The organism is Streptomyces sp. NPDC031379 (assembly GCF_055569615.1).
In genome coordinates this window covers 1-110,164 of record NZ_JBVIIT010000026.1, presented here as the reverse complement: position 1 = coordinate 110,164, position 110,164 = coordinate 1, and the positions used below count along the sequence as shown (strand labels likewise).

Here is a 110,164-nt window from a genome sequence, read left to right as displayed (position 1 = left end):
CAGCTCGGTGAAGCGGCGGCCGAGGTCCTCGTCGCCGGCGACCGGCTCGGCCCGCAGCAGCGCCTGTGACTCCCAGACCAGGGACCAGCGGCGGTAGTAGGCCTCGTACGACTTCAGGGTGCGCACCAGCGGACCCGACTTGCCCTCCGGGCGCAGGTCGGCGTCGATGATCAACGGCGGATCGGCGCTGGGCAGTTGCAGCAGGCGGCGCATCTCGGCGACGACCTTGCCGGCGGCGGCGGACGCCTCGTGCTCGTCCACGCCGTCCTGCGGCTCGTGGACGAACAGCACGTCCGCGTCGGAGCCGTATCCCAGCTCGTGGCCGCCGAAGCGGCCCATCCCGATGATCGCGAACCGGGTGGGCAGGGTGTCGCCCCAGCCCTCGCGGACGACCGCGCGCAGCGTGCCGGCGAGGGTGGCCGCGGTGAGGTCGGAGACGGCCGCGCCGACCCGGTCCACCAGGGCGCCCTGGTCGGCCTCGGCGGGGCTGGTCTCGGTGCCGTAGGAGCCGACGATGTCGGCGGCGGCGGTGCGGAACAGCTCGCGGCGGCGCACGCCGCGGGCCGCGGTCACGCCCTGCTCGGCGTTCTCCGCGCGGCCCACCGCGGCGAGGATCTCCTGCTCGAGCGGGGCGCGGTCGCGGGGCTCCAGGCCGCCGCCGTCGCCGTCGCCGAGCAGGGCCACCGCCTCGGGGGCGCGCATCAGCAGGTCGGGGGCGAGACGGCCCGCCGACAGCACGCGGGCGAGGTTCTCGGCCGCCGCGCCCTCGTCCCTGAGGAGCCGGAGGTACCAGGGGGTCTTGCCGAGGGCGTCGGAGACCTTGCGGAAGTTCAGCAGGCCCGCGTCGGGGTCCGCCGAATCGGCGAACCAGCCCAGCAGGACCGGCAGCAGGGTGCGCTGGATCGCCGCCTTGCGGGTCACGCCGGAGGCCAGTGCCTCGAGGTGGCGCAGGGCCGCGGCCGGGTCGGCGTAGCCGAGGGCGACCAGGCGTTCGCGGGCCGCCACGGGGCTCAGGCGGGTCTCGCCGGGAGCCAGTTGGGCCACCGCGTCGAGCAGCGGGCGGTAGAAGAGCTTCTCGTGCAGTCGCCGTACGACGCCGGTGTGCCGCTTCCATTCGCGGTTCAGGTCGGTCACCGGGTCGGTGCGCAGGCCGAGGGAGCGGCCGAGGCGGCGCAGGTCCGGTTCCGCCTCGGGGACGAGGTGGGTGCGTCGCAGGCGGTAGAGCTGGATGCGGTGTTCCATGGAGCGCAGGAAGCGGTACGCCTCGTCGAGGCGGGCGGCGTCCTCGCGGCCGACGTAGCCGCCGGCGGCCAGGGCCTGGAGGGCGTCCAGGGTGGTGCCGCTGCGCAGGGAGGCGTCCGTGCGGCCGTGCACCAGCTGGAGGAGCTGGACGGCGAACTCGACGTCGCGGAGGCCGCCCGGGCCCAGCTTCAGCTCTCTCTCGATCTCGGCGGCGGGGATGTTCTCCACCACCCGGCGGCGCATCTTCTGCACGTCCGGCACGAAGTTCTCGCGTTCCGCCGCCTTCCACACCAGGGGTTCGAGCGCGTCGACGTACGCCTGGCCGAGGTCCGGGTCGCCGGCCACCGGGCGGGCCTTGAGGAGGGCCTGGAACTCCCAGGTCTTGGCCCAGCGCTGGTAGTAGGCGAGGTGGCTGCTGAGGGTGCGGACGAGGGGGCCGTTGCGGCCCTCGGGACGGAGATTGGCGTCCACCGGCCAGATGGAGCCCTCGACGGTGGTCTCGGAGCAGATCCGCATGAGGTGCGAGGCGAGTTTCGTCGCGGATCCGAGGGCCTTGGCCTCGGCGACGCCGTCGGCTGCCTCGGCCACGAAGATCACGTCCACGTCGGAGACGTAGTTCAGCTCGTGGCCGCCGCACTTGCCCATCGCGATCACCGCGAGGCGGCAGGCCGCGGCGTCCTCGGGGGCCTTGGCACTCGCCAGGGCCAGGGCGGCGCGGAGGGTGGCGGTGGCGAGGTCGGCGAGTTCGGCGGCCGACTCGGCGACGTCCGTGGTGCCGCAGACGTCCCGGGCCGCGATGGACAGCAGGCAGCGGCGGTAGGCGACGCGGAGGGAGACGGGGTCGGTGGCCTCGGCGAGGCCGCGTTCGAACTCCGCCACGCCGGGGTGCAGGTCGCGCGGCTCGTAGGTGACCAGGGCCTGCCAGTCGCGGGGGTGGCGGGCGAGGTGGTCGGCGAGGGCGGCGGAGGCGCCGAGGACGCCCAGGAGGCGGTCGCGCAGGGGCTTGGCCGCTATCAGGGTGTCCAGCAGTTCGCGGTGGGCGGTGGGGCCCTCCTGGGCCTCCAGGAGGCGGACCAGGCCGTGCAGGGCGAGGTCCGGGTCGGCGGTGGCGCCCAGGGCCTCCAGCAGGACCGGGTCGTCGCGGACGGGGGCCAGCTCGGGGCCGTCCAGGAGGCGCTCGGCGGCGGAGGGGTCGGTGAAGCCGTGCCGGAGCAGGCGGGTGAAGGTGCTGCTTCTGCGCCCCGGCGTCATTCTCGGCCTCTCCTGTCTCTCACATGCAGGTCGTCCTGGCCAGAGCCTAACCGGAGGAGGGGCGGCCGGCCGGGCGGCGGTGGCGGTGCGGGGCCCGGGGCGGGCCCGCGGTGGCCGCGTGTGCCGGTGCGCCGCCTCCCTGGTTCTGCTCGGCAGTTCTGCTCGGCTCGTCAGTTCTGCTCGGCTCGTTCCGTCTGCCGGGGCCGGCCCGTCGCGGCCGCGTACGCGCCGGCCAGCCAGAGTGCCGTGGCCAGCACCGCGGCCGAGGTGCTGCCGGGCGGGTGCAGGGACCAGGCCCAGGGCTCCGGGGTGTTGTCGCTGCGTACGCCCATGAGCAGGGTGGGGCCGAAGACGGTCAGCGGGAGCAGCCAGGACAGGCCGCTGCCGAAGAGCCGGGCACCGATCATGGCGAGGCCCAGGTAGCCGACGACGTTGCGGGCGGCCGAGGCGACCACGTCCGTCGTGGCCCCGGCGAGCAGGGGGAGCGCGCTCAGAGCCAGGGCGAGGGCCAGCAGGGCCACGAGGTACACGCCCCGGTGGCGGCTCATCGGCTGGGCCGACGTCTGCTCCAGGTCGGCCATGGGTGAGAAGAGCGTGGTGGCGAGGATGACCGCGTGGGCGAGCGGTACCACCTCGGCCACCGGCACGCTGAAGTCGACCAGGAAGCGGAACTCGGGCAGCGCCACGCGCTGCCCGGCGAAGGCGGTGGCCACCAGTGCGGGCAGCAGCGCGAGCCCGGCGGCCCGGGCAGTCCCCGGCAGCGCACGAAGGCGCCGACCGTGCTGTGCCGCAGGCTGCGCACGGAACTCGGCACGTGGTTGTCCGCGAGGTTCACCGGGGAAGCTCCGGCACGGGTGCGCAGGCGCGGATCCGCTGGGCCGCCTGGCCGATCCAGACGTCCTGTCGCGCGCGGGGCGCCGGTGATCCGTTCGACGGCGTGTCCGAACTTCTCGCCGTAGTACTCGCCGGGAGCCCCGGCACGGGCGCGTGCACGTGATTCCTGATTCCTGATTCCGGATCAGTTCTGGGCGCGTTCCCGGGCGGCACGGACGAAGGCCTCCGCCTCGGGGCCGGGGGTGAGGGAGGGCGGGTACCGGTCATGCGGGGCGTGAGTACCCGTCGTTCATCCGGTCTTCACCCGCGAGGTTGACTTACGTGGGGCACGGGAATGGTGGCGTGAGCATGCTCTGTCCGCACCGCCAGCCCCGTATCTCCCCACCTCCGGAGGTTGATGTGTCCGGCAGTTCCGTGTATCGCCGTGCCCGAACCGTCGTGGCGTCCGCAACGGCCCTCGCCGCGGCCGCGGTCGGGCTGTGGGCCGGGCTCGGCGGCGAGTCCGCGCACGCCGCGGGCTCCGTGCCCAGTCCTGATCACGTCGTCGTGGTGGTGTTCGAGAACCACGCCTACAGCCAGGTCATCGGCTCCTCCAGCGCGCCGTACATCAACTCGCTGAAGACCGGCGGCGCCAACCTGTCCCAGGCGTACGCCGAGACCCACCCGAGCCAGCCCAACTACTTCGCCCTGTTCTCCGGTTCGACGCAGGGCATCACCGACGACAGCTGTTACACCCCGGGCTTCTCGTCCGCGCCGAACCTGGCCTCCGAGGTGATCGCCGCCGGACGCAGCTGGGCCAGCTACAACGAGACGCTGCCCAGCCAGGGTTCGACCACGTGCAGCAGCGGCAAGTACGCGCGCAAGCACAACCCCTGGTTCGGGTTCAGCAACGTACCGACGTCGAGCGCGAAGACGTTCGCCCAGTTCCCGACGGACTACTCGACCCTGCCCCAGATGTCGTTCGTGGTCCCGAACCTGTGCAGCGACATGCACGACTGCTCGGTGTCCACCGGTGACACCTGGCTGCAGAACAACCTGGGCGCGTACGCGACCTGGGCCAAGACCCACAACAGCCTGCTCGTCGTCACCTTCGACGAGGACAACCGGCTCAGCGGCAACCGGATCCCGACCGTGCTGTACGGGCAGCCGGTGACGGCCGGATCCAGCTCGTCGACCACGTACAACCACTACGACCTGCTGCGCACCCTGGAGGACACCCAGGGGCTGACCGCGCACGCGGGCAACGCGGCCTCCGCCAAGGACATCACCGGCATCTGGGCGCCCTGACGTGTACGTAGCGGACAGTCGCGCAACGTCCGCTGACGGCGCCGTCCGGCCTTCCGCCGGGCGGCGTCGTGCCGCGGTCGCGCCCACCGTCCTCGCCCTCGGGACGGTCAGCCTGGTCACCGACGTGTCGTCCGAGATGGTCACGGCGGTGCTGCCGTTGTACCTGGTGTCCGGGCTCGGCCTCTCCCCGCTGGGCTTCGGGCTGCTGGACGGCGTCTACAACGGGTTCTCGGCACTCGTCCGGCTCGTGGGCGGGCATCTCGCCGACCGGGGCGGCGGGCGGCACAAGTGGGTCGCCGGGTTCGGGTACGCCGTGTCGGCGGTGTGCAAGCCGCTGCTGCTGGTGGCCCATTCGCTGACCCCGATCGGGCTGATCCTCGCCGCCGACCGCACCGGGAAGGGGCTGCGCACGGCTCCCCGGGACGCGCTGATCTCGCTGGCGAGCACGGCCGAGTCCCGCGGGCGGGCCTTCGGCGTGCATCGCGCGATGGACACCGCGGGCGCCCTGTTCGGCCCGCTCGTGGCCTTCCTGATCCTGCGGGCCACGGTGGACGGCTACGACGCGGTGTTCACCGTCAGCTTCTGCGTGGCCGTGCTGGGGGTCCTGGTGCTGGTGCTGTTCGTCCCCGGAGGCAGGGGCGGGGCGGCGCCGGCCGAGCGGCCCACCCTGCGGGCGGCCGTGGGGCTGCTGCGCCGCCGTGATCTGCGCCGGGTCACCGTCTGCGCGCTGCTGCTGGGCCTCGCCACGGTCAGCGACTCCTTCGTCTATCTGCTGCTCCAGCGCCGGCTCGGCGTTCCCGACCGCTGGTTCGCGCTGCTGCCGCTCGGCACGGCGGGCGCGTTCCTGCTGCTCGCGGTGCCGCTCGGCCGGCTCGCGGACCGGGTGGGGAGGTGGACGGTCTTCCTGGCCGGGCACGGCGGCCTGCTGCTCGCGTACGGGCTCCTGCTCACCTCCTGGCACGGCACCGCCCTGCCCTACGTCGTCCTCGCCCTGCACGGCGGCTTCTACGCGGCCACCGACGGGGTGCTCATGGCGGCGGCCTCGGACGGGGTACCGGAGGCCCTGCGCTCCTCGGGGCTCGCCGTGGTGCAGACGGGGCAGGCTCTGGCGCGCTTCGCCTGCTCGCTGCTGTTCGGCGCGGCCTGGACGGTGTGGGGCGACCGGGCGGCACTGGCCGGGGCCGCGGTGGCGCTGGCCCTGTGTGCCGCGTTCTCCCTCACCCTGCGTCCGAAGGGGACGGTGACCGCATGACCGTTCGCCATCGCGTCCTGATCCTGGTGTCGGCCGTCGCCGTGCTGGCGGCGGTCGCTCTGGCCTCCGTGCTGCACGCCTCGGCCCGGGCCGACCGGCGTGACCACACCCGGGCGGGCGGTCCGCGGGTCACGCCGGGAACGGTGACGCTGAGCGGGCACGGCCGCATGGTGTTCCGCAACATGGCGTGGGGCCCGCACCGGGACGAGCTGACGAGCGTCCCGGCGGCCGGCCCGGCCGGCCCGCGCACCGCGTCCGGCCTGAAGTGCCTGCGCTTCTACGCCGCTTCGGGCACCGGAGTGTGCCTGCAGGCGGTGCACGGGCCGGTCTCGGACACCTACCGCGCGCTGATCCTGGACGCGCGCCTGCGGACCGTGGACCGCTACGACGTCCCGGGCATCCCGTCCCGCGCCCGCGTCTCCCCCACCGGTCACTTCGCGGCCTGGACGGCGTTCGTGGGCGGTGACTCGTACGCCGGTACGAACTTCTCCACGCGCGCGGCGATCGTGGACACCCGCAGCGGCGAACTGATCCCCTCCCTGGAGGCCTTCCGGATCGTCAGGGACGGGCACCCGTACCGGGCGGCGGACGTGAACTTCTGGGGGGTGACGTTCGCGGCGGACGACCGCACGTTCTACGCGACCATGGCGACCAAGGGGCGGACGTACCTGGTCCGCGGTGATCTGCGGGCCCGTACCGTCACCACGCTGCACGCCAACGTGGAGTGCCCGTCCCTGTCCCCCGACGGCACCCGGGTCGCCTACAAGAAGCGGGTCGAGGGGCTGCCGAAGGACGCCCCCTGGCACCTGTACGTGCTCGACCTGCGGACGATGCGCGAGACTCCGCTCGCCGAACCGAAGAGCGTGGACGACCAGGTGGTCTGGCGGGACACCCGTACGCTCGTGTACGCCCTGCCCGGGGACTACGGCGCCGACCTGTACGAGGTTCCGGCGGACGGGTCGGGGCGGGCCCGGCGGATCAGCACGGCGGCCGTGTCGCCGGCCTACGTGGGATAGGCGGGGCGGGCGAAACCCCCTAGGTCACCGCGGTCAGCGTCGCGTAGACCACGACGTTGCTCAGGTAGCCGCTGCGCTTGGTGTAGCCGCCACCACAGGTGATCAACCGGAGTTCGGGCCGGCCGGAACCGCCGTAGACCTTCTGGCTGGGGAACTTCTTCCTGTCGTACAGCTCGACGGCACGGACGGCGAACACCGCCGTGCGCCGGTCCGCCCGGCTGATCTCGATGGTGGCGCCCGGGGTCAGGGCGCCGAGGTCGTAGAAGACACCGGGGTCGCCGGTGGGTGTGTCCACATGCCCGGTGGCGACGGCGGTTCCTGCCGAGCCGGGAGCCGTGCCGTCGCCGTACCAGCCGGCGAAGCCGGGTTTGCCACGCGGTGGGGTGCGTAGCGCCCCGGCCGCGTCGAGGCCCACGCGTGTCATCGGGGCGTTCACACCGATGGCGGCGATCCGGAGCCGGACCGGATCCGCGGGGGGCAGCGGACGGACCGTGGAGCGGGTGGGGTCTGCGGAGGCCGAGAGGGCCTGGGCCGCCGACGGCTGCGGTGGCTGCTCGTCGTGCAGCCCGCTGACCAGCATCACCGCACCTGCCGCCATGACGCAGACCAGGAAGAGCACGGCGGGGACGAACGGATCTCGGGAAGCGCCGGTGTGGCGTCTGGGTGCCATCGCGGTCGGGCCTTTGCTTCACGGCGGGTGCGTTGTGACGGGTGCGTTGTGGCGGGTGCCTTGTGGCGGGTGCCGGCGGAGTCGGCCGGTCAGGTCCGGTTGCCGTTCGGGCGGCGGCACATCCAGACCGCACCTCCGGCGGCGGCCGTGACAAGCAGCCCACCGCCCAGGGCGAGCCCCGTACCCGTGTCATCGGCCGGTCCGAAGCCGGCACTGACCGAGCCGGTCGGAGGGCGGCCGGTGACCCGGTACGTCTCCGTGACCTGGGTCAGTGGCGGACACTTCAGGGTGACTGTGTCGTTGCCCGGCCTGGTTCCTTCCGGGATCTGGAAGTGGCCGGTGAGCACCCCCTCCTCGTCGCCTTCGAAGAGGTGGAACTCTCCTCCCAGCTCCGACCAGCCCTTGCCGTAGTCCGCCTCAGGGTCGCAGGCGCTCGTACTGACCGTGACCGTGGAACCCGGGTGGGCGTTCCACGGGTCGATACGGACATCGGAGTCGTCAGATGCGGCAGCGGCCGGGATCTGCAGTCCGAGCGCACCGAGAGCCAGGCCGATACCTGCACCCATGTGTGTGTAACGCATGTGAATCCTCCAACGGAACAGTGTCCGGCCTGTCTGCGCGGCACCTCTCCTGTGTTCCGCTCACGAGGCAACCGACAGTCCGTCAGTTCCGCAACCTGAAGATTCGCCACATATGTCACCCAGTCAGGCGCCGAGACACCCCCACTTGATCGCTTACGCAGGTCACCGCCCCGGAGATCACCGATACCGATCACCCACCACCCCCCTCCCCAATACGGTGAAAGCCGCCCGGGCGGTCTGGGACGATGCGGCCTACCTCAGGCAGCCCACCGGGGGCGGCGCGACCTTCCTGCGGGACGGGCGCGGTGGCGGACGAATGCCTCGGCCGCTCCGGTGATGCCGACGGTCTCTGACTGCCACGAGGGCCTGCCCTGGCGTGTCACTACGGCGCGGTTCGCATCAGGGCTGTCGTGCTCCGGGCACGCCTTTTGGTCGGGCCCGCGAACACGGCATTCACGCCGAGCAGCGACGCACGGGCCCGGAAGGCCGTGGACGGCCCGCACGAGGGCACCGATCCGGCGCCGGGCGGCCCAGAGACGGCCCAGGGTCGGTGAGACGCGATGGGGCCGACGGTCCGCGACCGTCGGCCCCATCCGCCGAATCAGCGGGAAACCCGCTCTGACCTGCGTTTACAGCACCGGCAGGTTCTTCCGCAGCTCGAAGGCGGTGACCTCGCTGCGGTACTCCTCCCACTCCTGGCGCTTGTTGCGCAGGAAGAAGTCGAAGACGTGTTCGCCGAGGGTCTCGGCGACCAGGTCGCTGCTCTCCATCAGGGTCAGGGCCTCGCCGAGGTTCTGCGGGAGGGGCTCGATGCCCATCGCGCGGCGCTCGGCGTTGGACAGCGCCCAGACGTCGTCCTCGGCGCCCGGCGGGAGTTCGTAACCCTCCTCGATGCCCTTCAGGCCGGCGGCCAGGAGCAGGGCGTAGGCCAGGTACGGGTTCGCGCCCGAGTCCAGGGAGCGGACCTCCACGCGGGCGGAGCCCGTCTTGCCGGGCTTGTACATGGGGACGCGGACCAGGGCCGAGCGGTTGTTGTGACCCCAGCAGATGTAGGAGGGGGCCTCGCCGCCGGCGCCGGCCGTGCGCTCGGAGCCGCCCCAGATGCGCTTGTAGGAGTTCACCCACTGGTTGGTGACCGCCGAGATCTCCGCCGCGTGCCGGAGCAGGCCGGCGATGAAGGAGCGGCCGACCTTGGAGAGCTGGTACTCCGCGCCCGACTCGTAGAAGGCGTTGCGGTCGCCCTCGAAGAGGGAGAGGTGCGTGTGCATGCCACTGCCGGGGTGCTCGGAGAAAGGCTTCGGCATGAAGGTCGCCTGCACCCCCTGCTCCAGCGCCACCTGCTTCATGACCAGGCGGAACGTCATGATGTTGTCGGCCGTGGAGAGCGCGTCGGCGTAGCGCAGGTCGATCTCCTGCTGGCCGGGGGCGCCCTCGTGGTGGGAGAACTCCACCGAGATGCCCATCGACTCGAGCATGGTGATCGCCTGGCGGCGGAAGTCCATGCCGACGTTGGTCGGGGTGTGGTCGAAGTACCCGGAGTTGTCGGCGGGCGTCGGGCGGGAGCCGTCGAGGGGGCGGTCCTTCAGGAGGAAGAACTCGATCTCCGGGTGGGTGTAGAAGGTGAAGCCCAGGTCGGAGGTGCGGGCCAGGGCACGCTTCAGGACGTAGCGCGGGTCGGCGAAGGAGGGGGAGCCGTCCGGCATGAGGATGTCGCAGAACATGCGGGCGGTGCCGGGGGTCTCCGCGCGCCACGGCAGGACCTGGAAGGTGGAGGGGTCCGGCTTGGCGATCATGTCGGACTCGTAGACCCGGGCGAAGCCCTCGATGGCGGAGCCGTCGAAGCCGATGCCCTCGTCGAAGGCCTGCTCCAGCTCGGCGGGGGCCACGGCCACGGACTTGAGGAAGCCCAGCACGTCCGTGAACCACAGGCGTACGAACCGGATGTCGCGCTCCTCCAACGTCCGGAGCACGAACTCCTGCTGCTTGTCCATCTTCCGCTACCCCATCCTTGCTGGTCAGGCCGCCTGTCCCCCGCACCACTGAAGGCGGTCGGGCACCTGAGCATCCCACCACAACACCATTTCATGCGCGTTGCGGACCTTGATCGCCCGAGCGTCCTCGGCCTGAACGCCTCTCGTACGGCAGGTGTACTGCGCTGTCGCCCATCTTGCCTGCTCGGGCCGACATCCGTAATGGCCGATCCGGTTCGCCGAGTGAGCGACACCACGTCCTTTAATTTGCATCTCAGATGCAAGTTTTCATAGCGTGCTGATCAGTCGAGTCCCGAGGAGTCCCGATGCTCTCCGAGCAGTCCGCTGCCACCGTCCGCGCCACCCTCCCCGCCGTCGGCGCCGCCATCGGCGAGATCACCGAGCGCTTCTACGCCGGGCTCTTCGCCGCCCACCCCGAGCTGCTCCGGAACCTGTTCAACCGCGGCAACCAGGCCTCCGGCGCCCAGAAGCAGGCCCTCGCGGGCTCCATCGCCGCCTTCGCCACGCACCTGCTGGACCACCCGGACCAGCGGCCCGACGCCATGCTCGGCCGCATCGCGCACAAGCACGCCTCCCTCGGTGTCGCCCCCGAGCAGTACGCGGTGGTCCACGAGCACCTCTTCGCCGCCATCGCCGAGGTGCTCGGCGAGGCCGTCACGCCCGAGGTGGCGGCCGCCTGGGACGAGGTCTACTGGCTGATGGCGAACGCGCTCATCGCCGTCGAGAAGCGGCTGTACGGGGAGAGCGGCAGCCGCGGCCTGCGGGAGTGGGAGGTCGTCGAGCGGGTCGAGGAGACCGCGGACGTCGTCACCTTCCGGCTGCGGCCGGTGGACGGGGGCCCGGTGACCGCCTTCCGCGCCGGCCAGTACGTCTCCGTCGGCGTCACCCTGCCCGACGGGGCCCGGCAGATACGGCAGTACAGCCTGTCCGGGGCGCCGGGCGAGGCGGTGCGCCAGATCAGCGTCAAGCGCGTGCACGGCGACACGACGCCCGACGGCGAGGTCTCGAACCTCCTCCACGCGCGCGTGGAGGCCGGTGACGTCCTGGAGCTGTCCGAGCCGTACGGCGACCTCGTCCTGGACGCCGGCCCGGACACCCCCCTGCTGCTCGCCTCGGCGGGCATCGGCGTGACCCCCATGATCGCGATGCTGGCCGACCTGGCCGGCGCCGGCCACCAGGGCCCGGTCACCGTCGTGCACGGCGACCGCTCCCCCGCCGACCACGCCCTGCGCCGCGACCACGAGACGTACGCCGGGAAGCTGCCGGAGGCGTCCGCGCACTTCTTCTACGAGCGGGACGCCGAGCCGGGCCGGCGCGCCGGCCTGGTCGACCTGACCGGCATCGACGTGGCGCCCGGCACGCGCGCGTACCTGTGCGGGCCGCTGCCGTTCATGCGCGCGGTCCGCACCCAGCTGATCGAGAAGGGCGTGGCCCCGGCGGACGTGCACTACGAGGTGTTCGGCCCGGACCTGTGGCTGGCCCAGGACTAGCGGTCACGGGCCCGGCAGGCGCGGACCCGGCAGGCGCGGGCCCGGCGGACACGGGACCGACGCGGGACCAAGAGGCACGGGCCCGGAAGGGAGCCTCAGGCGCCGAAGCGGAGGGCGCCCTCGCCCGGCGACGCTCGCGCCGGAGGTCAGGACCTCGATGACGAATCCCCGTTGTCGTATCGAGTCGGGGGCCGCCCTTCATCAGGCACACTCGGTGATCAACAGCGCTTTCCGGCCGGCGGTTCAGCCCTCCCCGGCCGGGCCCCGGGAAATGCCCAGCAGCAGCGGGCCGGTCGGGTCGGCGACGATGTCGGACACCGTGACCGGATCCAGTGTCGCGTAGAACGCCTCCTGGGCCCGGCGCAGGGCGCCCCGCAGCCGGCAGCCGGAGTTCAGGGGGCAGGGGGTCGCGCCCTCGCAGTCGACGACATCGCCGTCGCCCTCGAAAGTGCGGACCACGGCGCCGACCGACGCCGTACGGCCCCGCTCGGTGAGGGCCAGCCCGCCGCCCCTGCCCCGGCGGGCGTCGACCAGGCCGAGGTGCTGGAGTTCGGCGACGACCTTGGCGGCGTGCGTGTAGGGCACGTCCATGTCCGCCGCGACCTGGCGGGTCGTGGGGGTGGCAGCGGCGGCGACGGCGAGTCGCATCAGGATCCGCAGGGCGAGGTCGGTGGAGCGCAGCAGCCGCATACCAGGAGCGTAGGTAATGCGCATCCAGGGTTCAAATTATCCGGCGCCCGTCTCCTCCCCGCGCCACGCCGGGCGGCCCGATTTCTGTGCCCTCCCTACGGAAGGCCCCCCCGTCCCCATTACGATCAGCGAGCCCCATCCCTTCCGTCCGTCCCCTTTCCCCAGAAGGACACGCCTCATGGGTTCCGCAAAGAACAGCAGCACCGCGGCGCGCAAGGCGCGCATAGAGGAGATGCGACGCGCCGAGCAGGCCCGCGAGCGCCGCAACCGGGTGCTCACCGTCGCCGCCAGTGTGGTGGTGGTCGCCGGTCTCGTCGTCGGCGGTGTGGTGCTGGTGAACTCGCAGTCGGACGAGAAGGACTCGGTCGCGAGCGGGGACGCCAAGAACTCCGGGGACTCCGGCCACTTCACCACCGGCAAGGACGGGGTGCGGACCTGGTCCGGCAAGCTGTCGCGCACCCATGTGACGAGCAAGGTGTCGTACCCGATGCACCCGCCGGTCGGGGGCAACCACAACCCGGTCTGGCTGAACTGCAACGGCGACGTCTACACCGAGCCGGTGCAGGACGAGAACGCCGTGCACGCGCTGGAGCACGGCGCGGTCTGGGTGACGTACACCGCCAAGGCGAAGAAGGCCGACGTCGACGCGCTCGCGGCGAAGGTGAAGAAGACGCCGTACTCCCTGATGAGCCCGTACGAGAACCAGGCCGCGCCGCTGATCCTGTCGGCGTGGGGCCACCAGGTGAGCGTGAAGAACGCGAGCGACCCGGAGGTGGACAAGTTCTTCGCCGCCTACGTGCAGGGCAAGCAGACGCCCGAGCCGGGCGCCTCGTGCACCGGCGGGGTCATGAAGTGAGGCGGCGGCACATCGGCTGGGTCGCCGGGGCCGCGGCGGCGGTGCTCGTCGCGGCCGGCGCGATCACCTACGCGGTCGCCGAGGAGAGCGGCGGATCGGGGACGAAGACGCCGGGCGCGGAGTCGGCCGACGCCGGGTTCGCGCGGGACATGGCCGTGCACCACCAGCAGGCCGTCGAGATGTCGTACATCGTCCGGGACCGCACGGGGAACGAGGAGGTGCGGCGGCTCGCCTACGACATCGCGCAGACCCAGGCCAACCAGCGCGGGATGCTGCTGGGCTGGCTGGATCTGTGGGAGCTGCCGAAGGTGTCGGCCGAGCCGCCGATGACCTGGATGGGCATGGGCGGTATGGCCTCCGGCAAGGACGGCGCGCTGATGCCGGGCATGGCGACCAACACCGAGCTGAAGAAGCTCCAGACGCTGAGCGGGAAGCAGGCGGAGGTCCTCTACCTCCAGCTGATGACGGACCATCACAAGGGCGGTATCCACATGGCCGAGGGCTGTGTCGCCAAGTGCACCGTCGGCGTGGAGAAGCGGCTCGCGCAGGGCATGGTCGACGCGCAGCAGTCGGAGATCGAGTTGATGGCCGGCATGCTCAAGGAGCGGGGCGCGCAACCCCGTTCGTAACACCGCCGTAAGGACGAAAGTCTCAAATCACCGCAGTCGACGGTTACTTGAGCTTCTCTTGACTTTCACCTTCCCCTGGCATGAACGGTTCATCGACAGAGTGGCCCCCATCGTGTGATCCATTCGCCGGCCGACACCGCCGCGGGCCGGCGCGCGCATCCACGACGTGCCAACCACTACATGCATGCGAACCGCATCGCAGGGGGTTCTATGAGATCCAACCGCGCCAAGCTGCGCGCCGTGAGCATGGCAGCGACACTGCCCATGATCGCCGGCGCGCTGGCGCTGGGCATACCCGCGGCACACGCTGCGGACAGCCCCGCTCGTGACGCACTGAAGGGCACCAAGCCGCTCTGGGCCACGGCCAAGGCGGACAAGGGCGCGACCTCGAACAGCGCCCAGGTCAAGGCCCGGGTCTACCTGGCCGGCCGGGACGCGGCCGGCCTCGCCGCTTACGCCAAGGCGGTGTCCGACCCCAGCTCGCCGCTGTACGGCAAGTACCTGAGCGCCAAGAAGGCGCAGGCCCGCTTCGGGGCCACCAAGGCCCAGGTGGCGGCCGTGAAGTCCTGGCTGACGTCGGCCGGTCTGACGGTCACCGAGGTCACCTCGCGCTACGTCGCCGTCTCCGGTGACGTGGCCGCCGCCGAGCAGGCGTTCGGCACCCAGCTGCACAACTTCGCCAAGGGCTCGAAGACGTACCGCGCCCCGGCGCGGACCGCGTCCGTGCCGGCCGCCCTGAAGGGCGCCGTCCTGACCGTCACCGGCCTGGACAGCGCCCCGCACAAGGCGAGCCACAAGGACCAGCTGCCGCCCCCGGACGCCGTGTTCAAGAACGCCGGGCCGTTCTCCTCGTACTACGGCTCGAACACCGCGACCACGCTGCCGGACGCGTACGGCTCCAAGATCCCCTACGCGGTCAAGGGCTACACCGGCAAGCAGCTGCGCGCCGCCTACGGCGCCGGCACGTACACCGGCAAGAACGTGCGCATCGCGATCACGGACGCGTACGCCTCGCCGACCATCGCCTTCGACGCGGGCAAGTACGCGCTGAAGAACGGTGACGCGGCGTGGAAGACCGGCCAGCTGCACCAGGTGCTGCCGAAGAACTACACGAAGACCGAGGAGTGCGGCGCGGCCGGCTGGTACGGCGAGGAGACCCTCGACGTCGAGGCCGTGCACGCGGTCGCGCCGAACGCCGACGTCACCTACGTGGGCGCCGCGTCCTGCTACGACGACGACCTGCTGGACTCGCTCAGCAAAATCGTCGACAACCACCTGGCCGACATCGTCTCCAACTCCTGGGGCGACATCGAGGCCAACCAGACCCCGGACCTCGCGGCCGCCTACGACCAGGTCTTCCAGCTGGGCGCGATCCAGGGCATCGGCTTCTACTTCTCCTCCGGTGACAACGGCGACGAGGTCGCCAACACCGGTGTGAAGCAGGTCGACACCCCGGCCAACTCCGCGTGGGTGACCGCGGTCGGCGGCACCTCGCTGGCCGTCGGCAAGGGCGACAAGTACCAGTGGGAGACCGGCTGGGGCACCGAGAAGGCGACCCTGTCGGCCGACGGCAAGAGCTGGACGGGCTTCCCGGGCGCGTACACCTCGGGCGCGGGCGGCGGCACCAGCAAGACCGTGCCGCAGCCGTACTACCAGAAGAACGTCGTCCCGAAGACGCTGGCCACGGCCAACAACGCCGCCGGCAACCGCGTCGTCCCGGACATCGCGGCCATCGCCGACCCGAACACCGGCTTCCTGGTCGGCCAGACCCAGACCTTCCCGGACGGCACCGAGCAGTACAGCGAGTACCGCATCGGCGGCACCTCGCTGGCCGCCCCGGTGATCGCCGCGGTCCAGGCCCTGGCCCAGGAGGCACGCGGCGGCAAGGCGCTCGGCTTCGCCAACCCGGCGATCTACGCCAAGTACGGCAAGAAGGGCGTCTTCCACGACGTCACGGACAACCCGACGGGCTCCGGCCTGGCGGTGGCCCGCATCGACTTCGCCAACGGCTTCGACGCCGCCGACGGCCTGCTGACCTCGGTCCGCAGCCTCGGCAAGGACAGCTCCCTGTCCGCGGTGAAGGGCTACGACGACGTCACCGGCGTGGGCTCACCGGCGAACGGCTACGTGCAGTCGTACCGCCGCCACTGATCCTGCGGATCGGCTGAGGGGCGTGGGGTCCTGGTGACCTCACGCCCCTTCGCGTCGCCGCGGCGCCGATCACTCCGACTTGAGGGCGGCGATGAAGGGGGCCCAGGCGGTGGCGGGGAGGAGGAGGGTGGGGCCACCGGGGACTTTCGAGTCGCGGACGGGGACGAGGCCGGGATGATCGGGAGCCACTTTCGACTTGCGCCAGAGGGCGGCGCCAGGGAAGTCGCCGGCCACTTCGACGCATTCCCCGCCGTCACCGTTGCTGTAGCTGCTCTTGAACCAGAGCGCGTCACTCAAGTCGATCCGGTTGCTTGCCATTTCGATAATCCCCTGCCGCTGCCTCGATCATGGCGAGGGACACGTCTGGTGACAGCGCGACGGCCCTGAGCCGATCGTATGCCTTGCGGTACTGCTTCACGAGGGCCGGATCGTCGATGGTGTCACCGCTGTAGGACGCCTCGGTGTAGATCAGCGGCGGCGCGTCCGGGAAGGCCATCACCATGATGGAGGCGGCCATCAGGGGATACGCGCCGCACGTCCGCGGAACGATCTGCGGAGTGATCCGGCGCCGATCGGCCAACTCCACGATCCGGTCCAGCTGTTCGGCCATCTCCAGCGGCGGGAGGATCGGATCCGCAATCAGCGACTCGTGCAACACCGCCCAGTACTCCGGGGTGGAGTGATCCTCCTCGAAGAGGCGGGCGCGGGCGAGTCGGGCCTTCACCTTCTCCTCGACCCACTCATCGGAGGCCGCCGGGTGGGCCGACCGGACCAGCGTCCGAGCGTACGGGGCGGTCTGTAGCAGCCCGGGGAAGATGATGGGGGACCACAGCTCAATGGACTCCGCGTAGTTCTCTGCCTCCAGAGCCTTCTCGAAGTACGCGGCATGCGGCCCCCGCCTTGCCCTCCGCACATCCTCGCAACGCCGCTCGAAGAACCCATCCGTCTTCAGGACCCGATCCGCATGCCGGGCCAGGTCCAGCGGCATCCTCCGCTCGCCGCGCTCGATGTCGCTGAGGTAGGTCTTGCCGTAGAAGCTGCCCTCCAGGAACGCCTCCAGCGACATCCCCGCCGCCTCCCGCTTCCACCACAGTTCCTTGCCGTAGAAGGTCGGGACGCTCATCGAGCCGTCGATGTCCTGACGCCGTGCCACGCGCTCACCGCCGTAACTCACCGTGCCGTTTCCGCTGTTCGCGCCGTGGACGCGCGACGTCTTCCACGGTAGCGACAGGGGCGACATTCTGTGAGGTGTTCGTCACAGACCGCACGGAAGGCCGTTCACCCCCCATGCCCGACCACTCCCCCAGCGCCCACGACGTCACCCTCTGCGTGGAAGACCTGCGCGCCGCCCTCTCCCTGCACGGCATCACGCTGCCGTCCCTCCGCGTGGACCTGCCGGGCCTCGCGGGCACGTACGCGCCGCCGGCCGGACTCGTCACCCTCGGCAACTGCAACAGGGCCACGGCACGTGCCCTGGCCGCGGCGCTCAGGAAGGCGGCTCAGGGGTGAGGCCGGTGCGTGAACTGCGGCTGCTCGCCACCCCGGAGGCCGCACCGGAACTGCGCGCGCGGTTACGCGGGCACGACTACGACGTCCGGCTGTGTGCGACCGAGCTGCTGACGAACGTCATCGATCACGTCGGGGAGGGAACGCCGGTGACGGTACGCGTGATCGGGACGCAGGACGGCGACCGTACCCGCGTCGAGGTGACGGACCCCGACGCGCGCGTCCTGCCCGTCCTGCGCCGTGCGGCGGAGACGGAGGAGTGCGGGCGAGGACTGGCGCTCGTCTCCGCGCTGGCCGACCGGTGGGGCGTGGACCAGGGGCCGGACGGCAAGACGGTGTGGTGCGAGTTGCCGGCCGGGCGGACGGACGGGCGAAGGCCCGTCAGTGGTGCAGCGCCCCCGACCCCTCGGGGACGTGGGACGTGACGACCCGCCCCACCGACGGAGTCTCCCGGCGGCGGTCCACCGCGTAGGCCACGCCCGCCACGCCGAGGCCCAGGACGGCGAGCGCCGCGCCCGCGAGCGCGGGGGACGCCACGCCGAAGCCCGCGGCGAGGGCCAGACCGCCGATCCAGGCGCCGCCGGCGTTCGCCAGGTTGAAGGCCGCCTGGTTGGCGGAGGAGGCGAGGGACGGGGCGGCGGCGGCCTTCTCCATCACCATCAGCTGCAACGGCGAACCCGTGACGAACGCCGCCGTGCCGAGGAGGGTCACGGCTACGGCCGCGCTCCACTCCGCGCGCATCAGCAGGGGGAAGAGCAGCAGGACCACGGCCAGCGAGACCAGGCCGCCGAAGAGCGTGCCGCGCAGGGAGTGGTCCGCGAGGCGGCCGCCCAGGAGGTTGCCGGCGGTGGCGCCGACACCGAAGAGCGCCAGGAGCAGCGTCACGCTGGCCTCGGCGAAGCCGGCGGAGTCCGTCAGCATCGGGGTGATGTAGCTGTAGGCCGCGAAGAGCGCGCCGAAGCCGGCCACGGTCGTACCGAGGGCCAGCCAGACCGGCAGGGACTTCAGCGCCGCGAGTTCGCCGCGCAGCCCGGTCGCGGAGGCGTGGGTGTGGTCGTGCGGGATCAGCAGGGCCAGCGAGGCTATCGCCGCCAGGCCGATCACGCTCACGCCGAGGAAGGTGGTCCGCCAGCCGAGGTGCTGGCCCATCAGCGTGGCGGCGGGGACGCCCGCGACGTTGGCGACCGTCAGGCCGAGGAACATCAGCGACACGGAACGGGCCTTGCGCTCCGGCGGGACCATGTTCGTGGCGACGACGGCGCCGACGCCGAAGAAGGCGCCGTGCGGCAGGCCGCTGAGGAAGCGCGCGGCCAGCAGGGAGCCGTTGCCCGGGGCGAACGCGGAGAGGGCGTTGCCCACGACGAACAGGGCCATCAGGGCGATGAGGACCGTGCGGCGGGACATCCGGGCCGTCACGGCGGCCAGCAGCGGGGCGCCGATGACGACGCCCAGCGCGTACGCCGAGACCAGGTGCCCGGCGGCGGGGATCGAGAGGTGCAGGTCGTCCGCGACGTCGGGCAGCAGGCCCATCATCACGAACTCGGTGGTACCGATGCCGAAGGCGCCCACGGCAAGGGCGAGCAGGGCCAGGGGCATGAAGGGACCTTTCAGAGCGGAGTGCCGTACGGGGTCGAGTCTCTCAGTATGTTCCCGTACGGAACAAACGCGCTCAGGGCCGGCATTCCAGCGGTCTACGAGCCTGTGTCGAGCTTCACACGGGCCGCCACCGGCAGATGGTCGCTGTTGGTGCGCGGAAGCGTCCAGGAACTCTCCGGCTCGACGCCCTTGACCATGATCTGGTCGATCCGCGCCATCGGGAACGACGCCGGCCAGCTGAACCCGAAGCCGCTGCCCGCCGCGCCCTGCGTGGAGCGCAGCTGCGAGGTGACGGCGTTGAGCGAGCGGTCGTTCATCGTGCCGTTGAGGTCGCCGAGGAGTACGACGCGCTCGACGGGCTCGTCGGCGATCGCCTCGCCGAGCGCGTCGGCGCTCTTGTCGCGCTGCCGGGCCGTGAACCCGGCCTCCATCTTGACCCGCACCGAGGGCAGGTGCGCCACGTAGACCGCGACCGGGCCGCGCGGGGTCGTCACGGTGGCCCGCATCGCCCGCTTCCAGCCGAGCTTGATGTCCACGGCCCGGACGTCGGTCATCGGGTACTTGCTCCACAGACCGACCGTGCCGACGACCGCGTGGTGCCCGTACGTCTGCGCGAGCGCCTTCTCGTAGACGGGTACGGCGGAGGCGGGCAGTTCCTCCAGGGCCAGCACGTCGGCGCCGGACCCGGCGACGTCGGTGGCGGTCGCGGCCGGGTCGGGGTTGTCGGCGTTGACGTTGTGGGTGGCCACCATCAGATCGCCGCCGCTGCCCGTCTTGTCGGTGAGCAGCCCGCCGAAGAGGTTCAGCCAGACGATCGCCGGGAGCAGGATCGCGATCAGGGCGGTCGCCGACTTGCGGATCAGGGCGAGCACCAGCAGCACCGGGATGGCCACGCCCAGCCAGGGCAGGAAGGTCTCGGTGAGACTGCCGAGGTTGCCCACCCGGTTCGGGATGCGGGAGTGGATCAGCATCACCAGGGCGAGCAGCAGGGCGAGGGCGGCGAGGACGAGGCCGCGGCGCCATACCCGCCGGTCGCCGCGCCAGCCGTCGAGCAGTCTGTGCACCAGGCGCCGAAGCCGGGATCCCGGTCGCTCGGGCTCCGAGCCGCCGCTGTCCGTCTCCGTCATGTACGCCTGCTGCGCCATACCGTCTGCCTCACTGCCTGCCGTGCACACCGTTCGTCCCCGTGCTCTTCCGACCCTAGGGGATGATCGGCTCCGATCCCGCCGTCCCATGACGGCCGTACGGAAGACGAGGACGAACGAAGCGGGACCGGGGGTTCCGGCTACCCCCGGGACCGGCGAGGTCTGTGACGAAACGCGCACATTGGCGCTAGGCCGCCGACGAACTGACGGGGCGTAGGCCCGCCAGGACCGTGTCGACGATCTCCTCCGCCAGGTTCTCGGGCAGATCGGCGTCGGGGCGCATGATGGTGCGGACGAGCATGGGGCCGACGAACATGTCGTTGGCCAGTTCCAGGTCGACGTCCGCCCTGAGTTCGCCTCTCTCCCGGGCGCGGCGCAGCACGTCCAGGGCGAGGACGCGCCGGGGCGCTATGACGCCGGCGTAGTAGGCCCCCCAGATCTTGGGGCTGGACTTCATCTGGGCGTACACGTTGTGCAGGATCGCCGACGAGCGGCTCGCGAGGCCGCGCCGGCGCAGGGACTCCAGCAGGGCGACGAGGTCGTCGCGCAGGGAGGTGCCGGGGAGGACGGGGTCGGGGGGTTCGGCGGAGCGTACGACGTCGACGAACAGCTCCTCCTTGCCGCTCCAGCGACGGTAGATGGTGGCCTTGCCGACCCCGGCCGTGCGCGCGACCCGCTCGATGGACAGCTCACCGAGGGGCACGCCCTCCTCCAGGAGCTTCATCACGCCTTCCAGGATGGCGCGTTCCACGGCTTCACTGCGCGGGCGGCCCCGCACGGGCCCGTCCGGCCGCGGCCGGCTCTCGGCAAGGCTCACGTCTCTTCGTCCTCTCACTGTGCTGCGGGGATTGTCCCGCAGTGGACTCCCTCCCCCGTGGAGTCCCGCTCGACTCTCAGTCCGTGGCGCCGACCAACTCCCTTTCCGTCTCGCCCTCCTGACCTGCCGGCGGCTTGCCCGGCAGGAAGAGGGCCGTCACCACGGCACCGATCAGCGCGACGCCCGTACCGCACAGGGCGGTGACGTGCATGGCGTGCAGGAACGCGTCGTCGGCGGGGGCGATCAGGGCCTTGCCCCGCGGGCCGAGCCTGTCGGCGATGCCGAGGGTGGCCTCGATGGACTCGGCGGCGGTGTCGCGCAGGCCGGGCGGCAGCAGCCCGAGCTTGCCCTCGATGCCGTTGCGGTACGAGGTGGCGAGCACCGAGCCGAGGACGGCGATACCGAGGGCGCCGCCGACCTGGCGGAAGGTGTTGCTGAGCGCCGAGGCGGAGCCGGCCTTCTCGCGCGGCAGGGCCTGCATGATGACGACCGAGGTCGGCGTCATGATGTGCGCCATGCCGGTGCCCATGAGGAAGAAGACGACCTCCAGCAGCCAGATCGGCGTGTCGGCCTCGAAGCCGGCGAACGCGGCCAGTGTCGCCGCGATCAGCACCAGCCCCGCGGTGGTCGTCGCCTTGTTGCCGAACCGGTCGACCACCAGCCGGGCGCGCGGGGCGAAGATCAGCTGGCCGACGGCGAGCGGCAGCATCAGCACGCCGGACTCCAGCGGGGAGTAGCCGCGCACGCTCTGGGTGTAGAAGACGCCGAAGAAGGTGACTCCCATCAGCGCGAAGAAGACCAGCGCGATGGCGCCCATGGCGGCCGAGAAGACCTTGTTCTTGAAGTAGGTGACGTCCAGCGACGGATGGTCGCTGCGCTTCTCGAAGACGATGAAGGCGGCCAGTACGACGAGACCGGCGATGATGGTCGCCAGCACCTTGGCGTCGGTGAAGTCGGCCAGTTCGCCGCCCTTGATGATGCCGTAGACCAGCAGCACCAGGCCGACGACGGACAGGACGACGCCGATCGGGTCCAGCCGGCCGGGGTTCGGGTCGCGGGAGTCGGGTACCAGCCAGGCCATCAGGGCGAGCGCGACGATCACGATCGGCACGTTGACCAAGAAGACCGAGCCCCACCAGAAGTGGTCGAGGAGCGCGCCGCCGGTGATCGGGCCGATGGCGATGGCGAGGCCGACGCCGCCGGCCCAGATGCCGATGGCCTTGGGCTGCTCCTCGCGCTCGAAGACGTTCATCAGCACGGCGAGGGTGGCGGGCATGACGAAGGCGGCACCGAGGGCCATCAGGGCACGGTAGGCGATCAGCTGGCCCGGGGAGCCCGACTCGGCGGCGAGCGCCGAGCCGATGCCGAACACGGCGATGCCACCGAGCAGCACCTTCTTGCGGCCGAGGCGGTCGCCGACCAGGCCGGCGGTGAACAGCAGGCCGGCGAAGACGAGGGTGTAGGCGTTGATCGCCCACTCGATCTCGCTCTGGGTGGCGCCCAGGCCGATCGGCGCCGGGGTCGAGATGGTCTTGATGGCGACGTTCAGGATCGAGTTGTCGAGCACCACGATCAGCAGGCTCAGCATCAACACGCCGAGGATCGCCCAGCGGCGCCGGTGCACGGCTTCCGGTATCCGGGGGGCAGGGGCGGAACTTGTCATGCGTTCGACCCTACGACCATTTCGATACGGAACCGTCTCGTATCGATTTTCTTTACCAAGGCCTTACACGGTCGCCGGACACGGCCCTGCGCGGCTTCCGGCCGCGGGCGGGGATCACACGGGGTCCCCCTGGCCCTGACTGGCACGAGGTGCCACCATGGAGACGATCCGGGGACGCCGTCAGGGCGCCTCGAGATGACTGAAGGAGCCGTTGCCATGACGCAGCTTTCGGCTGCCCAGCACAAGCCTTCCGACGGCAGCAAGGCGCTGTACGGGGGGAAGGGCACCCGCCGCATCACGGTCCGCGACATCGCCCTCGCCAAGGAGCGGGGCGAGAAGTGGCCCATGCTCACCGCCTACGACGCGATGACCGCGTCCGTCTTCGACGAGTCCGGCATCCCGGTGATCCTCGTCGGCGACTCGGCGGGCAACTGTCACCTCGGGTACGAGACCACCGTGCCCGTCACCCTCGACGAGATGACGATGCTGTCGGCAGCCGTCGTCCGCGGCACCGGCCGCGCCCTGATCGTCGGCGACCTGCCGTTCGGCTCCTACCAGGAGGGCCCGGTGCAGGCGCTGCGCTCGGCGACCCGGCTGGTGAAGGAGGCCGGGGTCGGCGCGGTCAAGCTGGAGGGCGGCGAGCGCTCGCACGAGCAGATCCGGCTGCTGGTGGAGTCCGGCATCCCGGTGATGGCCCACATCGGCCTGACCCCGCAGTCCGTCAACGCGATGGGCTACCGCGTGCAGGGGCGGGGCGAGGAGGCGGCGCAGCAGCTGCTGCGCGACGCGAAGGCCGTGCAGGACGCGGGTGCGTTCGCGGTCGTGCTGGAGCTGGTTCCCGCGGAGCTGGCGGCCGAGGTGACGCGGGTGCTGCACATCCCGACCGTCGGGATCGGCGCCGGGCCGGAGACGGACGCGCAGGTGCTGGTGTGGACCGACATGCTGGGGCTGACGTCCGGGCGGGTGCCGAAGTTCGTCAAGAAGTACGCCGACCTGCGTGAGGTCATGGGCAACGCGGTGAAGGAGTTCGCGGAGGACGTCGTCGGCGGGAACTTCCCGCTGGCGGAGCACTCCGTCCACTAGCCATTGCGGAAACACCGGGCAGCCCGCCGATCATCCCCCGTCGGCGGGCTGCCGCTTTGTGTCGGCGGGCTGCCGCTCCGTGTCGGTGGGGTGTCGGCGGACTGTCGGTGGTTTGTCGGTGGGCCCTGGCACTGTCCTCCACATGACACGCATCGACGACAACCCCGCCGGCGCGAACCACGCCGTGACCGTACGGGGACTGGTCAAGCACTACGGCGAGACCAAGGCACTGGACGGTGTCGACCTGGACGTGCGCGAGGGCACCGTGATGGGTGTGCTCGGGCCCAACGGCGCCGGCAAGACCACCCTCGTACGGATCCTGTCCACCCTGATCGGCCCGGACGCCGGGCAGGCCCTCGTGGCCGGCTACGACGTCGTACGCCAGCCCCGCCAGCTGCGCCGGGTCATAGGACTCACCGGCCAGTACGCCTCGGTGGACGAGAAGCTGCCGGGCTGGGAGAACCTGTACATGATCGGGCGGCTGCTTGACCTGTCCCGCAAGGACGCCCGCGCCCGCGCCGACGAACTGCTGGAGCGGTTCTCCCTCACCGAGGCGGCGAGGCGCCCGGCGAGCACGTACTCCGGCGGTATGCGGCGGCGGCTGGACCTCGCCGCCTCGATGATCGGCCGGCCCGCCGTCCTCTTCCTGGACGAGCCGACGACCGGCCTCGACCCCCGCACCCGCAACGAGGTGTGGGACGAGGTGAAGGCGATGGTCGGGGACGGCGTCACCGTGCTGCTCACCACCCAGTACATGGAGGAGGCCGAGCAGCTCGCCTCCGAGCTGACCGTCGTGGACCGCGGCAAGGTCATCGCGAACGGCGGCATCGACGAGCTGAAGGCACGCGTCGGCGGGCGCGCGCTGCGGGTGCGGCCGGTGGATCCGGGGCAGCTGCGGCCGCTCGCGGACATGCTGGACGAGCTGGGCATCACCGGGCTCGCGGCCACCACCGTGGACACCGAGACCGGCTCGCTGCTGGTGCCGATCCTCAGCGACGAGCAGCTGACCGCCGTGGTCGGCGCGGTCACCGCGCGCGGCATCACCCTCTCCTCCATCACCACCGAACTGCCCAGCCTGGACGAGGTGTTCCTGTCCCTCACCGGCCACCGTGCCGGTGCCCCGCAGGACGCCACGCCCGCCGACTCCCGCGAGGAGGTCGCCGTATGAGCGCCCCGACCCTGACTTCGACCGACGTCCGCATCCCGCTGCGCGGGCACCTGCGGCACACCGGCGCGCTCATCCGGCGCAACCTGCTGTGGATCCGGCAGGACCCCGAGTCGATGTTCGACGCCCTGCTGATGCCGATCGTCTTCACCCTGCTGTTCGTGTACGTCTTCGGCGGCTCGATCGGGCAGGCGCTCGGCGGCGGTCAGGAGCAGTACGTCCAGTACGTCATCCCGGGCATGCTGGCGATGATGAGCATGACGCTGTCGCAGGGTGTCGGCACCGGCTTCAGCCAGGACTTCAACAGCGGTGTCATGGACCGCTTCCGGTCGCTGCCCATCGGGCGCGGCTCGGTGCTGTTCGCGAAGATCGCGGTGGAACTGGCCCGCATGCTGTTCGCGACGGCCGTGCTGATGGTCGTCGCCGTCCTGGTCGGCTTCCACATCACCAACTGGCCGGGACTGTTCGCGACCGTGGGTCTGTCCGCGCTGTTCGCCTCGTCGATCATGTGGGTGTTCCTCACCCTCGGCGTCATCCTGAAGAACGCGCAGTCGGTGCAGGCGATGGGCTTCCTGGTGCTGTTCCCGCTCCAGTTCGGCTCCTCCATCTTCGCCCCCACCCAGTCGATGCCGGGCTGGTTGCAGCACTTCACCGACTACAACCCGCTCTCCACGCTCGCCGACGCGGCGCGCGGACTGATGATCGGCGGTCCGGTCGCGCACGACCTGCTGGTGACGCTCGGCTGGTCGGTGGCGATCACCGCGGTGATGGCGCCGGTCGCGATCCACAAGTTCCGCACGAAGAGCTGACGGCTCCGTGTCAGACCAGGGCGGTGGCCTCCGCGAGGGAGAGGCCACCGCCCTGCGCGTACGCGGCCTCGAACCCGGGGCCGTCGAGCGTCTCCCGGATCCGGGCCTCGGTCATCTCGTACACCCGGCGCTCCACACCGGAGGAGACATGGCCGTGCGGCAGCAGGGCGATGGACGCGGCGAGGCAGCGGGCGGCGTCGGCGGCGCGCCGGCCGCCGTCGGCACGGGCGAGGGCCATCGCGCCGATGGTGAGGCAGATGGAGTTCAGGTGGGGGGTGACGGCCTCCGACAGCGGGTCGCCGGCGAGCCGCAGCGCCCTGCGCAGCCGGGTGAGCGCCTCCTCGGTCCGGTCGTCGAGAGCGTCCACCCAGGCCTCCTGGCTGAGGATCAGGGCGTCGAAGACGACGAAGTGGGCGATCTTGAACTCCTCGCGCAGCAAACGCAGCTGGTCGCGTGCCTCGGCGGTGCGCTCGGTCAGGCCGAGCCAGCAGGCGAGGAAGAGCCGGGCGGCGGGCATCGCCTCGTTGATGGAGCCGTCCTGAGACGCGATGACCTCACGCAGCATCCGCTCGCCGCGTTCGGTCTCGCCCGCCTCCATGAACACGCTGCCGAGGCGGGAGCGGAGCACGGCCGTCTGGGCGCGGGCGCCGAGGCGTTCGGCGTACTCGATGGCCGCCTCGTAGTCGCCGGCCGCCTCGCGGTAGGCGCCCTTGCGTTCGCGGGCCTCGCCACGGGCCGACAGGGCCTCGGCGACCCCCCAGTCGTCGCCGAGGCGGCGGTAGATCTCCAGCGCCTCGTCCGAGTCCCGGGTGGCGCTGCCGGCCCAGGCGGTGCGGTTGGCCAGGAGGTTGGCGCGCAGTCGCAGGGCACCGGCCAGCTCCCACTCGTAACCGGGGGTGTCCCGGCACGTCCGCACGGTGGCGTCGATGATGGTGCGCAGCCGGTCCACGCCGGCGGTCAGCATCTCGGCGAAGAACCACAGGATGCCCGGGGCGCGGCAGGTCTGCGGCATGCCGGGCTCGTAGACCTGGGTGATGACGCGCAGCTTGGCCTGTGCCCCGGGGGTCTGCCAGGCGTCCATCTCGGTTTCCATGACGGCGAGATGGCTCAGGTGGACGCCGCGCCGGGCCTCCATCAGCACCTCTCCGTCGTACGGGGGCGGTGCGTCGGTCAGGCGCTGCCACACCGGGCGGGCGTGGCGGACCGGCTCGGTGAAGGGGTCGGGGCCGAGCGCCATGACCTCCTGGCACCAGGTGCGGACCTCGATGCGCTGGTCGCGCATCTGCCAGAACCACTGCAGGGACAGCACCAGGCACAGCGCCTCCTGTTCGTCGCGCAGGGCGACGGCGTGCCGCAGGGCGGTGCGCAGGTTCTCGTACTCCAGCTGGATCCGGTCGATGGCGGTGCGCTGTTCCGCGCCGCGCAGCAACGGGTCGGTGGTGCGGGCGAGTTCGCGGTAGTACGTGAGGTGGGCGCGCTCGGCCTCGGCACGGCGACCGGCCTCGTCGAGCCGTTCGGCGGCGTACTCGGCGACGGTCTCCAGCAGCCGGTAGCGCATCTCGCCCCCGGCCGAGGGCGCCGCCACCACCAGGGACTTGTCGACCAGGGAGCCGAGCGCGTCCAGGGCGGCCGGGTCGCACACGGCCTCGGCGGCGGCCAGGTCGCAGCCGCCCGCGAAGACCGACAGCCGGGCGAGGACGTCCCGTTCGTCCTCGCCCAGCAGATCCCAGGACCAGTCCACGACGGCTCTGAGGGTCTGCTGGCGGGGCAGCAGGGTGCGGCTGCCGGAGGTGAGCAGCCGGAACCGGTCGTCGAGGCGGTCCGCTATCTGCCGGGGGGTGAGCATCCGGAACCGGGCGGCCGCGAGTTCGATGGCCAGGGGCAGTCCGTCGAGCCGCCGGCAGATCTCGGCACAGGCCCCGGGGTCGTCCTCGACCCGGAACCCGGGCCGGGCCGCCGCGCCCCGCTCCGCGAGCAGCCGCAGCGCGACCGGTTCGGGCAGCGGCTCCACCGGCCGCACCAGCTCCCCCGGCACGCCCAGGGGTTCACGGCTGGTGGCGAGGACGGTCAGCTCCGGGCAGCGGGCCAGCAGCCGCTCGGTCAGCCGGGCGGCGGCCTCGACGACATGTTCGCAGTTGTCGAGGATGATCAGCATTCGGCGCCGCGCGCAGTGCTCCACGAGCCGTTCGAGGGGGTCGTCGTGCCGGTCGGAGACCGCGCGCATGGTGTCGGCGCCGGCGCCGTGCAGCACGGTCTCGCGGGCGCCGATCGCGGTGAGCACGGCCTGTGGTACGGCGTCCGGGTCGTCCACGGGGGCCAGTTCGGCCAGCCACACGCCGTCCCGGACGGTGCGCCGTACCGCCTCGGCGGCCTCCAGGGACAGCCGGGTCTTGCCGGCGCCGCCGGGCCCGAGCAGGGTGACGAGCCGGGCCGTCGTGAGATCGGCGCCGATGGACTCGATGTCCGCTTCCCGGCCGACGAAGGAGGTGAGCCGGGCGGGCAGGTTGCCGGGCCGGGCCGCGGGCCGCGCGTCCGAGGGTGCCTCGTCCAGCAACGCGGCGTGCAGGGCGCGCAGCTCGGGTCCGGGGTCGGAGCCGAGCCGGTCCGCGAGCAGCCGGCGTACGTCCTCGTAGCCGGCGAGCGCCTGGGCCGGGCGGCCGGCGTCGCGCAGGGCGCGCAGCCGCAGCGCCTGCAGCGGCTCGTCCAGCGGGTGGCTGTCGCACAGGGCGGTCAGCTCGGGCAGCGCCTGCTCGGCCTGCCCGAGGGCGAGGGCGGCGGTGTGCCGGGCGCGCAGGGCGTCGAGGCGGCGGGTCTCCCAGCGGGCCGCCTCGGCGGTGTGGCCGGGCAGGTCGGCGAGGGCGGGGCCGTGCCACAGGGCGAGGGCGTCGTCCAGGACGACGGCGGCCTTGGCCGGGTCTTCGTCGGCGAGGGCGCGCAGGCCGTCGCCGGTGAGCCGGTCGAAGCGGGTCAGGTCGACGTCGTCGGGTGCCGCGGTGAGCCGGTAGCCGCCCTCGGCCGAGGCGACGGCGTCCGCGCCGAGGGCCCGCCGCAGCCGGCCGACGAGCGCCTGGAGCGCTCCGCCGGCGTCGGCGGGCGGGTCGGTGTCCCACACCTCGTCGACCAGCACGCCGACGGGGACGGTCCGGCCGGCCCGGAGCGCGAGCACGCTCAGCAGGGTACGCAGCCGTGCCCCGCCGACCGGGACGGTCGTACCGTCGGGGCGGATTGCCTGGGTGGTGCCGAGCAGCCGATAGCGCACGGGGTCCATTGTCTCCGGAGCGGTCAGCGGCGGTCACCGGGTTGCGGCGGCGTGCCGTCCGGGACCTCCAGGGTGACGAGGACGCCGACGGCGCGGCGGACCCGGTACGGGACCTGCCGCGGCGGCTGTTCCTCGTCCTCGAACCGGTCGAACCATTTCGGGCAGGCGTCGACGGCTTCCAGGGTCCGTGCGCCGGGCACCGGCTCCAGGGCGCGCCCGGTGGCGCGGAAGACCGGCGTCCCGGGTTCCGGGTCGGGGTGTTCGACGGCGCTCGGGTCGTGGTGGGCCAGGAACTCCTGGTGCACGAGGTCGATGGAGCGCACGCGGCCGGCCGTCTCCCGGTCGGGGCCGCCGTGGTTCTCCACCTGGGCCACGGCGCCGTGGCAGCCGTCGTCGGTGTCCTCGCCGTCCACGGGGACCAGCCGCCAGCTCACCTCGTCGCCCACCGCGAAGGGTGTGCCGCAGCACCCCATCTGCCAGTCCTGGTAGAACACCCTCATCCGTGCCATCCCCTCACCTTCCAGGAACCGGACGGCCGGCGCGAGACGTTTTCCCCACGTGTGTGCGGCCGGTACGGTCGCAGTCCCCGACCGTCCCCTGCCGTACAGGAGTCCGCCCATGGCCACCACAGCCGCCCGCCCCGGCGATCGACGGGTCAGTCCCGTGTTCGTCGGGATCCTGGCCGTGACGGCGGTGGCCGGCTGGGCCGCCTGGACGGGGTTCGCGGCGCAGCCGGGCGTCGCGGTGTTCCTGTTCGTGACCGCGGCCTGGATCGTCTCGCTGTGTCTGCACGAGTACGCGCACGCGCGCACCGCCCTGCACAGCGGGGACATCACGGTCGGCGCGAAGGGCTACCTGACGCTGAACCCGCTGAAGTACACGCACGCGCTGCTGAGCATCGTGCTCCCGGTGGTGTTCGTGATCATGGGCGGGATCGGTCTGCCGGGCGGCGCGGTGTTCATCGAGCGCGGCCGCATCCGGGGCCGCTGGCGGCACAGCCTCGTCTCGGCGGCGGGCCCGCTGACGAACGTGCTGTTCGCGGCGGTGTGCACGGCCCCGTTCTGGCTGCACGCCCTGGACGGTGTCCCCCGCGACTTCCGGTACGCGCTGGCGTTCCTCGCCCTGCTCCAGGTGTCGGCGGCGATCCTGAACTTCCTGCCGGTGCCGGGCCTGGACGGCTACGGGGTGCTCGAGCCGTGGCTGTCGTACCAGGTGAAGCGCCAGGTGGAGCCGTTCGCGCCGTTCGGCCTGCTGTTCGTGTTCGCGCTGCTGTGGGTGCCGTCCGTCAACCAGGCGTTCTTCGACGTGGTCTACGCGATCCTCGACGGCCTGGGCGTCGAGCCCGTGCCGCGCTACTGCGGCGAGGCGCTGTACCGCTTCTGGGAGGGCACCCCCGAGGGCTGCCTGATCAGCCCGTGACGGAGTTGTCCGGTCCGGCGGCGGCCCGGCCGCGCTTCACGTAGTACCAGGTCATGTTGGACGACAGGCCCGCCAGCAGCACCCAGACGATGCCCAGCCAGCTGCCCTGGACGAAGGAGACGACCGCGGCGGCCACGGCGAGGAGGCAGACGATCAGGGTGTAGAGGGCGATGCGGGGCATGACGGGTGGCTCCTGTCGGGGACACTGCTCGGGGCTGCTTCGCCGACCAGTGTCCCCCATCGCCCCGCCCGGCTCACACGTCGGTGACGCGGAGCCCGGCGTGCGCCTTGTACCGGCGGTTGACGGAGATCAGGTTCGCGACCAGCGACTCGACCTGGTGGGCGTTGCGCAGCCGGCCCGCGAAGACGCCCCGCATGCCGGGGATGCGTCCGGCCAGCGCCTGCACGATCTCCACGTCGGCCCGCTCCTCGCCGAGCACCATCACATCGGTGTCGATCTGCTCGGTCTCCGGGTCCTGGAGCAGGACGGCCGACAGGTGGTGGAACGCGGCGGTGACCCGGGAGTCCGGCAGCAGGGCGGCGGCCTGCTCGGCGGCGCTGCCCTCCTCGGGCTTGAGGGCGTAGGCGCCCTTCTTGTCGAAGCCGAGCGGGTTGACGCAGTCCACGACGAGCTTGCCGCTCAGCTCCTCGCGCAGGGACTTCAGCGTGTCTCCGTGGCCGTCCCACGGCACGGCGACGATCACGATGTCGCTGCGGCGCGCGGTCTCGGCGTTGTCGGCGCCCTCGACACCGTGGCCGAGTTCCCCGGCGGCGGCCTGGGCGCGCTCGGCGACCCGGGACCCGATGATCACCTTCTGGCCGGCCCGGGCGAGCCGGTAGGCGAGGCCCTTGCCCTGCGGCCCGGTGCCGCCGAGCACGCCGACGACGTACCCGGAGACGTCGGGCAGGTCCCAGGGGTCCTTGGCGGGTGCCTTGGCGGGGGTCTGTGCGCTGTCGCTAGTGGTCATGGGCCGACTCTACGTCCGCGGCGCGGACGGGACCGGGTCAGGTCAGCCGCGTCACCGGCCCCCGGCGCAAGGTGATGGTCTCGTAGGCGCCGAAGTCCCCCGTCTCGTCGGCTCGACGAGGCTCCTCCGGCCGTCCCGGTAGCGGGCGTCGGCGCGGTTGCCGGGCGAGGGCCAGTCGTGACGGGTGTGGAAGTAGACCCGTCCGTCGGGGAGTTCGGCGGCGGTGGTCGCGTTCGCGTTGACGTAGCCGTCGGCGGGCGGCAGCGTGTGGTTGGCCCCTACGAGGACGCGGCCGCCGCTCAGCCGGAGGGCGTGTCCGGGCGTGGTGGCGTACCAGCGCCAGCCGGGCTTCTTCACCAGTGCGGTGATCTCCCTGGTCCCGCACCAGGTCAGCCAGGACGGCGGCCTCGGTGGCCCCGGCCGCGGCACGGACGTGCACGAGCAGAATCCGGCCGGTGTCGAGGACGACGGGGGCGGCGGACTCGATGGGCGGTGATGTCCCCGGGTCGGGGGAATTCGGGGTGAACTCCACGTCACGACTGCCCCGTTGCGGCAGGATGCGGGCCCATGGACGCCGTACGGGTCGCGTTGCTGCGGGAAGTGCTCGCCGGGACCGAGTGGCTGGGGGCCACCCGGAGGTTCGCGGGGGTGCTGCGCGGCTCGGTGGTGGCGCACGGGGGCGGGCTGCTGCTGGTGGGCACGCCCCGGTACGAGCCCTGGCATCTGGCCGCGCACCTGGTGGACGAGGCGGCCTGGTCGGGCACGCCCGAGCTGGCGCCGACCCTGGTACGGCATCACGCGCGCCCGTCCGACCCCGCGCACCTGGCCGTCGGGCCGGGCCGGATCGCGGCGGCGCGGCGCGGTGAGACCCTGCTGGTCGTGGCGCCCGAGGAGCCCGCGCCGCTGCTGGACCATGTGCATGCGGCCCGGCGGGCCGGGGTGACGGTGCTGGCGCTGGGGGCCGGCGGGGGCGAGCTTGCCGCGATGGCCCATGACACGCTGGCCGTGCCGGAGGGGGCGGAGCTGGACCTGGACAGCGTGCAGCACCTGGTCAGCGCGGCGGCCGGGGAGAACGCGGGCTCCCCGAGGGTCCGCCGGGGCTTCCGTGACCGCCTGTCGAGGCTGGCGGAGATCCTGACGGCACCACCGCCTGCCCCCTGGTGACCTCATCTGCCCGCGCGTCTGCCCGCACGTCTGCCCGCGCGCCGAAAAGCGGTTGCCCCGCCCCCGCCGCGGCCCGAGCATGACCCCTTGTGCTCCGCAACCTCCTCCCCGACCTGGCCCCCTGGAAGGCCTCCGTGGACTTCCGGCGTCTGTGGAAGTCCGGGCTGATCAGCAACTTCGGCAGCTTCCTGACCTTCGTCGCGCTCCCCGTCCAGCTGAAGGACCTCACCGGCTCGGCCGCGGCCGTCGGCGCGATCGGCGCCGTGGAGCTGCTGCCGCTCATCGTGTGCGGGCTCTACGGAGGCGCCCTCGCCGACGCCCTCGACAAGCGGAAGCTCATCGTGTGGACGGAGGCCGGCCAGGGGCTGCTCAGCGCCGCCCTGCTGCTGAACGCCCTGCTGCCGCACCCCGCGGTGTGGCCGCTGTACGCCGTCGCCGCCCTCTCCTCGGCCCTGGTCTCCGTCCAGCGCCCGGCCCTCGACTCCCTGTGGCCCAGGATCGTCGCCCACGACGACATGCCCGCCGCGGCCTCGCTGAACTCGCTGCGCTGGACCGTGGGCGGTGTCGCGGGCCCGGCGCTCGCGGGGGTGGTCGTCGCCTACGCGGGCCTCGGCTGGGCGTACGCCGCCGACCTGCTGACGTTCGCCGTCTCCCTGGTCTACATCGTGCGGATCGCGCCCTCCCCCGCCGCCGAGGCGGCCGTGCGGCCGTCGCTCGGGGCCGTCGCGGAGGGCGCCCGCTACGCCTGGAGCCGCAAGGAACTCCTCGGCACCTACGTCGTCGACCTCGCGGCGATGTTCCTGGCCATGCCGCTCGCCGTGCTGCCGTTCCTCGCCGACGAGCTGCACGCCGACTGGTCGCTCGGGCTGATGTACGCCTCCGTCCCGGCCGGGGCCCTGCTGGTGAGCCTGACCAGCGGCTGGACCTCCCGGATCCACCGGCACGGGCTGCTGGTGGTGCTGGCGGCCGCGGGCTGGGGCCTGGCCGTCGCGGCGGCCGGCGTCTGCGGGAACGTGTGGCTGGTCCTCGTCTTCCTGACCGTCGGCGGCGGCTTCGACATGGTGAGCGGGATCTTCCGGGCCGCGATGTGGAACCAGACGATCCCGGACGAGCTGCGCGGCCGGCTCGCCGGGATCGAGCTGCTGTCCTACTCGGTCGGCCCGCAGCTGGGCCAGGTCCGGGCGGGCGGTCTCGCGGCCTGGGCGGGCGTACGGACCTCCGTCGTCTCCGGCGGGCTGGCGTGCGCGGGCGCCATGGGACTGCTCGCGCTGTGCCTGCCGGGACTCATGACGTACGACGCCCGGACCAACGAGCACGCCCTGCGGATGCGCGAGCGGCGCACGGCCGCGGCACAGGCGTGATCAGCCGGCGTGCTCAGTCCTCGTCGGTGTTCCCGCGGGCACGCGCGTCGTGCCAGCGCGGGTCGTTCTCCCACTGGAGGTTGCGCTCGGCGGCGGTCTCCATCGCGTGCCGGGCCTCGTCCGGGGAGGCGTACGGCCCGAAGCGGTCCTTGCCCGGGCAGTCCGGGCCCTCCTCGACCTTCTTGTGCTCCAGGCAGTAGTACCACTCGCCCGGCTTGCCGGCGGTGCGCTTCTTGAACAGGGCCATGAACAGCTCCTCTCGCCATCGACATGTTCCCCCATCTCCGCTGGATAGACTCGCTGGCATGTCTGGCCAGTCGCTGCTCGTACCGGGGGAGCTGTCCCCCACCCGTTCCGTTCCCGGAAACATCCGCCGCCCCGAGTACGTCGGCAAGCCCGCGCCGGCGCCGTACACCGGGCCGGAGGTGCAGACCGCGGAGACCGTCGAGGCCATGCGGATCGCCGGCCGTATCGCCGCGCGGGCGATGGAGGAGGCCGCGAAGATCATCGCTCCCGGGGTCACCACGGACCAGCTGGACAAGGTCGCCCACGACTACATGTGCGACCACGGCGCCTATCCGTCCACGCTCGGCTACCGCGGCTTCCCGAAGTCCCTGTGCACCTCGGTCAACGAGGTCATCTGTCACGGCATCCCGGACTCGACGGTCCTCAGGGACGGCGACATCGTCAACCTGGACGTGACCGCGTACCTCGGCGGGGTGCACGGCGACAACAACGCCACCTACCTGGTCGGGGACGTGGACGAGGAGTCCCGGCTGCTGGTGGAGCGCACCCGCGAGGCCCTCGCCCGTGCGATCAAGGCCGTCAGGCCGGGCCGGCAGATCAACATCATCGGCCGGGTCATCGAGTCGTACGCCAAGCGCTTCGGCTACGGGGTCGTCCGCGACTTCACCGGCCACGGCATCAACTCGTCCTTCCACTCCGGGCTGATCATCCCGCACTACGACAGCCCGCACGCGACGACGGTCATGCAGCCGGGCATGACCTTCACGATCGAGCCGATGCTGACGCTCGGCACGCACGAGTACGACATGTGGGACGACGGCTGGACGGTCGTCACGAAGGACCGCCGGCGGACCGCCCAGTTCGAGCACACGCTGGTGGTGACGGACACCGGCGCGGACATCCTCACCCTGCCCTAGCGCCCGGACGGCCCGCTCTCCGCGGAGGGCGGGCTTTCTCTTGTAGACTTTTACCGACAGGGTGTCGGCAAAATGCTGGGACGGTCCCATGGACTCCTTCTCGACCCTCATCCGCACCGCGTCGCGCGAACAGCACGTGACCGCGGAGACCGCGCCGTTCATGAGCGACCTGCTCGGCGGCCGGCTCGGCGTGGACGCCTACGCGCGCTACACCGAGCAACTGTGGTTCGTCTACGGGGCCCTGGAGAGCGCGGCCGGGCGCCTGGCGGCGGATCCGGTGGCCGGGCCGTTCATCCGGCCGGAGCTGCTGCGGCTGCCCGCGCTGGAGCGGGACCTGGCGCATCTGCGGGGGCCCGGCTGGCGGGCGGGCCTGAGCGCCCTGCCCGCGACGCGGGCGTACGCGGACCGGGTGCGGGAGTGCGCCGAGCGCTGGCCGGGCGGCTATGTCGCCCACCACTACACCCGCTGCCTCGGCGACCTGTCCGGCGGCCAGATCATCCGGGACCGGGCGGAAAAGACGTGGGGCTTCGCGAAGAAGGGCGACGGGGTGCGCTTCTACGTCTTCGAGGAGGTCTCCAACCCGGCGGCGTTCAAGCGGGGTTACCGCGAACTGCTGGACGGGATCCGGGTGGACGACCTGGAGAAGCAGCGCGTCGTGGGCGAGTGCAAGCGGGCGTTCGCGCTGAACACGGCCGTCTTCGGGGCCCTGGGCGAGGAGTTCCCGCTGTCCGCGTGAGCCCTGGCCGACCGCCCCCCTCGGTGTACGGACGGAGGGGGGCCGGGTCGGGTCAGTACAGGTAGTCGCCGCAGTGGGCGCCGCTCCAGGACACGTGGTTGTAGAGCGAGCTGAGTTCGCCGGCGTACGGGCTGCACACGACCTCGTAGTCGTCCCGGGTGTCGTCGTCGGCGGCGTTGGCCGCCGCCGCGCCGGTGGCGGCCATGGCGGCGGCGAGGACGGTCGCGGCCAGGACGGATCGGATGCGCATGGTGCTCCTCTCGGGGAGGCTGAGTGGTCATGCCCAGAGGTCCCCGCTCGCCCTCACGCGCACACGCGGCTCCACCCGAACGGCGGCCCGGCCGGCCCCCCGGGCACCGGCGTGCGTCAGCGCTCGAGGTGGACGCGCCCGCCGACCTCGATCCACCCGTGCGGCTGGGGAGCGGTGAGGATCTGGGAGCCCGCACCCTGGGTGATGTTCAGCGCCCGGCCCAGCCGGTCGGTCAGCAGCAGGGCCGCCGCACCCGTCGCCTCGTCCTCCTCGATGCCGTCGTCCCGGCCGGGGAAGGCCCGCGCCCGGACCCGGCCGGCCGCCTCGTCCTCCCAGGCCCAGGCGTAGACCCACTCCCCGGGCGGCGGCACGTCGAGGGCGTCCACCTCGGCGGCGCTCGCGTACTGACGCAGGGTGCGCGGCGGCGCCCACTCCGCGCGGGCCTCGATCCAGCTGAACTCGCCGTCCAGCCGCGCCCCGACGACCCCGGCGGGCGTGACGAGTTCGGGCACGTCGAGCAGCCAGGCCGTACCGACGCAGGGGTGACCGGCGAAGGGCAGCCGCAGGGTGGGGGTGTAGATGTCGATCACCCCGCGCTCGGGGTCGTCCACGAACACGGTCTCGCTGAAGCCGAGCTTGCCCGCCAGCGCCTGCCGGTCGTCCCGCTCGGGCAGGACCGACCCGTCACGGACGACCCCGAGTTCGTTGCCGTAGCCGCCGTTCGGTCCGCAGAAGACGCGCAGTACGTCATAGTCAGTCACGCGGGCATTGAAACACCGCCGCCCCGATGAGCGACCCCACGGGGGTGCCGGCGCGCGTCTGCCGCGGAATCCCGCCTTGACTCCCCCTTTACCACGCGATGGCATTCCTTTTGAGCCGACGAGATCAAGCCGTGTCTGTGACCTTTCCGTGAGAGCTGAATCACGACTCGCAGGGGTATGGGTGAGGTAAGCCTCATGTAAGTTAGGGCAGCCTCACCAGACCAGATCCGCTTGGAGCCTGCATGCGAGCCGTCCGACTGACCGTCACCGCCGCCGCCACCGCGGCCGCTCTGACCGCCCTCTCGGCCTGCACCGCGAAGAGCGATGCCAAGGACGGCGACGCCATCCAGGTCACCGCGGCCGACGCGAAGTGCGAGACCTCCGCCAAGTCCGTGCCGGCCGGCCACGTCACCCTCAAGATAGAGAACAAGGGCTCGAAGGCCACCGAGGTCGAGATCCTGTTCCCGGACGACCGGATCGTCTCCGAGAAGGAGAACATCGGCCCGGGCACCAAGTACACGCTGACGGCCGAGGTGAAGGCCGGCTCGTACGAGATCGCCTGCCGCCCCGGCATGAAGGGTCACGGCGTCCGGCAGAAGCTCACCGTGACCGGCGGCGGTTCGGCCGCCCGGCGGGACCCCAAGCTCGACAAGGCCGTCGCCGAGTACCGGCAGTACGCGCAGGACCAGGCCGACGAGACGCTGCCGCTGGTCGAGACCTTCGTGAAGGCCGTCAAGGCCGGTGACGTGGACGCCGCGAAGAAGGCCTACGCGCCCTCGCGCCTGGGCTGGGAGCGCACCGAGCCGGTCGCCGAGTCCTTCGGCGACATCGACCCGAAGGTCGACATCCGCAAGCCCGACCTGGAGGCCGGCCAGAAGTGGACCGGCTGGCACCGCCTGGAGCAGGCCCTGTGGGAGCAGAAGAAGGTCGGTGCCGAGGAGAAGACCATCGCCGACCAGCTGCTCGCCGACCTGAAGGACTGGCAGAAGCGGGTCGGCACCGCCGAGATCACCCCGACCTCCATGGGCAACGGCGCCAAGGAGCTGCTGGACGAGGTCGCCACCGGCAAGGTCACCGGCGAGGAGGAGTTCTACTCGCACACCGACCTCGTCGACTTCAAGGGCAACGTCGAGGGCGCGCAGAAGGCCTACGAGCTGCTCAAGCCGGTCGCCGCGAAGAACGACGCGGCGCTGGCCGGCAAGCTGGACAAGCAGTTCGCGGCGCTGAACACGCTGCTGGACAAGTACCGCTCGGACAAGAACTCCTACGACTTCGTCTCCTACGACAAGGTCGGCAAGGAACAGCGCAAAGAGCTGTCGGACGCGGTGAACGCACTCGCCGAGCCGCTGTCGAAGCTCGCCGCCACGGTCGCGAAGTAAGCAGAACAGGGGCAGGGCGATGACCGAGACGCAGGAGACCAAGGGCGGCAGTCCTTCGCGCCGCGCACTGATCGGCTGGGGCGGGGCCGGGCTCGCGCTCGGTGCCGCCGCGGCCGGTGGCACCGTGGCCATGACCAGGGTCGGCAACGACGTGGACCCGGCCGCCGCCGACACGGGCGGCGCGGTGGAGTTCCACGGCGCCCACCAGGCCGGCATCGCCACCCCGGTGCAGGACCGGCTCCACTTCGCCGCGTTCGACGTAAAGACCGACGACCGCGCCGAGTTCGTGCAGTTGCTCAAGGACTGGACGGAGGCCGCCCGGCGGATGACCGCGGGCCGGACCGTCGGCGAGGGCGCCTACGGCGGGCTCGCCGAGGCCCCGCCGGACGACACCGGCGAGGCGCTCGGGCTCAAGCCGTCCCGGCTGACGCTGACGATCGGGTTCGGCCCGTCGCTCTTCGACAAGTTCGGGCTGCGGGACAAGCGGCCCGCGGCCCTGGTCGACCTGCCCGCGTTCCCCGGCGACAACCTGGACAGGACCCGCACCGGCGGCGACCTGTGCATCCAGGCCTGCGCCGACGACCCGCAGGTCGCCGTGCACGCCATCCGCAACCTGGCCCGCATCGGCTTCGGCAAGGTCGCCGTGCGCTGGTCCCAGCTCGGCTTCGGCAAGACCTCCTCGACCACCCCGGACGCGCAGACCCCGCGCAACCTCTTCGGCTTCAAGGACGGCACCCGCAACATCGCGGGCACCGAGCCCGACCGGCTGAAGAAGTTCGTGTGGGTCGGTGACGGGGACGTCGACGCGAAGTCGGCCTGGATGACCGGCGGGTCGTACCTGGTGGCCCGGCGCATCCGGATGAACATCGAGACCTGGGACCGGACCCCGCTGCAGGAGCAGGAGGACATCTTCGGGCGGGACAAGGGCGAGGGCGCCCCGGTCGGCAAGGCCAAGGAGCACGACGCGCCGTTCCTGAAGGCCATGAAGCCGGACGCGCACGTGCGGCTCGCCCACCCCGACTCCAACGACGGGGTCACCATCCTGCGCCGGGGCTACTCCTTCACGGACGGCACCGACGGCCTCGGCCGCCTGGAAGCCGGCCTGTTCTTCCTCGCCTACCAGCGGGACGTGCGCAAGGGGTTCATCCCGCTGCAGCGCAACCTCTCGGCACACGACGCGCTCAACGAGTACATCCAGCACGTGGGTTCGGCACTCTTCGCGGTTCCCCCGGGCGTCCGGGACTCCGGCGACTGGTGGGGACGCGCGCTGTTCTCGAAGGAGGCGTAGCCCGTGTTCTCCAACTACCTGATCGGCCTGCGTGAGGGGCTGGAGGCGTCGCTCGTCGTCTGCATCCTGATCGCCTACCTGGTCAAGACCGGCCGCAGGGACGCCCTGAAGCCGATCTGGGCGGGCATCGGGATCGCGGTCGCCATCGCGATGGGCTTCGGCTGCGCCCTCGAGTTCGGCTCCCAGGAGATGACGTTCCAGGCGCAGGAGGCGCTCGGCGGCTCGCTGTCCGTCATCGCCGTCGGCCTGGTGACCTGGATGGTGTTCTGGATGCGGCGCACCGCCCGGCACCTGAGGTCGGAGCTGCACGGCAAGCTGGACGCGGCCCTCGCCATGGGCACGGGCGCACTGGTCGCCACCGCGTTCCTCGCCGTGGGCCGGGAGGGTCTGGAGACCGCGCTGTTCGTGTGGGCATCGGTGCACGCGGCCTCCGACGGCACTCCGCGCCCGCTGGTCGGTGTCGCGCTCGGCCTCGCCACCGCGGTCCTCCTCGGCTGGCTGTTCTACCGGGGCGCCCTGAAGATCAACCTGGCCAAGTTCTTCACCTGGACCGGCGGCATGCTGGTCGTGGTCGCGGCGGGCGTGCTGGCGTACGGCTTCCACGACCTTCAGGAGGCCGACTGGGTCCCGGGCATCACCGACCTCGCCTTCGACATCAGCGACACCATCCCGCCGGACAGCTGGTACGGCACCCTGCTCAAGGGCGTGTTCAACTTCCAGCCGGATCCGACGGTCGTCCAGATCACGGTGTGGCTGCTGTACCTGGTCCCGACGCTCGCGATCTTCTTCGCCCCGGTAGGGTTCGCCTCCGGGAAGGGGAAGGTGAAGGAGCCGGATGACCAGGGAACGCAGCCGTCGACGGCTTCGCAGGCGTGACCGTAACGCACTCATAGCGGCCTCGCTGACCGCTTTGTCGCTGACGGCCAGTGGATGCGTGGTGGTGCACGGGGAGCGTGTGATGCTCCCCGCCGCCACCCGCGCCGAGGCCGCCAAGGCACTCACCGCGTTCACGGACGCGTACAACAAGGCCGACAAGGCCTACGACAGCTCTCTGGACGCGCCCTATGTCACCGGCGCCCTCGCCGACATCGACTCCGCGCGGCTGAAGGCGGGCCGTGTCAACAGCCCTTCGGGCAACGCGGCCCACACTCCGCTGAAGCTGACGGACGCGAAGTTCACGATTCCCAAGAAGCCCGGCTGGCCCCGCTGGTTCGTCGCGGACGCCAAGGGCAACAAGGGCGGCGACTTCCGCTGGCTGCTGGTGTTCACCCGTCACGGGCTCGGTGAGCGCTGGCAGGTGGCGTATCTGACGCTCGTGGCGCCCGGTGCCGTACCGCGGTTCAGGACGGACGAGGACGGCTGGGCCGAGGCCGTGCCGGCGGACTCTCCGCAACCGGCGGTGAAGCCGCAGGAGTTGAGCAAGAAGTACACGGCCTACCTCAAGAACGGCGGGACGGACTTCGCGGACGGCCGGAACACCAGCGACCTGCGCGCCGTCCGCAGGAAGGCGGCCAGTAAGCCCGGTCTGGTACGGCAGTTCATCGACGAGCCGCTCACCCGCGGCGACTACGCGCCGCTCGCGCTGCGCACCGCGGACGGCGGGGCGCTGGTGTTCTTCAGCTCGCACCACTACGAGAAGCAGACCGCCGCCGCGGGCGCCTCGGTGCCGGTCCCGAACAAGGACGTGCAGGCCCTGACCAAGGGCGAGGTGAAGCAGTCCCTGACGCTGGAGTCCATCGCCAACGAGGTCGCGCTGGACCCGGCCGGCAGTGGTCCGGTGCGGGTGCTGGGGCAGGTCCAGGGACTGACGTCCGCACAGGGCGAGTGACGAGTGGCCCCCGGACCGGGGCGAGTGACCCCGTCCTCGGGTGGTCTCCCGCTCCGGCTCTCAGTGGCGCAGGGGCCAGGCCGTGCCCGCGTGGTCGGTCTCCGCGTGCCGGGCGCAGGCGTCGGTGAGCGCCTCCAGCAGGCTCAGCGGGTCCGGCAGCGGGTGTTCCGGGCCGCGCACCCAGCGCACCGCCTGCTCGTCGCCGGGCAGCCGGGCGGGCGGGACGAGCACGTAGGAGCCGCGGCAGTGCCAGCGCAGGCCCGGGTGCTCGTCCATGGTCTCGGGATGGCAGTCCAGCTCGCACGGCCACCACTCGTCCTCGTCCTCGGGGGTGCCGCGGGTGAGGGCGAAGAAGAGCATGCGGCCGTCGTCGCTCTCGGCGACCGGGCCGACCTCGACCCCGGCGCCGAGCAGCCGCTCCAGGGCCTCGCGGCCGGCCTCCAGGGGTACGTCCAGGACGTCGTGCACCATGCCGGTGGCGGTGATGAAGTTGGCCTGCGGCTGGTGCCGGGCCCAGCGCTCGATCTGGCCGCGGTCCGTCGTGGACTGCGTCTGCCAGGCGAACGACACCGGGTGCCGGGCCGGGGTGGGGCAGCCGACGCGGTCGCAGGAACAGCGGTAGTCCGGGGCGGGGTGCGCGGCGGGGGCCAGCGGCAGGCCCGCGCCGGCGGCGGCGAGCAGCAGGGCCTCACGGCCGTCGTCGCCGACGGCCTCCTTCGGGCGGCGTCCGAGCAGCCACTGGGAGAGTTTGCCCTGCCGGCCGGTCCGGCCGCCGAACGTCGCGCTCATCTATCCCCTAGATCTGGTGGTCGCCTCGCTGGTGTGCGCACAGCATGCCTCATGGTCCCACCTTTGCGTGCTTCGGGGGGCCGGTGGGCGAATACGGGGGATGCGGGCGAGACGTGCCTCACAGACCGGCGGCGGTTTCGCCTCGGGCGGTGATCCGGCCGGGACGGGGACGGCTGATCACCGCGGTGCGATGCCGCGCAGGGCGTACTCGACCAGTGTGTCCGTGTACGCGTACGAGATCGGGCCGGTGTGCTGCAGCCAGCGTTGCGCGAGGGGCGAGACGAACAGCTCCAGGGCGATGCGCGGGTCCACGTCGGACCGTACGTCCCCGGCGTCCTGGGCGGACCGCAACCGGTCCACGTACAGCTGCAGCTGCGGTTCGAGGAGCTTGGTGACGAACTCCCGCCCGAGCTGCTCGTTGACCAGCCCCTCCGCGGCCAGCGCCCGCGCCGGCGCCTCGAAGCGGGGGTCGAGCAGTTCGTCGACCGTGGCCCGCAGCACCGCCTTGAGGTCGGCGGCGAGGTCTCCGGTGTCCGGAAGGGCGTGGGTGTCCTGCCCCGCCGCCCGGGCCGCCTGCTCGCCGAGGTCCAGGAAGGCCTCCAGCAGCACGTCCGCCTTGGAGGACCACCAGCGGTAGATGGTCTGCTTGCCGACCCCGGCCCGGGCGGCGATGCCCTCGACGGTGGTCTTCGGGTAGCCGACCTCGCCGACCAGGGCGAGGGCGGCGGCGTAGATCGCCCGGCGGGACTTCTCGCTGCGGCGGGTGACGTCGGGGGCGGGCTTCTTGACCATGGGGTCGAAAGTAACAAGGCGCGACGAGGGGCTCCTACGACAGGGAGTCCCGCGGCGGCCAGGCATCGCCCCAGTCGGCGTCCCGGGCCGCCTTGTACAGGTCGCCGTGGCGTTTGGTGACCGTCGTGCGGCGCAGCCGCTCGTCGGCCTCGCACAGGTCGAGCAGCACCTGGCCCTTGCGGATCTGCGGGCGCCGGACCACGCGGGCGGGGGCCGGCTCGGCGGGCAGCCGGGTGGCGGCGACGTAGGAGAACTTCTCGTCCTCGTAGGCCAGCGAGCCGCCCTTGACCTGGCGGTGCAGGGAGGAACGGCCGACCCGGGCGGAGAAGTGGCACCAGTCCTGGCCGGGCACGATCGGGCAGGCGGCGCTGTGCGGGCAGGGTGCCGCGACGCGGAATCCGGCCCCGATCAGGCGGTCGCGGGCCTCGATGACGCGGGCGTATCCGGCGGGGGTGCCGGCCTCCACGATCACGACGGCCTGCGCGGCGGTGGCGGCGGCGTCGACGAGGGCGGTGCGGTCGGCCTCGGAGAGTTCGTTGAGGACGTAGGACACCGTGACCAGGTCGGTGGTGTCGAGGGTGAGGCCCGAGCCGATCCGGGCGCGCTGCCAGCGGGTCTCCTTCAGGGCCGGGTTCGCGGCGGCGATCTCCCGGCCCAGGGCGAGCGCGGGCTCGGCCCAGTCCAGCACGGTGACGCCGCGCTCGCCGGGCCAGGTCGCCGAGACGGCCCAGGTGGCGGCGCCGGTGCCGCCGCCGACGTCGACATGGCTGCCGGGCGTCCAGTCGGGCACCGCCTCGGCGAACGCCTCCAGTGCCGACCGCACCGCCTCGAAGGTGGCGGGCATGCGGTAGGCGGCGTAGGCGGCCACGTCGGCGCGGTCGCGGAGGATCGGCGCGTCGGTGGGGGTGGCTCCGCGGTAGTTGGCGATCAGCCGGTCCACGGCGGCGGCCATCTCCGTGGGGGGCAGCCCGTCGAGCAGGTCGGCCAGTGCGGTGCGGAGGGGGTCGTTCACCCGGCGATTCTATGGCGCCCGGTGTGGGTGCCCGCCTGGCCGGCCCCCGGGCAGACCGGTATCAGATCACCGCCCTGGCCAGATGCGTGCCCATCAGGGCCCGGGGCCGGCTGTCCGGCGGCCGGCGCCTCGGGTGGACCGTGTTGGCCAGCAGGACCAGGAAGGTGTCCGTCGCCGGGTCCAGGACCAGGGACGTGCCGGTGAAGCCGGTGTGGCCCGCCGCGCCCCGGCCGGCCAGCTCGCCCATGAACCAGGGCTGGTCCAGGGCGAAGCCCAGCCCCGGCGGGGTGAACAGCAGTTCCACGAAGTCGGGGCCGAGGATGCGCGCGGGGCCGTAGGAGCCGCCCGCGAGCAGGGCCCGGCAGAAGACCGCAAGGTCGCCCGCGGTGGAGAACAGGCCCGCGTGCCCGGCGACCCCGCCGAGCGCCCAGGCGTTCTCGTCGTGGACCACGCCCCGCAGCAGGCCCCGGTCGGCCTTGGCCCACGGCCGGCGCTGGTCCTCGGTGGCCGCCGCGCCCGGGCGGGGTCCGAAGGAGGTGGCGGTCATGCCGAGCGGCCGGGTGATGCCGTCCTCGACGAGGACGTCGAGGGTGCGGCCGGTGATGCACTCCAGCACGTGCTGCAGCAGGAGCATGTTCAGGTCCGAGTACAGGTACGTGCCCGGCTCTCCGGTCGGGGCCTCCGCCCGCAGCATGGCCAGCCTGGCCTCGTCGTCCGGGCAGTCGTACAGGGGCAGTTCCGGGCGCAGCCCGGAGGTGTGGGTGAGCAGCTGCCGCACGGTGATGCCGTAAGCGGCGGCGGCCCGGAAGTCGGGCAGGTAGTCCCCGATCCGGGCGTCCATGCCGAGGGTGCCGCGCTCGATCTGCTGCACGGCGGCGACGGACGTGAACAGCTTGGTGAGGGAGGCCAGGTCGAAGGGCGTGCCGACGGTGGCCGGGACCCGGGCGGCGGCCGGCAGCTCGACGCCGGTGTCGGTCCCGGCGTCGTAGGAGGCGTAGCGCACCGCCCAGCCCGCGGCCTCGGCCACGGCGATCACGGGTCCGCGGCCGGCCAGCACGACGGCGCCGGCCGCCCAGGGGCGCTCTCCGGCGGTGAGGGCGTGCGCCTGGCCGGCCAGGTGCCCGAGTTCGACGGGATCGAGCCCGGCCCGTTCCGGTGTGCCGGCCCGCAGTCTGGGTGCGCTCAGTTCTCGTCTCCCTCCGACCCCGCACGTGTGTTCCCGCGTGTGTTCCAGGGACGGCACATTCCCACGAAGCAGGCCGCCGCGACCAGTGCTCCGGAAAGTTGCACGACCGCCATGGGCACCGCGGTGTGCTCTCCGGCTACCCCGACCAGGGGGGAGGCGAGCGCGCCGACGAGGAAGGAGGAGGTGCCGAGCAGCGCGGAGGCGGAGCCGGCGGCGTGCCGGGTGCGCAGCAGGGCGAGGGACTGGGCGTTGGGCAGGGTGATGCCCATCGCGGACATCAGGACGAAGAGCGCGGCGGCCACGGGGGCGAGGCCGACCTCGCCGAGGACGCCGGCGGACATCAGCAGCAGGGCGGTCGAGGCGAGCACGATCACCGCCAGGCCGGCCGCGAGCACCTTGTCCAGGCCGACCCGGCCGACCAGCACCTTGCCGTTGATCTGTCCGGCGGCCACCAGTCCGACGGAGTTCAGGCCGAACAGCAGGCTGAAGGTCTGCGGGGAGGCGCCGTAGATCTCCTGGATCACGAAGGGGGAGGCGCTCACGTAGGCGAACAGCGCGGCGAAGGCGAAGCCGCCCGCGAGCATGTAGCCGGTGAAGGGCAGGTCGGCGAGGAGGCGGCGCATGGCGCGCAGGGCCTCCCCCACTCCCCCGCTGTGCCGCTCGGCGGGCGGCAGGGTCTCCGGCAGCCGTACCCAGACCAGCGCGGTGAGCACGGCGCCGACCACCGTGAGCACCACGAACACGCCCCGCCAGTCGGTCACCCTCAGGAGCTGCCCGCCGATGAGCGGCGCCACGATGGGGGCGGCCCCGGAGATCAGCATCAGGGTGGAGAAGAACCGGGCCATGGCGACCCCGTCGTAGAGGTCGCGTACGACGGCCCGCGCGATGACGACCCCGGCCGCGCCGGCGAGGCCCTGCACCAGCCGGAAGGCGATCAGCGTCCCGGCGGTGGGTGCGAGGGCGCACAGAGCGGTGGCGACGAGGTAGCCGGCGAGGCCGATGAGCAGCGGGCGGCGGCGGCCCCAGCGGTCGCTCATGGGCCCCACGACGAGTTGCCCGAGTCCCAGGCCGGCCATGCAGGCGGTGAGGGTGAGCTGGACGGTGACGGCGGGGGCGTGCAGGGAGCGGGTGACCTCCGGCAGGGACGGGAGGTACATGTCCATCGCGAGCGGGGTCGTCGCGGTGAGGCAGCCGAGCAGGAAGGTGACGAGCGCTCCGGTCCGGTGCGGGACGCGGACCGGTGGCGGTGCGGGGGTGGAGCCGTGTTCCCTTTCCGGTGTCGATGCCGCCGCGTGCTCGGGCATGTGCCCCTCCCTCTCCTGCTGAACCGGCACCTATGCTCTCAGCTCGTACAGGCTGCCGAGGCACATACGAACGAGGGCGGGGCGGGATGGCGGAGCAGAGCGTGCGGTGGGGGATCCTGGCGACCGGCGGGATCGCGGCGGCTTTCGCGGCGGACCTGGTGGACCTGTCCGGGCCGGGCGCGGAGATCGTGGCGGTGGCCTCGCGCAGGCGGGAGTCGGCGGAGGCGTTCGCCGAGCGGTTCGGGGTGGAGCGGGCGTACGGCGACTGGGAGTCGCTGGCGGCGGACCAGGACGTCGACGTCGTCTACGTCGCGACCCCGCACTCGGCGCACCGGGGGGCGGCCGGGATGTGCCTGGAGGCGGGCCGGCACGTGCTGTGCGAGAAGCCGTTCACGCTCAACCTGCGCGAGGCGGAGGAACTCGTCGCGCTGGCGCGGGAGCACGACCGCTTCCTGATGGAGGCGATGTGGATGTACTGCAACCCGCTGGTGCGGCGGCTGAAGGCGCTGGTGGACGACGGGGCGATCGGCGAGGTGCGCAGCGTGCAGGCCGACTTCGGGCTGGCCGGGCCCTTCCCGGCCGCGCACCGGCTGCGGGACCCGGCGCTGGGCGGCGGGGCGCTGCTGGATCTGGGCGTGTACCCGGTGTCGTTCGCCCAGCTGCTGCTGGGCGAGCCGGACGGGATCGCCGCGAGCGCGGTGCTCTCGGCGGAGGGCGTCGATCTGCAGACGGGCGCCCTGCTGTCCTGGGAGAGCGGGGCGCTGGCCTCGGTGCACTGCTCGATCGTCGGCGGTACGGGCGGCACCGCCTCGGTGACCGGCTCGCGCGGCCGGATCGACGTGCCGTCGGGTTTCTTCCATCCCGAGCGGTTCGTGCTGCACCGCGACGGCCGGGCGCCCGAGGAGTTCGTCGCCGACCCGGCCGACGGGCCGCGCAGCAGCCTCCGGCACGAGGCCGAGGAGGTCATGCGGGCGCTGCGGGCCGGTGAGAAGGAGTCGCCGCTGGTGCCGCTCGCGGGCACGCTGGCCGTGATGCGGACGCTCGACGCGATCCGGGACCGCGTCGGCGTCCGCTACCCCGGGGAGACGGGCGAGCCGCTGCTCACGCCGGCTTGAGCCCCGGCTCCCCCACCTCCGTCACGAAGGACGCGGCCGTCGTGGCCGGCGCCCCGGGCCTGGTCACGTACGGCACGGTCCTGAAGTCGGCCCGCGCCTGCTCGCGGCCCAGCTCGACGGTCACGTAGCCGCGCCGGCCGTTGTAGAATCTCAGGTGCGGGTTGGCGGTCATGTACGTGTTCCAGTTCGACGGCTTCTCGGAGCCGTCCCTGCCGCTGGAGATCGAGGTGGCGACGATCTCCGTGCCCAGGGTGCGGGAGGCGGGGTCGTCGAAGTCGTCCTTGATGTCGAAGGCGTACCCGACGTGCACGTCGCCGGTGAGCACCATGAGGTTGTCGATGCCGGTGGACCTCACGCCGTCGAGGACGCGGCGCCGGGAGGCCCGGTAACCGTCCCAGGCGTCCATGGACAGCTTGGCGACCGGGTTCAGGTCGAGCTTGCGCTGGGAGAAGGTGACCTGCTGCGGGACGACGTTCCACAGGGCCCGCGAGCTGCGCCAGCCGTCGATCAGCCAGCGCTCCTGGGTGGCGCCGGTCAGGGTGCGGGCCGGGTCGTCGATGTCGGGGCCGGGCAGCTGGGCGCCGTCGCCGTAGGCCTGGTCGGAGCGGTACTGGCGGGTGTCCAGGATGTCGAACTGGGCGAGCCGGCCCCAGTGCAGGCGGCGGTAGAGCTGCATGTCGGGGCCGGAGGGGCGCTGGGGGCGGCGCAGCGGCTGGTGCTCCCAGTAGGCGCGGTAGGCGGAGGCGCGGCGCAGCAGGAACTCCTCCGCGGAGCCGTTGTCCTCCGGGGTGTCGTCGGCGTAGTTGTTCTCGGTCTCGTGGTCGTCCCAGGTGACGACGAAGGGGTGCGCGGCGTGCGCGGCCATCAGGTCCGGGTCGGACTTGAACAGGGCGTAGCGCAGCCGGTAGTCCTCCAGGGTCACCGTCTCGCGGTTGTAGAGGGCCGGGAGGGTGCGGTCGGTGTAGTTGCGGGAGTTGCCGGTGGCGTTGACCGCGTACTCGTACAGGTAGTCGCCGAGGTGGAAGACGACGTCGACGTCGTCCTCGGCGAGGTGGCGGTAGGCGGTGTAGTAGCCGTCGGCGTAGGCCTGGCAGGAGACGGCGGCCAGGGTGAGCGCGGCGGTGCGGCTGCCGGGCAGCGGGGCGGTGCGGGTGCGGCCGGTGGGGCTGAGCCAGTCGCCGGCCCGGAAGCGGTGGAAGAAGACGCGGTCCGCTTCGAGGTGGGAGACCTCGACGTGGACGGTGTGGCTGAACTCGGGGTGGGCGGGGGCGGTACCGCGTCGGACGATCCGGCGGAAGTGCTCGTCGTGGGCCAGCTCCCAGTGCACGGTGACGCGCTGCGCGGGCAGTCCGCCGTCGGGCTGGTACGGCTGCGGGGCCAGTCGGGTCCACAGCAGGACCGAGCCGGGCAGCGGGTCGCCGGAGGCCACACCCAGCGTGAAGGGGTTGTCGGTGATCTTCCTGGCGTCGAACTCGGCGGCGGCCGCGGTGCCGGCGGCGGGCAGGTTCACGGCGAAGGCGAGCGCGGCGGCGGCACCGGTGACGGTGAGGAAGCGGCGCCGGCCGATGTGGCGGGCGGCGGCGCGCAGTTCGGGGGCGTGCTGGGACGGGCGTGCTGGGGGTGTCATCCGGTCCTCCCCTGTCGCGATGGATGCAGGGGGCAGTTGACAAGGCCGGATCAACCCCGACGGGGCAGGCGCCTGGCAGGCTCATGACGTTCGCATGGCGGAATGATGAGTTCCGGGCTCTGGACGCTCACCTACGCTACGGATCATGACTACCGAGCGAACTGCCCCGCCCTCCCGTATCGCCGTCGTCACCGGCGCCGGTTCCGGCATCGGCCGCGCGGTCGCCGTCGAGCTGCTGCGCGCGGGCTGGTCGGTGGCACTGGCCGGCCGCCGTGCCGAGACCCTGGAGGAGACGGCGGCGCTGGTGCCGGAGGGGGCCGCGCTGGCCGTGCGCACCGACGTCTCCCGGCCCGAGGACGTGGAAGCCCTGTTCTCGGCGACCGTGGACCGGTTCGGGCGGGTGGACCTGCTGTTCAACAACGCGGGGACCTTCGGGCCCGGCGGGGTCCCCGTCGAGGAACTGCCCTACGATGCCTGGCGGCACGTGGTGGACACCAACCTCAACGGGGCGTTCCTGTGCGCGCAGGCTGCGTACCGGCGGATGAAGGAGCAGGACCCGCAGGGCGGCCGGATCATCAACAACGGTTCGATCTCGGCCCACACGCCCCGGCCGCACTCGGTGGCCTACACCGCGACCAAGCACGCGCTGACCGGTCTGACCAAGTCGCTGTCGCTGGACGGGCGGCCGTACCGGATCACGGTCGGGCAGATCGACATCGGCAACGCGGCCACGGACATGACGGCCCGGATGCAGACCGGTGCGCTCCAGGCGAACGGCGAGGTGGCCCCGGAACCGGTGATGGACGTGGCGGACGTGGCGCGCACCGTGCGGCACATGGCCGAGCTGCCGCTGGAGGCGAACGTGCAGTTCGCGACGGTACTGGCGACGGCGATGCCGTACATCGGGCGGGGCTGACGCTACTTACACAAACGGAATTCGAACATCCGCGGTATTGCGGCCGGTCGGGCGCATATGCTCAACTTTCCTCCACGAGAGCTTCACAGTTGGAGCACATGCGTTCCGTGGCCACACCGAGGGGGGAGGGCGGCGGCCGTTCCACCGGACCGGAGTTGGGGGTGGACCTCGCGAGGGACCGCGAGGTACGCACCGGTCGGTGGAACGGCCGCCGCACCGCTCAGCGCCGGTGCCTGCCGCCGGGCTCCGGGGCGTCGTCCACCGCTGCCGCCGCGCGCACCCGCCGCCTGCGCAGCGCCCAGACCCCCGCTCCCAGTAGCGCGAACGTTCCTGCTGCCCCCTCCGCGAGATGCCACGGCGAGTTCTTCCCGGACACCGTGCCGGGGGCACCGGCCGCCGCCCGGGCCGTCTTGCGCACGGGCGCCGGACTCGCGCTCGCGCCGCCCTCGCTGAGCGGGTCGACGAGCTGTCCCACGGCCTGCGCCGAACGCCCGTGCCCGAAGCCCCAGTCGAGCAGGGCGGCGGCCTGCTCGTAGACGGCGTTGCTGCCGGCGACCGGGTGCATGACGGTGACCAGCAGGGTGCGCCCGCCGCGGACGGCCGCACCGGTGAAGGTGTTGCCGGCGTGGCTGGTGTAGCCGTTCTTGACGCCGATGAGGCCGTCGTACGTCCTCAGGCCCCACGCCCCGGTCAGCAGACGGTCGGTGTTCTGGATCTGGAAGGTCTTCTTGCCGCCCGCCGGGAAGTCGGCGGTCCGCGTAGCGCAGTAGCCGCGGAAGTCGCCGTCCTTCAGGCCGTGGCGGGCGAAGAGCGTGAGGTCGTACGCCGAGGAGACCTGTCCCTTGTGGTCGAAACCGTCGGGGCTGACCACATGGGTGTCCAGGGCCTGCAGGTCCACGGCCCTGGCCTGCATCTCGGCGACCGTCCTGGCGACGCCGCCGTTCATGTGGGCGAGCACGTGCACGGCGTCGTTCCCGGAACGCAGGAACACGCCCTGCCACAACTGCTCGACGGTGTAGGTGATGCCGGGCTTGATCCCGACGAGGCTGGAACCGGCCGGGATGTCGGCGAGGTCGGCGTCGGTGACCTTGTGGCGCTGGGTGCGGTCGAACTTCTTCAGCACGGTGTCCGCGAACAGCATCTTCAGCGTGGACGCGGGCGCGAGCCGCCGGTGCGCGTCGAACGAGGCGAGGACCTCCCCGCTGGTGCAGTCGGCGACGAGCCACGCGCGGGCGTCGAGCTTCTTGGGCAGTCCGGTGGCACCGCGTACCTGGACACCGCCGCGGGCCAGGCGCTCGCCCCCGACGACGGTCGTCGCGGAGGCCTCGGTGGCCGTGGACAAGGGAAGGGCGGCGGCCGTCAGCCCTAGGGCGGCCCGCCGGCTGAGCCGGGAACATTCACGCACCCGGGGACGGTACACCGCTTCGAGCAGAGGCTTCCCCGCCGGGAGCGGGCACCGGCCGGAATGTGCCGCATGACGAAGGTCCGTACCCCCGCCCGCCGCTCACCTGCCGAGCACCCGGTCGATCTCGGCCAGCTGTCCGGCGGTGAGCGGCCCCTTCGCCATCGCCCCCGCGTTCTCCTCGGCCTGCGCGACGGTCCGGAAGCCGGGGATGGGAACGGTGTGCGGGCCGCGGGCCCACAGCCAGGCGAGGGCGCCCTGGGCGAGGGTCCGGCCGCCACTGGTGAGGAGGGAGCGCAGCGCATCGATCCGGGCCAGCCAGTCGGGGGCGGCACCGGACCCGTCGCTCTGGTAGCCCCGCAGCCAGGCGGGCGGCCGGCTCCGGATGTCCCCGGCCGCCAGCGGCCCGCTCCGCCGGCCGGCCAGCAGACCCATGGCCAGCGGACTGCGGTCGACGCTCGCCAGCCCCGACCGCTCGCACAGTTCGAGGAGTCGCGGCGCGTCGTTCAGCACGTTGAGCGCGTGCTGCACGGCCGTGCAGTGCGGGCCCGCGGCGAAGACGGCGGCGCGCCCGGGGTCGTCGGTGCTCCAGCCGTAGGCGCGGACGAGCCCGTCCTTCACGAACTCCTCGCAGACGTCCCGGAGTTCGGCGGCGCGGTCCGGGTCGGCGTCCGCGAGGTGCAGCTGGTACAGGTCGATGTGGTCGGTGCCGAGGCGGCGCAGGGATGCGGTGAGGGCGCGGCGGGCGTACGCGGGGGTGTCGTCGGTGCCGGTGAGGGTGCGGGTGTCCGGGTCGAAGACGTTGCCCCACTTGGTGGCGAGGACGACCTCGTCCCGCCGGCCGCCGAGCGCGCGGCGCAGGATCTCCTCGCTGTGCCCGGTGCCGTAGCTGTCGGCGGTGTCGAAGAAGGTGACACCGAGGTCGAGCGCACGGCGGATCGCCCGTACGGACTCCTCGTCGTCCACCTTCCCCCAGCCGACGGGCTGCCCGTCGGCGGTGCGGTGCTCACCCCCGATGGCCCAGCACCCGAGGCCGAGTGCGCTCACGGCGATCCCACTGCGTCCCAATGTCCTGGTGGTCTCCATGCCCGGGGACGCTAGGAGTTGAAGCGCACGCGAAGACAAGCCCCGTGGTGCCTCCGGTTCACGCCTGCCCGGTCTCGAACCGGGAGATGCGGCCGTCGTCCTCGACGGTGAAGCTCCACCTGGTGCGCATCTCGCCCCAGGTGTCGTTGCGGTAGCGGGCGAGGAGGGTGTGGCCGCCGTCGGACTCGTTGTCGACCTCCATGTGCCCGTGGCACGAGAAGATCTCCCGGTCGATCCATTCGGCGAGGTCGCGGTCGGAGCCGTCGTCGGCCATGGTCGCGCCGGGGGCGAGCAGGGCCAGGAAGCGCTCCCGGTCGTGGGAGTTGACGGCGTTGACGAAGGCCCGGACGGCCGGGTCGCTGAGTCTGGATGGCTGGATCGTCATGGCGTCAGGCTCACACCGCTCCCCCGGCCCCGCCACCCGAACGCCCTCCAGGACGGGCCCGCCGGTGCGCGGGGTGCGACGGTGGAACCGCGGGAGGGATCTGTCCGCCTGTCTGCATGGGAGTCACCGTGACCTGTTACGACCGACGTGATCTGGGCCTGCTGCTGCTCCGGCTGGGTACCGGCGGGGTGCTGGCCGCGCACGGCACGCAGAAGCTTTTCGGCTGGTTCGGCGGGCACGGGCTGGAGGGGACCGGCCAGTTCATGGAGTCCGTCGGCTATGCGCCCGGCAAGGCGAGCGCCACGGCGGCGGGCCTGGCGGAGACGGGCGGCGGCGTCCTGCTGGCGCTGGGCCTCGCGACCCCGGCGGCGGGCGCGGCGGCGGCCGGCGCGATGGCCGGGGCCTCGGCGGTCCACGTGCCCAACGGCTTCTTCGCCCAGGAGGGCGGCTACGAGCACGCGGCGAGCCTGGGCCTGGCGGCGGCCGGCCTCGCGGTGACCGGCCCCGGCCGGCTCTCCCTCGACCACGCTCTTGGTCACGTGTTCGACCGCGGGTGGATGGTGTCGGTGGCGCTGGGGGTCACGGCGGCGGGTACCGCCCTGGTGGTGGGGGCGCGGAACCGGCGGATGCGGGCCCGCCTGGAGGGCGAACAGGAAGCGCTGTTCGAGGAGTTCGAGGAGTAGGCCGGACCAGGCCGACGGCGGCCGGGGCGGTGGTCGAGGAGTGCCGCCCCGGCCGCCGTCGGTCGCGTGGCAGGCTGCGGGGCATGACGGATCAGGACTCCACCGCCTCCGCGGCCACCGCCGCCGCCCTCTGGCCTGCCATCGACGACCTGTGGTCCCGCCTGGAGTCGGCCCGCACCGGCACCGGCACCGGCACCGGCACCGAGGGCGTGCTCCTGCGTGTACTCAAGCTGTCGGAGGAGGTCGGCGAGGTCGCCGAGGCGATCATCGGCACGACCGGCCAGAACCCCCGCAAGGGCGTCACGCACACGTGGGAGGACGTCCAGGCGGAGCTGTGCGATGTGGCGATCACGGCGCTGGTGGCGCTGCGGACGCTGACACCGCGGGCGCGAGAGGTGTTCGAAGGGCACCTGCAGGGGGTGCGGGACCGCCCGCTCGGTCCTCCTTCGGCGTCTTCGGCGTGAGCAGGGTGCCCCCGCGGCGAACGGGACGCCCTCGGGGTCAGCGGGCGAGGCTGCCGTCGTCCTCGCGGGCCCCGGCCACGGCGCCGGCGAGTTCGTCCAGGAGGTCGCGCAGGGCGGCCAGCGTCGGCTCGTCCGTGACCCTGCCGTCCGCGATCTTGCGGGCCGCCTGCGGTACTCGCAGCTCCCGCGGGATCACCTGAGCCCCCATGACGGTGAGGGTCTCGGCCAGCCAGGCCCGGGCCCGGTCGCCGCCGGTGTCGGCGGGGGACGCGCTCGCCAGGGCCACCGGCTTGCCGGCGATCTCGCCCCCGCCGACCAGCCACTCCAGGGCGTTCTTCAGTACGCCGGAGGTGCCATGGGCGTACTCGGGCGTCACGATCAGCAGCCCGTCCGAGGCAGCCACCGCGGACCGCAGCGCGGCCGCGACCGCCGGCAGCGCGGTCTCCTCGACGTCCGCGTCGAAGAAGGGCAGCCGGCCCAGGCCGGGCCCGAGAACGAGATCCCGCGGCGGAAGGGTCAGGTCCACCGCCGTGCGCAGCACGGCCGCGTTCAGCGACTTGGATCGCAGACTTCCGCACAGCCCGAGAATCTTCATGCCGAGCAGCCTTCGGTCCCGAAGATCACCGGCGGGAAGGAAAAGCGGGGGGAGAGAACGGGCCCGGCTGCCGGGCGTCCGGCGGCTCGGGCCGCTGAGGGAGGGGGCAGACGAGTCGGGCTGTACGCCGGGTTCTGTTCCCCGGCGTCCTCGCGGACGCCGGGGCGACGGCCATCCATCTAGGACCGGCGTTGCCGCCGGTCTCGTGCGGTCTACCCGCGGACTCGGGCGGGCAGCCCTCGATCGTCCGCGCAGAGCGCTTTTCACGGCGCTCCTCTTGACCTTGCTCCGGGTGGGGTTTACCTAGCTGCCCAGGTCGCCCTGGGCACTGGTGGTCTCTTACACCACCGTTTCACCCTTACCCGGCACCGAGGTGCCGGGCGGTCTGCTTTCTGTGGCACTGTCCCGCGGGTCACCCCGGGTGGCCGTTAGCCATCACCCTGCCCTGTGGAGCCCGGACGTTCCTCGGGAAGCCCCCTAAGGGGACTCCACGCGGCCGTCCGCCCGGCTCGTCTGCCGTGCCGACCATGGTACCGGGCGTGTGCCGCGCCGCGGACCGGCGGCCGTCGCCAGCACCGAGCCGGCCAGGATCAGGGCGAAGGCCGCCAGGACGGCCGGCGTCAGCGACTCGTCCAGGAACAGCGCCCCGGCCGCCACCGCCACCGCCGGGTTGACGTAGGTGATCACCGTCGCCCGCGTCGGGCCCGCCTCCTTGATCAGCTCCAGGAACGCCACGAAGGCCACCGCCGTGCAGATCACGCCCAGTCCGGCCAGCGCGGCCAGGACCGGGGCAGGGGGCACGGCGGACGGGCGGGTGAAGGCGGCGACGGGGGCGTAGAGCAGGGCGGCCAGGGACAGGCAGGCCGCGGTCAGGTGCAGGGACGGTACGTCCTTGAGCCGGCGCGCGGCGATCAGGGGCGCCGTGGCATAGCCGAGGACGGTCAGCAGCACCTCGGCCAGGGAGCGGGCGTCACCGCCGGTCAGGTGCGGGAGGGTGAGGACCGAGACGCCCGCCAGGCCCAGCGCGAGGCCCGTGACGCGGCGGGCTCCCAGGTGTTCCGTGTCGCCCAGGAGGCGGGCCCCGATCACGCCCACGATCGGCACGCCCGCGATCAGCAGGCCCGCCGTCGAGCTGGACAGGTGCCGCTCCGCGTCGGTGAGCGTGAACCAGGGGACGACGATCTCCAGGAAGGCGAAGGCCAGCATGGGGCGCCAGTGGGTGCGCACGGTCTCCGGCAGACCGCCTTGGCGCAGGGCGAACGGGAGCAGCAGGGCCGCGCCGAGCGCACAGCGCGTGAACACCACCACCGGCGGGGACACCTCGTCCACCGCCACCTTGATCATCAGATAGGGGATGCCCCACACCACTCCCATCAGGGAGAACAGGAACCAGCCGCGTGCAGTCATGCGGCGAGTTTCGGCCGTCGCGGGCTCAGCCGTCTTGAACGCTGTTGCGGTAGGCCGCCGGGGTCACGCCGAGCACCCGGCGGAACCAGCGGGTCAGGTGCGCCTGGTCGGCGAAGCCGACGAGCGGGGCCACCTCGGCGGGGCGCAGGCCGGAGGCGAGCAGCGCGCGGGCCCGGCTCACCCGGTACTGGGCGAGCCACGCGTAGGGCGGTATGCCCATCGTCGTACGGAAGGCGCGCAGCAGCTGGTAGCGGGACAGGCCCAGGTCGGCGGCGAGGGAGGACAGCGTCGGCGGGGCGGTGAGTTCGTCGGCCAGGCGGTCCCGGACCGACAGGGCGATCGTGCCCGCGCCGGGGATCAGGTCGGACACCGGCCGCGCCGTCGAGTGGCGGCGGGCCAGGGCCGTCAGCAGCCAGGGCAGGCGGGACTCGGCCTCCAGCGGGTCGGGGCAGGCGCTGAGTTCGGTGTGGGCGAGGCGGAGCGCGGCGGCGAGCCCGGGGTCGTCGAGGAGCGGTTCGCGGAAGTACGGCAGGCCGCCGAGGATGCCGTCGGCGAGCAGGGACGGCTCGGCGTACAGGGCGCGGTAGGCGTAGCCGTCGGTGGCGTTGCCCGGGCCGCCGGTGTGCATCTCGCCGGGATCGAGCACGACGATGGTGCCCGGTCCCGTGCGGATATGGCCGCCCCGGTAGGCGATCACCTCGGAGCCGCCGACGCAGACGCCGACGGTGTACTCCTCGTGGGCGTGCGGGGCGTACACGTGCCTGCGGAAACTCGCGGTCAGCAGGTCGAGCGGGGGGCCGCACATGCCCAGTCTCGCCCTGGTCCACAGCGCCTGTTCCACCATCGTTCGCCCCCTTGCCGTGTGCTGCGCCATGGGTGCAACGCCTGCGGGCCCCGCTTCCATGCCGCGCCCCGCGGCACCCCTGCCGTCCAGCGGGCCGGGGTGGTCCGGCGCAGGATGAACACGCTTGACATGGAGGGGAGTTGGTGACATGAGGACACTGCGCCGGGTGGCCGGGCACGAACTGCGGCTGTACGCGAGCCTCGCGCTGTGGCCGGCCCGGCGCACCGAGGGGGCCGCCGGCGCGCGGGCGTTCGGGTACGCGCGCGGGCAGGGCGCGATGATCGCGGGGCCGGCCTTCGTCTGCGTGCTCGAGACGGTCGGCGTGTCCCTGATGCTGCGGGAGTGGCCCGTGGCCCACGAGGCCGTGCCGGCGCTGGACGTCTGCACCGTGCTGCTGATCGTCGGCCTGCACGCGGCCTGTGTGGTGCGCCCGCACGTGCTGACCCCCAAGGCGCTGCGGGCGCGCTACGGCGTCCACGTGGACCTGCGGATCCCGCTGCCGGCGATCAGCGCCGTACGCCGAGGAAGGTGAGCGTGGTGCGGCTGCACGCCGACGACGCCGGTTCGCTCGCCGAGGCCCTCATGCCGCGGTGAACCGGCCGATGACCGCCCAGGGCTCCACCGGCACGGTCCCCACGGTCGAGGCGGGGGCGGGGGTACGCCGTACCCTGGCGGAGGTCTACGTGAGGAGTACGTGTTGCTGGTCCTGCTGCCGCCCTCGGAAGGCAAGGCGAACGCGGGCGAGGGTGCCCCGCTGGAGCTGGGGACGCTGTCGCTGCCGGGGCTCACCACCGCGCGGGAGGCCGTGCTGTCCGAGCTGGTCGACCTGTGCGCCGGTGACGAGGAGAAGGCGCGCGAGGTGCTCGGGCTGAGCGAGGGGCTGCGCGGCGAGGTCGCGAAGAACGCCGGGCTGCCGGCGGCCGGCGCCCGCCCGGCCGGGGAGATCTACACCGGTGTCCTCTACGACGCCCTCGGCCTGGCCACGCTGGACGCGGCGGCGCGACGGCGCGCGGCGGATTCGCTGCTGGTCTTCTCGGGGCTGTGGGGCGCGGTGCGGGTGACGGACCGGATCCCCTCCTACCGCTGCTCGATGGGCGTGAAGCTGCCGGGGCTCGGCGCGCTGGCCGGACACTGGCGGGCGCCGATGGCCGAGGTGCTGCCCGAGGCGGCCGGGGACGGGCTGGTGCTGGATCTGCGCTCCTCCGCGTACGCGGCGGCGTGGAAGCCCAAGGCCGGGGTGGCGGAGCGCACGGCGACCGTACGGGTGCTGCACGCGCCGACGCGGAAGGTCGTCAGCCACTTCAACAAGGCGACCAAGGGGCGGATGGTACGCAGCCTGCTGTCGGCCGGGGCCGCGCCGAAGGACCCCGCCGAGCTGGTGGAGGTGCTGCGGGAGCTGGGGTACGTCGTGGAGGCGGAGGCGCCGGGCCGGGCGGGCAGGGCGTGGTCGCTGGACGTGCTGGTGGAGGAGGTGCACTGAGTCCACGGCGGAGACGCCTTCCCACCTAGGCGTTGCAGCATGCGCAACGCTCATTGCGTGTAGTGCAGCCACTGGGTACGATGAGGGCATGACCTCGCCGCTGCCCTCCTCCCCCGCTGCCTCCGTGCTGGATCTCGCGCCCGTCGTACCCGTGGTGGTGCTCTCCGACGCAGCCGACGCCGTACCGCTGGCGCGGGCGCTGGTGGCGGGCGGGCTGCCCGCGATCGAGGTGACCCTGCGGACCCCGGCGGCACTGGAGGCGATCCGCGCGATCGCCGGCGAGGTGCCCGGGGCGGTGGTCGGGGCGGGCACGGTGATCACGCGGGAGCAGGTGGACGCGTGCGTGGCGGCCGGGGCGCGGTTCCTGGTCAGCCCGGGGTGGACCGAGACGCTGCTGCGGGCGATGCGCGGCTCCGGGGTGCCGTTCCTGCCCGGGGTGTCGACCACCTCGGAGGTCGTCGCGCTGCTGGAGCGCGGGGTGCGGGAGATGAAGTTCTTCCCGGCGCAGGCGGCGGGCGGCACGGCCTATCTGAAGTCCCTGGCCGGTCCGCTGCCCCAGGCTCGCTTCTGCCCCACGGGCGGGATCGGCCCGGCGGTCGCCCCGGAGTATCTGGCACTGTCCAACGTCGGCTGCGTGGGCGGCAGTTGGATGGTCCCGGCGGACGCGGTGGCCGCCGGGGACTGGGCCCGGGTCGAGGAGCTGGCGCGGGCCGCCGCCGGGCTCAGGGACGCAGGTGGGACGTGTCGTTGAACAGCCGGACGCTCGCGTTGCCGTCCGCGTAGTAGGCCACGGCCGACAGGGAGGCCGCCGAGAGTTCCATGCGGAACAGGGACTCGGGCGGGGCGCCGAGGGCGAGCCGGATGAAGGTCTTGATCGGCGTGACGTGGGTGACCAGCAGGACCGTGCGGCCCGCGTAGGCCGCGGCCAGCTTGTCGCGGGTCGCGGCGATCCGGGTGGCCGTCTCGGCGAAGCTCTCGCCGCCGCCGGTGGGATGGGCCTCCGGGTCGGCGAGCCAGGCGTTCAGGTCGTCCGGGTGGCGTTCGCGGACCTCGCCGAAGGTGAGGCCCTCCCAGGCGCCGAAGTCCGTCTCGCGCAGGCCGTCGTCGATCGCCACGTCCAGGCCGAGGCGGGCGGCGACGATGCCGGCGGTCTGCCGGGTACGGGTGAGGGGGGAGGCGACCACGGCCTGGACCGTGCCGCGCCGTGCGAGCGCCTCGGCCACCCGGTGGGCCTGCTCCCGGCCCGCGTCGGACAGGGAGGGGTCCGTGCCGCCGCTGCCGGAGAAGCGCTTCTGCGGGGTGAGCGGGGTTTCGCCGTGCCGCAGGAGGACGAAGGTGGCGGGAGCGCCCAGGTCGGGAGCGGCACTCCAGCCGGGGCGCTGCTCGCTGGAGGTGGCCGGGTTTTCCCCTCCGGCACCGGGAAGGCGCTGCTCGCCGGGGGGTGCCGCCTTCTGTGCGACGGGCGCCGCCCCGGCGGCGCGACTGCCCGCGGCCACGGCTGCCCGGACCTTCGCCGCGCCCGCGGCCGCGTCCCCGGGCGGGCCCGACGGCTCGGGAACGGCGGGCGGGGTGTCCAGCGCCGCCCGGGACTGCGACGGCGACCACTGTTCGCCCTTCGCGCCCGCGTCCATCGCCTCGTTGGCCAGGCGGTCGGCGTGCTTGTTGCGGTCCCGGGGGATCCACTCGTAGGTGACCCGCTCGGGAGGGAAGACGGTCCTCGCCTCGGCCGCCAGCGGCTTCATGGCGGGGTGCTTGATCTTCCAGCGGCCCGACATCTGCTCGATGACCAGCTTGGAGTCCATCCGGACATGGACCGTCGCGGCGGCGTCCAGGGCGTGCGCGGCCCGCAGGCCGGCGACGAGGCCGCGGTACTCGGCCACGTTGTTCGTGGCGACGCCGATGTACTCGGCCGCCTCCGCCAGCGTCTCCCCCGTCGCCGCGTCGCTCACCACGGCGCCGTAGCCGGCCGGACCCGGGTTGCCCCGCGAGCCGCCGTCGGCCTCGACGATGAACTCCCTCACCCCTGACGCCCCCTGTCCCCTACAGACCCGACTCGGCCGTACGTACCAGGATGCGGCGGCAGTTCTCGCAGCGGACCACCGTGTCCGGCGCCGCCGTGCGGATCTCGTTCAGCTCGGTGATGGCCAGCTCCTGCCGGCAGCCCTGGCAGGTGCGGGCGTACAGCTTGGCCGCGCCGATGCCGCCCTGCTGCTCGCGCAGCTTGTCGTACAGCTTGAGCAGGTCCGCGGGGACGGAGGCGGCGATGACCTCGCGCTCCTTGGTCACCGAGGCGGCCTCGCCGTCGATCTCCTCGAACGCGGCCTGCCGGCGGCCGGTCGAGTCGTCGATCTTCGCCTGGACGGAGCCGACCCGCTCGGTCAGCTCGGTCACCCGCTCCTGCGCGCCCTCACGGCGCTCCATGACCTCCAGGACCACGTCCTCCAGGTCGCCCTGCCGCTTGGCGAGGGAGGCGATCTCGTGCTGGAGGTTGGACAGGTCCTTCGGCGAGGTGACCGCGCCGGAGTCCAGGCGCTGCTGGTCGCGGGCGGCACGCTGGCGCACCTGGTCCACGTCCTGCTCGGCCTTGGTCTGCTCGCGGGCGCAGTCGCTCTCCTCGGTCTGCGCGGCCACCAGCAGGTCGCGCAGCTGCGTGAGGTCCTTGTTCAGCGACTCGATCTCGGCGTGCTCCGGCAGGGACCTCCGCTTGTGCGCGAGCTGCTGCAGGCGGACGTCGAGGGCCTGGACGTCGAGGAGTCGGATCTGGTCGGCGGGCGCGGCGTTCAGTTGGGGGCTCCAGGTGAGGGGGAGTGACTGGTCCATGGGTCGGTGACCGTCTTCGAGACGTGGACGCGCAGGTCCCAGCCGTGGCGGTCGGAGATCTCGTCGAGCTGGGCTGCGGCCAGCTCGCACCAGGGCCACTCGGTGGCCCAGTGCGCCGCGTCGAGCAGCGCGAGGGGACTGTGGGCGACGGCCTCGCTGGCCGGGTGGTGGCGCAGGTCGGCGGTGAGGAAGGCGTCGACGCCGGCCGCGCGGACCTGGTCGAAGAGGCTGTCGCCGGAGCCGCCGCTGACGGCGACCGTGCGGACGACGGCCTCGGGGTCGCCGGCCACCCGGACGCCCTGCGCGGTGGCGGGCAGCCGTTCGGCGGCGCGGGCGGCCAGCTCGCGCACGGTGAGCGGGTGGTCGAGTTCGCAGACGCGGCCCAGTCCCCGGCGGCCCTCGGGGTCGGTGGGGTCCGGCACGAGGGGGCGTACGACGCGGAGGTCGAGTGCGCCCGCGAGGGCGTCCGAGACGCCCGGATCGGCGGTGTCGGCGTTGGTGTGGGCGACGTGCAGCGCGATGTCGTTCTTGATCAGCGTGTGCACGATCCGGCCCTTGAAGGTGGACGCCGCGACCGTGGTCGTCCCGCGCAGATAGAGCGGGTGGTGGGTGACCAGCAGGTCGGCGCCGAGCTTCACCGCCTCGTCGACGATCTCCCGCACGGGGTCGACGGCGAACAGGACCCGGCTCACCTCCTGGTCGGGGTCTCCCACGACCGTGCCGACCGCGTCCCAGGACTCGGCCCGCTCGGCGGGCCACAGGCTCTCCAGCGCGGCGATGACTTCAGACAGACGGGGCACGGGGAAAGGCTACCTGGCTGTTCGGCGGGGCTGTACCGCATCCGCCTGCTCTGGCCACGCTCAGCACACACGTCCCGGTTTCCTCGGAGGAATCGCTTCTGCGCCACCCGTATGTGTGAAGCGGGAGAGGGCTGGTCCCGCGCCTGCGCGTGCGAAAACTAGCTTCGTCGCCGGAGGTGACCGAATCATGACGGCCTGTGCGATCGAATCTCCGTCGGCGGGTGAGTCCGACGGTGCGCCGACGACCGGGTGCGCCCTCACGGCGGACGGCGCCTACGCGGCCCGGCTCGCGCTGAAAGGCGAGTCCTGGTTCCCCGAGCGCTGGACGCTGGACGGCCCGGAGCCGTACGCGGTGCCGCTGCCCGGCAACCAGCCGGAGGAGCCCGGCACCGAGGTGCAGCCCATGGGCGACGGCCGGGTGCTGATCCACCGGCTGGTGGCGGGGCGGCACGTCTTCGCGCTGCTCTACCCGACCGGTCCCGGCACCGGCGAGCTGCCGCTCGGCGCGGTGGAGTGCCCCGAGCCCGGCACCCGGCTCACCCTGCTGCCGCCGGCGCCGGGGGGCGCGCGGGCGTACGCCCTCGCCGTCGGCCCGCGGTCCAGCGTGGTGTGGCAGGTGGCGGGCGGGGCCCTCGGCCCGGAGCGGCTCGCCGAGCTGCCGGGGCGCTGCGTGGGCGGGGTCTGGCTGGACGGCACCGGACGGCTGCTGGCGCTGGACCGGGAGCTGGACGGGCGCACCAAGACCGTCGTGGTGGACCTGGGGTGCGGCGCGGTGTCGCCCCTGCTGCAGATCGCGGAGGGCAGCGACGACCGGCTGCTGCTCGCCGATCCCGACAGCGGGCTGCTGCTGATCTCCTCCGACGCGCCTTCCCCGGGGCAGGAACGATTGGGCTGGGGAGTGCTCGGCAGCACGCTGCCGGTGCGCTTCCCGGAGTGTCTGCGCGTGCCGCAGTGCGCGGTCACGCCGTTCGCGATCCAGCCGGGGCAGGTGCTGATGCCGGAGAACTGCGCGGTGGCGCTGCGCATCGACGGCACGTTCGGCAGCTGGGTGGGCACCTGGCGGCCGGCCGGGCGGCAGCTGACGCATCTTCCGGCGCCCGAGGGGTGGTTGGCGGGGGCCGGGCTGTGGACGCGGGGCGGGGTGCTGCGGCTGCCGTACGCCACGGAGGACGTCCCGTGCGGCGTGGCGGAGCTGTCGGCGCCCCGGAGGGACGCGGGGAGCCGGAGGGGCACGGAGGGCCGGGGGGACACGGGGGGCAGGGAGGCCGCGGCCGCGACCGGTGCCGGTGGTCCGGCGGTCGCGGGGCCGAGGGGACCGGGGGAGGCGGGTCTGGAGGGTCCGGTCCGGGACGGCACGTCCGCCGGGGCGCCACAGGCGTCCGGGCAGACGGCGGAACCGGGCCCTCCGGAGCCTGTGCCGGCCCGTCCGGTGCCGCTCCAACAGGCGCCCCTGGGACGTCTTGTAACGAAGTAGTGCCGGTTGGCGTGTGCGCCTGGATTCGGCCCGTGGTGTGCCGGTTACACTCCCCGGCTGTACGAAAGATCATGTTGACGGGGTGAATACGTCCGATGAGTGACACCAGTACGACGGAGCAGCTGTCCGCCGACTCTCACGGGGCCGCCGGCCACGGCCGGCACCGCGGCCCGGTCGCGGCCCAGGAGAGCGAGTCGAGTCCGCACGGCCGGCACCGCAAGCCGGCCGGGGAGACCGCCGAGGCGGCTGCCTGACGGCCAGAGCGGCCTGACCGGCCGTGATGCACGAGAAGGGGAGGTGCCCGTCGGGCACCTCCCCTTCTCGTGCCCGGCCCCGCTCCCGCCGGTCTCAGCCCCGCTTGAGCCCCAGCACCTCCGCCGCCGCGAAGGTCTCCCCCGGCGGCCGGTCCGCGTAGTGCGGGGTGAGCAGCGCGTCGAGTTCGTCGTAGGTGAACGTCTCCTGCTTGCTGTCGAACTTCGCCCGCACCCGCGGCCGTTCCACGACGGCGACCATGCCGCCGTGGACGACGAGCAGCTGGCCGTTGACGCGGGCGGCGGCCGGTGAGGCCAGGTAGCCGACGAGCGGGGCCACATGCTCGGGCGCGAGCGGGTCGAGCCCCTCCTCCGGCCGCTCGAGCCCCGCGAAGACGTCCTCGGTCATCCGGGTCCGGGCGCGCGGGCAGATGGCGTTGGCCGTGACGCCGTACCTGGCCAGGGCCAGGGCGGTGGAGGTGGTGAGGCCGACGATCCCGCCCTTCGCCGCGGCGTAGTTGGGCTGTCCGGCGGAACCGGCGAGGAAGGCCTCCGAGGAGGTGTTCACGATCCGCCCGTACACCGGCTCCCCGGCCGCCTTCGACCGCTCCCGCCAGTGCGCGGCGGCGAAGCGGGTGGTGTTGAAGTGTCCCTTGAGGTGGACCCGGATCACCGCGTCCCACTCGTCCTCGGTCATCGAGAAGACCATGCGGTCGCGCAGGATGCCGGCGTTGTTGACGAGGATGTCGAGCGAGCCGAACGCGGCGATCGTCGCCTCGACCAGTTCCCGCGCCTGCCGCAGGTCGGCGACGTCCCCGGTGTGCGCGACGGCCCGGCCGCCCTGGTCCCGGATCTCGGCGGCGACCTGCTCGGCGGGACCCGCCGAGGCCTCGCCGGTGCCGTCGCGGCCGGGCTGCCCGAAGTCGTTGACGACGACGGCCGCGCCCAGCCGGGCGAGTTCCAGCGCCTCGGCCCGGCCGAGCCCGCGGCCGGCACCGGTGACGATCGCGGACAGTCCCTCGAGTGGCAGTGACATGCGCCGCGTCCTCAGATCTCGATGCACGTACGCAGGGCGGTCCCGGTACGCATCTGGTCCAGTGCCTCGTTGATCTCCGCCAGTTGCACCCGGTGGGTGATCAGGCCCGCCAGGTCGACGCGGCCGGCCCGCCACAGGGCGATGGTGCGTTCGTAGGAGCGCAGCACGTCGCCGCCGCCGTACAGGGACGGCAGGATGCGCTTCTCGTCGAAGAACAGCTCGAACATGTTGAGCTGGAGGAAGTCGTCCAGGGCGCCCGCTCCGACCACGACGAGGGTGCCGCCGCGCCGGGTGTTCTCGTAGGCGGTGCGGGCGGTGGCCGACCTGCCGACGACCTCGAAGACGTAGTCGAAGCCCTCGCCGCCGGTGACCTGCTGCTTGGCGTCGGGCAGTCCGTCCGGCGAGACGGCCCGGGTGGCACCGAACCTGAGGGCGGACTCGCGCCGGGAGGCGACCGGGTCGACGGCGACGATCTCGGCGGCGCCCTTCAGCCGCGCGCCCTGCACCGCCGATATGCCGACGCCCCCGCAGCCGATGACGGCGACCGACGAACCGGCCTCCACATCGGCGGTGTTGAGCGCGGCGCCGAGCCCGGTCGTCACCCCGCAGCCGATCAGCGCGGCGATGTCGAAGGGCACGTCGTCCGGGATCGGCACGGCACAGCCCGCGTCCACGACGACCTCCTCGGCGAAGGTGCCGGTGCCGGCGAATCCGAAGACGTCACCGGCGGGGCGCTTGAAGTTGGGGGTGCCCGCGTTCATGAACCCGGCCAGGCACAGCTCGGTCTGGCCGCGGCCGCAGGCCGGACAGGCGCCGCAGGCGGGCAGCCAGCAGATGACGACCCGGTCACCGGGCTTCAGGTGCCGTACCCCCTCGCCGACCTCGAGGATCTCGCCCGCGCCCTCGTGGCCGGGCACGAAGGGGGCCGGCTGGGGCAGTACGCCGTTCATCGCGGACAGGTCCGAGTGGCACAGCCCGGTGGCGCGGACCCGGACCCTGACCTTGCCGGGGCCGAAGCCCACCGCCTCGACGTCGTCGAGGACCTCGAGCTTTTCCTGTCCGATCTCGTGCAGTACGGCTGCGCGCATGGTGCGGCTCCCCTCGGAGGCTGTGTGCGGCGTGCTGTCAGGAGTGCTCGACGACGGTGTCGGCCAGGACCGGCGCGTCGTCCCGTTCGACGGCGCCCACCGCGACGCGCACCCGCCCCTGTTCGCGCCACATGCGGATGCGCAGGGTCTCCCCCGGGTACACCACCCCGGCGAAGCGGGTGCGGTAGGCGCGGACCCGGGTCACATCGCCGCCGAGCAGCGTGTCGACGACCGCCTTGAGCGTGCAGCCGTAGGTGCACAGGCCGTGCAGGATCGGCCGGTCGAAGCCGGCGAGCTTGGCGAACTCGGGGTCGGCGTGCAGCGGGTTGTAGTCCCCCGAGAGGCGGTAGAGGAGGGCCTGGTCCTCGCGCAGGGGCCGGTCGGCGGTCCGGTCGGGGTCCCCGGTGGGCGGGTCCAGCCGGGTGGAGGGGCCGCGGTCGCCGCCCCAGCCGCCCTCTCCGCGTACGAAGATCTCGGCGTCGTTGGTCCACAGCGGGCCGTCGGCGTCGGCGACCTCGGTGCGCATGACGAGGACGGCGGCCTTGCCCTTGTCGTACACGGCGGCGATGCGGCCGGTGGCGGTGGCGGTGCCCGCGGCGGGGATGGGGCGGTGCAGCGTGAGGCTCTGGCCGCCGTGCAGGACCTTGGCCAGGTCGACGTCGACGCCGGGCATGGACAGCCCGCTGATCACCCCGGGCGAGCCCGCGCCCGCGACGGTGGCGAAGCTCGGCAGGACGTGCAGCCGGGACTCCAGGGTGTAGCGCAGCTCGTCCGGATCGGTGGCGGGGATCCCCGCGCCGATGCCGAGGTGGTAGAGCTGGACGTCCTTGGGGGTCCAGCTGATCTCGCCGGAGCGGGGTTCGGCGGCGAGGGCCGAGGCTGCGTCGATGGGCATGAGGCTCCTGACGTGGCGGCAAGGGGGTCTTCCGGATCGCCGAAGACCCCGGCACGGCCGTCCGCACCGTCGGCCGCACCGAGGTCGCTACGGGCCGACCTAGAACGCGTTCCAGTCCGGCGCCCCCTGTATAGCCCAGCGCTCCGCAGTTGTGAAGGCTCCTGACGCTGTGTCAGTTCCTCCGGCTCGGCGGGCGGTGAGCCGTGACATTTGTACTGCCCGGCTCCGTACACATGCCTCTGTCGCGGCCAGGGCCGGTTTCCTACCGTTTCCTTCGTACGCTGTGCTGTCGCACCGCCGTGGTGCGCGGACCGTTCGACCGGGGGACACAGAGATGACGTGGTGGCGGAGACTGAGGTGCCAGGGGGCGGCCTGGCAGGCGGAGCGGCTCCGGTGGCGGGCCGAGCACGAGCGCTACAAGGCCGCGCGACGGGACGCCCGGAAGAACGGCGAGGTGCCGCGCCTCGACCATCCGGGACCGCCGCCCACCGGCTTCGCCCTGCTGCCCTGGCTGCTGATGGGCCTGGGGTCCTTCTCCAACCTGCTCCAGGGCCGGACCCCCGACCCCTGGATCGGCGGCACGGGCCTGCTGGCCTTCAACTCCCTCTACGTCTACGTCACCTTCCGCTCCTTCGACCGGGCCAAGCGCGAGTCGGTGTCCACCCGGGTGGCGCTCGGCCTGATGGCACTGCTGACCACGGGGCTCGCCCTCGGCTACGGCGGCAACTGGCTGATGTTCTTCCCGCTGCTGGGTCTCGCGACGGGCGCCACCCTGCGCGGCCCGTGGCTGGGCCGCACCGGTCTGCTGCTCTCGGCGTACGCGGGCGCCGTCTCCGGTGTGCGGGGCGGCTGGGGAGACGCGACGAACATCGGCTACGCCACCTTCCTCTCCAGCATGGTGACCGCCGCGATCCTCGGTCTGTCCGAGGCGGTACGGGAGCTGCGCGCCGCCCGTGAGGAGCTGGCCCGGCGGGCGGTGGAGAAGGAGCGGCTGCGCTTCTCCCGGGACCTGCACGACCTGCTCGGGCACACCCTGTCGGTCGTCGTGGTGAAGTCGGAGGCGGCCCGGCGGCTGGCCCCGCGCGACATGGACGCGGCGCTGGCGCAGATCACGGACATCGAGTCGGTGGGCCGGCAGGCGCTCACCGAGATCCGGGAGGCGGTGACCGGCTACCGCGAGGGCAGCCTGGCCACCGAGCTGACCCGGGCCCGGTCGGCGCTGTCCGCGGCCGGCGTGGAGCCGGTGGTCCGCCGGACCGGGACGCCGCTCACCCCGCAGGCCGAGGTGCTGCTCGGCTGGGTGGTGCGCGAGGCGGTCACGAACGTGGTCCGGCACAGCGATGCCGGCCGCTGCGAGATCACCGTCGAGGGCGCCGCCGAGCGGGCCCGGCTCACGGTCACCGACGACGGCACCGGCAAGGCCGTCAGCCGGCCCCGGGAGGGCATCGGCGGCACGGGCCTGACGGGGCTGACCGAGCGCCTCGCGGCGGCGTGCGGCTCCCTGACCGCCGGCCCGTCGCCACGCGGCGGTTTCACGGTCACCGCGGAACTCCCGACGGACGCCGAGGAGCTGACGGCGATCGGGCTCACGACTCCTTCGGCTACGGCTACGGCTACGGCGCCCGGGGTGAGCTGACCGCCCAGCTCACGTCGTCCGCCGCGGTCACCGGCGCGCAGACCGTGAGGAGGGGACGTCCGTGGGCGTCAACTCCTGGGGCAGGATGGAGGCGTGGCGACCGACGCGGACAAGATCGAGCTGAGCGAACACGAACTCCGGGAGATCACGGGCTATGCGGCCGAGTGCGCGCGCAGGGTGCTGTCGATCTACGAACGGAGTCTTCCCGCCGACCCGCGCCCCCGCGACGCCGTCGACGCCGCGCGCGCCTTCGCCGGGGGCGGCAGGCGTACGCAGGCACTGCGGCAGAGCGGGTGGGCGGCGTACCGGGCGGCGCAGGAAGCCGCTCCCCCCGCCGCCGTCGACGCGGCACGTGCGGCGAGCCACGCGGCCGGTGCCGCCTACCTTCATCCCCTTGCGAGCGCCCATCAGGTGAGACACGTCCTCGGCGCGGCGGCCCATGCGGCACGGGCGGAGGAGCTGGCCGCCGGAGACGACCGGCCTGCCACCGCGGGGACCCTCGACTGGGCGCGCCGTCACGCACCGGCAGCGGTCAGCGCGGTGCTCGGCCGGCTGCCCGCCGCGCCTCCCGGCGGCGGCCGGGTGGGTGAACTCATGCGCGAGCTCGACGCCGCACTGCGCCCCTGAGGGGCGATCAGGGGGCGGCCCGGCGGCCGCCTGGCGCCGCGCTGCGCGGACCGCGCACCACGCGCGAAGGTTCCGCGTTCCGGTCCGGCGCCGGGCCGGCGCCCCGGCCGTAATCTGAGCGCATGAACGAGTTGCCCCGGGAGCGCCGGCCCGTGAAGTCCATCCGGGTTCTGCTCGCCGAGGACCAGGGCATGATGCGCGGCGCGCTCGCCCTGCTGCTCGGCATGGAGGAGGACATCGAGGTCGTGGCCCAGCTGTCCTCGGGTGAGGCCATCGTGGACTGCGTGCTCACCCACCGTCCGGACGTCGCCCTGCTGGACATCGAACTGCCGGGCACCAGCGGGCTGGACGCGGCGGCCGAGCTGCGGGAGCAGGCGCCCGACTGCCGGGTGCTGATCCTCACCACCTTCGGCCGGCCCGGTTATCTGCGCCGGGCCCTGGAGGCCGGGGCGGCCGGATTCCTCGTCAAGGACGGGCCGGTGGAGGAGCTGGCCACGGCGATCCGGCGGGTGCTCACCGGGGAGACCGTGGTCGATCCGGCGCTGGCCGCCGCCGCGCTCAGCGCCGGGCCCAATCCGCTGACGGCCCGTGAGTGCGAGGTGCTGAAGGCGTCGGTGGACGGGGCGACGGTCGCCGACGTCGCCGGGCGGCTCCATCTGTCCGAGTCGACCGTCCGCAACTACCTGTCCTCGGCGATCGGCAAGACAGGGACCCGGAACCGGGCGGAGGCGGTGCGGGAGGCCCGGCAACAGGGCTGGCTGTAGCCGCCCCCGAAGGCCCCCGCGCCGGACCTACCGCGTGACCTCGGAGTCCTTGTAGGTCGCCCCGGCCGGACCGGCGCACACGAACCAGTTCGCCCCGGGGTAGCCGGCGACCGGCCGGATCAGCGACGAGCCGTCGTGGGCGGCGGGCGCGGATCCTGCCGGGCGGGCCACGGTCGTCCTGCCGTCCTTCCAGGTGCAGGTGACCTCCCGGGCCGTCCTGGCGACCTTGCCGACCACCAGGCGGTAGGAGCCCGTGGAGCCGTTCTCTCCCAGGCGGCGCCGACCCTGCGCCAGGCCGCGTAGACCTGTTCGAGCGTCGTCTGGACCAGGTCCTCGGCGGCGTGCTGTTCTCCCGTGAGGAGAAACGCCGTACGCATCAGCCGCGGCCGGCGGCCGACCATGACCCGGAGAGTTTTTTTCCGGCCGCCCGCTTCGACGGCGGCCGAGCCGTTCACTTCCGCGGCAGCCACACCCGGATCAGGACCGCCCCGCCCAGCAGCACGGCCGTGCTGGTGCGGAAGGCCAGCGCGTAGCCGTCCGTCAGCGCCTCGGGGCCTTCCCCGCCGCCCGTCCCGGTGGCGGCGACGGTCGACATCACGGCGAGCCCCAGCGAACCACCCATGGTGCGTGAGGTGTTGACCAGCCCCGACACCACGCCGGCCTCGTCCGGAGCGGCCCCCGACGTCGCCAGTGCGGCGAGCGGGGTCGTGGCCAGGCCCGCGCCGAGCATCATCAGGATGCCGGGGATCATGATCGCGGTGAGGTAGGCCTCGTGCGCGCCCATCGTGGACTGCCAGCCGAAGCCTGCCGCGGCCGTCAGTGTGCCCGCCACCGCCACGTTCCGTGCGCCTGCCCGCCGCATCAGACGCGGCGCCAGCTTGGAGCCGGCGACCACGGCCAGCGAGCTGGGCACGAGGGCGAACCCGGCCTCCAGCGGCGAGTAGCCGAGTACGTTCTGGGCGTACAGCGTCATGAAGTACCACATGCAGAACATCGCCGAGCCGGACACGAACATCGCCGTGTTCGCCGACGCCACCGAGCGCAGCCGCAACAGGCCGAGCGGCATCAGCGGGGCCGCCGTACGCGCCTCGACCAGCAGGAACAGGCCTATCAGCAGCAGGCCGGCGAGCAGCGGCAGCAGCGTGGCCGGTGCCGTCCAGCCCTCCGTCTCCGTGCGCGAGATGCCGTAGGCCAGGGTCGCGAGGCCCGCCGTCACCAGCAGTGCGCCCGGCAGGTCCGGGCGCCGCCGGTCGCCGGCCCGGCTCTCCGCGAGCCACCGCACCGAGCCGGCCAGCACCACGGCGCCCACCGGCACGTTGATCAGCAGCACCCACCGCCAGGACAGCAGCTCCACCAGTGCCCCGCCGACCAGGCTGCCCGCGGCTCCGCCGCCGGCGCCCACCGCGGTCCAGGTGGCGATCGCCCGCGCCCGTGCCGCGCCCTCGGGCACCGCCGAGGTCACCAGGGTCAGCGTCGAAGGGGCGAGCACCGCCGCGCCCAGCCCCTGCACGGCCCGCGCCAGCAGCAGCTGCCCGCCCTCCTGGGCCAGGCCGCCGCCCAGCGAGGCCAGCGTGAACAGGCCGAGCCCGACCAGGAACATGCGCTTGCGGCCGTAGAGGTCGCCGGCCCGGCCGCCCAGCAGCATGAAGCCGGCGAAGGCGATGGCGTACGCGTTCACCACCCACTGCAGGCCCGACGGGCTCAGCCCGAGGTCGGTCCGCATCGCGGGCAGGGCCACGTTCACGACGGACACGTCGAGTACGACGAGGAACTGTCCGACGCAGGCCAGCGCCACCACGAGCCAGGTCACGGGTGCGGGGCGGCGGGACACCGGGGGCGAGGTGCGGGCGGCTTCGAGCATGGGTGTCATGCTCTCAACCAGGATGCGGTCCTTGCATCGGCATATCGGCGGGGAGCCGTCCGACCAATGGCCTACGCCGCTCGCAGCACCGTCACCACCGCGGCGCCGCCCAGCCCGATGTTGTGCGCGAGGGCGACCCGTGCGCCCGGCACCTGCCGCTCGCCCGCCTCGCCGCGCAGCTGCCACACCAGCTCGGCGGTCTGCGCGAGGCCGGTGGCGCCCAGCGGGTGGCCCTTGGAGATGAGCCCGCCGGAGGGGTTCACCACCCAGCGGCCGCCGTACGTCGTCGCGCCGGACTCCACGAGTTCGCCGGACTCGCCGGCCGCGCACATGCCGAGCGCCTCGTAGGTGAGCAGTTCGTTGACGGAGAAGCAGTCGTGCAGCTCGATCACGTCCACGTCCTCGATGCCCAGCCCGGACCGCTCGTACGCCCGGCGCGCCGCCTGCCGCGACATCGGCTGCCCGACGACGTCGATGCAGGAGCCGGAGGCGAAGGACTCCTCGGTGTCGGTGGTCATGGCCTGCCCGGCGATCTCGGCCAGGCCGGTCAGCGAGCGGTCCCGCGCGAAGCGTTCGGAGACCACCACGGCCGCCGCGGCCCCGTCCGAGGTCGGCGAGCACTGGAGCTTGGTGAGCGGCCGGTGCACCATGCGGGCGGCGAGGATGTCGGCCACGTCGTACACGTCCCGGAACTGGGCGTAGGGGTTGGGGGCGGAGTGCCGGTGGTTCTTGGCGGCGACCGCGGCGAACTGCGCCTCGGTCGTGCCGTACTTCTCCATGTGCTCGCGGGCCGCGTCACCGAAGATCTGCGCCGTGGGCGGGGTCGCCTCGAAGCCGTGCCGGGCGGCCATGACGCCGTAGTGCCGGGCGACCGGGGAGGTGGCGAAGTCACCGCCCTCCGCGCCGGAGCCGAGCGCGCCCTTCCTCATCTTCTCGAAGCCCAGTGCCAGCACGCAGTCGCAGGCGCCGCCCTCGACGAGCTGGCGGGCGAGCATGAGCGCGGTGGCGCCGGTCGCGCAGTTGTTGTTGACGTTGTAGACGGGGATGCCGGTGAGGCCGAGTTCGTAGGCGGCGCGCTGGCCGGCCGTCGAGGGCTGGAAGCAGTATCCGACAGGAACCTGTTCCACATCGGTGTAGGTGACCCCGGCATCCCTGAGCGCCGCGCTCCCCGCCTCCCGCACCATGTCCCAGTACTGCCACTCACGAGTCTCGGGCTTCTCGAAGCGGGTCATCCCGACCCCGGCTACATAGGCCTTCATGGCGCGCCAGATTAGAACGTGTTCCATGGACACACCAGATCCCTGACGGCGGATCAGAATCCCATGAGATGGTCAAGGATTCGTTAGAGGCCCGAAGCAACGGAATAGTTGCCTGTGCATACGAGGTTTACCCGGCACTTATCCACGCGGGAGGCCCCACTCAATGACGCACACGACGACCGACCAGCCCCACCGGAGGGCGAGCGGAGCCGTGGTCCCGGTGCTCGCCTTCGCCGGCATCGTGGTCGCGGTGATGCAGACCCTGCTCGTGCCGGTCATCAAGGACCTGCCGCAGCTGCTGGACACCGCCCCCAGCAACGCCACCTGGGTCCTGACCTCGACCCTCCTGTCCGGCGCCGTCGCCACCCCGATCATGGGCCGGCTCGGCGACCTGTACGGCAAGCGGCGGATGCTGATCCTCAGCCTCGCCGTGATGGTGGTCGGCGCCCTGGTCAGCGCGGTCACCAGTGAGCTGCTCACCATGATCGCGGGCCGTACCCTGCAGGGCTTCGCCATGGGCGCGATCCCGCTCGGCATCGGCCTGATGCGGGACATGCTGCCGCGCGAGAAGCTCGGCTCGGCCATGGCCCTGATGAGTTCCTCGATCGGCGTCGGCGGCGGCCTGGCGCTTCCCGCAGCGGCCCTGGTGGCGCAGCACGCGAACTGGCACGCACTGTTCTACGGCGCCGCGGGCCTCGGCGCGCTCGCGATCGCCCTCACCCTTCTCGTCGTGCCCGAGTCCCCGATGCGCGCCGAGGGCTCCTTCGACCTGCTCGGCGCGATAGGCCTGTCGACCGGCCTGGTGCTGCTCCTGCTGCCGATCACCAAGGGCAGCGACTGGGGCTGGTCCTCCGGTACGACGCTCGGCCTGTTCGCCGCGTCCGTCGTCGTGCTCCTCCTGTGGGGCGTGTACGAGCTGCGCGTCCAGGCGCCCCTGGTCGACCTGCGCACCACCGCCCGCCGCGAGGTGCTGCTCACCAACCTCGCCTCGATCATGGTCGGGGTCAGCTTCTACGTCGTCTCGCTCGTCCTGCCCCAGCTGCTCCAGCTGCCCGCCGCGACCGGCTACGGCCTCGGCCAGTCCATGGTCGTCGCGGGTCTGTGCGTGGCCCCGCTCGGCCTGACCATGATGTTCACGGCGCCCGTCTACGCCCGCCTGTCCGCCCGCTACGGCCCGAAGACCACCCTCGTCATCGGCCTGCTGGTCATCGCGATCGGCTACGGCGGCGGCCTCGGCCTGATGGACGCGGCCTGGCAGACGATCGTCACCTCCGTGGTCCTCGGCGCGGGCATCGGCCTCGCCTACTCCTCCCTGCCCGCACTGATCGTCGGGGCCGTCCCGGCCTCGGAGACCGGCGCGGCCAACGGCCTGAACACCCTGATGCGGTCCATCGGCACGTCCGTCTCCAGCGCCGTCATCGGCATGGTGCTGGCCAACACGGCGAACGACGTGGGCGGCGTCGCGATCCCGACCATGCACGGTTTCCGCGTCTCGTTCCTGATCGCCACGGCCGCCGTCGCGGTGGGCCTGCTGCTGGCCTTCTTCCTGCCGAACGCGGCCCGCCCGGCCCAGCACACGCAGCTGCGGGCGAGCAGCGAGGAGGACGCCGCCCTGGAGCACGCCGAAGAGGTGCTGCGGGGCTTCCGTGGCCGGGTCCTGGACGCAGACGGCGCCCCGGTGGCGCGGGCCAAGGTCACCCTGATCGACCGCCGGGGCCGGCAGGCGGGCGCCGCCGTCTCCGCGGAGGACGGCTCCTACGCCCTCGCCGTTCCCGCGCAGGGCGCGTACGTGGTGGCCGCGAAGGCCGCCGGCCACGGGCCGCTCGCCTCGTCCGCGACCCACTCGGGCGACGACCACACGGTGGACCTGGACCTCTCGCTTCCGGGGGAGACGGTCAGCGCGTAGCGCTCCGCGGGGAGCGGCGACGCGCCCACCGGAGGTTCGCGCTGTGCCCTCCGGCGTCCGCGGCCTCGTCGCGGCGTGTCGCCCCCGTGCGGAGCCGCACGGCGGCACGTCCCCGCGCCCCTCGACGCGTCACCCCGCACCCCCTGTCGCCCCGGCGACAGGGGGTGCGGCAGCATGGGCGTCCAGACAGCCGTACGACCGAGAGGCGCCCGATGCCCGCCGCACCCAAGCCCGAGATCCTGGCCGCGTTCGAGGCGGCGAAGGGGTTCATGCCCGTGGACGAAGGGCTGGCGCTGTACGCGGCGGCGGTGGAGGCCGGGCGGCTGGGGCTGCCGCTGCTGGAGGTCGGCACGTACTGTGGCCGCTCCACCGTCCTGCTCGCCGACGCGGCCCGCGAGGCCGGCGTCACCGTGCTGACGGTCGACCACCACCGGGGCAGCGAGGAACAGCAGCCCGGCTGGGACTACCACGACCCGGAGACGGTGGACCCCGAGATCGGTCTCATGGACACGCTGCCGGCCTTCCGCCGCACGCTGTTCAGGGCGGGCCTGGAGGACCACGTGGTCGCCCTGGTCGGCCGTTCCCCGCAGATCGCGGCGATCTGGAACTCCCCGCTCGGCTTCGTCTTCGTCGACGGCGGCCACACCGACGAGCACGCCACCGCCGACTACGAGGGCTGGGCGCCCCATGTCGCCGAGGACGGGCTGCTGGTCATCCACGACGTCTTCCCGCACCCCGAGGACGAATTCACCGGCCAGGCGCCGTACCGGGTCTACCTGCGGGCCCTGGAGTCGGGGGCGTTCACCGAGATCTCGGCGACGGGCTCGCTGCGGGTGCTGCGCCGGACGCGGCCGGGGATCTGAGATTCCGCGGCCGGGCGCCGGCGGCCCTTAAGGTGGCAGCGTGTCGTACGTAGGCCCCGACTTCGATCCCCCGCAGCCGCGCCGGTCCCGGCGCGGCCCGATGACCGTGGCGCTGGCCGCGCTGGTGCCCGGCGCGCTGCTCGGCTGGATGGTGTACGAGGCGGTGGGCGGCGGCGGTTCGGGCGGCTCGGACCGTACGGCCTCCCCCGCCCCGGCCTCGCGCACGGCCTCGGCGTCCTCCTCCCCGTCGACCCGGTCCGCCTCGCCCTCGGACGACGGCAAGCAGGCTTCGCCGGGCTCCGCGACGCCGACCGCGGCGCCCGCCGGCTCCGGGCCGCTCAAGGGCAAGGTCGTCGTCATCGACCCGGGCCACAACCCGGGCAACTTCCAGCACGCGTCCGAGATCAACCGTCAGGTGGACATCGGGACCAACCGGAAGGAGTGCGACACCACCGGGACGTCCACCAACGCCGGTTACACGGAAGCCCGGTTCACTCTGGACCTGGCGCACCGGCTGCGCACGCTCCTCCAGCAGCAGGGCGCCACGGTGAAGTTGACGCACGACGGGGACAGCCCGGCCTGGGGGCCGTGCGTGGACCAGCGGGCCCGGTACGGGAACGCGGCGCACGCCGACGCGGCCATCTCCCTGCACGCCGACGGCTCGGCGCCCGGCAACCGCGGCTTCCACGTCATCCTGCCGGGCTCCGTGCACTCCGGTGCCGCCGACACCCGGGACATCGTCCGCCCTTCCCACGACCTCGGGGTGCGCGTCGCGGGCAACTTCGTGCGCGAGACCGGTGAGCCGCCCTCCAACTACCTCGGCGGAGGTACCGGTCTCGTCACACGTACGGACCTGGGTGGTCTCAATCTGTCAACAGTTCCCAAGGTGTTCATCGAGTGCGGCAACATGCGCGATAACAAGGACGCGGCACTGCTGACCAGCGGCGCCTGGCGGCAGAAGGCGGCGCGAGGGATCTCTGAGGGAATCGTGAGTTTCCTGCGTCAGTCGTGACCGACGGGCGGAACCGGTCGGACAGCCGGATCTTGCGGACGATAGTGTCTACCGACGTCGAGACGACCTACGAAGGACCTGAAGTGAATATCCGCTCCCTCACTAGAGGCGATGGCGTGGTGATCGGAGCAGCGGTGGTGCTGTTCATCGCGTCGTTCCTCCACACGTTCGACCAGTCCGGCGACGGTTCTCCCAACGCATGGGACAACCTCGGCCTGGTGATGAGCATGTACGTCGGTGGCATCGTCGGCGCGGTCCTGATCGTCGTCGCCCGTGCCCTGCCGCAGCCGCGCAAGGTCGTCGGCCTCGACCTCGGTCAGGTGGGCGTCGCCCTGACGATCTTCGCCGCCTGGACGTCGTTCTGGTCGATCATCGACCCGCTGGGCGCCTTCAGCGACGACTTCGGCAGGTTCGACGTCGGCGCAGGCGCCGGTCTCATCCTGGGTCTCATCGCCGCCCTGATCCTGGCCGCCGCGGCCGTCGCCACGCCCCTCGTCCCGGCGCTCCAGGCCGCGCTGGTCTCGGCCCCCAAGCCGGCCGCCCCGCAGCCCTACGGCGCCCAGCCGCAGGGGGGTTACGGCTACCCGGGTGCCCAGCCGCAGCAGCCGTACGGTGCCCAGCCGCAGCCGGGTCAGCCGTTCGCGCCGCAGCCGGCCCCGCAGGGCGCTCCCGCCCCGCAGGGTGCTCCGGCGCCGCAGCCGGCCGGCGGGGACTTCTCGCCGTTCTGGTTCGCCGTGCCGGTGGCCCGCCCGCTGTTCGCGGAGGACGGCGCGACCAACCCGATCGCCGAACTGGCGCCGGGCACCTGGTACCTGGCCGTCGAGCAGCGCGGCGCCGCGCTGGTCGCCCAGACCCAGGACGGCCGCCGGGGCGTCCTCCAGGACACCTCCGGCATCCAGCGCGGCTGAGCCGCACGCCGCACCGCACGACGGCCCCTCGCCCTTCCGGGTGGGGGGCCGTTGTCGTACAGTCGGCCCCCCGTACGGAAACTGACGGTTCGTCAGGAGGCAGACGTATGCGGCTCGGTCTCGCACTCGGCTACTGGGGACGCGGCCCGGACGCCGGACAGGTGCCGCTCGCCCAGGAGGCGGAACGGCTCGGCTACCACTCGGTGTGGACGGCGGAGTCCTGGGGCTCGGACGCCTTCACCCCGTTGACCTGGATCGCCGCGCGGACGTCGACGATCAGGCTGGGAACGGCCGTGGCCCAGATGGCCGCCCGCTCACCGGCCGCGACCGCGATGCACGCGCTCACCCTGGACCACCTCTCCGGCGGGCGGGTGCTGCTCGGCCTCGGGCTGTCCGGGCCGCAGGTGGTGGAGGGCTGGTACGGCCGCCCGTTCCCCAAGTCGCCGCTGACCGCGACCCGGGAGTACGTGGACGTCGTCCGGCAGGTGCTGCGCAGGCAGGCGCCGGCGCAGGTGGACGGGCGGTTCCATCCGCTGCCGTACCGGGGGCCGGACGGCACCGGTCTCGGCAAGCCCCTGAAGTCGATCACCCACCCGCTGCGGTCCGGCCTTCCCGTGCTGCTCGGCGCCGAGGGGCCGAGGAACGTCGCCCAGACCGTCCGCATCGCCGACGGCTGGCTTCCGCTGTACTGGGCGCCGAGCCGGCCCGAGGTGTACGGGGACGTCGTACGGGAGTTGCCCGAGGGGTTCCTGGTGGCTCCGATGGCCCGGGTGAAGGTGTGTGCGGACGTGGCCGAGGGACTGCTTCCCGTGAAGGCCATGCTCGGGTTCTACATCGGCGGGATGGGGCACGCGGCCCACAACTTCCACGCCGATCTGATGGCCCGCATGGGGTACGGGCAGGAGGCGCGGCGGATCCAGGAACTCTTCCTGGCGGGGCGGCGGGAGGAGGCCGTGCTGGCCGTGCCGGACGCCTTCGCCGACGAGATCTCCCTGGTGGGTCCGCGCGAACGCATCGCCGAGCGGCTGGAGTTGTGGCGCAAGGGCCCGGTGACGGACCTGCTGGCCCTGTCACCGGACCCGCACACCCTGCGGGTGCTGGCGGAGCTGAACTCCTAGGGGGTTTCGTTCGGTTCAGGGCGGCCCCGGGCCGATCCGAGCGAAGCCCGCTAGCCCTTGGCCAGCTCGGAGGCCGAGGGCACCTGGTCCTTGACCGGGGCGCCGGCGCTCTTGCCCGCGTCCTTCACCTGGTTGATGACGTCGTCGAAGGAGTTCGCCGCGTTCTCGTCGCCCTTGCGGAGCTTGGCCGGCAGTTTCTTCAGGGCCTCGATGCCCGCGGTGAGCGGCGCGAGGGCCTTGGCGAGGGCCGGATCGCCCTGGGCGTTCTTGTGGGCCGCCTTGAGCCGGTTGTAGGCGAAGGCACCGGCGAGACCGGCCTTCACCAGGGCCAGCTTGCGGCCCTTGGCGCCCTTCTTGAACTTGCCCGCCTTCCAGGGCTTCACGATCCACTGGTAGGTGGCGCCGGCCGCGAGGCCCGCGTTCGCCACGAACCGGGTCTTGGCGAACTTCTGGCGTTCGGCGGACGTGGTCGGGCTGGGAGTGGCCTGGTCGGCGGCGGCCGTCGCCGGGGCGGCTGTCTTCGTGCTGGTCGTCTTCCCGCCGCCTCCGCAGGCGGCGGTGCCGGCCACCAGGGCGCAGCACAGGGTGAGCGCCACGACGAGGCGCCGTATCGGTACGGGCACGGGTCCTCCGCAGGTGTCTCCCCGAGTGGTCTGCTTCCTCGGGAAGCCTCACCCGGGGCGGCCGTGTGCGCCACTTGGCGGACACCGTTCGGGTTTCACCGCGCACCGCCCGGCAATCCGGAAGGTATGTCCCCTCGATATCGCAACAGTGCGAATCAGGCCGGCACGGTCATAGCCGTCGTCGCCGACATCATGGCCTTCATCCTCGGCCTGTGGATCGTGATGTACCTGCTGGACGCGAACCGGGCCAACAGCCTGGTCCAGTTCGTCCACGACGCCGCCTCCTGGCTGGCGGGCTGGTCCCACGACCTCTTCACCTTCGACGAGGCCTGGGCCCGGGTGGTCGCGGGCTACGGCCTCGCCGCCGTGGTCTACCTCTTCATCGGTCACGCCATCGCCAACCGCATGCACCGCCACTGAGCCCCACGGGGGCCCAGGGGGGCTCCGTTCGGAAACGAAACCCCCTAGTGGGAGCAGTCGGGAGCCAGGCCGGCCGGCAGGTGTTCACCGCCGAAGACCGCGCAGGTGGCGTCGTGGCCGCCGAGTGCGGCCACGGCGAGGAGGAGGGAGCCGGCCGTCCAGGTGGTCAGCTCGCGGGGCCAGATCGCGCCGTCCTCGAAGACGTAGCCGGTCCAGTACAGGCCGGACTCGGGATCGCGCAGGTGCTGGATGGACTGCAGGACCTCCAGGGCGCGGTCGGACTCGCCCATCGCCCACAGGGCCAGGGCCAGCTCGCTGGACTCGCCGCCGGTCACCCAGGGGTTGGGGACCACGCAGCGCACGCCGAGTCCGGGGACGACGAACCGGTCCCAGGACTCCTCGATGCGGGCCTTGGCCTCCGTGCCGGTCAGCGCGCCACCGAGGACCGGGTAGTACCAGTCCATCGAGTAGCGGTCCTTGTCCAGGAAGCGCTCGGGGTGCCTGCGGATGGCGTGCCGCAGCGCTCCGACCGCCAACTCCCAGTCCGGCTGGGGCTCTTCGCGCTCCTCGGCGATCGCCAGGGCGCAGCGCAGCGCCTGGTGGATGGAGGAGCTGCCCGTCAGCAGCGCGTCCGCCGTCGGTGTGCCGTCGTCCTCGCGGCGCCAGCCGATCTGCCCGCCGGGCTGCTGCAGCGCCAGCACCCATTCCACGGCCGCGTAGACGCACGGCCACATGCGGTCCAGGAACGTGTCGTCGCCGGTGGAGAGGTAGTGGTGCCACACGCCGACGGCTATGTAGGCGACGAAGTTCGACTCGCGGGCGCGGTCGGTGACGTCGTCGTGGGCGCCGTCGGCATAGGCGGCGTACCAGGAGCCGTCCTCGTTCTGGTGGGTGGCGAGCCAGGTGTACGCCCGCTCGGCGGCCTCGTGCTCACCGGCCGCGTCCAGGGCCATGGCGGCCTCGGTGTGGTCCCACGGGTCGAGGTGGTGCCCGCGGAACCACGGGATCGCCCCGTCCTCCCGCTGCGCGGCGAGGATGCCGCGGACGGTCGCGGCGGCCTGCTCGGCGGTGAGGACCCCGGGCAGGACGAGGTGTTCTGTCCGGGGGGTGGTCACTGGGCGGCCGCCTCGGAGGTCTCGGTGAGCCGGGGCAGATGCGGCTTGGTCGCGTAGACCACGAAGCTCTTGCCGATCAGCGGGTTCAGCGCCTGCTCGGCGACCCGGGTGGCGAGCGGCTTCTTCATGATGTCCCAGACCAGCAGCTTGTGGTACGCCCGCACGGGCAGCGCCTTGTCGTTGTCGACGCCGAAGGCGCACTTCAGCCACCAGTACGGCGAGTGCAGGGCGTGCGCGTGGTGGCTGCCGTAGGGCTTCAGGCCCGCCTCACGGATCTTCGCGACCAGTTCGTCGGCCTTGTATATGCGGATGTGGCCGCCCTCGACCTCGTGGTAGGCGTCGGACAGCGTCCAGCAGACCTTCTCGGGGCCGTAGCGCGGCACGGTGACGGCGATGCGGCCACCGGGCCTGAGCACCCGGACCATCTCGGCGAGCACGCCCTTGTCGTCGGGGATGTGCTCCATGACCTCGGAGATGATGACGACGTCGAAGGACTCGTCCGGGAAGGGGAGGGCCAGCGCGTCGCCCTCCATCGCCGTCGCGGTGGCGCCCTCGGGGGCCTCGCCGGCCTCCTTCATCGCCGCGAACCACTTGGCGACCTCGCGGATCTCCTCACCGTTCTGGTCGAGGGCCACGACCTGGGCGCCGCGCCGGTAACACTCGAAGGCGTGCCGGCCGGCCCCGCAGCCGAGGTCCAGGACACGGTCGCCGGGGGCGAGCGGGAACCGGGAGAAGTCGACGGTCAGCACGTGGCCCTGCTTTCGGGAGAGATTCCTGCAACAGTCGCTGCGGCCGCCGGGCGGCCGGGGTTCTGAGCCGCGGACCGGCCGATCGCCTCGCGGTAGCGGGCCACCGTCCCCTCCGCGGCGCGGGCCCAGGTGAAGTGGCGCAGCACCCGTTCCCGGCCCGCCGCACCGAGCCGCGCCCGCAGGCCGGCGTCCCCCAGCAACCGGCCGAGCGCGGCGGCCAGCGCCCCCGCGTCGCCGGGCGGCACGGCCAGGCAGGTCTCGCCGTCGCGGCCGGCGACCTCCGGGATGGCGCCGCCGGTGGTGGCGACCAGCGGGGTGCCGGTGGCCATGGCCTCGGCGGCGGGCAGCGAGAAGCCCTCGTACAGGGAGGGCACGCAGGCGACCTCGGCGGAGCGGGTCAGGTCGACCAGTTCGGCGTCGGAGATGCCCTTGACGAACTCGACGGCGCCGTCGAGGCCGTAGCGTTCGACGGCCTGGGCGACCGGGCCCTCGGTCGGGCGTTTGCCGACGACGACGAGATGGGCGGCCGGGTGCTCGGTGCGCACCTTGGCCAGCGCCTCCACGAGGAAGACCAGGCCCTTGAGGGGCACGTCGGCGCTGGAGGTGGTGACGATCCGGCCGGGGACCTCGGGGACGGCCGGATTCGGCGCGAACAGGTCGGTGTCGGCGCCGATGTGGACCACGTGGACGCGGTCGGTGCGGACGCCGAGGTGGTCCACGATCTCCTGGCGGGAGGTGCCGGAGACGGTGAGGACCGAGGGCAGGCGGCGGGCGACGCGCTTCTGCATCCGGGTGAAGGCGTACCAGCGGCGCACCGAGTAGCGGCGCTGCCAGGTGTCGGCCGCGTCCAGCTCCAGCTGCCGGTCGACGGTGATGGGGTGGTGGATCGTGGTGACCAGGGGCGCGCCGATGTCGCCCAACAGGCCGTAGCCGAGGGTCTGGTTGTCGTGGACGACGTCGAACTCGCCGCGGCGGGCACGCAGATGGCGGCGGGCGCGCAGCGAGAAGGTCAGCGGCTCGGGAAAGCCGCCGGTCCACATCGTGGCGACCTCGAGGGCGTCGACCCAGTCCCGGTACTCGTCCCGTCCGGGGGTGCGGAAGGGGTCGGGCTGGCGGTAGAGGTCGAGGCTGGGCAGCTCGGTCAGGGTGAGGTCGGGGTAACCCTCGTCGATGACGGGGTACGGCTGGGAGCCGATGACCTCGACCCGGTGGCCGAGGCGGGCCAGCTCACGGGAGAGATGCCGTACGTAGACACCCTGTCCGCCGCAGAACGGGTTCCCCTTATAGGTGAGGAGCGCGATGTCGAGCGGTCGCTCGCCGTCGGCTGCGGGGTCCTCCTGGGCACCCGCTTCCCGGGCCTCAGCGGTCACTCCGTGCCCCCTTCTGCCTGCACTGTCCCGCGAGACTACGACGGGACGCTAATCTAGAACAAGTTTCAGACTTGATCGTTCAAGAGGCTCTGAATCTACCGGCAGGTAGGGGCGCTGTGACCAGTGGATCAGGTGATTCACGCCACGGCCGGCCGCCCTGCCGCGCTGTCTGATCACGTGCCCTACAGACGCCCTCACCGACTGTCACGGAACGGGACCCATGCCTGCGGAATCCAAACTGCAAGCCAGTACGGACCGGCCCTCCTCGTCCCCGCTCACCGAGCGGCAGGAGGCCCGTCGCCGCAGGATCCTGCACGCGAGCGCGCAGCTGGCCAGCCGGGGCGGTTTCGACGCCGTGCAGATGCGCGAGGTCGCCGAGTCCTCCCAGGTGGCCCTCGGCACCCTCTACCGCTATTTCCCGTCCAAGGTGCACCTGCTGGTGGCGACCATGCAGGACCAGCTGGAGCACATGCACGGCACCCTGCGGAAGAAGCCCCCGGCCGGCGACACGGCGGCCCAGCGCGTCGCGGAGACCCTGATGCGGGCCTTCCGCGCCCTGCAGCGCGAGCCGCACCTGGCCGACGCGATGGTCCGCGCGCTCACCTTCGCCGACCGCAGCGTCTCCCCCGAGGTCGACCAGGTGTCCCGGCAGACGACCGTGATCATCCTGGACGCGATGGGCCTGGAGCATCCGACCCCCGAGCAGCTCTCGGCGGTCCGGGTCATCGAACACACCTGGCACTCGGCCCTCATCACCTGGCTCTCCGGCCGCGCCTCCATCGCCCAGGTGAAGATAGACATCGAAACGGTGTGCCGGCTGATCGACCTGACTGAGCCGGGGGCGTCCCGCTGACGCGGCTGGGGCCTCTTGCCCGACCGTGTTCCACAGCCCTCAAGCCTTCCGGAACCCGGTGACCCTGCTCCCGCCCCCCTACTCCTCCGGTGGGAACACCGGCTCGCCGTTGCCCAGCAAGGTGATCACTATGGCCTCCACCGGGCAGCTCTCGGCCGCCTCCAGGAGCTGTTCGCTCGCGTCGGTGTCCGGCTCGGCGGGGTGGGACTGGCGGGCGGAGTCGAGGCGGAAGCCGTCGGGGGCGTGGTGGAGGCACTGGGCGGAGCCGATGCACACGGAGCGGTCCACCTCGACGTGCCAGCGGTCGCCCATTCCTACGCCCCCGCCGGCAGGTGGATCATCTTGTGCTCGAGGTACTCGCCGTAGCCCTCGGGACCGAACTCCCGCCCGAGGCCGGAGTTCTTGTAGCCGCCGAACGGGCCGAGCATGTCCAGGCTGAAGGTGTTGACGGAGTAGGTACCGGTACGGACCTGCCGGGCGACCTCGATGCCGTGCTCGACGTCGGCCGTCCAGACGCTGCCGGACAGGCCGTACTCGGAGTCGTTGGCGATCTTCACGGCCTCCTGCTCGTCGCCGTACGGCAGCAGGCAGATGACCGGGCCGAAGATCTCCTCACGGGCGATCCGCATGGAGTTGTCGACGTCGCCGAAGAGGGTCGGTTCGACGTACCAGCCGCGCTCCAGGCCCGCGGGACGGCCGCCGCCGGTGAGGATCTTGGCGCCCTCCTCCTGGCCGATCCGGATGTAGTCGAGGTTGCGCTGCTGCTGGCGCCGGGCGACCAGCGGGCCGACCTGGGTGGCCGGGTCGAGCGGGTCGCCGGTCCTGAGCGCGCTCGCGGCCTGTGCGAAGGCGTCCGCGAACTCGTCGTAGCGGGCGCGCGGGAGGAGGATGCGGGTCTGGGCCACGCACGCCTGGCCGTTGTTCATCCAGGCCGCCGGGACGATGCCCGCGACCGCCGCCGACACGTCCGCGTCGGGCAGCACGACCGCCGCCGACTTGCCGCCCAGCTCGAGGGTGACCCGGGTGAGGTTGCGGGCCGCCACCTCCATCACCCGCCTGCCCGCCGCGACCGAGCCGGTGAAGGACACCTTGTCGACGCCGGGGTGCCCGACCAGGTACTCGCTGACCTCACGGTCGGCGGGGAGGATCGACAGGACACCCTCCGGCAGACCGGCCTCACGCGCGATCTCGCCGAGCAGGTACGCGTCCAGCGGGGACTCCGGGGACGGCTTGAGGACGACCGTGCAGCCGGTCAGCAGCGCGGGGGCGAGCTTGGCGGCCGCGACGAACTGCGGGACGTTCCACGGGACGACGGCGGCGACCACGCCGACCGGTTCACGGCGGACGAGGATCGGGCCGAGGACGCCGTCGCGGCGCTCCTCGTAGGTGAAGTCCCGGGCGACCCGGATCGCCGTGTCCCACACCATCATCGCGCCGAGCGCCTGGGCGAGGACGCTCCAGGAGTACGGGGAGCCGTTCTCGGAGGAGATCACCCGGGCGATCTCCTCGTGCCGGGCGAGGATGCCGTCCTTGATGCGCGTGACGACCTCGATCCGCTCCTCCAGCGTCGCGCGCGGCCAGGACCCCTCGTCGAAGGCGCGGCGCGCGACGGCCACGGCCCGGTCGACGTCCTGCCGGGAGGCGTGCGGCACCCGGCCGATGACCTCCTCGGTGTGCGGGGACACCACCTCGATGACGTCCTCGCCGAGGGGATCGGCCAACTCCCCGCCGATGAACAGCTGCCCGTGTTCCACAAGCCCGGTCATGCCCGCCCGCCTCCCGCCGCACCGCCTGTTTCTGACGCAGTATCAGAACTGATATCAGTTCTAGTTATAGTGGGCAATGGCCGTGCTGCGCGGGCGACGGGGTGGAGGACGGATGGCGAGGACGTTCGATCACGGCGGGGGCGTACGGTCCGTTCAGGTGCCGATCCCGGACAACCCCCTCGGCCACACGCTGGTGTACGTCGTGGACACCGGCCGGGGGCCGGTGCTGGTCGACACCGGCTGGGACGATCCCGCCTCCTGGGAGGCTCTGGTGGCGGGCCTGGCGGACTGCGGTACGGCGGCGGAGGAGGTGTACGGGGTCATCATCACGCACCACCACCCCGACCACCACGGGCTGTCGGCGCGGGTCCGGGAGGCGTCCGGTGCCTGGGTGGCGATGCACGCGGCCGACGCGGCGATCGTGCGGCGGACGCGGGAGACGCGTCCGGAGCGCTGGTACGCGTACATGGCGGACAAGCTGACGGCCGCCGGGGCGCCCGAGGAGCACATCGCCCCGCTGCGGGCCGCCCGGGCCCGCCGCACCCTGCCCGGTCTCTCCCCCGCCCTCCCGGACCGGGAGATCGTCCCCGGCGAACTCCTCGACCTGCCCGGCCGCCGGCTGCGCGCGATCTGGACCCCGGGGCACACGCCCGGCCATGTCTGCCTGCACCTGGAGGAGGCGCATCCGGCGCACCTCGCGGGCCACGGGCGTCTGTTCAGCGGCGATCACCTGCTGCCGGAGATCACCCCGCACATCGGTCTGTACGAGGATCCCGACGACGCGACCGTGACCGACCCCCTCGGTGACTACCTCGACTCCCTGGAGCGGGTGGGCCGGCTCACCCCGGCCGAGGTGCTCCCCGCCCACCAGCACGTCTTCGCCGACGCCCCGGGCCGGGTACGGGAGTTGCTCGACCACCACGAGGAACGCCTGGCCGGACTGCTCGCCCTGCTCGCCGAGCCCCTCACCCCCTGGCAGCTCGCCGAGCGCATGGAGTGGAACCGCCCCTGGGCCGACATCCCCTACGCCTCCCGCAACATCGCCGTCTCCGAGGCCGAGTCCCACCTGCGCCGCCTGGTGAAGCAGGGCCGGGCGGAACCGGTCGCCGGGAGCGATCCGGTGACGTACCTGGCGGTGTGATCCCGAAGGGCCCACCGGTCGAGGGCCGATCGGTCGGGGCCGGTCAGTTCAGGGTCGACAGGAAGGCTCGTTCGGCGGCGGTCAGCGGCGGGCCCGCGAGCGGCGGGAGCGGGGGGCCGGTGAGGGCGGACAGGACCGCGTCCGGGCGCATCAGCCGGGTCGGGCCCGTGCGCAGGCAGGTGACGTCCCACAGGGCGGACGCCGCCGTGTAGGAGCCGGTCGCCGCCCTGGTGAGCCGCCGCGAGTATCCCGCGGCGAGGCGGTCGGTCACGGTCGGCCTGCCGCCTTCGACGCCGGGGTAGAGGACGTCGGTGCTGACGGCCATGGCCCAGGCCGCCTCGACGGAGCGGGCCATCGCGCGCTGGACGCCGCGGGCCAGGCCGGGCGTGTGGAGGCCGCTCTCCTCGAGCGCCCCGGCCAGGGCCCGGGCCCCGAGTGCCGCGACCGACATGCCCTGGCCGTAGAGCGGGTTGAACGTGGCCGCGGCGTCGCCGACCGCGACGAAACCGTCGGGCCAGACGCGGGCCTTCTCCAGGTACCGGCGGGAGTTGCTGGTGCTGCGGCTGGTGAAGACCTCGGTGAGCGGCTCGGCGCCGGCGATGAGCCGGCCCACCAGGGGGCTGGGCAGGCCGAGGGCGTACTCGAGGAAGGCGTCGGGGTCCTTCGGGGGTTCGCTGCCGCGCATCCCGCCGAGGCTGACCATCCATTGGTCGTTCTCGATGGGCACGATCATGCCGCTGCGTCCCGGCAGGCCGGTGTAGGGGTCGGGCTGGATCAGCGTCAGCGGCCAGTCCCGCGCGCCGGGCGGCGTGCGGTAGACGCGAGTGGCGTTGGCCAGACCGGAGTCGACGGACTTCTCCCGGATGTCGTGGACACCCAGGTCCTCGAGCCACGAGAGCACGCGTGTCCCCCGGCCGCAGGCGTCCACCACCCAGTCGGCGTCGAGTTCCTCCGAACGGCCGTCGGCGGCACGGCGGATGCCGTGGCCGGCGAGGAGGCCGGTGCCGGACCCGGCATCGACACCGACGGCACCCGCACCCGCACCCGCACCGGCACCGGCACCGGCACCGGCCTCCAGGCGTACCCCGAGAACCCGGCGCGAGCTGCCGCGCAGCCCGGTGACCCGGGCCCGGTGGATCTCGACATTGGCGTGGCTGCTCAGCACCGCCCTGCGCACGACCCACTCCAGCAGGGGCCTGCTGCAGGTGAGCGTGACGTAGGTGTGGTGCCGCCAGCGCCTGAACCAGCCCGCGGGGGTGTGGGCCAGCATGCCGGAACTCAGCGCCAGCTCCCTGGCTCCGGCGGCCAGCAGGTGCTTGCGCAGCTCCGCCTCCGGAAGGAGCCGCTCCATCGCCTCCAGGCCCCCGGGCATGAGCAGGTGAGCGTGGCGGCCCTGGGGCACGCCCCGGCGGTACTCGGGCGCGTCGGGCAACTCGTCGCGGTCGAGCACGACCACGTGGTCCACGGACCGCGCCAACGCCGCGGCGGCGAGCATGCCGGCCGGTCCGGCACCTACGACAACAGCTCTGGACGACATCACGGCTCTCTTCCGACAACAGCTCTGGGCGACATCACGGCTTGCTTCCTTCAGCTCCGAGCGGCTCGCGCCGCGTCTTCGCGCGCTGCTCTGACCACGGGTGACCTGGCCAACGCACGCGACAGTTGCACCAGTTCGCCCGTGTCGGAGAACACGGCGGTGTGCAGACGGGACGTTCCGGCCGACTCGGGGGTCACGGACGGCTGCGGCTGCCGGGCCTGGTGCGCGGCATCGACGACCATGGCGGCGGCCGCGATGAAGTGGGCTTCACCGGGCGCGCTTCCCTGACCGCGGGCCTGCCGGTACGCCACCTCCCGGACCCGGCCGTCGCAGCGCGACTGCAGGGCGAGCAGGGCGTCGAGGATGCGCACCTCACGGTAGTACAGCCGGCCGCGCGGCAGTTGCCAGCGCGGCGGCGCGGGCTTGGGGGCGGTCGGCACCGCCTGGAGTTCGGCCCAGAGCGGGGCCAGGGCCCGGTAGTCCCAGAAGCTGTGCCACTGGGCCAGCGCCGCGGGCAGGAGCCGGGGCAGCGCGAAGCCCGTGCTGCAGATCAGAGCGCCCAGGGCGGAGGCCGGCGGAGCGAGGTCGGTGGACAGGCGGTCCAGATCGTGTGCCGCCCATCGGGCGATGACCGCGGTGATCTTCGCGCACTCGAAACCGATCACGTCGACGACCAGCCCGGCCATGATGAGCCGCAGTCCCACGCGGAGGATGCCGGTGACCTCGCGGGACCATTTCAGGCACATGTAGCACGTGATCAGCGCGCAGGCGCCGTGCCCGAAGAGGTAGAGAACGATCATCTCGCGCATGTACGGCGTGTTCGCGTAGTACGTGTCGAGGTCCCGGAGCCGCTCGACCGGCGCGTTCCCCAGGGCGAACAGCGTGATGATGGCGACGATCAGCAGGCTGTACACCGTGGCGACCCGTACGCCCCAGCGCCTGATCTGGTCGGCGGGACCACCGCGCCAGTTGATCAGGAGGATCAGCAGGGAGGCGCTGTAGGCGGAGATGACGCTGTAGGTCATCGGCGCGCCCAGGTTGGGCGTGCCGGTGAGCCCGTTCACCGCGGCCAGGGTGACGGGGGCCGAACAGAAGAAGCAGAGTCCGCCGAGGAAGATCGAGACGCAGGTCGAGGCGGTCAGGGGGTCTCTCAGGGCGACACGCGGTCTGCGGAAGAGGAGCAGGGAGGTCAGGACGAACAGACACGCTGCCGAGTACACGACAAGGCTCATGGGTCGAGAACTCCGTTCAGCACATGGCCAGGGCGCGCTCGCCATGGCTCTCGGCGAGTGCGTCGGCGATGCGGAGGAGAGCCGAAAGGTCCGGGCGTTCCGGTAGCGGTGCCGCTTCGCCGGCCACCGCGAGCCCGGGTCCGCTGTCGCTCACGGTCCGGGTCGCGGCGGTGATGGCCGTGGCCCACGCGGTGGCCTCCGCCTGGTACCGGTCGCCGGTCACGCGCAGCCGATCGGTGTACGTCTGCCGGTACAGCCCTTCGTCGAAGTACCGTTCGAGGTAGCGCAGTCCGTTGTAGATGGTGCTCTGCCGCCAGGTCAGCCAGCGGGAGGGTGAGGGCCAGAAGGGGCGCGGGACGCTGAGGTACTCGCGCCGCAGCAGCTCCATCAGTTCCTGCTCCAGCGGGCCCAGGCGCGCGTACTCCCGCCAGCATCGCGCACGCGTAGCCAGGAAGGGGCCGACGAGAGGGATCACGGTGCCCGTCACGGTCAGCGCCGCTCCCAGTCCGGCGCAGGCCGGCGAGAGCGTCGTACCGAGCACGGACCAGTCGCGTCCGCACCAGCGGGCGACGACGGCCACGAGCTTCGAGGCGCTGTACCCCGCGCCGACGACGGTCCCCGCCCCCATGGTCAGCAGTCCCGCCCTGAGCGCGCCGCGCAGTTGCCGGGCCCAGGTGAGCGAGCGGTACGCGGTGACGACGACGGACGTGAAGTGCCCGACGAGGTACAGGACGATCATCTCGGCGATGTAGGGCGTGGTGGCGTAGTAGGTGTCGAAGTCGGTCCGGCGCTCCACCGACGTGTCGCCCAGGACGAACAGGGCCGCGACGCAGGCGAGGACGCCCCAGTATCCGAGCACCCAGCGCCGGACGGCGCGCGTCGCGCCCGGCCCGCCGCGCCAGCTCACGACGAGCACCAGGGACGCGGCGCCGTAGGCGGTGATGGCCGCGTAGGTCAGCGGTGCGGCGAGGTTGGGCACGCCGCTGACGCCGTTGATGAACCCCACCGTGCGCGGGGCGCCGAACAGGAAGCACAGCGAGGCGAACGCCAGGGCGCTGCTGAGGGCCAGCAGGAACGGGTCACGCCATCTGCGGGCGAGGTCGGGGGCCTTGATCAGCAGGGCCAGCCACAGCAGTCCGCAGCTCACATAGTTGATCAGGTCGCTCACCTCTGGGCCCCGCGGTAGTTGAGGGCCGCGCCTATGCGTCCTGCGAGGTCGTCGTTGGAGGGGGTCTGTGCCGCGTAGACGGAGTCGGGGGCCGCTTTCAGCCAGGGCCGCAGTCTGTCGCCGATCAGCATGCCGAACAGGTCGGCGCGCTGTTCCGCGGCTTCCAGGAACCGGGTCCGCGCGGCGGTCGGCCGGGAGGCGTCACCGGCGGCCGACGGGATCGCGTGCTCGGCGTGCGCGGCCAGGTGGGCCGGGTCGTCATCGGCCATGTGCCACAACTCGTGGCCGAGGATCACGAGTTTCATCCAGGGCGGTGCGTCCGCCTCGATGATGATGTCGTCGGACGTACTGCGCTCGATCCAGAGCCCGGTGGCGGAGGTGTGCGGCGGAAAGTTGGCCTGGTGGACGACGATGGGGCGGCCGCGCCAGCGGGAGGCGGATTCGACCAGGGCAGCGAGAAGATCACCGGGGTCCGCGGGAATCGGGACCCTGAGGGGGTCGATGAGCGCGTTGGCGAACCGGCGCATCTTCCTCGTTGTGCGCACCATTCCCCCGAAGGCTGCGGCTGACATGGGAGCGGCGGTCGGGTCGGCGTGCCGCTGCTCGACACGACCGTGCGGGTCACGTCTGATCGCCAATATGCCAACTCCCCGCCGCTACGGCCAGCTTCGCCCGTCACCCGAGCACGGGAGGAAAGGGACGTTCAGCGGAAACGGGATGCCGCGCGGTCCGGCGGGTGACCGAAACGCGCGCCCAAGGGCGACCGCTCCGGACACCCGGTCCACAGGCCGCTCCGGACACCCGGCCCAGGGGCCACTGCGGACCCGCGGCCCGCACCCGTTCCGGCACGGGGCGGTGCGCGAGCCGCCGGTCTCGGCCGTGACCCCGGTCACCGCCCCCGTGTGCCCACGGCCACCCCTCGGGCCGCGCGAGGCTGCCGGTAAAGTGGCGGAGTCGTCATCACACCCGTACGGGGGGAAGCCGGTGCAATTCCGGCGCTGACCCGCAACCGTAAGCCGTCCCGGACGGTGAGCCGGACCACCCCGGACGGGACGTTGACCGGCTCACGTGCGTCGGCGGCCCGCCCGCGCACGGCACCGTCGAGGTTTACGGAGCCGAGCCGCCCGGGGTGTCTCCCGTGCGCTGCCGGCTCCCCGCAGGAGAGGCAGTCGCCGACCATGAACGTACGCCGCAGCGCCGCGGCTCTCGCCGCCGTAGGCGTGCTGGCCGCGGCCGCGCCCGCCACGGCCGCCGACCCGTCCCCCAGTGCCTCTGAGAAGGTGACGATCCCCTCCGGCCTGTACGGCAAGGCGGACCCGACCTACGACGGCGTGTGGCGCCAGTCGCTGACGCTCCTCGCCCAGCGCACGCTCGGCTACCGCCCGGCCACCGAGGCCGTGGACTGGCTCACCGGGCAGCAGTGCGCGAACGGCGCCTTCGCCGCCTTCCGCGCCACGCCCGCGAAGGCCTGTGACGGCAAGGTGCAGGTGGACACCAACAGCACGGCGGCCGCCGTCCAGGCCCTGCGGGCGGTCGGCGGGCACGACGCGGAGGTCCGCAAGGCCCTGGTCTGGCTGACGAACGCGCAGAACAGGGACGGCGGCTGGGGGTACTCGCCGGGCAGCCCGAGCGACACCAACTCCACCGGCGTCGTCATCGGCGCGTTCGCCGCGGTCGGCCAGGATCCCGCGCAGGTGCACACCGGGAGCAAGACCCCCTACGACCTGCTGGCCGCGCGGGCCGTCCCCTGCGACCAGGACGGCGGCGGCGCCCTCGCCTACCAGCCGGACAAGAAGGGCAAGCTGCTCGCCAACGCGGACGCGACGGCGGCGGGCGCGCTGGGCGCCCTCGGCCAGGGCTTCGTGGCGAAGGCCGGCAAGGCCCCCGCCGCGGCCGGCTGCACGAAGGCCGGCCACCTCACCCCGGCCCAGGTGGCGGACAACGCCGGCGCCTACCTGGCGTCGGCCGTCGCCAAGACCGGCCACCTGCGGTCCACCCTGCCCGGCGCCGAGGCCCAGCCCGACTTCGGCAACACGGCGGACGCGGTCGTCGCGCTCTCCGCGGACGGCCGCACCGAGCAGGCGCGGAAGGCGTACGCCTGGCTGGAGAAGAACGCCAGTCAGTGGGCGGCGCAGAGCGGCCCGGCCGCCTACGCCCAGCTGATCTTCGCCGCGCACGCGGTCGGCGCGCAGCCGGGCGACTTCGGCGGCACCAGCCTGGTCCGCTCCCTGAACGCCCAGGGCCCGGCCCCGCGGATGGAGAAGTCCGCCGAGCACAAGTCCGAGGCGTCCGACGACGACTCGAACACCGGCGTGTGGTGGATCGTCGGCGTCGGCCTCGTCGCGGGCATCGGCATCGGCTTCCTGCTCAGCGGCCGGAAGAAGAAGCCGTGACCGCCGTCCGCCGTGCCGCGCCGGTGCTCGTCGCCGCGCTGCTGCTCCTCGGCTCCGCCGGGTGGGCCGGCGCCACCGGCTATCGCTACTGGTCGTTCTGGGAGCGCGCCGGCGGCCACTGGTCGTACGCCACCCAGGGCCCGTCGACCGCCCGTCCGGACGACGGCGCGGTCCAGGGTTTCCGCTTCGCGGTGAGCGCGGACTCCGCGGACGCGAGCCGACCGCGTGGCACGGCGGACTTCGGCACGATCTGCGCGGACACGGCGGCGAAGCCGGGTACGAAGCGGGTGGCGCTGGTCCTCGACTTCGGCACTCCGTCCGACGCCCCCTCGGGCGAGACTCCGCCCGCCCGCCGCACGGCCTGTGCCCGTGTACCGCTCGACGCGACGAGCGCCGAGGCGGTGGCGGCCGTGGCCAAGCCGCTCCGCTACGACACCAACGCCCTGTTGTGCGCCATCTCCGGGTATCCGGAGAAGGGGTGCGGGGAGCAGGTGGCGGCGGGCGCGAAGCCGGCGGCCCCGGCGAAGGAGAAGAACGACTCCGGCAGTGGTCCCTCGCTGGGTCTGCCGATCGGCGCGGGAGTGGTGGCCGTGCTGGCGGGCGCGGCGATATGGCAGGCACGGCGGCGACGCGGGAATGACTAGCGCGGGGTCCGTGCGCGGCTGCGGGCGGTGTGCGGCCGATCGCGCAGTTCCCCGCGCCTCTGGGGAACTGCAGCCGCCGCCGTCCCGGAGGCAGGCGCCGGCCGGTGGGCGGAATCGGCACCGCGCGCAGGTGCATCCCGGGGCCTGGTGGCTGTGGGCTCTGTTCCTGGGCACCGCGGCCACCCGCACCACCAACCCCCTCCTGCTCGCCCTCCTCGTCGCCGCCTCCGCGTACGTCGTGGCGACACACCGCTCCCCCACCCCCTGGTCCCGCTCCTACACCGCCTTCGCCAAGCTCGCCCTCGCCGTCCTCCTCGTCCGCCTCCTCTTCGCGACGGCGCTGGGCTCCCCCATCCCGGGCACGCACACCCTTTTCACGCTCCCCGAAGTCCCGCTCCCCGACTGGGCGCAGGGCATCCGCCTGGGCGGCAAGGTCACCGCGGAGGCACTCGTCTTCGCCGCCTACGACGGCATGAAACTGGCCACCCTCCTGATCTGCGTCGGCGCGGCGAACGCCCTCGCCAGCCCCTCCCGCCTCCTGAAGTCCCTCCCGGGCGCCCTGTACGAGACGGGCGTGGCCGTGGTCGTCGCCCTCACCTTCGCGCCCCACCTCATCGCCGACGTCCAGCGGCTGCGTGCCGCCCGCCGGCTGCGCGGCCGCCCCGACCGGGGCCTGCGGGGCCTGCTCCAGGTCGGACTGCCGGTCCTGGAGGGCGCGTTGGAACGCTCGGTGGCGCTCGCCGCCGCCATGGAGTCCCGTGGCTACGGCCGTACCGCCGACGTCCCCGCCCGCGTCCGCCGTACGACGGCCGCGCTCACTCTCGGCGGCCTGCTCGGCGTGTGCGCGGGGACGTACGGGCTGCTCACCGCGGAGGGCGGTACGTACGGGCTGCCGGTGCTGCTCGCCGGGGTGGCCGCCGCGCTCGCGGGGCTGCGGCTGGGCGGCCGCCGCTCCCTTCGTACCCGGTACCGTCCGGACCCGTGGGGCGTACGCGCCTGGCTGGTCGCGGGTTCGGGCGCCGCGGTCGCCGCGCTGCTCGCGCTCGCCTCCGCCCGCGATCCGGACGGGCTGCACCCCGGGGTCGTCCCCCTGGTCGCGCCCACGCTCCCGCTGTGGCCCGCCGCCGCGGTCCTGCTCGCCCTGCTGCCCGCCTTCGTCGTACCCCAGCCCCCGAAGGAGCCGTCGTGATCCGCTTCGACCAGGTCGGCGTGACGTACGACGGTGCGGCCGAACCCACTCTCCGCAACGTGGACTTCGAGGTGCCCGAGGGTGAACTGGTGCTGCTGGTCGGCCCGTCCGGGGTCGGCAAGTCGACCGTGCTCGGCGCGGTCAGCGGGCTGGTCCCGCACTTCACGGGCGGCACCCTGAGCGGTCGGGTCACGGTGGCCGGGCGGGACACCCGTACGCACAAGCCGCGTGAACTGGCCGACGTGGTGGGCACGGTGGGGCAGGATCCGCTCGCCCATTTCGTGACGGACACCGTGGAGGACGAACTGGCCTACGGCATGGAGTCGCTGGGGCTCGCCCCGGAGGTGATGCGGCGCCGGGTGGAGGAGACCCTGGACCTGCTGGGCCTGGCCGGACTGCGGGACCGTCCGATCGCCACGCTCTCCGGCGGACAGCGGCAGCGGGTCGCGATCGGCTCGGTCCTCACCCCGCACCCCCAGGTGCTCGTGCTGGACGAGCCGACCTCGGCGCTGGACCCGGCGGCGGCGGAGGAGGTGCTGGCCGTGCTGCAGCGGCTGGTGCACGATCTGGGGACGACGGTCCTGATGGCCGAGCACCGCCTGGAACGCGTGATCCAGTACGCGGACCGGGTCGTGCTGCTGCCCGCCCCCGGCGCCGCCCCGGTCGTCGGCACCCCGGCCGAGGTGATGGCCGTCTCCCCGGTCCACCCCCCGGTGGTGGCCCTCGGCCGCCTCGCGGGCTGGACCCCGCTCCCGCTGACCGTCCGGGACGCCCGCCGCCAGGCCCACACCCTGCGCACCCGCCTCTCGGACGTGGCTGCGGGCAGTCGTGCCACCGGGGCGGCGCCCGTCCCGAAGGGAGCGGTACCCCGCCGGCACGGGCGAGCGAACCCCGCGCCCACCTCCGCGAACCCCGCCCGCCGTCTCCTCCCCCTCTCCCTCCTCCGCCGCCGCCCCTCCTCCACCGCGGAACCCCAGAAGGCACCCATCGCCGAGACCCGCGCCCTGTCCGTCCGGCGCGCCCGCATCGACGCCCTGCACCACGTGAACCTGACCGTGTCCCCGGGCGAGACCGTCGCGCTCATGGGCCGCAACGGAGCGGGAAAGTCGACCCTGCTCGGCTCGCTCGTAGGCCTCGTGGAGCCCACCACCGGCACGGTCCGCATCGGCGGAGCCGCCCCCCACCGCACCCCGCCCCGCGACCTCCTGCGCCGCGTGGGCCTGGTCCCGCAGGACCCGCGCGACCTGCTGTACGCCGACACCGTGGCCGCCGAGTGCGCCGCCGCCGACCGGGACGCGGGCGCCGAGCCCGGCACCTGCCGGGCGCTGGTGGCGGAGTTGCTGCCGGGCATCACGGACGACACGCATCCCCGTGATCTGTCCGAGGGCCAGTGCCTGGCGCTGGCCCTGGCCGTCGTGCTGAGCGCCCGCCCTCCCCTGCTCCTGCTGGACGAGCCGACACGCGGCCTGGACTACGCGGCCAAGGCCCGTCTGGCGGCCGTCCTGCGCGATCTGGCCGCCGAGGGGCACGCGATCGTGCTGGCCACGCATGACGTGGAGCTGGCCGCCGAGATCGCCCACCGGGTGGTGCTGCTCGCCGAGGGCGAGGTGATCGCGGACGGCCCGACGGCCGAGATCGTCGTGTCCTCCCCCTCCTTCGCACCGCAGGTGACCAAGATCCTGGCCCCGCAGCGGTGGCTGACGGTGGCCGAGGTGCGGGAGGCGCTGGCGTGACCCCCGCCCCGCGGGTCCGGGCCGTCCGCCTGGGCCCCCGCGCCCTCGCCGCCCTCGTACTGACCAGCGCGGTCGGTGTGGTGGCCTTCGGCTGGCCCTTCCTCGCCCCGCCCACCGCGCAGCTGAGCGCCCACGCCCAGGACGCGCCCTGGCTCTTCGCGGGCCTGCTGGTGCTGCTGGTCGCGGTCGTGGCGGCGACGATCTCCGAGTCGGATCTCGGGCCGAAGGCGGTGGCCATGCTGGGCGTGCTGGCCGCGACCGGGGCCGCGCTGCGCCCGATCGGCGCGGGCACGGCCGGGATCGAGCCGATGTTCTTCCTGATGGTGCTCAGCGGGCGGGTGCTCGGCCCCGGCTTCGGCTTCGCGCTGGGCTCGGTGACGATGTTCGCGTCCGCGCTGCTCACGGGCGGGGTGGGGCCGTGGCTGCCGTTCCAGATGCTGTCGATGGGCTGGTTCACCATGGGGGCCGGTCTGCTTCCGGGGCCGGTGCGGCTGCGTGGCCGGGGCGAGCTGCTGATGCTCGCCGCGTACGGCTTCCTGGCGGCCTTCGCCTACGGGACCCTCATGAACATGGCCGGCTGGCCCTTCCTGGGCGCCGCCGCCTCGAACATCTCCTTCGACCCGCACGCCCCGGTCCCCGCGAACCTGGCCCGCTTCGTCGCGTACTGCCTGGCCACCTCCGTCGGCTGGGACCTGGGCCGGGCCGTCTGCACGGTGCTGCTGACCCTGCTCCTCGGCCCGGCGGTGCTGCGGGCGCTGCGGCGGGCCACCCGGCGGGCCGCGTTCGAGACCGCGGTCACATTCGACGGTCCTGTCGGGTGACGGGGGGCACACGCGGCCGTACCGCTGGGTGAGGTGCCGCATCCGTGACGTGAGCGAGGCGGTGAAGCACCCCACATGACGCACGTCACCTACGACCTGGGACCGTAGTCCGATTTGCCCGATACGCCCTTTCCGGCACCCCCGCTGACCTGCGGTTCGAGGCCCACGTCACAGAGTCGACGTTTCCCTCCGATCCGGCCACAACTAGTAAAAGGGGTCATTGCGGACGGATTTCGCGCCTGCTTATCTGGACGACGTCGCCAGGCGCCACGAGCCCTCCCGGGCCGCGGCGCCGACGCATACGGCCACAGCGCGTGGTCCACGCCATGCGGGCGATCCCCTGTCCCCGACGCAAGAGGTTCTCCGTGTCCGTCTCCTTCATCCGCCGCATCGCTTCCCCGAAGAAGGCCCTCACCACCGTCGCCGTGGCCGCCGCCACCGCCGGTATGGCTCTGAGCGCGGCGCCCGCCCAGGCCGCCCCCGCCGCCGCCTCCTCCGCCCAGGCGATCGCGCACAAGATGATTCCGGACTCCGCGCAGTACAACGCGTTCAGCAAGATCGTCGAGCACGAGAGTGGCTGGAACCCGACCGCCACCAACAGCTCCTCCGGCGCCTACGGCCTGGTCCAGGCCCTGCCGGGTTCGAAGATGTCCTCGGCCGGTTCCGACTGGAAGACCAACCCGGCCACCCAGATCAAGTGGGGTCTGGACTACATGAACTCCCGCTACGGCAGCCCGGTCCAGGCCTGGAGCTTCTGGCAGGCCAACGGCTGGTACTGAGCCGCTCCCTCCCGAGCCGCTCGGCGACAGGCCGCCCCGCCGCCGCACCAGCGCGCGGTCCGGGCCAGGGCCGCCCGGTACGACCCCCCGTGGTCGACGGCCCCCACGTTCAGCACCCGCACCCTCGCCCCCGCTCGGCGAGGGTGCGCGCGCATGCCCGAGCGTCGCCGACCGGCACGTCCGTGAAGACACGCTTCGCCGGGACATCCGAGTTCCCCCCGCGCCCGTGGTGGAGTTGTCACCACTTTGCCCGTCCGGCCGACCGGAGGAACGATGACGCCCCCGACGACAGCGGACGCGGAGGACCGCGGGGTGCGGCTGGTGGCCGTACTGCTGGTGCTGACCGTGGTGAGCGGTCTGATCGACGCCGTCAGCTATCTGGGCCTGGGCCGGGTCTTCACGGCCAACATGACCGGCAACGTGGTGGTCCTGGGCTTCGCGGCGGCCGGTGCCCCGGGCTTCTCCGTGCCGCACACGGCCACCTCCCTGGTCTGCTTCCTGCTGGGCGCGGTGGTGGGCGGCCGGGTGGCGGCCCGCATCGGGGGCGGCTCCCGGCGCCGGTGGGCCCGTCTGACCCTGGCGGCGGAGGCGGGCCTGGTGGCGGTGTCGGCGGCGGCGGCGTTCGCCTGGCCGGGCACCACCGGCACGGTCTACGCCCTCATCGCGCTCACGGCCTTCGCGATGGGTCTGCGCAACGCGACGGTCCGCAAGCTGGGCGTCCCCGACCTGACGACGACGGTCCTGACGATGACCCTGACCGGCCTGGCCTCCGAATCCCGGCTCGGCGACGCCACCGGCCACCGCTCCCCGCGCCGCACGGCCTCCGTGATCGCCATGCTCGGCGGCGCCTGCCTGGGCGCCTGGCTGGTCCTCCACCACGGTCTGGGCATCCCGCTGCTGCTCGCGGCCCTGGCGTCGGGCGTGCTGGCGCTCACGGCTTCGGGACGGGAATGACTCCACCGGGCAGGGGCGGGACGCCCGCCGGCGGTCAGCCGGCGGTGACCCGGAGTTCCTTGACGCCGTTGATCCATGCCGAGCGCAGCCGGCGCGGGGGCTCGGCGAGCCGCAGGACGGGCATCGCGTCGGCGAGCGCGTTGAAGATCAGGTCGATCTCCAGGATCGCGAGGGACTTGCCGAGGCAGTAGTGGGGACCGCCTCCGCCGAAGCCCAGGTGGGGGTTGGGGTCACGGGTGATGTCGAAGGTGTCGGGGTCGGTGAAGACCTCAGGATCGTGGTTGGCGGAGGCGTAGAACAGGCCCACCCGGTCGCCCTTCCTGATCCGTACGCCGCCCAGCTCCGTGTCCTGGGTCGCCGTCCGCTGGAAGGCGTTGACCGGGGTCGCCCAGCGGACGATCTCCTCGGCCGTGGTGGACGGGCGCTCACGGGTGAACAGGCCCCACTGGCCGGGGTGGGTGAGGAAGCCGTGCATGCCGTGGGTGATGGCGTTGCGGGTGGTCTCGTTGCCGGCCACCGCCAGCATCAGCACGAAGAAGCCGAACTCGTCGGAGTTGAGGTTGCCCTCGTCCTCCGCCGCCACCAGCGTGGTCACGATGTCCTGCGCGGGGCACTGCTTGCGCTCGGCGGCCATGTTCATCGCGTACGCGATGATCTCGACGGCCGACTGCGCCCCGACCTCCTCCGTGATCGCGTACTCGGGGTCGTCGTACGCGATCATCTTGTTGGACCAGTCGAAGATCTTGGAACGGTCCGCCTGGGGAACACCGATCAGCTCGGCGATGGCCTGCAGAGGCAGTTCACAGGCGACCTCGGTGACGAAGTCGAAGACCCCGGAGCGGGCGCGGGCGGCGGCGACGATCGCCTCGGCACGGGCGCGCAGCCGGTCCTCCAGGGCACGGATGGAGCGTGGCGTGAACCCGCGCTGCACTATCTGGCGCACCCGCGTATGTTCCGGTGGATCCATGTTGAGCAGGATCAGTCGCTGCGCGTCGATCGCGTCACGCCGGATGTGCTCGTTGAAGCGGATGATCGCGGTGTTGAGAGTGGAGGAGAAGAGTTCCGGGTGTGTGGAGACGTACTTGACGTCGGCATGCCTGGTCACCGCCCAGTAGCCGGTGTCGGCGAAACCCGCGATGCCGTGCGGCTGCGGGATCCAGCGGACCGGCTCGGTGCGGCGCAGCTCGGCGAACTCCGGGAGGGGCACACGGTGGTGCAGCAGATCGGGGTCGGTCAGGTCGAACCCGTCGGGCAGCGCTGGACAGGGCATCGGCGACTCCAGCCATCTGACGGTCCATCAGTGGGTGCCGTGAAGGTAGTAACGGGTTCTACAAGTCGCAAGGGGTAGGGCACCCCCAATCGGTGCGGAAGTCGTGCAGATCGAACCCCCGGCACCTGCAAGACCCTTGCGGTGATGGACGTCACGTCAGCAGACTGCTCAGCAGAACTAGAACGCGTACTAGTTCTGGAGGAGAGCCCTCTCGGAGAGGACCCGCACCCATGGCCGCCGAACCCGTGATCGTCGAAGCCGTCCGCACCCCGATCGGCAAGCGCGGCGGCGCGCTCGCCAACCTGCATCCCGCCTACCTCCTGGGAGAGACCTACCGTGAACTCCTCGGCCGCACCGGCATACCCGCCGACGCGGTCGAGCAGATCGTCGGCGGCACGGTGACGCACGCCGGCGAGCAGTCGATGAACCCCGCGCGCACGGCCTGGCTGGCGATGGGGCTGCCGTACGAGACGGCGGCCACGACGGTCGACTGCCAGTGCGGGTCCTCGCAGCAGGCCTCGCACATGGTGGCCAACATGATCGCCTCGGGTGTGATCGACGTGGGGATCAGCTGCGGCGTCGAGGCCATGTCGCGCGTACCACTGGGCTCGGGCTCGAAGCACGGTCCGGGCAAGCCGTTCCCCGACGAGTGGAACGTCGACCTGCCCAATCAGTTCGAGGCGGCCGAGCGGATCGCCCGGCACCGGGGGCTGACGCGGGAGAACGTCGACACCCTGGGGCTGTCGTCGCAGGAGCGGGCGGCCAACGCCTGGGCGGAGGAACGTTTCAAGCGGGAGACCTTCGCCGTGCAGGTGCCCACCACCGAGGAGGAGCAGCACGCCGGACAGGGCATGTGGCGGCTGGTCGACAAGGACGAGGGGCTGCGCGACACGTCGATGGACGCGCTGGCGGGCCTGAAGCCGGTGATGCCCACGGCCGTGCACACGGCCGGGAACTCCTCCCAGATCTCCGACGGCGCGGCGGCGATCATGTGGGCGTCGAAGCGGATGGCGCGCGCGCTGAAGCTGAAGCCGAGGGCACGGATCGTGGCCCAGGCCCTCGTGGGCGCCGACCCGCACTTCCATCTCGACGGCCCGATCGACGCGACGCACGCGGTGCTCGGCAAGGCCGGGATGTCCCTCAAGGACATCGACCTCGTGGAGATCAACGAGGCTTTCGCGTCAGTGGTGCTGAGCTGGGCTCAGGTCTTCGAGCAAAACCTGGACAAGGTCAACGTGAACGGCGGTGCGATCGCTCTGGGACACCCGGTCGGAGCGACGGGGGCCCGCCTGATCACCACCGCCCTGCACGAACTGGAGCGAGCGGACAAGGAGTTCGCGCTCATCACCATGTGCGCGGGCGGGGGGCTGGCGACCGGGACGATCATTCAGCGGCTGTAGAGGTCCAGGAGAGGAACGTGGTGAACGCGGCGGGGCCGACGGTGAGGATCGGTCCCGCCGGGTTCTTGGAGTCGCGGATGGCGACGGAGGCGTCCGCCGGTTCGGCGACCTCCACGCACTCACCGCCCTGGTCGCTGCTGTAGCTCGACTTACGCCACTTGCTCTCCATAGCGGCCCTCCAAGACACCCCGGATCAGCTCCGCCGAGTCCCTGATGGAGAGCGCGGCGGCTTGAAGATGATCGTAACGGTGCGAGCAGTCCTCGACGGCGTCCGGGTTCGCGGTCGGGTGCGCGCTGCCGTAGCTCTCCGTATAGACGATGGCGGGATCGCTGGTGAAGTTGAAGAGGGTGAATGAGCCTGTGAGCCCTGCGTGTTCTCCGGCCGAGAACGGCAGGATCTGAATGTTGACCCCTGGATGGCGCTTGCAGGACAACAGGTGAGCCAGTTGCTCGCGCATCGTCCCGCGGCCTCCGATCTCCTGGTACAACGCGGCCTCGCTGAAGACCACCCAGAAGGCCGGCGGCTTGCCCTTCTGGGAGATTCGTTGCCGCGCAAGTCGCGCGGCGGTGCGATCCTCGACGCCGGTCTCGTCGGTCGTGCCGAGCGTGGCCCGCGCGTACGCAGGTGTCTGAAGCAGACCGTGGATCATGCCCATCTGGAACGTGCAGATCTTCGCCGCCCGCGTCTCCAGTTCGGCCACTTCCCTGAACCACGCCGGAAGTTGGCTTCGAAGCACGAGGTCGACCAGCCGCGAAAGTAACCCATCCGTCCCCAGCGCCGCATCCACCCGTTCGCTGAACTCCGCTGTCGGCACCTTCCTGGCCGTTTCCACCTGGCCGACGAGCGACCCCGTGTAGTTGACGACGTCCCCCAGTTGCCGCTGTGTCAGGCCGGCGGCCTCCCGGTGGCGGCGGAGTTCGAAGCCGTAGTAGTCGAGCGGTGAGGCGCCCGGGTCGAGGGTGTTGATGTTGGCCACGACAGGCCCCTCTCACGCGGCAGAGTCCACATCGGGACCCGTTGTGTCCATCCTGTAGCCCAGAGTAGTGACGCCAGGTCAGCCTCGTAGCGTGAACCTCAACATTCCCCGCGCCCGCCAGTACCGCATGCACCTCACCGTCGGCGAGCACTCCGTACGCCACATCCGCCGGATCGTCCGCTCGCTGCTGCGCGAGTGGGAGCTGACGGAACTGACCTTCGCCGTGGAGCTGGGGGTGAGCGAGCTGGTCAGCAACGTCGTCCGGCATGTCCCGGACCGCCGCTGCACGGTGCTCGTGGCACGGCGGACGGCGGGGGTACGGGCCGAGGTGACCGACGGCTGCGGCCGGCTGCCCTCGCTGCCCGCGGAGACCGACCTCGCCGCGGAGAGCGGGCGTGGCCTCACCCTGCTCGATGCCGTGGTCGACAAGTGGGGCGTGTCACCGGGGGCCGGCGGCGGAAAGACGGTCTGGTTCGAGTGCGGGGCGGGCTGAGGCCGCGGCCACGGCGGCCCGCGGCCCCTGGAACAGGTACGACAGCCCGAAGCCCGCGCCGACCACCACCGCGCCGCCGACCGCGTCCAGCACCCAGTGGTTGCCGGTGGCGACGATGGCCGACACCGTGAAGAAGGGATGGACGAGACCGAGGGCCTTCATCCACCACCTGGGGGCGATGACCGCGATGACCACCCCGCACCACAGGGACCAGCCGAAGTGCAGGGACGGCATCGCCGCGTACTGGTTGGTCAGCGCGGTCAGGGTGCCGTAGTCCGGCTTGGAGAAGTCCTGGACGCCGTGGACGGTGTCGATCATGCCCAGGGACGGCAGCAGGCGCGGCGGGGCCAGCGGGAAGAGCCAGAAGCCGACCAGGGCGAGCAGGGTGGCGAAGCCGAGGGAGGCGCGGGCCCAGCGGTAGTCGACCGGGCGGCGCCAGTAGAGGACGCCGAGGACGGTCAGGGGGACCACGAAGTGGAAGGACTCGTAGTAGAAGTCGAAGAAGTCCCGCAGCCAGTCGATCTTCACGACGGCGTGGTTGACGGCGTGCTCGATGTCGATGTGCAGGAAGCGTTCGACGTCGAGGATCAGACGGCCGTGGTGCTCGGCGGTGGCCCGGCCCTCGGAGTTGGTGCCGCCGGTCGCGGCGAGGCGTACCTGCTGGTAGGCCGCGTACGTGACGCGGAGCAGGAGCAGTTCGAGGAGCAGGTTCGGGCGGCTGAGCACCCGGCGGAGGAAGGGCAGGAGCGGAACGTTGCGGAAGCGGGCCGGGACCTGGGGGGCGCACTCCGCCGGGACCGGGACCTGGTAGTGCGGTGAGGTGCGGGACAGGAAGGGGACGGCCGTGGCGGCGGCCAGGGCCGCGAGCAGGACGACGTTGTCCCGCAGCGGGTACAACGACGTCATGTTCGGCAGCATCATCGTCGCCGGGAGCGTGGTCACCAGGACGACGGCCACCGGCCAGACGTAGCGGTCGGAGGCCCGCCTGCCGACCCGGCCGACCACCGCGAGCAGCAGCCACAGCATCTGGTGCTGCCAGGTGGTGGGAGAGACGGCGACCGCGGCGCAGCCGGTGAGGGCGACGGCGAGCAGGAGCTGCCCGTCACGGGCGTAGCGGACGGCCCGGCGCAGTGCGAGGACGGTGACGGCTGCGCCCAGCACCAGGAAGAGGGCGATCTCCAGCGGGCCGGTGAGGTCCAGGCGGAGCAGGGCACCGTGCAGGGACTGGTTGGCGAGGGCGTCGGCCTCGCCGCCGAGGCCCGCGCCGGCCATGTGGTGCACCCAGTAGGTGTGGGAGTCGTGCGGCATCGCCGCCCAGGCGAGCAGGGTGCAGGCCGCGAAGGTGCCGGCCGCGGTGCGGGCGCCCCCCCGGCGGTCGGTGAACCACAGCAGCGGGGCGAACAGCAGCACGGTCGGCTGGAGGGCGGCCGCCAGGCCTATGCACAGGCCGCTCAGGCGTTCCCCGCGTACGGTGAAGCAGCCGAGCAGGACGAGCAGCACCGGGATGATGCTGGTCTGGCCGAGCCAGAGGGTGTTGCGGACCGGCAGCGACAGCATGAGCAGGCTGATGGCGACCGGAGCGGCCAGCAGGGAGGTACGGCGGCTGACCGGCGCGGGCAGCGCGCGGGCGGCGATCAGGCCGAGGGCGACGACCAGCAGCAGGGTGCCGAAGGTCCAGCCCCAGCCGAGGGCCGCCTCGGCGGCCCGGGTGAGCGGTTTGAGGACCAGGCCGGCGAAGGGGGTGCCGGTGAACCGCGTCGAGTCGTAGAGCGAGCCCTTCACGTGCAGGACGCCCTCGGGGCCCACCCAGGTCTCCAGGTCGGTGAGCCGCTCGCCGCTCGGGGTGGTCTGGACGACGGCCACCTGCCGTACCGCGAGGATGGCCGCCACCGCCCACAGGGCGAGCCGGACGGCCCGCAGTCGCGCTCCGATCGCGGCCGGCCCGTAAGCCTCCGTCGGTCGCCCGCCGTGCTCCACGTTCCCCACGCCTCGTCGGCCTCCCGCCCCGTTCGTCCCGGGCGCGCCGCGCGCCGGGTTCCCGCTGCGAATCCCCAAGAGCCTTGCAGACCCCTTGAAGCAGGACGCGGGCACCCCCCCTTTACCTGACATCCGTCCGCCTTTGTCCGAAAGACGATAGTGCGCACAGGCCACGGTTGCGCGGCCAGGGCGCGAGAAGCATCACAGTGAGCAGGAGGAATGGCGCTGCGTAAGCGGGCAGACGTACCTGCGTACGTGCCCTTTAGCTGCACTATGCATCGATGCGCTTACAGGACGTAAGGGGCTGAAGTCCCCCTATGGTCGCTTTTCGGCCCGATTCCCGGCAGCGCCGCCGTCCGGGCCGCGTACCTGTCCCCGTCGAAAGGTAGGCGAGCCTCGTTTTGGCGACCGCCACAGCCGTCACCCCGCATCCGAAGACCCGCCGGGCCACCAAGGCCCGTGACGTCACCGTCACCGACCCCGCGCTCGTCAAGCGCGCCGTGAAGGCGGCGGCGCTCGGCAACGCGATGGAGTGGTTCGATTTCGGTGTCTACAGCTACATCGCCGTCACCCTGGGCAAGGTCTTCTTCCCGTCCGGCAACCCGACCGCGCAGCTGCTGTCGACCTTCGGCGCCTTCGCCGCGGCCTTCCTGGTCCGCCCCCTCGGCGGCATGGTCTTCGGTCCGCTGGGCGACCGCGTGGGCCGGCAGAAGGTCCTCGCCCTCACGATGATCATGATGGCGGCGGGCACGTTCGCGATCGGCCTGATCCCGTCGTACGCCACGATCGGCGTGGGCGCGCCGCTGCTCCTGCTGGCCGCCCGCCTGGTGCAGGGGTTCTCGACCGGTGGTGAGTACGCGGGCGCGTCGACGTTCATCGCCGAGTACGCGCCGGACAAGAAGCGCGGCTTCTTCGGCAGCTGGCTGGAGTTCGGCACGCTCGCCGGGTACATCGGCGGCGCGGGCCTCGTCACCCTGATGACGGCTCTGCTCTCCTCGGACGACCTGCTCTCCTGGGGCTGGCGCATTCCGTTCCTGATCGCGGGCCCGATGGGCATCATCGGCCTGTACCTGCGGATGCGCCTGGAGGAGACCCCGGCCTTCGCCGCCGAGGTCGAGAAGGCGGAGGCCGCCCGGCCGAAGGTGCCGCTGCGCGAGATGGTCGCGGGCCAGTGGAAGGCGCTGCTGATCTGCATGGGCCTGGTGCTGGTCTTCAACGTCACCGACTACATGCTGCTGTCGTACATGCCGAGCTACCTCACCAGTGAGCTGAAGTACGACGAGACGCACGGGCTGCTGGTCGTGCTCGGTGTGATGGCCCTGATGATGATCGTCCAGCCGTTCGCGGGCGCCCTGACCGACCGGATCGGCCGCCGTCCGGTGATCGCGGCCGGCTGTGCGGGCTTCCTGCTCCTCTCCATCCCCGCGCTGCTGCTGATCCGCCAGGGCAGCCTGGTCGCCGTGGCGCTGGGCATGGGTGCGCTGGGTCTGCTCCTGGTCTGCTTCACGGCGGCCATGCCCGCCGCTCTTCCGGCGCTCTTCCCGACCCGGGTGCGCTACGGCTCCCTGTCCATCGGCTTCAACGTGTCCGTGTCCCTCTTCGGCGGGACGACTCCGCTGGTGGTGACCGCGCTGATCGGGGCGACCGGGAACATGATGATGCCCGCGTACTACATGATGGCCGCGGCCGTCGTGGGCGGGTTCGCGGTGTGGCGGATGGCCGAGTCCGCGGGCCGGCCCCTGCCGGGTTCCGCCCCGGCGGTGGAGCAGCGGTAAGCGCCATAGGACTCGCGGTCGTCTCCCGGCCGCGGGCCGGGTGCCGCTGGGGGGCGCAGCGGCACCCGGCCCGCACCGGTCAGCGTCCCCGGTCAGCGCCACAGGGCTCGCCGTCCTCTCCCGGCCGCGGGCCCGCCGTGGCCGATCGCGCGCCCCTGCGGGGCCCTCGTAGGCCTGCGGCACCGGAACCGTTTCTCGTGTCGGGGCCGTCTGTGTCGCTGTGACTCGCGCCCGGATACTCACCGCCGTCCTCACCCTGCTCGGCATCCAGCTGACCTGGTTCATCGCACCCGCGTACGCGTGCGGCTGCGGCGCGATGGTCCCGGGCCCGGTGACCCAGATCTCCGTGTCCGACGAGCAGTCGCTGCTGCGGTGGGACGGCCGGCGGGAGGAGATCGTCATGCGGCTGACCGTCGGCGGCGACGCCACGCACGCCGCCTGGATCATGCCCGTCCCGCACCGGGCGACGGTCCGCCTCGGCGACCCGGCCGTCTTCACCGACCTGGCCAGGGCCATCGCCCCCGTGCACCGCACCCGCCACCACTTCTGGCCGCGCGACGGCGACTGGCCCTTCGACAGCCGCGACCTGGTCGGAGACGCCGCACCCCCCGCGGCGGGCGGGGTCTCCGTGGCCGGCCGGCAGCGGCTCGGCCCCTTCGACGTGGCCCGGCTGACCGCCACCGACCCGGCCGCCCTCGGCGACTGGCTGCACGCCCACGGCTTCTCCCTCCCGGACCGACTGAAGACCGCCCTTCAGCCGTACGTCGACCGGCACTGGGAGTACGTGGCCGTCCGCCTCGCCCCGCGCACGGACGGCACCCGGCTGCACGGCGCCCTGGATCCGCTCCGCCTCTCCTTCGCCGCCGACCGGCCCGTCTACCCGATGCGCCTGTCCCGCCTGGCCCGCACCCCGCAGTCACTCGGCCTGTACGTGCTCGCCGCACACCGCATGGAGACCCGCACGACGATCGGCGGCGCACCGCCCCAGGTGGTCTTCGCGGGACGTCTCGCCCCGCGCGACGGCGCCCTGGGCGAGCTGGCCGCGGGGACGCCGTACCTGACGGCGCTCCAGCAATCGTTCCCCGACCCCGGCCGTATCTCCGGCGACCACGAGCTGCGCCGGGCCGCCGCGGACACCCCGGTCCAGCCGGTGATCCACGACGAGGAACTGCTCGAGGTCGCCGGGATCCCCGCCTGGCTGCTGACGGTCGGCGGCGGGCTGCTCGTGATCGCCGCGGCCGTCGCCGTGGTCGTCGTACGCCGCTCCCGCCGGCCGGTGGCTCCCCCGCCGCCGTTCTCCCCGTCCGCGCCGCTCGGCTGCGATGATCGAGGCGGGCAGGGCCGAGAAGCCTCGGGACGACACTCGGGAAAGGCAGCAGACGCATGAGCGGGTCGCAGCGCTGGGACGACGTCGACGACTACTTCATCAGCCAACTCTCCCCGGACGACGAGGCGCTCCGGGCGGCTCTGCGGGAGAGCGAGGCCGCCGGGCTGCCGCCCATCGGCGTCACGGCCGCGCAGGGCAAGTTCCTGCAGCTGATCGCCCAGGTGCAGGGAGCGCGCACCATTCTGGAGATCGGCACGCTGGCCGGGTACAGCACGATCTGGCTGGCCCGCGCGCTGCCCGAGGACGGCAGGCTGGTCTCGCTGGAGTACAACGCCAAGCACGCCGAGGTGGCCACCCGGAACCTCGCCCGCGCGGGCCTGGAGCGGATCGCCGAGGTGCGGGTGGGCCCGGCCCTGGAGTCGCTGCCCAAGCTCGCCGACGAGAACCCGGCCCCCTTCGACCTGGTGTTCATCGACGCCGACAAGGCCAACAACGGGCACTACGTGGAGTGGGCGCTGCGGCTCACCCGCGCGGGCAGCCTGATCGTCGTGGACAACGTGGTGCGCGAGGGCCGGATCGCCGACGCGGACAGTACCGCGCCGGACGTGGTCGGTACCCGTGCCGCGATCGAACTGATCGCCACCCACCCCCGGTTGACCGGTACGGCGATCCAGACGGTCGGCCACAAGGGCTACGACGGCTTCGCGCTGGCCCGCGTACTGGGCTGACCCCGCCCCGGGCCCCCGCGCCCCGGCCCGGTGGGCTCACACCTCGTGGAAGAAGCCCACGTTGACGCTGCGCGGTGCGGTGCGGTCCTGGACGACGATCTCGCCGGAACCGCCGTGCGGCAGCGGCACGGTCGCCCCGTAGGCGAGGGGCTGCGCGTACTCCCCGATGGTCAGCCGCACCTCGGACGCCGGGTCGGCCTGGGAACCGCGCAGCCAGGTCAGCTGCCAGCCCCCGTCGGGGCCGCACAGGAACTCCAGGTGGACGCGGGAGACGAAGAGCCAGTCGTCGGGGGTGACCAGCCGGCACACGGAGGCGTCGCGGCCGACCCGCAGTACCGCGCCGGGCTCGCTGGGTGCCTCGGCCATCGTCATGCCTGCCGTGGCGCCGGCGTCGGCACCCGAGACGGTGGCCATGGTGAGTTCGAGCACGGGTGTTCCCCCTGAGGCAGTGGAGCGGTCGCAGCGTCCGTGAGTTCCAGGGCGGTGGCCGGATCGCCGTACCGCCGCCGCATGATAAAACGCCCGGCGGGGTCGCGTCCGGCACAATGGGCTCATGACCGAGCGAAAGCCACCGGGTGTCCCGTTCGAGTCCTGGGTCGACAAGCAGATCCGCGACGCGCAGGCGCGCGGTGAGTTCGAGCGGCTGCCGGGGGCGGGCGAGCCGCTGCCCGCCGAGCTGGACTCCGGCTACGACGAACTGTGGTGGGTCAGGCGGAAGATGGCCCGCGAGGGGCTGGCCGTGCTGCCGCCCGCCCTCGCCCTGCGCAAGGAGGCCGAGGACGCGCTCGAGGCGGCGTACGCGGCGCCCTCGGAGCGGATCGCCCGGAAGATCATCGAGGACGTCAACGTCAAGATCCGCGACATGATGTTCAGGCCGCCGCCCGGCCCCCCGCTGGGGAAGAAGCCGTACGACGTCGAGGAGGTCGTGCGGACGTGGGGGGGGGGGGGGGGGGGGGGGGGGGGGGGGGGGGGGGGGGGGGGGGGGGGGGGGGGGGGGGGGGGGGGGGGGGGGGGGGGGGGGGGGG

108 protein-coding genes, 1 other RNA gene, 3 pseudogenes and 1 riboswitch (1 of these 113 cut by a window edge) are annotated in these 110,164 nt (G+C 72.6%); of the genes and pseudogenes, 54 read left to right on the top strand and 58 right to left on the bottom strand.

What is annotated here, in order from left to right; all coding sequences use genetic code 11:
- A protein-coding gene (locus ACZ5CW_RS32565; protein ID WP_468607729.1) for a bifunctional [glutamine synthetase] adenylyltransferase/[glutamine synthetase]-adenylyl-L-tyrosine phosphorylase crosses the window boundary here: on the bottom strand, nt 1–2,493 show its 5' portion. It extends 507 nt beyond the left edge of the window; the window shows 2,493 of its 3,000 coding nt (coding positions 1–2,493); it begins with the start codon at nt 2,491–2,493; its stop codon lies off the left edge, out of view.
- A 170-nt stretch (nt 2,494–2,663) separates the two neighbouring features.
- Nucleotides 2,664–3,206, bottom strand: coding sequence for a hypothetical protein (locus ACZ5CW_RS32560; protein WP_468607728.1), 543 nt, complete (start codon nt 3,204–3,206; stop codon nt 2,664–2,666).
- Between the two features lie 520 nt (nt 3,207–3,726).
- On the opposite strand from ACZ5CW_RS32560, the gene ACZ5CW_RS32555 reads away from it, so the two are divergent.
- Genes ACZ5CW_RS32555 through ACZ5CW_RS32545 form a run of 3 tightly spaced genes read left to right on the top strand, consistent with a single transcriptional unit; the run spans nt 3,727 to nt 6,882 of the window.
- Complete coding sequence (locus ACZ5CW_RS32555; RefSeq protein ID WP_468607727.1) at nt 3,727–4,614, top strand: alkaline phosphatase family protein; 888 nt, start codon at nt 3,727–3,729, stop codon at nt 4,612–4,614.
- Nucleotide 4,615: 1 nt separating this feature from the next.
- Nucleotides 4,616–5,866, top strand: a complete 1,251-nt coding sequence (locus ACZ5CW_RS32550) for an MFS transporter (protein WP_468607726.1) — start codon at nt 4,616–4,618, stop codon at nt 5,864–5,866.
- Nucleotides 5,863–6,882, top strand: a complete 1,020-nt coding sequence (locus ACZ5CW_RS32545) for a TolB family protein (RefSeq protein ID WP_468607725.1) — start codon at nt 5,863–5,865, stop codon at nt 6,880–6,882. The genes ACZ5CW_RS32550 and ACZ5CW_RS32545 overlap by 4 nt, the downstream gene beginning before the upstream one ends.
- A gap of 19 nt (nt 6,883–6,901) precedes the next feature.
- Here the strand turns inward: ACZ5CW_RS32545 and ACZ5CW_RS32540 are convergent, their stop codons facing one another.
- The 3 genes from ACZ5CW_RS32540 to glnA form a co-directional block, all read right to left on the bottom strand.
- Nucleotides 6,902–7,480 (bottom strand): class F sortase, encoded by a 579-nt coding sequence (locus ACZ5CW_RS32540; protein WP_468607840.1) that lies wholly within the window; start codon nt 7,478–7,480, stop codon nt 6,902–6,904.
- Nucleotides 7,481–7,641: 161 nt separating this feature from the next.
- The gene (locus ACZ5CW_RS32535) at nt 7,642–8,133 is read right to left on the bottom strand and encodes a sortase (protein WP_468607723.1); all 492 of its coding nucleotides are present in this window, start codon (nt 8,131–8,133) and stop codon (nt 7,642–7,644) included.
- 629 nt (nt 8,134–8,762) lie between these two features.
- Entirely contained in the window at nt 8,763–10,124 is a 1,362-nt protein-coding gene (gene glnA, locus ACZ5CW_RS32530; RefSeq protein ID WP_363216305.1) for a type I glutamate--ammonia ligase, read from the bottom strand.
- 305 nt (nt 10,125–10,429) lie between these two features.
- Between glnA and ACZ5CW_RS32525 the strand changes: the two genes are divergently transcribed.
- Nucleotides 10,430–11,614: a globin domain-containing protein gene (locus ACZ5CW_RS32525; RefSeq protein WP_468607720.1), complete on the top strand. Its 1,185-nt coding sequence runs from the start codon at nt 10,430–10,432 to the stop codon at nt 11,612–11,614.
- Between the two features lie 243 nt (nt 11,615–11,857).
- Here the strand turns inward: ACZ5CW_RS32525 and ACZ5CW_RS32520 are convergent, their stop codons facing one another.
- The gene (locus ACZ5CW_RS32520; protein ID WP_468607718.1) at nt 11,858–12,304 is read right to left on the bottom strand and encodes an RrF2 family transcriptional regulator; all 447 of its coding nucleotides are present in this window, start codon (nt 12,302–12,304) and stop codon (nt 11,858–11,860) included.
- A gap of 178 nt (nt 12,305–12,482) precedes the next feature.
- On the opposite strand from ACZ5CW_RS32520, the gene ACZ5CW_RS32515 reads away from it, so the two are divergent.
- The 3 genes from ACZ5CW_RS32515 to ACZ5CW_RS32505 all read left to right on the top strand — a co-directional run bounded on the left by ACZ5CW_RS32515 (nt 12,483) and on the right by ACZ5CW_RS32505 (nt 15,940).
- Nucleotides 12,483–13,160 (top strand): DUF3105 domain-containing protein, encoded by a 678-nt coding sequence (locus ACZ5CW_RS32515; RefSeq protein WP_468607716.1) that lies wholly within the window; start codon nt 12,483–12,485, stop codon nt 13,158–13,160.
- Nucleotides 13,157–13,789 carry a DUF305 domain-containing protein gene (locus tag ACZ5CW_RS32510; RefSeq protein ID WP_468607714.1) on the top strand — a complete coding sequence of 211 codons (633 nt, stop codon included), beginning with the start codon at nt 13,157–13,159 and terminating at the stop codon, nt 13,787–13,789. The genes ACZ5CW_RS32515 and ACZ5CW_RS32510 overlap by 4 nt, the downstream gene beginning before the upstream one ends.
- A gap of 210 nt (nt 13,790–13,999) precedes the next feature.
- Nucleotides 14,000–15,940, top strand: coding sequence for a S53 family peptidase (locus ACZ5CW_RS32505; protein ID WP_468607712.1), 1,941 nt, complete (start codon nt 14,000–14,002; stop codon nt 15,938–15,940).
- Nucleotides 15,941–16,009: 69 nt separating this feature from the next.
- On the opposite strand, the gene ACZ5CW_RS32500 is transcribed toward ACZ5CW_RS32505, so the two are convergent.
- Complete coding sequence (locus ACZ5CW_RS32500) at nt 16,010–16,258, bottom strand: DUF397 domain-containing protein (protein WP_468607710.1); 249 nt, start codon at nt 16,256–16,258, stop codon at nt 16,010–16,012.
- Nucleotides 16,230–17,063 (bottom strand): helix-turn-helix domain-containing protein, encoded by an 834-nt coding sequence (locus ACZ5CW_RS32495; protein ID WP_468607838.1) that lies wholly within the window; start codon nt 17,061–17,063, stop codon nt 16,230–16,232. Before ACZ5CW_RS32495 ends, ACZ5CW_RS32500 begins: the two co-directional genes overlap by 29 nt.
- Nucleotides 17,064–17,227: 164 nt before the next feature.
- Between ACZ5CW_RS32495 and ACZ5CW_RS32490 the strand changes: the two genes are divergently transcribed.
- Both ACZ5CW_RS32490 and ACZ5CW_RS32485 read left to right on the top strand, forming a co-directional pair.
- Nucleotides 17,228–17,449, top strand: coding sequence for a hypothetical protein (locus tag ACZ5CW_RS32490; RefSeq protein WP_468607708.1), 222 nt, complete (start codon nt 17,228–17,230; stop codon nt 17,447–17,449).
- A 5-nt stretch (nt 17,450–17,454) separates the two neighbouring features.
- Nucleotides 17,455–17,871 carry an ATP-binding protein gene (locus tag ACZ5CW_RS32485; RefSeq protein WP_468607706.1) on the top strand — a complete coding sequence of 139 codons (417 nt, stop codon included), beginning with the start codon at nt 17,455–17,457 and terminating at the stop codon, nt 17,869–17,871.
- Here ACZ5CW_RS32485 and ACZ5CW_RS32480 read toward each other — a convergent pair.
- The 4 genes from ACZ5CW_RS32480 to ACZ5CW_RS32465 all read right to left on the bottom strand — a co-directional run bounded on the left by ACZ5CW_RS32480 (nt 17,828) and on the right by ACZ5CW_RS32465 (nt 22,667).
- Nucleotides 17,828–19,042, bottom strand: a complete 1,215-nt coding sequence (locus ACZ5CW_RS32480; RefSeq protein ID WP_468607704.1) for an MFS transporter — start codon at nt 19,040–19,042, stop codon at nt 17,828–17,830. The genes ACZ5CW_RS32485 and ACZ5CW_RS32480 overlap by 44 nt on opposite strands.
- 95 nt (nt 19,043–19,137) lie before the next feature.
- Nucleotides 19,138–20,187 carry an endonuclease/exonuclease/phosphatase family protein gene (locus ACZ5CW_RS32475; RefSeq protein ID WP_468607702.1) on the bottom strand — a complete coding sequence of 350 codons (1,050 nt, stop codon included), beginning with the start codon at nt 20,185–20,187 and terminating at the stop codon, nt 19,138–19,140.
- Between the two features lie 187 nt (nt 20,188–20,374).
- Nucleotides 20,375–21,004, bottom strand: coding sequence for a TetR/AcrR family transcriptional regulator (locus ACZ5CW_RS32470; protein WP_468607700.1), 630 nt, complete (start codon nt 21,002–21,004; stop codon nt 20,375–20,377).
- A 76-nt stretch (nt 21,005–21,080) separates the two neighbouring features.
- A complete protein-coding gene (locus ACZ5CW_RS32465; RefSeq protein WP_468607698.1) occupies nt 21,081–22,667 on the bottom strand; it encodes an MFS transporter in 1,587 nt (528 codons plus the stop codon).
- Between the two features lie 216 nt (nt 22,668–22,883).
- On the opposite strand from ACZ5CW_RS32465, the gene panB reads away from it, so the two are divergent.
- The 3 genes from panB to ACZ5CW_RS32450 all read left to right on the top strand — a co-directional run bounded on the left by panB (nt 22,884) and on the right by ACZ5CW_RS32450 (nt 25,724).
- Nucleotides 22,884–23,750, top strand: a complete 867-nt coding sequence (gene panB / locus ACZ5CW_RS32460) for a 3-methyl-2-oxobutanoate hydroxymethyltransferase (protein ID WP_468607696.1) — start codon at nt 22,884–22,886, stop codon at nt 23,748–23,750.
- 142 nt (nt 23,751–23,892) lie between these two features.
- Nucleotides 23,893–24,918: an ATP-binding cassette domain-containing protein gene (locus tag ACZ5CW_RS32455; RefSeq protein WP_468607694.1), complete on the top strand. Its 1,026-nt coding sequence runs from the start codon at nt 23,893–23,895 to the stop codon at nt 24,916–24,918.
- Complete coding sequence (locus ACZ5CW_RS32450) at nt 24,915–25,724, top strand: ABC transporter permease (protein WP_468607692.1); 810 nt, start codon at nt 24,915–24,917, stop codon at nt 25,722–25,724. Before ACZ5CW_RS32455 ends, ACZ5CW_RS32450 begins: the two co-directional genes overlap by 4 nt.
- Nucleotides 25,725–25,734: 10 nt before the next feature.
- Here the strand turns inward: ACZ5CW_RS32450 and ACZ5CW_RS32445 are convergent, their stop codons facing one another.
- On the bottom strand, nt 25,735–28,992 hold the full coding sequence (locus ACZ5CW_RS32445) for an AfsR/SARP family transcriptional regulator (protein WP_468607690.1): 3,258 nt from the start codon (nt 28,990–28,992) through the stop codon (nt 25,735–25,737).
- A 14-nt stretch (nt 28,993–29,006) separates the two neighbouring features.
- Nucleotides 29,007–29,492: a DUF6578 domain-containing protein gene (locus ACZ5CW_RS32440; protein WP_468607688.1), complete on the bottom strand. Its 486-nt coding sequence runs from the start codon at nt 29,490–29,492 to the stop codon at nt 29,007–29,009.
- Between the two features lie 109 nt (nt 29,493–29,601).
- On the opposite strand from ACZ5CW_RS32440, the gene ACZ5CW_RS32435 reads away from it, so the two are divergent.
- Nucleotides 29,602–30,402 carry a site-2 protease family protein gene (locus tag ACZ5CW_RS32435; RefSeq protein ID WP_468607686.1) on the top strand — a complete coding sequence of 267 codons (801 nt, stop codon included), beginning with the start codon at nt 29,602–29,604 and terminating at the stop codon, nt 30,400–30,402.
- Here the strand turns inward: ACZ5CW_RS32435 and ACZ5CW_RS32430 are convergent.
- From ACZ5CW_RS32430 to ACZ5CW_RS32420, 3 genes and pseudogenes are all read right to left on the bottom strand, one after another.
- Complete coding sequence (locus ACZ5CW_RS32430) at nt 30,392–30,643, bottom strand: hypothetical protein (protein WP_468607684.1); 252 nt, start codon at nt 30,641–30,643, stop codon at nt 30,392–30,394. The two genes, ACZ5CW_RS32435 and ACZ5CW_RS32430, sit on opposite strands and share 11 nt — an antisense overlap.
- Nucleotides 30,644–30,656: 13 nt before the next feature.
- Entirely contained in the window at nt 30,657–31,370 is a 714-nt protein-coding gene (npdG, locus tag ACZ5CW_RS32425) for an NADPH-dependent F420 reductase (RefSeq protein WP_468607682.1), read from the bottom strand.
- Between the two features lie 84 nt (nt 31,371–31,454).
- A pseudogene (locus ACZ5CW_RS32420) lies at nt 31,455–31,845 on the bottom strand (sialidase family protein); the annotation flags it as partial.
- A gap of 92 nt (nt 31,846–31,937) precedes the next feature.
- Between ACZ5CW_RS32420 and ACZ5CW_RS32415 the strand changes: the two are divergent.
- A complete protein-coding gene (locus ACZ5CW_RS32415) occupies nt 31,938–32,534 on the top strand; it encodes a hypothetical protein (protein ID WP_468607680.1) in 597 nt (198 codons plus the stop codon).
- Between the two features lie 89 nt (nt 32,535–32,623).
- The gene (locus tag ACZ5CW_RS32410) at nt 32,624–33,895 is read left to right on the top strand and encodes an MFS transporter (RefSeq protein WP_468607678.1); all 1,272 of its coding nucleotides are present in this window, start codon (nt 32,624–32,626) and stop codon (nt 33,893–33,895) included.
- Between the two features lie 13 nt (nt 33,896–33,908).
- Here ACZ5CW_RS32410 and ACZ5CW_RS32405 read toward each other — a convergent pair whose 3' ends face one another.
- Nucleotides 33,909–34,142 carry a hypothetical protein gene (locus ACZ5CW_RS32405; protein WP_468607676.1) on the bottom strand — a complete coding sequence of 78 codons (234 nt, stop codon included), beginning with the start codon at nt 34,140–34,142 and terminating at the stop codon, nt 33,909–33,911.
- Nucleotides 34,143–34,200: 58 nt separating this feature from the next.
- Here ACZ5CW_RS32405 and map point away from each other — a divergent pair, with 58 nt between their 5' ends.
- Nucleotides 34,201–35,058 (top strand): type I methionyl aminopeptidase, encoded by an 858-nt coding sequence (gene map, locus ACZ5CW_RS32400; protein ID WP_468607674.1) that lies wholly within the window; start codon nt 34,201–34,203, stop codon nt 35,056–35,058.
- Nucleotides 35,059–35,146: 88 nt separating this feature from the next.
- Nucleotides 35,147–35,794 (top strand): biliverdin-producing heme oxygenase, encoded by a 648-nt coding sequence (locus ACZ5CW_RS32395; RefSeq protein WP_468607672.1) that lies wholly within the window; start codon nt 35,147–35,149, stop codon nt 35,792–35,794.
- A 52-nt stretch (nt 35,795–35,846) separates the two neighbouring features.
- Here ACZ5CW_RS32395 and ACZ5CW_RS32390 read toward each other — a convergent pair whose 3' ends face one another.
- A complete protein-coding gene (locus ACZ5CW_RS32390; RefSeq protein WP_468607670.1) occupies nt 35,847–36,044 on the bottom strand; it encodes a hypothetical protein in 198 nt (65 codons plus the stop codon).
- Nucleotides 36,045–36,160: 116 nt separating this feature from the next.
- The gene (locus ACZ5CW_RS32385; RefSeq protein ID WP_468607668.1) at nt 36,161–36,805 is read right to left on the bottom strand and encodes a PhzF family phenazine biosynthesis protein; all 645 of its coding nucleotides are present in this window, start codon (nt 36,803–36,805) and stop codon (nt 36,161–36,163) included.
- A 242-nt stretch (nt 36,806–37,047) separates the two neighbouring features.
- Between ACZ5CW_RS32385 and efeO the strand changes: the two genes are divergently transcribed.
- The 4 genes from efeO to ACZ5CW_RS32365 are packed head-to-tail and all read left to right on the top strand — an operon-like array spanning nt 37,048 to nt 41,300.
- Nucleotides 37,048–38,184 carry an iron uptake system protein EfeO gene (gene efeO / locus ACZ5CW_RS32380; protein WP_468607666.1) on the top strand — a complete coding sequence of 379 codons (1,137 nt, stop codon included), beginning with the start codon at nt 37,048–37,050 and terminating at the stop codon, nt 38,182–38,184.
- Nucleotides 38,185–38,203: 19 nt separating this feature from the next.
- Nucleotides 38,204–39,472: an iron uptake transporter deferrochelatase/peroxidase subunit gene (gene efeB / locus ACZ5CW_RS32375; RefSeq protein WP_468607664.1), complete on the top strand. Its 1,269-nt coding sequence runs from the start codon at nt 38,204–38,206 to the stop codon at nt 39,470–39,472.
- A gap of 3 nt (nt 39,473–39,475) precedes the next feature.
- Nucleotides 39,476–40,348, top strand: coding sequence for an iron uptake transporter permease EfeU (efeU, locus tag ACZ5CW_RS32370; protein ID WP_468607662.1), 873 nt, complete (start codon nt 39,476–39,478; stop codon nt 40,346–40,348).
- A complete protein-coding gene (locus ACZ5CW_RS32365) occupies nt 40,308–41,300 on the top strand; it encodes an SCO2278 family lipoprotein (protein WP_468607660.1) in 993 nt (330 codons plus the stop codon). The genes efeU and ACZ5CW_RS32365 overlap by 41 nt, the downstream gene beginning before the upstream one ends.
- 60 nt (nt 41,301–41,360) lie before the next feature.
- On the opposite strand, the gene ACZ5CW_RS32360 is transcribed toward ACZ5CW_RS32365, so the two are convergent.
- From ACZ5CW_RS32360 to ACZ5CW_RS32340, 5 genes are all read right to left on the bottom strand, one after another.
- Nucleotides 41,361–42,089, bottom strand: coding sequence for a bifunctional DNA primase/polymerase (locus tag ACZ5CW_RS32360; RefSeq protein WP_468607658.1), 729 nt, complete (start codon nt 42,087–42,089; stop codon nt 41,361–41,363).
- Between the two features lie 177 nt (nt 42,090–42,266).
- Complete coding sequence (locus tag ACZ5CW_RS32355) at nt 42,267–42,881, bottom strand: TetR/AcrR family transcriptional regulator (RefSeq protein ID WP_468607656.1); 615 nt, start codon at nt 42,879–42,881, stop codon at nt 42,267–42,269.
- A 34-nt stretch (nt 42,882–42,915) separates the two neighbouring features.
- A complete protein-coding gene (locus ACZ5CW_RS32350; protein ID WP_468607836.1) occupies nt 42,916–43,833 on the bottom strand; it encodes a small ribosomal subunit Rsm22 family protein in 918 nt (305 codons plus the stop codon).
- A gap of 121 nt (nt 43,834–43,954) precedes the next feature.
- On the bottom strand, nt 43,955–45,136 hold the full coding sequence (locus ACZ5CW_RS32345) for a serine hydrolase domain-containing protein (RefSeq protein ID WP_468607654.1): 1,182 nt from the start codon (nt 45,134–45,136) through the stop codon (nt 43,955–43,957).
- Nucleotides 45,076–46,383 (bottom strand): multidrug effflux MFS transporter, encoded by a 1,308-nt coding sequence (locus ACZ5CW_RS32340; RefSeq protein ID WP_468607652.1) that lies wholly within the window; start codon nt 46,381–46,383, stop codon nt 45,076–45,078. The genes ACZ5CW_RS32345 and ACZ5CW_RS32340 overlap by 61 nt, the downstream gene beginning before the upstream one ends.
- An 86-nt stretch (nt 46,384–46,469) precedes the next feature.
- Between ACZ5CW_RS32340 and ACZ5CW_RS32335 the strand changes: the two genes are divergently transcribed.
- Nucleotides 46,470–47,498, top strand: coding sequence for a Gfo/Idh/MocA family protein (locus tag ACZ5CW_RS32335; RefSeq protein ID WP_468607650.1), 1,029 nt, complete (start codon nt 46,470–46,472; stop codon nt 47,496–47,498).
- Here the strand turns inward: ACZ5CW_RS32335 and ACZ5CW_RS32330 are convergent.
- Nucleotides 47,485–49,125 carry an alkaline phosphatase D family protein gene (locus ACZ5CW_RS32330; RefSeq protein ID WP_468607648.1) on the bottom strand — a complete coding sequence of 547 codons (1,641 nt, stop codon included), beginning with the start codon at nt 49,123–49,125 and terminating at the stop codon, nt 47,485–47,487. The genes ACZ5CW_RS32335 and ACZ5CW_RS32330 overlap by 14 nt on opposite strands.
- A gap of 145 nt (nt 49,126–49,270) precedes the next feature.
- On the opposite strand from ACZ5CW_RS32330, the gene ACZ5CW_RS32325 reads away from it, so the two are divergent.
- Complete coding sequence (locus ACZ5CW_RS32325) at nt 49,271–50,041, top strand: SDR family oxidoreductase (RefSeq protein WP_468607646.1); 771 nt, start codon at nt 49,271–49,273, stop codon at nt 50,039–50,041.
- 220 nt (nt 50,042–50,261) lie between these two features.
- On the opposite strand, the gene ACZ5CW_RS32320 is transcribed toward ACZ5CW_RS32325, so the two are convergent.
- The 3 genes from ACZ5CW_RS32320 to ACZ5CW_RS32310 form a co-directional block, all read right to left on the bottom strand.
- Nucleotides 50,262–51,446 carry a D-alanyl-D-alanine carboxypeptidase family protein gene (locus ACZ5CW_RS32320; protein WP_468607644.1) on the bottom strand — a complete coding sequence of 395 codons (1,185 nt, stop codon included), beginning with the start codon at nt 51,444–51,446 and terminating at the stop codon, nt 50,262–50,264.
- Nucleotides 51,447–51,545: 99 nt separating this feature from the next.
- Nucleotides 51,546–52,529: an aldo/keto reductase gene (locus ACZ5CW_RS32315; protein WP_468607642.1), complete on the bottom strand. Its 984-nt coding sequence runs from the start codon at nt 52,527–52,529 to the stop codon at nt 51,546–51,548.
- Between the two features lie 58 nt (nt 52,530–52,587).
- A complete protein-coding gene (locus ACZ5CW_RS32310; protein ID WP_468607640.1) occupies nt 52,588–52,914 on the bottom strand; it encodes a nuclear transport factor 2-like protein in 327 nt (108 codons plus the stop codon).
- 128 nt (nt 52,915–53,042) lie between these two features.
- On the opposite strand from ACZ5CW_RS32310, the gene ACZ5CW_RS32305 reads away from it, so the two are divergent.
- Both ACZ5CW_RS32305 and ACZ5CW_RS32300 read left to right on the top strand, forming a co-directional pair.
- On the top strand, nt 53,043–53,597 hold the full coding sequence (locus ACZ5CW_RS32305; RefSeq protein ID WP_468607638.1) for a DoxX family membrane protein: 555 nt from the start codon (nt 53,043–53,045) through the stop codon (nt 53,595–53,597).
- A gap of 83 nt (nt 53,598–53,680) precedes the next feature.
- On the top strand, nt 53,681–54,061 hold the full coding sequence (locus tag ACZ5CW_RS32300; RefSeq protein WP_468607636.1) for a MazG-like family protein: 381 nt from the start codon (nt 53,681–53,683) through the stop codon (nt 54,059–54,061).
- A 37-nt stretch (nt 54,062–54,098) separates the two neighbouring features.
- Here ACZ5CW_RS32300 and ACZ5CW_RS32295 read toward each other — a convergent pair whose 3' ends face one another.
- The 4 genes and pseudogenes from ACZ5CW_RS32295 to ACZ5CW_RS32280 form a co-directional block, all read right to left on the bottom strand.
- Entirely contained in the window at nt 54,099–54,656 is a 558-nt protein-coding gene (locus ACZ5CW_RS32295) for an NADPH-dependent FMN reductase (protein ID WP_468607634.1), read from the bottom strand.
- Between the two features lie 107 nt (nt 54,657–54,763).
- An RNA gene (gene rnpB / locus ACZ5CW_RS32290) (RNase P RNA component class A) lies at nt 54,764–55,168 on the bottom strand.
- A gap of 115 nt (nt 55,169–55,283) precedes the next feature.
- Nucleotides 55,284–56,000 (bottom strand): annotated as a pseudogene (locus ACZ5CW_RS32285) (DMT family transporter); the annotation flags it as partial.
- An 88-nt stretch (nt 56,001–56,088) separates the two neighbouring features.
- Entirely contained in the window at nt 56,089–56,907 is an 819-nt protein-coding gene (locus tag ACZ5CW_RS32280) for a helix-turn-helix domain-containing protein (RefSeq protein WP_468607632.1), read from the bottom strand.
- 148 nt (nt 56,908–57,055) lie between these two features.
- Between ACZ5CW_RS32280 and ACZ5CW_RS32275 the strand changes: the two genes are divergently transcribed.
- The 3 genes from ACZ5CW_RS32275 (at nt 57,056) to eda (ending at nt 59,138) form a co-directional block, all read left to right on the top strand.
- The gene (locus ACZ5CW_RS32275; RefSeq protein ID WP_468607630.1) at nt 57,056–57,439 is read left to right on the top strand and encodes a hypothetical protein; all 384 of its coding nucleotides are present in this window, start codon (nt 57,056–57,058) and stop codon (nt 57,437–57,439) included.
- A 165-nt stretch (nt 57,440–57,604) separates the two neighbouring features.
- Nucleotides 57,605–58,387: a peroxide stress protein YaaA gene (gene yaaA, locus ACZ5CW_RS32270; protein WP_468607628.1), complete on the top strand. Its 783-nt coding sequence runs from the start codon at nt 57,605–57,607 to the stop codon at nt 58,385–58,387.
- 88 nt (nt 58,388–58,475) lie between these two features.
- Entirely contained in the window at nt 58,476–59,138 is a 663-nt protein-coding gene (gene eda / locus ACZ5CW_RS32265; protein ID WP_468607626.1) for a bifunctional 4-hydroxy-2-oxoglutarate aldolase/2-dehydro-3-deoxy-phosphogluconate aldolase, read from the top strand.
- Here the strand turns inward: eda and ACZ5CW_RS32260 are convergent.
- The 3 genes from ACZ5CW_RS32260 to ACZ5CW_RS32250 are packed head-to-tail and all read right to left on the bottom strand — an operon-like array spanning nt 59,110 to nt 62,007.
- Nucleotides 59,110–60,408, bottom strand: coding sequence for a bifunctional RNase H/acid phosphatase (locus ACZ5CW_RS32260; protein WP_468607624.1), 1,299 nt, complete (start codon nt 60,406–60,408; stop codon nt 59,110–59,112). The genes eda and ACZ5CW_RS32260 overlap by 29 nt on opposite strands.
- 19 nt (nt 60,409–60,427) lie before the next feature.
- Complete coding sequence (locus tag ACZ5CW_RS32255; RefSeq protein ID WP_468607834.1) at nt 60,428–61,171, bottom strand: zinc ribbon domain-containing protein; 744 nt, start codon at nt 61,169–61,171, stop codon at nt 60,428–60,430.
- Nucleotides 61,168–62,007 carry a Nif3-like dinuclear metal center hexameric protein gene (locus ACZ5CW_RS32250; protein WP_468607622.1) on the bottom strand — a complete coding sequence of 280 codons (840 nt, stop codon included), beginning with the start codon at nt 62,005–62,007 and terminating at the stop codon, nt 61,168–61,170. Before ACZ5CW_RS32250 ends, ACZ5CW_RS32255 begins: the two co-directional genes overlap by 4 nt.
- A gap of 187 nt (nt 62,008–62,194) precedes the next feature.
- On the opposite strand from ACZ5CW_RS32250, the gene ACZ5CW_RS32245 reads away from it, so the two are divergent.
- Together ACZ5CW_RS32245 and ACZ5CW_RS32240 are read left to right on the top strand one after the other, a co-directional pair.
- Entirely contained in the window at nt 62,195–63,481 is a 1,287-nt protein-coding gene (locus ACZ5CW_RS32245) for a hypothetical protein (RefSeq protein ID WP_468607620.1), read from the top strand.
- A 95-nt stretch (nt 63,482–63,576) separates the two neighbouring features.
- The gene (locus ACZ5CW_RS32240) at nt 63,577–63,735 is read left to right on the top strand and encodes a hypothetical protein (protein WP_468607618.1); all 159 of its coding nucleotides are present in this window, start codon (nt 63,577–63,579) and stop codon (nt 63,733–63,735) included.
- Between the two features lie 94 nt (nt 63,736–63,829).
- Here the strand turns inward: ACZ5CW_RS32240 and ACZ5CW_RS32235 are convergent, their stop codons facing one another.
- From ACZ5CW_RS32235 to ACZ5CW_RS32225, 3 genes are read right to left on the bottom strand one after another with little or no spacing between them, the layout of a single operon-like run.
- Nucleotides 63,830–64,768: a 3-oxoacyl-ACP reductase gene (locus ACZ5CW_RS32235; protein WP_468607616.1), complete on the bottom strand. Its 939-nt coding sequence runs from the start codon at nt 64,766–64,768 to the stop codon at nt 63,830–63,832.
- Nucleotides 64,769–64,779: 11 nt separating this feature from the next.
- Nucleotides 64,780–65,856, bottom strand: coding sequence for a Zn-dependent alcohol dehydrogenase (locus tag ACZ5CW_RS32230; RefSeq protein WP_468607614.1), 1,077 nt, complete (start codon nt 65,854–65,856; stop codon nt 64,780–64,782).
- A gap of 37 nt (nt 65,857–65,893) precedes the next feature.
- Nucleotides 65,894–66,751 (bottom strand): MaoC/PaaZ C-terminal domain-containing protein, encoded by an 858-nt coding sequence (locus ACZ5CW_RS32225; protein ID WP_468607612.1) that lies wholly within the window; start codon nt 66,749–66,751, stop codon nt 65,894–65,896.
- Nucleotides 66,752–67,085: 334 nt separating this feature from the next.
- On the opposite strand from ACZ5CW_RS32225, the gene ACZ5CW_RS32220 reads away from it, so the two are divergent.
- From ACZ5CW_RS32220 to ACZ5CW_RS32210, 3 genes are all read left to right on the top strand, one after another.
- A complete protein-coding gene (locus tag ACZ5CW_RS32220; protein WP_468607610.1) occupies nt 67,086–68,387 on the top strand; it encodes a sensor histidine kinase in 1,302 nt (433 codons plus the stop codon).
- Between the two features lie 93 nt (nt 68,388–68,480).
- The gene (locus tag ACZ5CW_RS32215; protein ID WP_468607608.1) at nt 68,481–69,014 is read left to right on the top strand and encodes a putative immunity protein; all 534 of its coding nucleotides are present in this window, start codon (nt 68,481–68,483) and stop codon (nt 69,012–69,014) included.
- A gap of 122 nt (nt 69,015–69,136) precedes the next feature.
- The gene (locus ACZ5CW_RS32210; RefSeq protein ID WP_468607606.1) at nt 69,137–69,778 is read left to right on the top strand and encodes a response regulator; all 642 of its coding nucleotides are present in this window, start codon (nt 69,137–69,139) and stop codon (nt 69,776–69,778) included.
- Nucleotides 69,779–69,805: 27 nt separating this feature from the next.
- Here ACZ5CW_RS32210 and ACZ5CW_RS32205 read toward each other — a convergent pair whose 3' ends face one another.
- From ACZ5CW_RS32205 to ACZ5CW_RS32190, 4 genes and pseudogenes are all read right to left on the bottom strand, one after another.
- Nucleotides 69,806–70,015, bottom strand: a complete 210-nt coding sequence (locus ACZ5CW_RS32205; protein ID WP_468607844.1) for a hypothetical protein — start codon at nt 70,013–70,015, stop codon at nt 69,806–69,808.
- Nucleotides 70,016–70,050: 35 nt separating this feature from the next.
- Nucleotides 70,051–70,179, bottom strand: a pseudogene (locus ACZ5CW_RS32200) (sigma factor); the annotation flags it as partial.
- A 50-nt stretch (nt 70,180–70,229) separates the two neighbouring features.
- Entirely contained in the window at nt 70,230–71,639 is a 1,410-nt protein-coding gene (locus tag ACZ5CW_RS32195) for an MFS transporter (protein WP_468607604.1), read from the bottom strand.
- Between the two features lie 71 nt (nt 71,640–71,710).
- Nucleotides 71,711–72,898, bottom strand: coding sequence for a lipid-transfer protein (locus tag ACZ5CW_RS32190; protein WP_468607832.1), 1,188 nt, complete (start codon nt 72,896–72,898; stop codon nt 71,711–71,713).
- A 163-nt stretch (nt 72,899–73,061) separates the two neighbouring features.
- Here ACZ5CW_RS32190 and ACZ5CW_RS32185 point away from each other — a divergent pair, with 163 nt between their 5' ends.
- From ACZ5CW_RS32185 to ACZ5CW_RS32165, 5 genes are all read left to right on the top strand, one after another.
- Nucleotides 73,062–74,804 (top strand): MFS transporter, encoded by a 1,743-nt coding sequence (locus tag ACZ5CW_RS32185; protein ID WP_468607602.1) that lies wholly within the window; start codon nt 73,062–73,064, stop codon nt 74,802–74,804.
- Between the two features lie 212 nt (nt 74,805–75,016).
- Nucleotides 75,017–75,667: a class I SAM-dependent methyltransferase gene (locus tag ACZ5CW_RS32180; protein ID WP_468607600.1), complete on the top strand. Its 651-nt coding sequence runs from the start codon at nt 75,017–75,019 to the stop codon at nt 75,665–75,667.
- Between the two features lie 40 nt (nt 75,668–75,707).
- Nucleotides 75,708–76,679 (top strand): N-acetylmuramoyl-L-alanine amidase, encoded by a 972-nt coding sequence (locus ACZ5CW_RS32175; protein WP_468607598.1) that lies wholly within the window; start codon nt 75,708–75,710, stop codon nt 76,677–76,679.
- A gap of 83 nt (nt 76,680–76,762) precedes the next feature.
- Nucleotides 76,763–77,587 (top strand): hypothetical protein, encoded by an 825-nt coding sequence (locus ACZ5CW_RS32170; RefSeq protein ID WP_468607830.1) that lies wholly within the window; start codon nt 76,763–76,765, stop codon nt 77,585–77,587.
- Between the two features lie 107 nt (nt 77,588–77,694).
- The gene (locus ACZ5CW_RS32165; protein WP_468607596.1) at nt 77,695–78,705 is read left to right on the top strand and encodes an LLM class F420-dependent oxidoreductase; all 1,011 of its coding nucleotides are present in this window, start codon (nt 77,695–77,697) and stop codon (nt 78,703–78,705) included.
- A 50-nt stretch (nt 78,706–78,755) separates the two neighbouring features.
- On the opposite strand, the gene ACZ5CW_RS32160 is transcribed toward ACZ5CW_RS32165, so the two are convergent.
- Nucleotides 78,756–79,328 (bottom strand): hypothetical protein, encoded by a 573-nt coding sequence (locus tag ACZ5CW_RS32160; RefSeq protein WP_468607594.1) that lies wholly within the window; start codon nt 79,326–79,328, stop codon nt 78,756–78,758.
- A gap of 126 nt (nt 79,329–79,454) precedes the next feature.
- Between ACZ5CW_RS32160 and ACZ5CW_RS32155 the strand changes: the two genes are divergently transcribed.
- Nucleotides 79,455–79,748 (top strand): hypothetical protein, encoded by a 294-nt coding sequence (locus ACZ5CW_RS32155; RefSeq protein ID WP_468607592.1) that lies wholly within the window; start codon nt 79,455–79,457, stop codon nt 79,746–79,748.
- A gap of 44 nt (nt 79,749–79,792) precedes the next feature.
- Here ACZ5CW_RS32155 and ACZ5CW_RS32150 read toward each other — a convergent pair whose 3' ends face one another.
- The 3 genes from ACZ5CW_RS32150 to ACZ5CW_RS32140 are packed head-to-tail and all read right to left on the bottom strand — an operon-like array spanning nt 79,793 to nt 82,982.
- Nucleotides 79,793–80,863, bottom strand: coding sequence for a prenyltransferase/squalene oxidase repeat-containing protein (locus ACZ5CW_RS32150; RefSeq protein WP_468607590.1), 1,071 nt, complete (start codon nt 80,861–80,863; stop codon nt 79,793–79,795).
- Nucleotides 80,860–81,612, bottom strand: coding sequence for a class I SAM-dependent methyltransferase (locus ACZ5CW_RS32145; protein ID WP_468607588.1), 753 nt, complete (start codon nt 81,610–81,612; stop codon nt 80,860–80,862). The genes ACZ5CW_RS32150 and ACZ5CW_RS32145 overlap by 4 nt, the downstream gene beginning before the upstream one ends.
- The gene (locus ACZ5CW_RS32140) at nt 81,606–82,982 is read right to left on the bottom strand and encodes a glycosyltransferase family 4 protein (RefSeq protein WP_468607586.1); all 1,377 of its coding nucleotides are present in this window, start codon (nt 82,980–82,982) and stop codon (nt 81,606–81,608) included. The genes ACZ5CW_RS32145 and ACZ5CW_RS32140 overlap by 7 nt, the downstream gene beginning before the upstream one ends.
- 220 nt (nt 82,983–83,202) lie before the next feature.
- Between ACZ5CW_RS32140 and ACZ5CW_RS32135 the strand changes: the two genes are divergently transcribed.
- The gene (locus tag ACZ5CW_RS32135; RefSeq protein WP_468607584.1) at nt 83,203–83,835 is read left to right on the top strand and encodes a TetR family transcriptional regulator; all 633 of its coding nucleotides are present in this window, start codon (nt 83,203–83,205) and stop codon (nt 83,833–83,835) included.
- A gap of 78 nt (nt 83,836–83,913) precedes the next feature.
- On the opposite strand, the gene ACZ5CW_RS32130 is transcribed toward ACZ5CW_RS32135, so the two are convergent.
- A complete protein-coding gene (locus tag ACZ5CW_RS32130) occupies nt 83,914–84,147 on the bottom strand; it encodes a ferredoxin (protein WP_468607582.1) in 234 nt (77 codons plus the stop codon).
- Nucleotides 84,148–84,149: 2 nt separating this feature from the next.
- The gene (locus ACZ5CW_RS32125) at nt 84,150–85,601 is read right to left on the bottom strand and encodes an aldehyde dehydrogenase (protein ID WP_468607580.1); all 1,452 of its coding nucleotides are present in this window, start codon (nt 85,599–85,601) and stop codon (nt 84,150–84,152) included.
- Nucleotides 85,602–85,713: 112 nt separating this feature from the next.
- Between ACZ5CW_RS32125 and ACZ5CW_RS32120 the strand changes: the two genes are divergently transcribed.
- Nucleotides 85,714–86,742: an MBL fold metallo-hydrolase gene (locus ACZ5CW_RS32120; RefSeq protein ID WP_468607578.1), complete on the top strand. Its 1,029-nt coding sequence runs from the start codon at nt 85,714–85,716 to the stop codon at nt 86,740–86,742.
- Between the two features lie 43 nt (nt 86,743–86,785).
- On the opposite strand, the gene ACZ5CW_RS32115 is transcribed toward ACZ5CW_RS32120, so the two are convergent.
- From ACZ5CW_RS32115 to ACZ5CW_RS32100, 4 genes are read right to left on the bottom strand one after another with little or no spacing between them, the layout of a single operon-like run.
- On the bottom strand, nt 86,786–88,279 hold the full coding sequence (locus tag ACZ5CW_RS32115) for an NAD(P)/FAD-dependent oxidoreductase (protein WP_468607576.1): 1,494 nt from the start codon (nt 88,277–88,279) through the stop codon (nt 86,786–86,788).
- Between the two features lie 50 nt (nt 88,280–88,329).
- Nucleotides 88,330–89,511, bottom strand: coding sequence for an MAB_1171c family putative transporter (locus ACZ5CW_RS32110; protein WP_468607574.1), 1,182 nt, complete (start codon nt 89,509–89,511; stop codon nt 88,330–88,332).
- 16 nt (nt 89,512–89,527) lie between these two features.
- The gene (locus ACZ5CW_RS32105) at nt 89,528–90,679 is read right to left on the bottom strand and encodes an MAB_1171c family putative transporter (RefSeq protein ID WP_468607572.1); all 1,152 of its coding nucleotides are present in this window, start codon (nt 90,677–90,679) and stop codon (nt 89,528–89,530) included.
- Entirely contained in the window at nt 90,676–91,224 is a 549-nt protein-coding gene (locus tag ACZ5CW_RS32100; protein WP_468607828.1) for a toxin, read from the bottom strand. Before ACZ5CW_RS32100 ends, ACZ5CW_RS32105 begins: the two co-directional genes overlap by 4 nt.
- Before the next feature lie 429 nt (nt 91,225–91,653).
- Nucleotides 91,654–91,723: riboswitch (cobalamin riboswitch) on the top strand.
- Between the two features lie 134 nt (nt 91,724–91,857).
- Between ACZ5CW_RS32100 and ACZ5CW_RS32095 the strand changes: the two genes are divergently transcribed.
- The 7 genes from ACZ5CW_RS32095 (at nt 91,858) to ACZ5CW_RS32065 (ending at nt 99,192) form a co-directional block, all read left to right on the top strand.
- Nucleotides 91,858–93,072 carry a prenyltransferase/squalene oxidase repeat-containing protein gene (locus ACZ5CW_RS32095; protein ID WP_468607570.1) on the top strand — a complete coding sequence of 405 codons (1,215 nt, stop codon included), beginning with the start codon at nt 91,858–91,860 and terminating at the stop codon, nt 93,070–93,072.
- Nucleotides 93,069–93,716 carry an SCO2322 family protein gene (locus tag ACZ5CW_RS32090; RefSeq protein WP_468607568.1) on the top strand — a complete coding sequence of 216 codons (648 nt, stop codon included), beginning with the start codon at nt 93,069–93,071 and terminating at the stop codon, nt 93,714–93,716. The genes ACZ5CW_RS32095 and ACZ5CW_RS32090 overlap by 4 nt, the downstream gene beginning before the upstream one ends.
- Complete coding sequence (locus ACZ5CW_RS32085) at nt 93,709–94,905, top strand: energy-coupling factor transporter transmembrane component T (protein WP_468607566.1); 1,197 nt, start codon at nt 93,709–93,711, stop codon at nt 94,903–94,905. Before ACZ5CW_RS32090 ends, ACZ5CW_RS32085 begins: the two co-directional genes overlap by 8 nt.
- On the top strand, nt 94,902–96,638 hold the full coding sequence (locus ACZ5CW_RS32080; RefSeq protein ID WP_468607564.1) for an ABC transporter ATP-binding protein: 1,737 nt from the start codon (nt 94,902–94,904) through the stop codon (nt 96,636–96,638). The genes ACZ5CW_RS32085 and ACZ5CW_RS32080 overlap by 4 nt, the downstream gene beginning before the upstream one ends.
- Nucleotides 96,635–97,459, top strand: coding sequence for an ECF transporter S component (locus ACZ5CW_RS32075; protein ID WP_468607562.1), 825 nt, complete (start codon nt 96,635–96,637; stop codon nt 97,457–97,459). Before ACZ5CW_RS32080 ends, ACZ5CW_RS32075 begins: the two co-directional genes overlap by 4 nt.
- 365 nt (nt 97,460–97,824) lie before the next feature.
- Nucleotides 97,825–98,238, top strand: coding sequence for an aggregation-promoting factor C-terminal-like domain-containing protein (locus ACZ5CW_RS32070; protein WP_468607560.1), 414 nt, complete (start codon nt 97,825–97,827; stop codon nt 98,236–98,238).
- 273 nt (nt 98,239–98,511) lie between these two features.
- Nucleotides 98,512–99,192: a YoaK family protein gene (locus ACZ5CW_RS32065; RefSeq protein WP_468607558.1), complete on the top strand. Its 681-nt coding sequence runs from the start codon at nt 98,512–98,514 to the stop codon at nt 99,190–99,192.
- A gap of 34 nt (nt 99,193–99,226) precedes the next feature.
- On the opposite strand, the gene ACZ5CW_RS32060 is transcribed toward ACZ5CW_RS32065, so the two are convergent.
- Nucleotides 99,227–100,462, bottom strand: coding sequence for a cytochrome P450 (locus ACZ5CW_RS32060; RefSeq protein ID WP_468607556.1), 1,236 nt, complete (start codon nt 100,460–100,462; stop codon nt 99,227–99,229).
- Nucleotides 100,463–100,692: 230 nt separating this feature from the next.
- Here ACZ5CW_RS32060 and ACZ5CW_RS32055 point away from each other — a divergent pair, with 230 nt between their 5' ends.
- Entirely contained in the window at nt 100,693–101,862 is a 1,170-nt protein-coding gene (locus ACZ5CW_RS32055) for a steroid 3-ketoacyl-CoA thiolase (protein WP_468607554.1), read from the top strand.
- Here ACZ5CW_RS32055 and ACZ5CW_RS32050 read toward each other — a convergent pair.
- Nucleotides 101,846–102,031 (bottom strand): DUF397 domain-containing protein, encoded by a 186-nt coding sequence (locus tag ACZ5CW_RS32050; RefSeq protein WP_468607552.1) that lies wholly within the window; start codon nt 102,029–102,031, stop codon nt 101,846–101,848. The two genes, ACZ5CW_RS32055 and ACZ5CW_RS32050, sit on opposite strands and share 17 nt — an antisense overlap.
- Nucleotides 102,012–102,839, bottom strand: a complete 828-nt coding sequence (locus tag ACZ5CW_RS32045) for a helix-turn-helix domain-containing protein (protein WP_468607550.1) — start codon at nt 102,837–102,839, stop codon at nt 102,012–102,014. The genes ACZ5CW_RS32050 and ACZ5CW_RS32045 overlap by 20 nt, the downstream gene beginning before the upstream one ends.
- Nucleotides 102,840–102,966: 127 nt before the next feature.
- On the opposite strand from ACZ5CW_RS32045, the gene ACZ5CW_RS32040 reads away from it, so the two are divergent.
- Nucleotides 102,967–103,332 (top strand): ATP-binding protein, encoded by a 366-nt coding sequence (locus tag ACZ5CW_RS32040; RefSeq protein WP_468607826.1) that lies wholly within the window; start codon nt 102,967–102,969, stop codon nt 103,330–103,332.
- Here the strand turns inward: ACZ5CW_RS32040 and ACZ5CW_RS32035 are convergent.
- The gene (locus tag ACZ5CW_RS32035) at nt 103,279–105,318 is read right to left on the bottom strand and encodes a bifunctional glycosyltransferase 87/phosphatase PAP2 family protein (RefSeq protein WP_468607548.1); all 2,040 of its coding nucleotides are present in this window, start codon (nt 105,316–105,318) and stop codon (nt 103,279–103,281) included. The two genes, ACZ5CW_RS32040 and ACZ5CW_RS32035, sit on opposite strands and share 54 nt — an antisense overlap.
- Nucleotides 105,319–105,710: 392 nt before the next feature.
- Here ACZ5CW_RS32035 and proP point away from each other — a divergent pair, with 392 nt between their 5' ends.
- The 3 genes from proP (at nt 105,711) to ACZ5CW_RS32020 (ending at nt 109,139) form a co-directional block, all read left to right on the top strand.
- Entirely contained in the window at nt 105,711–107,084 is a 1,374-nt protein-coding gene (gene proP, locus ACZ5CW_RS32030; RefSeq protein WP_468607546.1) for a glycine betaine/L-proline transporter ProP, read from the top strand.
- Nucleotides 107,085–107,304: 220 nt separating this feature from the next.
- Nucleotides 107,305–108,471 (top strand): DUF2330 domain-containing protein, encoded by a 1,167-nt coding sequence (locus ACZ5CW_RS32025; RefSeq protein ID WP_468607544.1) that lies wholly within the window; start codon nt 107,305–107,307, stop codon nt 108,469–108,471.
- Nucleotides 108,468–109,139: an O-methyltransferase gene (locus tag ACZ5CW_RS32020; protein WP_468607542.1), complete on the top strand. Its 672-nt coding sequence runs from the start codon at nt 108,468–108,470 to the stop codon at nt 109,137–109,139. The genes ACZ5CW_RS32025 and ACZ5CW_RS32020 overlap by 4 nt, the downstream gene beginning before the upstream one ends.
- A 36-nt stretch (nt 109,140–109,175) precedes the next feature.
- Here ACZ5CW_RS32020 and ACZ5CW_RS32015 read toward each other — a convergent pair whose 3' ends face one another.
- Nucleotides 109,176–109,568, bottom strand: coding sequence for an FHA domain-containing protein (locus ACZ5CW_RS32015; protein ID WP_468607540.1), 393 nt, complete (start codon nt 109,566–109,568; stop codon nt 109,176–109,178).
- Nucleotides 109,569–109,692: 124 nt separating this feature from the next.
- On the opposite strand from ACZ5CW_RS32015, the gene ACZ5CW_RS32010 reads away from it, so the two are divergent.
- A partial coding sequence (locus tag ACZ5CW_RS32010; RefSeq protein ID WP_468607538.1) for a DnaJ family domain-containing protein occupies nt 109,693–110,164 on the top strand: 472 nt, incomplete at its 3' end.

Coding starts and splice junctions, on each gene's coding strand:
- ACZ5CW_RS32545 (WP_468607725.1), top strand. CDS start 5,863: ATGACCGTTCGCCATCGCGTCCTGATCCTGGTGTCGGCCGTCGCCGTG.
- ACZ5CW_RS32365 (WP_468607660.1), top strand. CDS start 40,308: ATGACCAGGGAACGCAGCCGTCGACGGCTTCGCAGGCGTGACCGTAAC.
- ACZ5CW_RS32230 (WP_468607614.1), bottom strand. CDS start 65,856: ATGCGCGCAGCCGTACTGCACGAGATCGGACAGGAAAAGCTCGAGGTC.
- ACZ5CW_RS32395 (WP_468607672.1), top strand. CDS start 35,147: ATGGACTCCTTCTCGACCCTCATCCGCACCGCGTCGCGCGAACAGCAC.
- ACZ5CW_RS32180 (WP_468607600.1), top strand. CDS start 75,017: ATGCCCGCCGCACCCAAGCCCGAGATCCTGGCCGCGTTCGAGGCGGCG.
- ACZ5CW_RS32315 (WP_468607642.1), bottom strand. CDS start 52,529: ATGGAGACCACCAGGACATTGGGACGCAGTGGGATCGCCGTGAGCGCA.
- ACZ5CW_RS32135 (WP_468607584.1), top strand. CDS start 83,203: ATGCCTGCGGAATCCAAACTGCAAGCCAGTACGGACCGGCCCTCCTCG.
- ACZ5CW_RS32210 (WP_468607606.1), top strand. CDS start 69,137: ATGAACGAGTTGCCCCGGGAGCGCCGGCCCGTGAAGTCCATCCGGGTT.
- ACZ5CW_RS32095 (WP_468607570.1), top strand. CDS start 91,858: ATGAACGTACGCCGCAGCGCCGCGGCTCTCGCCGCCGTAGGCGTGCTG.
- ACZ5CW_RS32475 (WP_468607702.1), bottom strand. CDS start 20,187: ATGGCGCAGCAGGCGTACATGACGGAGACGGACAGCGGCGGCTCGGAG.
- ACZ5CW_RS32540 (WP_468607840.1), bottom strand. CDS start 7,480: ATGGCGGCAGGTGCGGTGATGCTGGTCAGCGGGCTGCACGACGAGCAG.
- ACZ5CW_RS32430 (WP_468607684.1), bottom strand. CDS start 30,643: ATGGGGGACACTGGTCGGCGAAGCAGCCCCGAGCAGTGTCCCCGACAG.
- ACZ5CW_RS32060 (WP_468607556.1), bottom strand. CDS start 100,462: ATGCCCTGTCCAGCGCTGCCCGACGGGTTCGACCTGACCGACCCCGAT.
- ACZ5CW_RS32115 (WP_468607576.1), bottom strand. CDS start 88,279: ATGTCGTCCAGAGCTGTTGTCGTAGGTGCCGGACCGGCCGGCATGCTC.
- glnA (WP_363216305.1), bottom strand. CDS start 10,124: ATGGACAAGCAGCAGGAGTTCGTGCTCCGGACGTTGGAGGAGCGCGAC.
- ACZ5CW_RS32275 (WP_468607630.1), top strand. CDS start 57,056: ATGAGGACACTGCGCCGGGTGGCCGGGCACGAACTGCGGCTGTACGCG.
- ACZ5CW_RS32415 (WP_468607680.1), top strand. CDS start 31,938: ATGGACGCCGTACGGGTCGCGTTGCTGCGGGAAGTGCTCGCCGGGACC.
- ACZ5CW_RS32335 (WP_468607650.1), top strand. CDS start 46,470: ATGGCGGAGCAGAGCGTGCGGTGGGGGATCCTGGCGACCGGCGGGATC.
- ACZ5CW_RS32050 (WP_468607552.1), bottom strand. CDS start 102,031: ATGGAGAGCAAGTGGCGTAAGTCGAGCTACAGCAGCGACCAGGGCGGT.
- eda (WP_468607626.1), top strand. CDS start 58,476: ATGACCTCGCCGCTGCCCTCCTCCCCCGCTGCCTCCGTGCTGGATCTC.
- ACZ5CW_RS32240 (WP_468607618.1), top strand. CDS start 63,577: ATGAGTGACACCAGTACGACGGAGCAGCTGTCCGCCGACTCTCACGGG.
- npdG (WP_468607682.1), bottom strand. CDS start 31,370: ATGACCACTAGCGACAGCGCACAGACCCCCGCCAAGGCACCCGCCAAG.
- ACZ5CW_RS32340 (WP_468607652.1), bottom strand. CDS start 46,383: ATGCCCGAGCACGCGGCGGCATCGACACCGGAAAGGGAACACGGCTCC.
- ACZ5CW_RS32355 (WP_468607656.1), bottom strand. CDS start 42,881: ATGGTCAAGAAGCCCGCCCCCGACGTCACCCGCCGCAGCGAGAAGTCC.
- ACZ5CW_RS32515 (WP_468607716.1), top strand. CDS start 12,483: ATGGGTTCCGCAAAGAACAGCAGCACCGCGGCGCGCAAGGCGCGCATA.
- ACZ5CW_RS32310 (WP_468607640.1), bottom strand. CDS start 52,914: ATGACGATCCAGCCATCCAGACTCAGCGACCCGGCCGTCCGGGCCTTC.
- ACZ5CW_RS32125 (WP_468607580.1), bottom strand. CDS start 85,601: ATGACCGGGCTTGTGGAACACGGGCAGCTGTTCATCGGCGGGGAGTTG.
- ACZ5CW_RS32405 (WP_468607676.1), bottom strand. CDS start 34,142: ATGGCCCTGTTCAAGAAGCGCACCGCCGGCAAGCCGGGCGAGTGGTAC.
- ACZ5CW_RS32300 (WP_468607636.1), top strand. CDS start 53,681: ATGACGGATCAGGACTCCACCGCCTCCGCGGCCACCGCCGCCGCCCTC.
- ACZ5CW_RS32235 (WP_468607616.1), bottom strand. CDS start 64,768: ATGTCACTGCCACTCGAGGGACTGTCCGCGATCGTCACCGGTGCCGGC.
- ACZ5CW_RS32520 (WP_468607718.1), bottom strand. CDS start 12,304: ATGCGGCTGCTGCGCTCCACCGACCTCGCCCTGCGGATCCTGATGCGA.
- ACZ5CW_RS32295 (WP_468607634.1), bottom strand. CDS start 54,656: ATGAAGATTCTCGGGCTGTGCGGAAGTCTGCGATCCAAGTCGCTGAAC.
- ACZ5CW_RS32450 (WP_468607692.1), top strand. CDS start 24,915: ATGAGCGCCCCGACCCTGACTTCGACCGACGTCCGCATCCCGCTGCGC.
- efeB (WP_468607664.1), top strand. CDS start 38,204: ATGACCGAGACGCAGGAGACCAAGGGCGGCAGTCCTTCGCGCCGCGCA.
- efeO (WP_468607666.1), top strand. CDS start 37,048: ATGCGAGCCGTCCGACTGACCGTCACCGCCGCCGCCACCGCGGCCGCT.
- ACZ5CW_RS32330 (WP_468607648.1), bottom strand. CDS start 49,125: ATGACACCCCCAGCACGCCCGTCCCAGCACGCCCCCGAACTGCGCGCC.
- ACZ5CW_RS32245 (WP_468607620.1), top strand. CDS start 62,195: ATGACGGCCTGTGCGATCGAATCTCCGTCGGCGGGTGAGTCCGACGGT.
- ACZ5CW_RS32350 (WP_468607836.1), bottom strand. CDS start 43,833: ATGGCCGCCGCCGTGGACCGGCTGATCGCCAACTACCGCGGAGCCACC.
- ACZ5CW_RS32195 (WP_468607604.1), bottom strand. CDS start 71,639: ATGCTCGAAGCCGCCCGCACCTCGCCCCCGGTGTCCCGCCGCCCCGCA.
- ACZ5CW_RS32495 (WP_468607838.1), bottom strand. CDS start 17,063: ATGAGCGTCCCGACCTTCTACGGCAAGGAACTGTGGTGGAAGCGGGAG.
- ACZ5CW_RS32055 (WP_468607554.1), top strand. CDS start 100,693: ATGGCCGCCGAACCCGTGATCGTCGAAGCCGTCCGCACCCCGATCGGC.
- ACZ5CW_RS32120 (WP_468607578.1), top strand. CDS start 85,714: ATGGCGAGGACGTTCGATCACGGCGGGGGCGTACGGTCCGTTCAGGTG.
- ACZ5CW_RS32490 (WP_468607708.1), top strand. CDS start 17,228: ATGCCCGACCACTCCCCCAGCGCCCACGACGTCACCCTCTGCGTGGAA.
- ACZ5CW_RS32465 (WP_468607698.1), bottom strand. CDS start 22,667: ATGACAAGTTCCGCCCCTGCCCCCCGGATACCGGAAGCCGTGCACCGG.
- ACZ5CW_RS32225 (WP_468607612.1), bottom strand. CDS start 66,751: ATGCCCATCGACGCAGCCTCGGCCCTCGCCGCCGAACCCCGCTCCGGC.
- ACZ5CW_RS32505 (WP_468607712.1), top strand. CDS start 14,000: ATGAGATCCAACCGCGCCAAGCTGCGCGCCGTGAGCATGGCAGCGACA.
- ACZ5CW_RS32445 (WP_468607690.1), bottom strand. CDS start 28,992: ATGGACCCCGTGCGCTATCGGCTGCTCGGCACCACCCAGGCAATCCGC.
- ACZ5CW_RS32360 (WP_468607658.1), bottom strand. CDS start 42,089: ATGAGCGCGACGTTCGGCGGCCGGACCGGCCGGCAGGGCAAACTCTCC.
- ACZ5CW_RS32220 (WP_468607610.1), top strand. CDS start 67,086: ATGACGTGGTGGCGGAGACTGAGGTGCCAGGGGGCGGCCTGGCAGGCG.
- ACZ5CW_RS32020 (WP_468607542.1), top strand. CDS start 108,468: ATGAGCGGGTCGCAGCGCTGGGACGACGTCGACGACTACTTCATCAGC.
- ACZ5CW_RS32130 (WP_468607582.1), bottom strand. CDS start 84,147: ATGGGCGACCGCTGGCACGTCGAGGTGGACCGCTCCGTGTGCATCGGC.
- ACZ5CW_RS32040 (WP_468607826.1), top strand. CDS start 102,967: ATGCACCTCACCGTCGGCGAGCACTCCGTACGCCACATCCGCCGGATC.
- map (WP_468607674.1), top strand. CDS start 34,201: ATGTCTGGCCAGTCGCTGCTCGTACCGGGGGAGCTGTCCCCCACCCGT.
- ACZ5CW_RS32440 (WP_468607688.1), bottom strand. CDS start 29,492: ATGGCACGGATGAGGGTGTTCTACCAGGACTGGCAGATGGGGTGCTGC.
- ACZ5CW_RS32280 (WP_468607632.1), bottom strand. CDS start 56,907: ATGGTGGAACAGGCGCTGTGGACCAGGGCGAGACTGGGCATGTGCGGC.
- ACZ5CW_RS32165 (WP_468607596.1), top strand. CDS start 77,695: ATGCGGCTCGGTCTCGCACTCGGCTACTGGGGACGCGGCCCGGACGCC.
- ACZ5CW_RS32525 (WP_468607720.1), top strand. CDS start 10,430: ATGCTCTCCGAGCAGTCCGCTGCCACCGTCCGCGCCACCCTCCCCGCC.
- ACZ5CW_RS32110 (WP_468607574.1), bottom strand. CDS start 89,511: ATGAGCCTTGTCGTGTACTCGGCAGCGTGTCTGTTCGTCCTGACCTCC.
- ACZ5CW_RS32185 (WP_468607602.1), top strand. CDS start 73,062: ATGACGCACACGACGACCGACCAGCCCCACCGGAGGGCGAGCGGAGCC.
- ACZ5CW_RS32190 (WP_468607832.1), bottom strand. CDS start 72,898: ATGAAGGCCTATGTAGCCGGGGTCGGGATGACCCGCTTCGAGAAGCCC.
- ACZ5CW_RS32480 (WP_468607704.1), bottom strand. CDS start 19,042: ATGCCCCTGGCCCTGCTCGCCCTTGCCGTGGGCGCCTTCGGCATCGGT.
- ACZ5CW_RS32455 (WP_468607694.1), top strand. CDS start 23,893: ATGACACGCATCGACGACAACCCCGCCGGCGCGAACCACGCCGTGACC.
- ACZ5CW_RS32155 (WP_468607592.1), top strand. CDS start 79,455: ATGTCCCCTCGATATCGCAACAGTGCGAATCAGGCCGGCACGGTCATA.
- ACZ5CW_RS32390 (WP_468607670.1), bottom strand. CDS start 36,044: ATGCGCATCCGATCCGTCCTGGCCGCGACCGTCCTCGCCGCCGCCATG.
- ACZ5CW_RS32535 (WP_468607723.1), bottom strand. CDS start 8,133: ATGCGTTACACACACATGGGTGCAGGTATCGGCCTGGCTCTCGGTGCG.
- ACZ5CW_RS32325 (WP_468607646.1), top strand. CDS start 49,271: ATGACTACCGAGCGAACTGCCCCGCCCTCCCGTATCGCCGTCGTCACC.
- ACZ5CW_RS32435 (WP_468607686.1), top strand. CDS start 29,602: ATGGCCACCACAGCCGCCCGCCCCGGCGATCGACGGGTCAGTCCCGTG.
- ACZ5CW_RS32085 (WP_468607566.1), top strand. CDS start 93,709: ATGACTAGCGCGGGGTCCGTGCGCGGCTGCGGGCGGTGTGCGGCCGAT.
- ACZ5CW_RS32065 (WP_468607558.1), top strand. CDS start 98,512: ATGACGCCCCCGACGACAGCGGACGCGGAGGACCGCGGGGTGCGGCTG.
- panB (WP_468607696.1), top strand. CDS start 22,884: ATGACGCAGCTTTCGGCTGCCCAGCACAAGCCTTCCGACGGCAGCAAG.
- ACZ5CW_RS32500 (WP_468607710.1), bottom strand. CDS start 16,258: ATGGCAAGCAACCGGATCGACTTGAGTGACGCGCTCTGGTTCAAGAGC.